General features: G+C 60.4%; 106 protein-coding genes, 1 tRNA gene, 4 pseudogenes and 1 riboswitch (2 of these 112 running past the window's edge). Of the genes and pseudogenes, 55 read left to right on the forward strand and 56 right to left on the reverse strand.

All coding sequences use genetic code 11. The features are described from left to right. A protein-coding gene (gene sstT, locus AYR47_RS17635; RefSeq protein ID WP_033902034.1) for a serine/threonine transporter SstT crosses the window boundary here: on the reverse strand, positions 1-262 show its 5' portion. Its footprint begins 959 nt before the window's first position; only the first 262 of its 1,221 coding nucleotides appear in the window; it begins with the start codon at positions 260-262; its stop codon lies off the left edge, out of view. Positions 263-490: 228 nt separating this feature from the next. Here sstT and AYR47_RS17640 point away from each other — a divergent pair, with 228 nt between their 5' ends. Continuing rightward, positions 491-1,648, forward strand: a complete 1,158-nt coding sequence (locus AYR47_RS17640) for an MFS transporter (protein ID WP_061436098.1) — start codon at positions 491-493, stop codon at positions 1,646-1,648. A gap of 4 nt (positions 1,649-1,652) precedes the next feature. Here AYR47_RS17640 and nhaR read toward each other — a convergent pair whose 3' ends face one another. After that, complete coding sequence (nhaR, locus tag AYR47_RS17645; protein WP_020372645.1) at positions 1,653-2,555, reverse strand: transcriptional activator NhaR; 903 nt, start codon at positions 2,553-2,555, stop codon at positions 1,653-1,655. 134 nt (positions 2,556-2,689) lie between these two features. Here nhaR and AYR47_RS17650 point away from each other — a divergent pair, with 134 nt between their 5' ends. From AYR47_RS17650 to mnmH, 4 genes are all read left to right on the forward strand, one after another. Further along, positions 2,690-2,941 carry a hypothetical protein gene (locus tag AYR47_RS17650; RefSeq protein WP_033902036.1) on the forward strand — a complete coding sequence of 84 codons (252 nt, stop codon included), beginning with the start codon at positions 2,690-2,692 and terminating at the stop codon, positions 2,939-2,941. 43 nt (positions 2,942-2,984) lie between these two features. Beyond that, the gene (locus AYR47_RS17655; RefSeq protein WP_010211333.1) at positions 2,985-3,737 is read left to right on the forward strand and encodes a TerC family protein; all 753 of its coding nucleotides are present in this window, start codon (positions 2,985-2,987) and stop codon (positions 3,735-3,737) included. 94 nt (positions 3,738-3,831) lie between these two features. After that, complete coding sequence (gene selD / locus AYR47_RS17660) at positions 3,832-4,866, forward strand: selenide, water dikinase SelD (protein WP_033902037.1); 1,035 nt, start codon at positions 3,832-3,834, stop codon at positions 4,864-4,866. Beyond that, a complete protein-coding gene (mnmH, locus tag AYR47_RS17665) occupies positions 4,866-5,969 on the forward strand; it encodes a tRNA 2-selenouridine(34) synthase MnmH (RefSeq protein WP_033902038.1) in 1,104 nt (367 codons plus the stop codon). Before selD ends, mnmH begins: the two co-directional genes overlap by 1 nt. Here mnmH and AYR47_RS17670 read toward each other — a convergent pair. Together AYR47_RS17670 and AYR47_RS17675 are read right to left on the reverse strand one after the other, a co-directional pair. After that, positions 5,959-7,014 (reverse strand): permease, encoded by a 1,056-nt coding sequence (locus tag AYR47_RS17670; protein ID WP_033902040.1) that lies wholly within the window; start codon positions 7,012-7,014, stop codon positions 5,959-5,961. The genes mnmH and AYR47_RS17670 overlap by 11 nt on opposite strands. Before the next feature lie 44 nt (positions 7,015-7,058). Further along, positions 7,059-7,760, reverse strand: coding sequence for a hypothetical protein (locus AYR47_RS17675; RefSeq protein ID WP_061436099.1), 702 nt, complete (start codon positions 7,758-7,760; stop codon positions 7,059-7,061). 250 nt (positions 7,761-8,010) lie between these two features. On the opposite strand from AYR47_RS17675, the gene AYR47_RS17680 reads away from it, so the two are divergent. The 3 genes from AYR47_RS17680 to hemB all read left to right on the forward strand — a co-directional run bounded on the left by AYR47_RS17680 (position 8,011) and on the right by hemB (position 10,646). Continuing rightward, the gene (locus AYR47_RS17680) at positions 8,011-8,709 is read left to right on the forward strand and encodes a glutathione S-transferase N-terminal domain-containing protein (protein ID WP_033902041.1); all 699 of its coding nucleotides are present in this window, start codon (positions 8,011-8,013) and stop codon (positions 8,707-8,709) included. A gap of 3 nt (positions 8,710-8,712) precedes the next feature. Further along, complete coding sequence (locus AYR47_RS17685) at positions 8,713-9,555, forward strand: PhzF family phenazine biosynthesis protein (protein ID WP_061436101.1); 843 nt, start codon at positions 8,713-8,715, stop codon at positions 9,553-9,555. A 116-nt stretch (positions 9,556-9,671) separates the two neighbouring features. Further along, positions 9,672-10,646: a porphobilinogen synthase gene (gene hemB / locus AYR47_RS17690; protein ID WP_061436103.1), complete on the forward strand. Its 975-nt coding sequence runs from the start codon at positions 9,672-9,674 to the stop codon at positions 10,644-10,646. A gap of 261 nt (positions 10,647-10,907) precedes the next feature. On the opposite strand, the gene AYR47_RS17695 is transcribed toward hemB, so the two are convergent. Further along, on the reverse strand, positions 10,908-11,522 hold the full coding sequence (locus tag AYR47_RS17695; RefSeq protein WP_033902045.1) for a LysE family translocator: 615 nt from the start codon (positions 11,520-11,522) through the stop codon (positions 10,908-10,910). A gap of 146 nt (positions 11,523-11,668) precedes the next feature. On the opposite strand from AYR47_RS17695, the gene AYR47_RS17700 reads away from it, so the two are divergent. Continuing rightward, entirely contained in the window at positions 11,669-12,754 is a 1,086-nt protein-coding gene (locus tag AYR47_RS17700; protein ID WP_033902046.1) for a DUF1615 domain-containing protein, read from the forward strand. Here AYR47_RS17700 and AYR47_RS17705 read toward each other — a convergent pair whose 3' ends face one another. Then, on the reverse strand, positions 12,755-13,549 hold the full coding sequence (locus AYR47_RS17705) for a DUF4349 domain-containing protein (protein WP_033902048.1): 795 nt from the start codon (positions 13,547-13,549) through the stop codon (positions 12,755-12,757). 149 nt (positions 13,550-13,698) lie between these two features. On the opposite strand from AYR47_RS17705, the gene AYR47_RS17710 reads away from it, so the two are divergent. Beyond that, on the forward strand, positions 13,699-14,115 hold the full coding sequence (locus AYR47_RS17710; RefSeq protein WP_033902050.1) for a PaaI family thioesterase: 417 nt from the start codon (positions 13,699-13,701) through the stop codon (positions 14,113-14,115). Between the two features lie 108 nt (positions 14,116-14,223). Here the strand turns inward: AYR47_RS17710 and AYR47_RS17715 are convergent, their stop codons facing one another. The 3 genes from AYR47_RS17715 to AYR47_RS17725 are packed head-to-tail and all read right to left on the reverse strand — an operon-like array spanning position 14,224 to position 16,810. After that, complete coding sequence (locus AYR47_RS17715; RefSeq protein ID WP_033902052.1) at positions 14,224-15,405, reverse strand: acetyl-CoA C-acetyltransferase; 1,182 nt, start codon at positions 15,403-15,405, stop codon at positions 14,224-14,226. 11 nt (positions 15,406-15,416) lie between these two features. Continuing rightward, positions 15,417-16,076: a CoA transferase subunit B gene (locus AYR47_RS17720; protein ID WP_033902053.1), complete on the reverse strand. Its 660-nt coding sequence runs from the start codon at positions 16,074-16,076 to the stop codon at positions 15,417-15,419. A gap of 35 nt (positions 16,077-16,111) precedes the next feature. Then, a complete protein-coding gene (locus tag AYR47_RS17725; RefSeq protein WP_010211319.1) occupies positions 16,112-16,810 on the reverse strand; it encodes a CoA transferase subunit A in 699 nt (232 codons plus the stop codon). Positions 16,811-16,943: 133 nt separating this feature from the next. On the opposite strand from AYR47_RS17725, the gene AYR47_RS17730 reads away from it, so the two are divergent. Then, a complete protein-coding gene (locus AYR47_RS17730) occupies positions 16,944-17,849 on the forward strand; it encodes a LysR family transcriptional regulator (RefSeq protein ID WP_061436104.1) in 906 nt (301 codons plus the stop codon). 61 nt (positions 17,850-17,910) lie between these two features. On the opposite strand, the gene AYR47_RS17735 is transcribed toward AYR47_RS17730, so the two are convergent. The 6 genes from AYR47_RS17735 to AYR47_RS17760 all read right to left on the reverse strand — a co-directional run bounded on the left by AYR47_RS17735 (position 17,911) and on the right by AYR47_RS17760 (position 25,606). Further along, positions 17,911-18,240 (reverse strand): hypothetical protein, encoded by a 330-nt coding sequence (locus AYR47_RS17735; RefSeq protein WP_033902055.1) that lies wholly within the window; start codon positions 18,238-18,240, stop codon positions 17,911-17,913. A gap of 471 nt (positions 18,241-18,711) precedes the next feature. After that, complete coding sequence (locus AYR47_RS17740) at positions 18,712-19,557, reverse strand: NAD-dependent protein deacetylase (protein ID WP_033902056.1); 846 nt, start codon at positions 19,555-19,557, stop codon at positions 18,712-18,714. An 8-nt stretch (positions 19,558-19,565) separates the two neighbouring features. Beyond that, positions 19,566-20,006, reverse strand: a complete 441-nt coding sequence (locus tag AYR47_RS17745) for a CBS domain-containing protein (protein ID WP_016977364.1) — start codon at positions 20,004-20,006, stop codon at positions 19,566-19,568. 129 nt (positions 20,007-20,135) lie between these two features. After that, positions 20,136-22,085 carry a DNA topoisomerase III gene (locus AYR47_RS17750; protein WP_033902057.1) on the reverse strand — a complete coding sequence of 650 codons (1,950 nt, stop codon included), beginning with the start codon at positions 22,083-22,085 and terminating at the stop codon, positions 20,136-20,138. A gap of 183 nt (positions 22,086-22,268) precedes the next feature. Beyond that, the gene (locus AYR47_RS17755) at positions 22,269-23,894 is read right to left on the reverse strand and encodes an MFS transporter (RefSeq protein WP_061436105.1); all 1,626 of its coding nucleotides are present in this window, start codon (positions 23,892-23,894) and stop codon (positions 22,269-22,271) included. Positions 23,895-23,959: 65 nt separating this feature from the next. Continuing rightward, the gene (locus AYR47_RS17760; protein WP_061436106.1) at positions 23,960-25,606 is read right to left on the reverse strand and encodes a GMC family oxidoreductase; all 1,647 of its coding nucleotides are present in this window, start codon (positions 25,604-25,606) and stop codon (positions 23,960-23,962) included. A 129-nt stretch (positions 25,607-25,735) separates the two neighbouring features. Between AYR47_RS17760 and AYR47_RS17765 the strand changes: the two genes are divergently transcribed. Then, positions 25,736-26,626, forward strand: a complete 891-nt coding sequence (locus AYR47_RS17765; protein WP_033902060.1) for a LysR family transcriptional regulator — start codon at positions 25,736-25,738, stop codon at positions 26,624-26,626. Positions 26,627-26,650: 24 nt separating this feature from the next. On the opposite strand, the gene AYR47_RS17770 is transcribed toward AYR47_RS17765, so the two are convergent. From AYR47_RS17770 to AYR47_RS17785, 4 genes are all read right to left on the reverse strand, one after another. After that, a complete protein-coding gene (locus AYR47_RS17770) occupies positions 26,651-28,510 on the reverse strand; it encodes a DUF3857 domain-containing transglutaminase family protein (RefSeq protein ID WP_033902061.1) in 1,860 nt (619 codons plus the stop codon). A gap of 147 nt (positions 28,511-28,657) precedes the next feature. Next, entirely contained in the window at positions 28,658-29,758 is a 1,101-nt protein-coding gene (locus tag AYR47_RS17775) for a DNA alkylation repair protein (protein ID WP_061436107.1), read from the reverse strand. Positions 29,759-29,776: 18 nt separating this feature from the next. Next, positions 29,777-31,123, reverse strand: coding sequence for a glutamine synthetase family protein (locus AYR47_RS17780; RefSeq protein WP_061436109.1), 1,347 nt, complete (start codon positions 31,121-31,123; stop codon positions 29,777-29,779). A gap of 11 nt (positions 31,124-31,134) precedes the next feature. Beyond that, the gene (locus AYR47_RS17785) at positions 31,135-31,692 is read right to left on the reverse strand and encodes a helix-turn-helix domain-containing protein (protein WP_061436111.1); all 558 of its coding nucleotides are present in this window, start codon (positions 31,690-31,692) and stop codon (positions 31,135-31,137) included. Between the two features lie 311 nt (positions 31,693-32,003). Here AYR47_RS17785 and AYR47_RS17790 point away from each other — a divergent pair, with 311 nt between their 5' ends. The 3 genes from AYR47_RS17790 to AYR47_RS17800 all read left to right on the forward strand — a co-directional run bounded on the left by AYR47_RS17790 (position 32,004) and on the right by AYR47_RS17800 (position 34,119). Then, positions 32,004-32,462, forward strand: a complete 459-nt coding sequence (locus tag AYR47_RS17790) for an REP-associated tyrosine transposase (protein ID WP_033902065.1) — start codon at positions 32,004-32,006, stop codon at positions 32,460-32,462. A gap of 77 nt (positions 32,463-32,539) precedes the next feature. Then, positions 32,540-32,848: an RcnB family protein gene (locus AYR47_RS17795; RefSeq protein WP_033902066.1), complete on the forward strand. Its 309-nt coding sequence runs from the start codon at positions 32,540-32,542 to the stop codon at positions 32,846-32,848. 77 nt (positions 32,849-32,925) lie between these two features. Then, positions 32,926-34,119: an MFS transporter gene (locus AYR47_RS17800; protein ID WP_033902068.1), complete on the forward strand. Its 1,194-nt coding sequence runs from the start codon at positions 32,926-32,928 to the stop codon at positions 34,117-34,119. Here AYR47_RS17800 and AYR47_RS17805 read toward each other — a convergent pair. Further along, positions 34,082-34,354 carry a DUF1652 domain-containing protein gene (locus AYR47_RS17805; protein WP_033902071.1) on the reverse strand — a complete coding sequence of 91 codons (273 nt, stop codon included), beginning with the start codon at positions 34,352-34,354 and terminating at the stop codon, positions 34,082-34,084. The genes AYR47_RS17800 and AYR47_RS17805 overlap by 38 nt on opposite strands. Positions 34,355-34,463: 109 nt before the next feature. Beyond that, positions 34,464-35,955: pseudogene (locus tag AYR47_RS17810) on the reverse strand (PAS domain S-box protein). 175 nt (positions 35,956-36,130) lie between these two features. Here AYR47_RS17810 and AYR47_RS17815 point away from each other — a divergent pair. The 8 genes and pseudogenes from AYR47_RS17815 to AYR47_RS17850 all read left to right on the forward strand — a co-directional run bounded on the left by AYR47_RS17815 (position 36,131) and on the right by AYR47_RS17850 (position 42,798). Continuing rightward, complete coding sequence (locus AYR47_RS17815; protein WP_033902074.1) at positions 36,131-37,099, forward strand: hypothetical protein; 969 nt, start codon at positions 36,131-36,133, stop codon at positions 37,097-37,099. Between the two features lie 85 nt (positions 37,100-37,184). After that, positions 37,185-37,988, forward strand: coding sequence for an AraC family transcriptional regulator (locus tag AYR47_RS17820; RefSeq protein WP_033902075.1), 804 nt, complete (start codon positions 37,185-37,187; stop codon positions 37,986-37,988). A gap of 134 nt (positions 37,989-38,122) precedes the next feature. Beyond that, positions 38,123-38,942, forward strand: a pseudogene (locus AYR47_RS17825) (ABC transporter ATP-binding protein). Beyond that, complete coding sequence (locus AYR47_RS17830) at positions 38,939-39,703, forward strand: ABC transporter permease (protein WP_016976714.1); 765 nt, start codon at positions 38,939-38,941, stop codon at positions 39,701-39,703. The pseudogene AYR47_RS17825 and the gene AYR47_RS17830 overlap by 4 nt, the downstream one beginning before the upstream one ends. Positions 39,704-39,727: 24 nt before the next feature. Next, positions 39,728-40,768 (forward strand): ABC transporter substrate-binding protein, encoded by a 1,041-nt coding sequence (locus AYR47_RS17835; RefSeq protein ID WP_061436113.1) that lies wholly within the window; start codon positions 39,728-39,730, stop codon positions 40,766-40,768. Then, positions 40,765-41,649, forward strand: coding sequence for a PhzF family phenazine biosynthesis protein (locus tag AYR47_RS17840; RefSeq protein WP_061436115.1), 885 nt, complete (start codon positions 40,765-40,767; stop codon positions 41,647-41,649). The genes AYR47_RS17835 and AYR47_RS17840 overlap by 4 nt, the downstream gene beginning before the upstream one ends. Next, positions 41,646-42,107, forward strand: coding sequence for a RidA family protein (locus tag AYR47_RS17845; protein ID WP_033902080.1), 462 nt, complete (start codon positions 41,646-41,648; stop codon positions 42,105-42,107). Before AYR47_RS17840 ends, AYR47_RS17845 begins: the two co-directional genes overlap by 4 nt. Positions 42,108-42,177: 70 nt before the next feature. Next, complete coding sequence (locus AYR47_RS17850; RefSeq protein ID WP_061436117.1) at positions 42,178-42,798, forward strand: transglycosylase SLT domain-containing protein; 621 nt, start codon at positions 42,178-42,180, stop codon at positions 42,796-42,798. A 51-nt stretch (positions 42,799-42,849) separates the two neighbouring features. Here AYR47_RS17850 and AYR47_RS17855 read toward each other — a convergent pair. The 4 genes and pseudogenes from AYR47_RS17855 to AYR47_RS17870 all read right to left on the reverse strand — a co-directional run bounded on the left by AYR47_RS17855 (position 42,850) and on the right by AYR47_RS17870 (position 47,405). Further along, positions 42,850-44,023: pseudogene (locus AYR47_RS17855) on the reverse strand (hypothetical protein). Between the two features lie 14 nt (positions 44,024-44,037). After that, positions 44,038-44,925, reverse strand: coding sequence for a nitrilase family protein (locus AYR47_RS17860; RefSeq protein ID WP_061436119.1), 888 nt, complete (start codon positions 44,923-44,925; stop codon positions 44,038-44,040). A 112-nt stretch (positions 44,926-45,037) separates the two neighbouring features. Beyond that, positions 45,038-46,987 carry a flavin monoamine oxidase family protein gene (locus AYR47_RS17865; protein ID WP_061436121.1) on the reverse strand — a complete coding sequence of 650 codons (1,950 nt, stop codon included), beginning with the start codon at positions 46,985-46,987 and terminating at the stop codon, positions 45,038-45,040. A gap of 172 nt (positions 46,988-47,159) precedes the next feature. Next, complete coding sequence (locus AYR47_RS17870) at positions 47,160-47,405, reverse strand: DUF6124 family protein (protein WP_061436123.1); 246 nt, start codon at positions 47,403-47,405, stop codon at positions 47,160-47,162. A 389-nt stretch (positions 47,406-47,794) separates the two neighbouring features. Between AYR47_RS17870 and AYR47_RS17875 the strand changes: the two genes are divergently transcribed. The 7 genes and pseudogenes from AYR47_RS17875 (at position 47,795) to AYR47_RS17905 (ending at position 57,712) form a co-directional block, all read left to right on the forward strand. Further along, positions 47,795-48,139, forward strand: a complete 345-nt coding sequence (locus AYR47_RS17875; protein WP_061436125.1) for an FKBP-type peptidyl-prolyl cis-trans isomerase — start codon at positions 47,795-47,797, stop codon at positions 48,137-48,139. 11 nt (positions 48,140-48,150) lie between these two features. Next, a complete protein-coding gene (locus AYR47_RS17880; protein WP_061436127.1) occupies positions 48,151-48,753 on the forward strand; it encodes a GNAT family N-acetyltransferase in 603 nt (200 codons plus the stop codon). 421 nt (positions 48,754-49,174) lie between these two features. After that, positions 49,175-51,880: a magnesium-translocating P-type ATPase gene (gene mgtA, locus AYR47_RS17885; protein ID WP_061436128.1), complete on the forward strand. Its 2,706-nt coding sequence runs from the start codon at positions 49,175-49,177 to the stop codon at positions 51,878-51,880. A gap of 16 nt (positions 51,881-51,896) precedes the next feature. Then, positions 51,897-52,613: an MgtC/SapB family protein gene (locus AYR47_RS17890; RefSeq protein ID WP_033902087.1), complete on the forward strand. Its 717-nt coding sequence runs from the start codon at positions 51,897-51,899 to the stop codon at positions 52,611-52,613. A gap of 298 nt (positions 52,614-52,911) precedes the next feature. Then, positions 52,912-53,538, forward strand: a complete 627-nt coding sequence (locus tag AYR47_RS17895) for a response regulator transcription factor (protein ID WP_033902088.1) — start codon at positions 52,912-52,914, stop codon at positions 53,536-53,538. Between the two features lies 1 nt (position 53,539). Next, positions 53,540-57,155, forward strand: a pseudogene (locus tag AYR47_RS17900) (transporter substrate-binding domain-containing protein). 134 nt (positions 57,156-57,289) lie between these two features. Further along, positions 57,290-57,712, forward strand: coding sequence for a hypothetical protein (locus tag AYR47_RS17905; RefSeq protein WP_061436130.1), 423 nt, complete (start codon positions 57,290-57,292; stop codon positions 57,710-57,712). Here the strand turns inward: AYR47_RS17905 and dkgB are convergent. The 4 genes from dkgB to AYR47_RS17925 all read right to left on the reverse strand — a co-directional run bounded on the left by dkgB (position 57,709) and on the right by AYR47_RS17925 (position 61,831). Next, positions 57,709-58,527, reverse strand: coding sequence for a 2,5-didehydrogluconate reductase DkgB (dkgB, locus tag AYR47_RS17910; protein WP_061436132.1), 819 nt, complete (start codon positions 58,525-58,527; stop codon positions 57,709-57,711). The two genes, AYR47_RS17905 and dkgB, sit on opposite strands and share 4 nt — an antisense overlap. A gap of 87 nt (positions 58,528-58,614) precedes the next feature. Further along, a complete protein-coding gene (locus tag AYR47_RS17915) occupies positions 58,615-59,547 on the reverse strand; it encodes an ABC transporter substrate-binding protein (RefSeq protein WP_061436134.1) in 933 nt (310 codons plus the stop codon). After that, positions 59,544-59,903, reverse strand: coding sequence for a (2Fe-2S) ferredoxin domain-containing protein (locus AYR47_RS17920; RefSeq protein ID WP_033902092.1), 360 nt, complete (start codon positions 59,901-59,903; stop codon positions 59,544-59,546). The genes AYR47_RS17915 and AYR47_RS17920 overlap by 4 nt, the downstream gene beginning before the upstream one ends. Then, positions 59,903-61,831, reverse strand: coding sequence for a TonB-dependent receptor plug domain-containing protein (locus AYR47_RS17925; protein ID WP_061436136.1), 1,929 nt, complete (start codon positions 61,829-61,831; stop codon positions 59,903-59,905). The genes AYR47_RS17920 and AYR47_RS17925 overlap by 1 nt, the downstream gene beginning before the upstream one ends. A 91-nt stretch (positions 61,832-61,922) precedes the next feature. Next, positions 61,923-62,127: riboswitch (cobalamin riboswitch) on the reverse strand. A gap of 113 nt (positions 62,128-62,240) precedes the next feature. Here AYR47_RS17925 and AYR47_RS17930 point away from each other — a divergent pair. Beyond that, positions 62,241-62,636: a carboxymuconolactone decarboxylase family protein gene (locus AYR47_RS17930; RefSeq protein ID WP_061436138.1), complete on the forward strand. Its 396-nt coding sequence runs from the start codon at positions 62,241-62,243 to the stop codon at positions 62,634-62,636. Positions 62,637-62,642: 6 nt separating this feature from the next. Here AYR47_RS17930 and AYR47_RS17935 read toward each other — a convergent pair whose 3' ends face one another. From AYR47_RS17935 to AYR47_RS17950, 4 genes are read right to left on the reverse strand one after another with little or no spacing between them, the layout of a single operon-like run. Further along, the gene (locus AYR47_RS17935) at positions 62,643-63,458 is read right to left on the reverse strand and encodes a PP2C family protein-serine/threonine phosphatase (RefSeq protein WP_061436140.1); all 816 of its coding nucleotides are present in this window, start codon (positions 63,456-63,458) and stop codon (positions 62,643-62,645) included. Beyond that, complete coding sequence (locus AYR47_RS17940; RefSeq protein ID WP_061436142.1) at positions 63,455-64,858, reverse strand: serine/threonine-protein kinase; 1,404 nt, start codon at positions 64,856-64,858, stop codon at positions 63,455-63,457. Before AYR47_RS17940 ends, AYR47_RS17935 begins: the two co-directional genes overlap by 4 nt. 10 nt (positions 64,859-64,868) lie before the next feature. Next, on the reverse strand, positions 64,869-65,747 hold the full coding sequence (locus tag AYR47_RS17945) for a c-type heme family protein (RefSeq protein WP_033902098.1): 879 nt from the start codon (positions 65,745-65,747) through the stop codon (positions 64,869-64,871). 30 nt (positions 65,748-65,777) lie between these two features. Then, entirely contained in the window at positions 65,778-66,626 is an 849-nt protein-coding gene (locus AYR47_RS17950) for a hypothetical protein (protein WP_061436144.1), read from the reverse strand. Positions 66,627-66,899: 273 nt separating this feature from the next. Here AYR47_RS17950 and AYR47_RS17955 point away from each other — a divergent pair, with 273 nt between their 5' ends. The 3 genes from AYR47_RS17955 to AYR47_RS17965 all read left to right on the forward strand — a co-directional run bounded on the left by AYR47_RS17955 (position 66,900) and on the right by AYR47_RS17965 (position 69,189). Next, positions 66,900-67,598 (forward strand): hypothetical protein, encoded by a 699-nt coding sequence (locus AYR47_RS17955; protein WP_033902100.1) that lies wholly within the window; start codon positions 66,900-66,902, stop codon positions 67,596-67,598. A 148-nt stretch (positions 67,599-67,746) separates the two neighbouring features. Next, complete coding sequence (locus AYR47_RS17960; RefSeq protein ID WP_061436145.1) at positions 67,747-68,298, forward strand: DUF3455 domain-containing protein; 552 nt, start codon at positions 67,747-67,749, stop codon at positions 68,296-68,298. Positions 68,299-68,421: 123 nt separating this feature from the next. Beyond that, positions 68,422-69,189, forward strand: a complete 768-nt coding sequence (locus AYR47_RS17965) for an outer membrane protein (RefSeq protein WP_033902102.1) — start codon at positions 68,422-68,424, stop codon at positions 69,187-69,189. 10 nt (positions 69,190-69,199) lie between these two features. Here the strand turns inward: AYR47_RS17965 and AYR47_RS17970 are convergent, their stop codons facing one another. The 4 genes from AYR47_RS17970 to AYR47_RS17985 form a co-directional block, all read right to left on the reverse strand. Continuing rightward, entirely contained in the window at positions 69,200-70,027 is an 828-nt protein-coding gene (locus AYR47_RS17970; RefSeq protein WP_033902103.1) for a hypothetical protein, read from the reverse strand. After that, on the reverse strand, positions 70,015-70,215 hold the full coding sequence (locus AYR47_RS17975) for a hypothetical protein (RefSeq protein ID WP_033902104.1): 201 nt from the start codon (positions 70,213-70,215) through the stop codon (positions 70,015-70,017). The genes AYR47_RS17970 and AYR47_RS17975 overlap by 13 nt, the downstream gene beginning before the upstream one ends. A 121-nt stretch (positions 70,216-70,336) precedes the next feature. Continuing rightward, positions 70,337-70,915 carry a helix-turn-helix domain-containing protein gene (locus AYR47_RS17980; protein ID WP_033902105.1) on the reverse strand — a complete coding sequence of 193 codons (579 nt, stop codon included), beginning with the start codon at positions 70,913-70,915 and terminating at the stop codon, positions 70,337-70,339. Beyond that, positions 70,903-72,858, reverse strand: a complete 1,956-nt coding sequence (locus tag AYR47_RS17985; RefSeq protein ID WP_061436147.1) for an oxidoreductase — start codon at positions 72,856-72,858, stop codon at positions 70,903-70,905. Before AYR47_RS17985 ends, AYR47_RS17980 begins: the two co-directional genes overlap by 13 nt. A gap of 131 nt (positions 72,859-72,989) precedes the next feature. Here AYR47_RS17985 and AYR47_RS17990 point away from each other — a divergent pair, with 131 nt between their 5' ends. The 11 genes from AYR47_RS17990 to AYR47_RS18040 all read left to right on the forward strand — a co-directional run bounded on the left by AYR47_RS17990 (position 72,990) and on the right by AYR47_RS18040 (position 86,015). Then, positions 72,990-73,748 carry a class II aldolase/adducin family protein gene (locus AYR47_RS17990; protein WP_061436148.1) on the forward strand — a complete coding sequence of 253 codons (759 nt, stop codon included), beginning with the start codon at positions 72,990-72,992 and terminating at the stop codon, positions 73,746-73,748. 41 nt (positions 73,749-73,789) lie between these two features. Further along, complete coding sequence (locus AYR47_RS17995; RefSeq protein WP_038851358.1) at positions 73,790-74,428, forward strand: TetR family transcriptional regulator C-terminal domain-containing protein; 639 nt, start codon at positions 73,790-73,792, stop codon at positions 74,426-74,428. Positions 74,429-74,579: 151 nt separating this feature from the next. Next, positions 74,580-75,371 (forward strand): enoyl-CoA hydratase/isomerase family protein, encoded by a 792-nt coding sequence (locus AYR47_RS18000; RefSeq protein WP_061436150.1) that lies wholly within the window; start codon positions 74,580-74,582, stop codon positions 75,369-75,371. Positions 75,372-75,394: 23 nt separating this feature from the next. Beyond that, a complete protein-coding gene (locus AYR47_RS18005) occupies positions 75,395-76,555 on the forward strand; it encodes an acyl-CoA dehydrogenase family protein (RefSeq protein ID WP_061436152.1) in 1,161 nt (386 codons plus the stop codon). 16 nt (positions 76,556-76,571) lie between these two features. Beyond that, positions 76,572-78,680, forward strand: a complete 2,109-nt coding sequence (locus tag AYR47_RS18010; RefSeq protein ID WP_061436153.1) for an acetate--CoA ligase family protein — start codon at positions 76,572-76,574, stop codon at positions 78,678-78,680. Continuing rightward, on the forward strand, positions 78,670-80,277 hold the full coding sequence (locus AYR47_RS18015; RefSeq protein WP_061436155.1) for a 5-guanidino-2-oxopentanoate decarboxylase: 1,608 nt from the start codon (positions 78,670-78,672) through the stop codon (positions 80,275-80,277). Before AYR47_RS18010 ends, AYR47_RS18015 begins: the two co-directional genes overlap by 11 nt. Before the next feature lie 19 nt (positions 80,278-80,296). Next, positions 80,297-81,883 (forward strand): ABC transporter substrate-binding protein, encoded by a 1,587-nt coding sequence (locus AYR47_RS18020; protein WP_061436156.1) that lies wholly within the window; start codon positions 80,297-80,299, stop codon positions 81,881-81,883. Between the two features lie 11 nt (positions 81,884-81,894). Then, positions 81,895-82,854 (forward strand): ABC transporter permease, encoded by a 960-nt coding sequence (locus AYR47_RS18025; protein WP_061436157.1) that lies wholly within the window; start codon positions 81,895-81,897, stop codon positions 82,852-82,854. A 3-nt stretch (positions 82,855-82,857) separates the two neighbouring features. Continuing rightward, positions 82,858-83,685, forward strand: coding sequence for an ABC transporter permease (locus tag AYR47_RS18030; RefSeq protein ID WP_028619646.1), 828 nt, complete (start codon positions 82,858-82,860; stop codon positions 83,683-83,685). 2 nt (positions 83,686-83,687) lie between these two features. Continuing rightward, complete coding sequence (locus tag AYR47_RS18035; protein ID WP_061436158.1) at positions 83,688-85,307, forward strand: ABC transporter ATP-binding protein; 1,620 nt, start codon at positions 83,688-83,690, stop codon at positions 85,305-85,307. Positions 85,308-85,316: 9 nt separating this feature from the next. Next, entirely contained in the window at positions 85,317-86,015 is a 699-nt protein-coding gene (locus tag AYR47_RS18040; RefSeq protein WP_033902118.1) for an NAD(P)H-dependent oxidoreductase, read from the forward strand. Positions 86,016-86,030: 15 nt separating this feature from the next. Here AYR47_RS18040 and AYR47_RS18045 read toward each other — a convergent pair whose 3' ends face one another. Together AYR47_RS18045 and AYR47_RS33155 are read right to left on the reverse strand one after the other, a co-directional pair. Next, positions 86,031-87,101 (reverse strand): 3-deoxy-7-phosphoheptulonate synthase, encoded by a 1,071-nt coding sequence (locus tag AYR47_RS18045; RefSeq protein ID WP_061436159.1) that lies wholly within the window; start codon positions 87,099-87,101, stop codon positions 86,031-86,033. 333 nt (positions 87,102-87,434) lie between these two features. Then, entirely contained in the window at positions 87,435-87,569 is a 135-nt protein-coding gene (locus AYR47_RS33155; RefSeq protein WP_257722329.1) for a hypothetical protein, read from the reverse strand. A gap of 145 nt (positions 87,570-87,714) precedes the next feature. Here AYR47_RS33155 and AYR47_RS18050 point away from each other — a divergent pair, with 145 nt between their 5' ends. Further along, positions 87,715-88,464, forward strand: coding sequence for a carbon-nitrogen hydrolase family protein (locus AYR47_RS18050; protein ID WP_061436161.1), 750 nt, complete (start codon positions 87,715-87,717; stop codon positions 88,462-88,464). Continuing rightward, positions 88,465-88,896 (forward strand): GNAT family N-acetyltransferase, encoded by a 432-nt coding sequence (locus tag AYR47_RS18055; protein WP_061436162.1) that lies wholly within the window; start codon positions 88,465-88,467, stop codon positions 88,894-88,896. 35 nt (positions 88,897-88,931) lie between these two features. On the opposite strand, the gene AYR47_RS18060 is transcribed toward AYR47_RS18055, so the two are convergent. Further along, a complete protein-coding gene (locus AYR47_RS18060; RefSeq protein WP_038851376.1) occupies positions 88,932-89,171 on the reverse strand; it encodes a DNA-binding protein in 240 nt (79 codons plus the stop codon). Between the two features lie 82 nt (positions 89,172-89,253). Here AYR47_RS18060 and AYR47_RS18065 point away from each other — a divergent pair, with 82 nt between their 5' ends. The 5 genes from AYR47_RS18065 (at position 89,254) to AYR47_RS18085 (ending at position 92,969) form a co-directional block, all read left to right on the forward strand. Further along, complete coding sequence (locus tag AYR47_RS18065; RefSeq protein WP_033902122.1) at positions 89,254-89,619, forward strand: helix-turn-helix domain-containing protein; 366 nt, start codon at positions 89,254-89,256, stop codon at positions 89,617-89,619. Between the two features lie 151 nt (positions 89,620-89,770). Continuing rightward, entirely contained in the window at positions 89,771-90,412 is a 642-nt protein-coding gene (gene gacA, locus AYR47_RS18070; protein ID WP_032886613.1) for a response regulator transcription factor GacA, read from the forward strand. Between the two features lies 1 nt (position 90,413). Further along, positions 90,414-92,237 carry an excinuclease ABC subunit UvrC gene (gene uvrC / locus AYR47_RS18075; RefSeq protein WP_061436164.1) on the forward strand — a complete coding sequence of 608 codons (1,824 nt, stop codon included), beginning with the start codon at positions 90,414-90,416 and terminating at the stop codon, positions 92,235-92,237. A 32-nt stretch (positions 92,238-92,269) separates the two neighbouring features. Beyond that, positions 92,270-92,830, forward strand: coding sequence for a CDP-diacylglycerol--glycerol-3-phosphate 3-phosphatidyltransferase (gene pgsA / locus AYR47_RS18080; RefSeq protein ID WP_003232771.1), 561 nt, complete (start codon positions 92,270-92,272; stop codon positions 92,828-92,830). Between the two features lie 63 nt (positions 92,831-92,893). Next, a tRNA-Gly gene (locus AYR47_RS18085) sits at positions 92,894-92,969 on the forward strand. A gap of 216 nt (positions 92,970-93,185) precedes the next feature. On the opposite strand, the gene yecR is transcribed toward AYR47_RS18085, so the two are convergent. The 16 genes from yecR to tssB form a co-directional block, all read right to left on the reverse strand. Continuing rightward, positions 93,186-93,482 (reverse strand): YecR family lipoprotein, encoded by a 297-nt coding sequence (gene yecR, locus AYR47_RS32170; RefSeq protein ID WP_237142480.1) that lies wholly within the window; start codon positions 93,480-93,482, stop codon positions 93,186-93,188. Positions 93,483-93,743: 261 nt separating this feature from the next. After that, positions 93,744-94,906, reverse strand: a protein-coding gene (locus AYR47_RS18090; RefSeq protein WP_156487803.1) for an IS3 family transposase whose coding sequence is annotated in 2 segments (ribosomal slippage) — positions 93,744-94,651 and positions 94,651-94,906 — 1,164 coding nt in all. Because the reading frame shifts where the segments join, the coding sequence is not laid out codon by codon here. Between the two features lie 51 nt (positions 94,907-94,957). Continuing rightward, positions 94,958-95,935, reverse strand: a complete 978-nt coding sequence (locus AYR47_RS32790) for a hypothetical protein (protein WP_061436165.1) — start codon at positions 95,933-95,935, stop codon at positions 94,958-94,960. A 3-nt stretch (positions 95,936-95,938) separates the two neighbouring features. Then, on the reverse strand, positions 95,939-96,295 hold the full coding sequence (locus AYR47_RS18105) for a DUF4150 domain-containing protein (protein ID WP_061436167.1): 357 nt from the start codon (positions 96,293-96,295) through the stop codon (positions 95,939-95,941). A gap of 1 nt (position 96,296) precedes the next feature. Next, positions 96,297-97,643, reverse strand: coding sequence for a DUF2169 family type VI secretion system accessory protein (locus AYR47_RS18110; protein WP_061436168.1), 1,347 nt, complete (start codon positions 97,641-97,643; stop codon positions 96,297-96,299). 9 nt (positions 97,644-97,652) lie between these two features. Continuing rightward, a complete protein-coding gene (locus AYR47_RS18115) occupies positions 97,653-99,665 on the reverse strand; it encodes a type VI secretion system Vgr family protein (protein WP_061436170.1) in 2,013 nt (670 codons plus the stop codon). A 25-nt stretch (positions 99,666-99,690) separates the two neighbouring features. Further along, complete coding sequence (locus tag AYR47_RS18120; protein WP_033901888.1) at positions 99,691-99,948, reverse strand: PAAR domain-containing protein; 258 nt, start codon at positions 99,946-99,948, stop codon at positions 99,691-99,693. Positions 99,949-100,018: 70 nt separating this feature from the next. Next, on the reverse strand, positions 100,019-100,531 hold the full coding sequence (locus AYR47_RS18125) for an Hcp family type VI secretion system effector (protein WP_016968948.1): 513 nt from the start codon (positions 100,529-100,531) through the stop codon (positions 100,019-100,021). A gap of 104 nt (positions 100,532-100,635) precedes the next feature. Continuing rightward, positions 100,636-101,478, reverse strand: a complete 843-nt coding sequence (gene icmH / locus AYR47_RS18130; protein ID WP_061436172.1) for a type IVB secretion system protein IcmH/DotU — start codon at positions 101,476-101,478, stop codon at positions 100,636-100,638. Beyond that, on the reverse strand, positions 101,471-102,817 hold the full coding sequence (gene tssK, locus AYR47_RS18135) for a type VI secretion system baseplate subunit TssK (RefSeq protein WP_033901890.1): 1,347 nt from the start codon (positions 102,815-102,817) through the stop codon (positions 101,471-101,473). The genes icmH and tssK overlap by 8 nt, the downstream gene beginning before the upstream one ends. A 37-nt stretch (positions 102,818-102,854) precedes the next feature. Then, positions 102,855-104,210 carry a type VI secretion system lipoprotein TssJ gene (gene tssJ / locus AYR47_RS18140; RefSeq protein WP_061436174.1) on the reverse strand — a complete coding sequence of 452 codons (1,356 nt, stop codon included), beginning with the start codon at positions 104,208-104,210 and terminating at the stop codon, positions 102,855-102,857. Continuing rightward, on the reverse strand, positions 104,207-105,229 hold the full coding sequence (gene tssG / locus AYR47_RS18145; protein ID WP_061436176.1) for a type VI secretion system baseplate subunit TssG: 1,023 nt from the start codon (positions 105,227-105,229) through the stop codon (positions 104,207-104,209). Before tssG ends, tssJ begins: the two co-directional genes overlap by 4 nt. Then, complete coding sequence (gene tssF / locus AYR47_RS18150; RefSeq protein ID WP_033901893.1) at positions 105,193-106,959, reverse strand: type VI secretion system baseplate subunit TssF; 1,767 nt, start codon at positions 106,957-106,959, stop codon at positions 105,193-105,195. The genes tssG and tssF overlap by 37 nt, the downstream gene beginning before the upstream one ends. A 7-nt stretch (positions 106,960-106,966) precedes the next feature. Then, the gene (tssE, locus tag AYR47_RS18155; protein WP_061436177.1) at positions 106,967-107,380 is read right to left on the reverse strand and encodes a type VI secretion system baseplate subunit TssE; all 414 of its coding nucleotides are present in this window, start codon (positions 107,378-107,380) and stop codon (positions 106,967-106,969) included. Next, the gene (gene tssC / locus AYR47_RS18160) at positions 107,381-108,853 is read right to left on the reverse strand and encodes a type VI secretion system contractile sheath large subunit (RefSeq protein WP_033901898.1); all 1,473 of its coding nucleotides are present in this window, start codon (positions 108,851-108,853) and stop codon (positions 107,381-107,383) included. 36 nt (positions 108,854-108,889) lie between these two features. Then, a complete protein-coding gene (gene tssB / locus AYR47_RS18165) occupies positions 108,890-109,393 on the reverse strand; it encodes a type VI secretion system contractile sheath small subunit (RefSeq protein WP_033901895.1) in 504 nt (167 codons plus the stop codon). A gap of 332 nt (positions 109,394-109,725) precedes the next feature. Here tssB and vasI point away from each other — a divergent pair, with 332 nt between their 5' ends. The 3 genes in view from vasI to AYR47_RS18180 are tightly spaced (at most 5 nt apart) and all read left to right on the forward strand, a layout consistent with a single transcriptional unit that may run on beyond the window. Beyond that, entirely contained in the window at positions 109,726-110,397 is a 672-nt protein-coding gene (gene vasI, locus AYR47_RS18170; RefSeq protein ID WP_237142481.1) for a type VI secretion system-associated protein VasI, read from the forward strand. Then, positions 110,385-111,803, forward strand: coding sequence for a type VI secretion system protein TssA (gene tssA, locus AYR47_RS18175; RefSeq protein WP_033901896.1), 1,419 nt, complete (start codon positions 110,385-110,387; stop codon positions 111,801-111,803). Before vasI ends, tssA begins: the two co-directional genes overlap by 13 nt. Before the next feature lie 5 nt (positions 111,804-111,808). After that, positions 111,809-112,540 carry the start of a type VI secretion system Vgr family protein gene (locus AYR47_RS18180; RefSeq protein ID WP_061436179.1) on the forward strand. Its footprint extends 1,791 nt past the window's final position, so 732 of the gene's 2,523 nt are visible here — the first part of the coding sequence; the start codon lies at positions 111,809-111,811; its stop codon lies off the right edge, out of view.

Here is a 112,540-nt window from a genome sequence, read left to right on the forward strand (position 1 = left end):
GCAGGTAGAGGAACAGGATCGGCTTGATATGGGTTTCCTGGCCGTGCTTATGGTTGGCGATCGACGCCATCACCAGCACAAACACCAAAATCGGCGCCACGGCCTTGAGCGCGGCGACGAACACCTTGCCGATAAACCCGGTGGCCTTGGCCGCCTCGGGCAACAGCAAGGCGAGCAGGATGCCGGCGATCAGGCCGATGACGATTTGCGTGACCAGGCTGACGCGGGCCAGTCGTTGCAGGAGGGAAGGGGCAGCAGTCATAAACACTTGTCTCTGGTTTTTGGAGGCACGGCGGCACAGGCAGAAAGGGCTGTAGGACGCGGATCGCGAAGTCTAGCACGCTGTAGGAGATGTCCTCGGCGGTGCGGCATTGCGTCACCCGCCCGCCCAAGTCTTTGCAAAATCCTGTTAACATTCCGTCCTCTCATCTTTCCTATCCTTCAGCGCGCCCTTTGGGTTGTCGTTGATGTCGTCGTTCGTGGAGTTTTCATGTTGTTTCCCATCCTGCTGCTGTCGGCCGCCGGCTTTACCGTGCTGACCACGGAATTCGTCATCGTCGGCCTGCTGCCCTCCATCGCCCGGGACCTGAATGTGAGTGTGTCCCAGGCCGGGCTGCTGGTGACCTTGTTTGCGTTTACCGTGGCGGCCTTTGGGCCGTTTCTGACGGCCTACTGCGCGCGCTTCCCACGCAAGCGGCTGTTTATCAGCATCCTGATCATGTTCGGCGTGGCCAATACCGTGGCGGCGCTGGCGCCGAATATCTGGGTGATGGCAGTGGCGCGGTTGATCCCGGCCCTGGGCCTGCCGGTGTTCTGGGCCTTGGCCAGCGAAACGGCGGTGGAAATTGTCGGCCCCGAATTCGCCGGGCGTGCCATCGAGAAGATCGGCTTCGGGATCGTCTGCGCCACGGTCTTCGGCATTCCGGTGGGCACGCTGATTTCCGATATGTTCGGCTGGCGCAGCGCGTTTGCCATCCTCGCGGTGGTGGCCTTGGCCAAGGCCTTGCTGCTGTTTATCTACCTGCCGGTGACCCAACCGAAGAACGCTGAAGTGACGCTGCGCTCGCAGTTCAAGATCCTGCGCAACCCATTGATGCAGGGCCATATCCTGCTGTCGATCCTGGTGTTCAGCGGCATGTTCACGGCGTACACCTATCTGGCGGATATTCTCGAGCGCCTGGCCGGTTTCGACGGTACGTTGGTGGGCTGGTGCCTGATGGGCTTCGGGGCGGTCGGGCTGATTGGCAATTCGTTGGGCGGGCGTGCGGTGGATCGCCACCCGTTGATCGCGTCGATGGTGTTTTGCGGCTTCATGATTGCGGGCATGGTGGCACTGGTGCCGGCGATCCATTCCACCCTTGGCCTGGCGGCGGCGATGGCCGTGTGGGGCGTGACCCAGGCGGCGATGTTTCTGGTCAGCCATGTGCGCTTGATGAAGGCTGCGCCCCACGCGCCGGCATTTGCCGCGTCGCTGAACATCGCCGGGGCCAACCTGGGGATTGGCCTGGGCGCCCTGGTGGGCGGCCATGTGATCGACACCCTTGGCCTGGGCAGCCTGGGTTTTGCCGCTTCCGGGTTTATCCTGGTGTCGATCCTGCTGGCCTTGTGGCTGATGACCGCCAAGCAACCGGTCGCCTCCCAGGCCTGAGCCGTCAGGGCAGGGTGGTGAACAACTCGCGCCTGGCACCTTCGGTAATCGCCACGATGCCGGGGTGCTTGACCTTGCGCTCCACCGAGATCGCGTAGAACGACTCGGTCACCGCCACGGTCTGGCCAATCAGCGCCACGCCGTACTGGCGCACCACCTCATCGGCAATCACGCTGGGGGCGATAAAAATCCCGCTGCCAGATTGGCCGAAGGCCTGCATCAAGGCGCTGTCGTCGAACTCACCGATGATCTTCGGCTGGATCTGCTGTTCGGCAAACCAGCGCTGCAAACGGCTGCGCACCACGGTTTCCGCGCCTGGAATCAACAGCGGCGCGCCGTGCAGGCACTGTGGGAAATCTCCGCCGTAGGCGTCAGCCAACGCCTGGGTGGCGAAAAAACTGATGCCACATTCCCCCAACTTCTGGCTGTAGCCCTTAATGTCCAGGTGCGTAGGCATGGGGCTGTCGGAAATCACCAGGTCCAGGCGCTGGATGGCCAAGTCGGCCAGCAGGCGTTCGAGTTTGTCTTCGCGGCAGGTGATGCGGATCGGCTCGCTCAACTCCATGGTCGGCGCGATCAGCCGGTAAACGATGGACTTGGGCACCACATCCGCCACGCCGACGCGGAACAGAATCTGCTGTTCATCGGGCTGCGCGCGCAGCATGGCCTCCAATTCATTGCCGGTCTGGAACATCTGCTCGGCATAGGGCAGGGCCTGGCGCCCGGCTTCAGTCAACTCCAATTGGCGGCCGACGCGCTGAAACAGCGCGATACCAAAGGTTTGCTCCAACAGGCTGATCTGCCCGCTGATGGTCTGGGGCGTGAGGTTAAGCTGCTCACACGCACGCACGATGCTGCCGGTCTTGGCCACCACCCAGAAGTAGTGCAGTTGTCGATAATTGAGCATGACGACCATCACTTCGTGAAAACCGAAGTATACGCGAGAAAAATACGAATTTTCCTGAACTGTTCAGCTGCATAGAATGCCTCGCTATCGCGGGGCCACTATTTGGACCCAATGGTTCTAACGAGGAAGACATCATGAAACTCAATTCCCTGGGCGCGGCATCGTTGCTTGCGCTTTCATTGGTAGTGATCAGCGGCTGCGATCAGGTCGAGAAAAGCGCGCAGCAGGTGCTGGGCAAAGCCACTGAATCGGCCAAGCAAGCCATCGATGACACCCACAAGGCCGCCGAGCAGGCATTGAGTGAAGCGACCAACGGCCTGATCAACCCGCAGAAAAAGGATGATCAGGAAGACAAAGAAAGCGAATCTTCTAGCAAAGAAGCCTAATTTCCCCGCACTTTTTATTCACGAAGAACGTCAGGACTGACCTATGGATTACCTTTTACAACTGGCCGCCAGCCCCACCGCCTGGGTTGCCCTGGCGACCTTGATCGTCATGGAGATCGTGCTCGGTATCGATAACCTGATCTTCATCTCGATCCTCACCAACAAGCTGCCGGAGCAGCATCGGGCCAAGGCTCGACGCATCGGTATCAGCATGGCGTTGGTGTTGCGTCTGGGTCTGTTGAGCACCATCGCGTTCATCGTGCAGTTGACCGCGCCGGTATTCGAAGTGTTTGGCCAGGCGTTCTCGTGGAAGGACATGATCCTGATCGCCGGTGGCCTGTTCCTGGTGTGGAAGGCAACCACCGAGATCCATCACAGCATGGACCCGGAGCCGGAAGAGAAGGAAACCAGCGCTGGCAACGTCGTGGCCATCGGTTTTGCCGCGGCCATTGGCCAGATCCTGTTGCTCGACCTGGTGTTCTCCATCGACAGCATCATCACCGCCGTGGGCATGACCGAGCACTTGCCGATCATGATCATCGCCGTCGTGACCTCGGTGATCGTGATGCTGGTGGCGGCCGAGCCGTTGGCCAAGTTCATCAACGACAACCCGACTGTGGTGATGTTGGCCCTGGGCTTCCTGATCATGATCGGTATGACGTTGATCGCCGAAGGCTTCGGCGCCCATGTGCCTAAAGGTTACGTGTATGCGGCCATGGCGTTCTCGGCGGCGATCGAATGTTTGAACATTGCCCGCCGTAACCGCCACAAGCGTTTGCTTGCTGCCCGGCAATAACGGCTGAAACCAAAAGGCCGGCTGTACTCACAAGAGTCCAGCCGGCCTTTTGCTGTCTGTTAGAATTCGCGCACTTGATAGCGTGAGGTCCTACATGAACGAGCCGATTCGTCTTACCCAGTACAGTCACGGCGCGGGGTGTGGCTGCAAGATATCGCCCCAGGTATTGGAGGTGATCCTTGCCGGCAGCGGCGCACAGCACCTCGACCCCAAGCTGTGGGTGGGCAACGCTTCACGCGACGATGCGGCGGTGTACGCCATTGACGATGAGCGCGGCGTGGTGTCCACCACCGACTTTTTCATGCCGATTGTCGATGACCCCTTCGATTTCGGCCGGATTGCCGCCACCAACGCCATCAGCGACATCTACGCCATGGGTGGCGATCCGTTGATGGCCATCGCCATTCTGGGGTGGCCGGTGAATGTGCTGGCGCCGGAGATTGCCCGCGAGGTGATCCGTGGCGGCCGTTCCGTGTGCGACGAAGCCGGTATTCCCCTGGCGGGCGGCCACTCGATCGACGCCCCGGAGCCGATCTTCGGGCTGGCAGTGACCGGCCTCGTGCAAAAGCGCCATATGAAGCGCAACGACACCGCCACCGCCGGCTGCCGGCTATACCTGACCAAGCCGCTGGGCATCGGCATCCTCACCACCGCCGAGAAGAAGGGCAAATTGCGCGAAGCGGATATCGGCCTGGCCCGGGACTGGATGTGCACCCTGAACAAGCCCGGCAGCCGTTTTGGCAAGTTGACGGGGGTGAAGGCGATGACCGATGTCACCGGTTTCGGGCTGTTGGGCCACTTGGTGGAAATGGCCGATGGCAGCGGCCTGACGGCGCGCATCGAATACAGCAATGTCCCACGCTTGGCCGGGATCGAAGACTACCTGGATCAGGGCTGCATGCCCGGTGGCACCTTGCGCAACTTCGACAGCTATTCAAGCAAGCTCGGACGTCTTCAGGAATTGCACAAGCGTGTGCTGTGCGACCCGCAGACCAGCGGCGGCCTGTTGATCGCCGTCACGCCAGACGGCGACGCTGAATTCCACAGGGTGGCGGCTGAGCTGGGCCTGGTCCTGAAACCTATCGGCGAACTGGTCGAGCGACAGACCCACGCGGTTGAGGTGATTTGATGGCGACTGATATCACCGACTACCGCGACATCTTTCTCAACGACCGGCCGATGATGGATACCCGTGCGCCGGTCGAGTTCGTCAAGGGCGCCTTTCCAGGCGTGGTCAATCTGCCGCTGATGACCGATGACGAACGCCAGCGCGTTGGCACTTGCTACAAACAGCAAGGCCAGCAGGCGGCCATTGTGCTCGGGCATGAACTGGTGTCCGGCGCAATCAAGGCCGAGCGCATCGAACACTGGGCACGTTTCGCCCAGGCCAACCCCGATGGCTACCTCTACTGTTTCCGTGGCGGGCTGCGTTCGCAGATCGTGCAGCAATGGCTGAAGACCGAGGCGGGTGTTGAGTACCCGCGTGTGGGCGGCGGCTACAAGGCCATGCGCACCTTTTTGCTGGAGACCGTTGAGCAGGCTGCGGCCCAGTGTGATTTTGTGTTGCTCGGCGGCATGACCGGCACCGGCAAGACCGAGGTGCTCGGTCAATTGCGCAATGCCCTGGACCTGGAAGGCCACGCCAACCATCGTGGTTCCAGCTTCGGCAAGCGCGCCACGGCGCAACCGTCCACTATCGATTTTGAAAACCGCCTGGCGGTGGATGTGCTGAAGAAACGCGCGGCCGGCATCGGGCAGTTCGTGGTCGAGGATGAAAGCCGCATGATCGGCAGTTGCGCGTTGCCACTGCCGTTGCACAAGGGTATGCAGACGTTCCCGATGGTGTGGTTGGAAGACCGCGTGGAAGGCCGGGTCGAGCGGATCCTGCGCGATTACGTCGTGGACTTGTGTGCGGAATTCGTCGAGGTGTTTGGCGAGCGCGGCCAGACGTTGTTCGCCGAGCGCCTGACTCAGAGCCTGGCCAATATCCACAAGCGCCTGGGCGGTGAGCGTTACCAGCGGTTGCAGGCGATTCTGCAGGACGCCCTGGCGGAACAGGCCCGCAGCGGTGCCGTAGACCTGCACCGGGCCTGGATCGAAGGGCTTTTGCGGGAGTATTACGACCCGATGTACGCCTTCCAACGTGAAAGCAAAGGCGCACGTATCGAATTTGCGGGCGAGCAGGGCGCCGTGGTGGCGTACCTGCGCGAGCGCGCCCAGGCTAAAGGATAGCGGCGCCGATCAAGCCGCAGGCGACCCCGACCAGCATCGTCAGCCCGGCCACCGTCACCAGTACCCGCGTATCGAAATCCTTGCGCAGCATCAGCAGCGACGGCAGGCTCACGCTGGGCAGGGTCATCAGCAAGGCCACGGCCGGGCCGGTGCCCATGCCCAGGGCCATCATGGTTTGTACGATAGGGATCTCTGCGGCGGTGGGAATCACGAACAACGTGCCGACAATCGCCAGCGGCACCAGCCACACCAGGCTGTTGGTCATGGCGCCATCCACATGGGGAAACAGCCAGACCCGCGCCGCGCCCAGTATCAATACTGCCAGGATGTAGATCGGAATCGTGCTCCAGAACAGCTGCCACAAGGTGCGCAGCCAGCGACTCAAGAACGGTTGCGACTCCACGACGCTGGCTTCGGCCACCGCATCCAGCGCTGCTTCCGGCACCTGCTCCGGACCGGCAATACGTTGCGCCACCAGCGACACTCCGACGACCAGCACAATGCCCGCCACCAGCCGGAGCGCGGTGAAGCCCCAGCCCAGCACAAAGCCCATGAACACCAGGGTCGCCGGGTTGAGCACCGGGTTGGCGATCCAGAACGCCAACGCCGCGCCCACCGATACCCGCTGGCGGCGCATGCCCGCCGCGACAGGTGCCGCGCAGCAGCTGCACATCATGCCCGGCAGGGCGAATAGCCCGCCGCGTAACGTCGAGCCGAGCCCGGCACGTCCGAACAAACGCAGCAGCCAATCCCGTGGAACCAGCACTTGCAGGAGCGAGCCGAGGATCACCGCCAGCACGGCGGCTTTCCAGATCGCCAGGAAATACACCTGGGCGTAGGCCAGAGCGGCGGCCAGGGGCGCGCTTTGCTGGTCGTTGAGGATCGACCCGCCGATGCTGTGGCTATCCGCGGCGACAAAAGCCTTGAGGTAGTAGGGCGACCACTTTACGTAGTAGAGCCCGACGCAGGCGACCAGCAGGAACAGCGCAGGCTTCCACCAGAACGCCCAGCCACGGCCGGGCTGGGAAGGGGTGAGGTTGGGCATGGTGATGATCCGCAGATGAGTCGAGAGCGGCGCATCATACGCTGTCAGCTATCGGCACTCACCTGTGTCGGTTCGGGGCAGCTTTGGTCGCCGTCGTTCAAGCCTTGCTTGTAGTTGCGGCTCAGCAGCGAAGCCTTGCCGTTGTGCCAGGTCAGCGTCAGCACATACAACGTGTCGTAGTCGCTGCCGGACCAGTCGTCGGTGATGGTGTGCTTTTCGCCCGACGCTTCGCTTGCCACCTTGTTGATCAGCTCCGGCAAGTAACCGTGGGACCAGGCGGTGTAGATGGTTGCGTTGTGGTACTTGTCTTCCACCAACTCGTCAGCCAGGTCGCTCGTGTCATTGGCGGAAAACTTGATGTTCACCGGCAGGCCCAGCTTGATCGCGCTGGGGCTGATGGTCATCAGTGGGCGAATGTAGCTATAGGAATTGTCCAGCTCGCCTTCTTCCACATTTCGTGTCGGGTTGGCGGCGAAGACGAAGTCGGCCTTGCCGAATTTTTCCGGCAGCAGGGTGGCCAGGTTCATTGCACGGTTGAGGCCCTGGCAATTGAGCTGGCCCAGGCCGCCGGCGGGTTTTTCGCCGTGGCGCAGGAAGATCAGGGTTTGCACGCCATCTACCGGCTCGGCGCTGCTGATGCGCGACTCGAGGGTCAGGCCGATAGCACCGCCTACCAACAACAGCGGCAACATGATGTATGAATATCGTTTCAGGCGCAGCGCAAGGCACAGAGGCTTGATGGTCATTAGTGTCGAGTCTTCAGTGCAGCGGATTAAGGCGGACAAGCCCGGCCCCAGTGACGCATCCGGCGTCCTGCGGTGTTCCCTGTCGATATAGCGCGTTGCCTCCATTCACCGTTTGAGCGCACTTAAGAGTGCCCGCGGGCCTATTGGTTCGCCCATGCGGGATAATAGCCAGCGGTTGTTGCGTATTGATGACCCATGCAGGACGCTTGGCAGATGACTATCATGGTTGCTTTCTGCCCAGGTACTTGCGATGAACCCACTCGCCGCGTTTCCGATCAACAGCAAATGGCCCGCCCAGCATCCCGAGCGCCTGCAACTCTACTCGCTGCCGACGCCCAACGGGGTAAAAGTCTCAATCATGCTCGAAGAGCTGGGCCTGCCCTATGAAGCCCACAAAGTCAGCTTTGAGACCCAGGACCAGCTATCGCCTGAGTTCCTGTCCCTGAACCCCAACAACAAGATCCCCGCGATCATCGACCCCAATGGCCCCAGCGGCCAACCGTTGGCCCTGTTCGAGTCCGGCGCGATCCTGATCTACCTGGCGGAAAAAACCAGCCAGTTGCTCTCCGAAGACCCGGCCACCCGCTATGAAACCATCCAGTGGCTGATGTTCCAGATGGGCGGTATCGGCCCGATGTTTGGCCAGTTGGGGTTCTTCAACAAATTTGCCGGCAAGGCCTACGAAGACAAACGTCCCCGTGACCGTTACGCCGCCGAATCCCGGCGCTTGCTCGACGTGCTGGAGAAACGCCTGCTGGGTCGCACCTGGATCATGGGCGACGAGTACAGCATTGCCGACATCGCGACCTTTCCGTGGATCCGCAACCTGATCGGTTTCTACGAATCCGGCGACTTGGTGGGCATAGCCGACTTCCCCAATGTGCTGCGCGCGCTGGACGGTTTCGTCGCTCGGCCGGCAGTGATCCGTGGCCTCAGTATTCCGAGTTGAAGCATGCCGACTTTTGATTTCAAACAGCTGGACGTTTTCAGCCGCGTGGCGCTCAAGGGCAACCCGCTGGCGGTGGTGTTCGGTGCCGACAGCCTGACGGACCAGCAGATGGCGGACTTCGCCAACTGGACCAACCTCAGCGAAACCACGTTCTTGCTGACGCCGCGTGATCCGAAAGCGGACTACCGCGTGCGAATCTTCACCACCTTGAAGGAGCTGCCGTTCGCCGGACACCCGACGCTGGGCAGTTGCCACGCGTGGCTGCAGGCCGGCGGGATCCCGAAAGGCGAAGAGATCATCCAGGAGTGCGAAATCGGCCTGGTACGGATCCGTCGCCAGGGCGATGAGCTGGCATTTATCGCGCCGCCGTTATTGCGTTCAGGGCCGGTGGAGGCCTCGTTGATCGAGCGCGTGCGCCTGGCGCTGGGCTTGGCGCCGGAAGCCATTGTGCGCAGCCAGTGGGTCGACAACGGCGCGGGCTGGCTGGCGGTGATGCTGTCGGACCGAGATCAAGTGCTGGAGCTTCAACCGGCCTATTCGCAACTGCTGGGTTTGGCGGTGGGTGTCATCGCTCCCTGCGATCCCACGCGGGACGATGTGGACGCACAGTTTGAAGTCCGTGCCTTCATCGCGGGTGACGGCGCCCAAGAAGACCCGGCCACCGGCAGCCTGAACGCGGGTGTCGCCCAATGGCTGCTGGCCGAAGGCCTGGCGCCTGAGCGCTATGTGGTCAGCCAGGGCACGGCCATCGGACGAGCGGGGCGGATACGCGTCGAGCGCCAGGGCGATGAAATCTGGGTGGGCGGCGCTGTGGCGGTGTGCATCGAAGGGCGATTGCAGCTCTAGATCAATGAATTGTTACGGGCGGCGCAATACACTGTTGGCCCCTCGGCGTTTGTGCTGCCGGGGCCAAGGGGCATAAGCTTTCGCCCCAAAGATTTTTGCCTTCTGATAGGAAAGCCATGACCAGCCAGTTCCCCCAAGCCCGCCCACGCCGCCTGCGCCGCTCCCCGGAGCTGCGTGGTTTGTTCCAGGAACGCGAATTCACCCTGAACGACCTGGTGCTGCCGATCTTCGTCGAAGAAGAAATCGACGACTTCGTGCCCATCAGCAGCATGCCTGGCGTGCTGCGCATCCCTGAGAAGAAACTGGCCGGCGAGATCGAGCGCTATGCCCGCGCCGGCATCAAGTCGGTGATGACCTTTGGCGTGTCCCATCACCTGGACGCCAGCGGCAGCGACACCTGGAAGGAACGTGGCCTGGTCTCGCGCATGTCCTCGATCATCAAGGACGCCGTGCCGGAGATGATCGTGATGTCTGACACCTGCTTCTGCGAGTACACCGATCATGGTCATTGCGGCGTGATGCACGGTGCCCATGTCGACAACGACGCGACCCTGGTCAACCTCGGCAAGCAAGCCGTGGCCGCCGCCCGTGCCGGTGCTGACGTGATTGCGCCTTCGGCGGCGATGGACGGCCAGGTCCAGGCGATCCGCCGCGCCCTGGATGATGCCGGCTTCACCCATATCCCGATCATGGCGTACTCCACCAAATTCGCCTCGGCCCTCTACGGCCCATTCCGCGAAGCGGGCGGCAGCGCGCTCAAGGGCGACCGCAAAAGCTACCAGATGAACCCGATGAACCGCCGCGAAGCCGTGCGCGAATCGTTGCTGGACGAGCAGGAAGGCGCGGACGCGCTGATGGTCAAGCCCGCCGGTGCCTACCTCGACATCATCCGCGATATCCGCGAAGCCTCACGCCTGCCGGTGGCGGCGTATCAGGTGAGCGGCGAGTACGCGATGATCAAGTTCGGCGCCCAGGCGGGTGCGATTGATGAGGATCGGGTAGTGCGCGAGACGTTGGGATCGATCAAGCGCGCGGGTGCGGACTTGATCTTCACCTACTTTGCGATGGACCTGGCGTTGGCTGGCATTTAGAGCCCAGTCTTGAAATATGAGTCTTGCATAAGCCATTTCAGGTGGTCGTCATTCTGTGGCGAGCGGGCTTGTCCCGCGTTGGGCTGCGCAGCAGCCCCAAAACCAGGCGCAGAGGAGTGCCTGAGGCACCGCATCCGACTTCATTAGGGGTGCTTTGCACCCCGACGCGGGACGAGCCCGCTCGCCACTGAGGCCCAGTTTTCTGCGCGACAGCGCTACATCAGAGGTAGTGGGGGACTTCCACATTTTTTGCAGTGTTTATCAGCGTTGCGCAAACGCCAGGTTCAACCCCAACCCCGCAAAAGCCGCCGCAAAACTGCGGCGCAGCCAGTTCTGCACCCGTGGCGACTCAATCACCGCGCGGCGGAACATATTGGCCAGCAGGCCATAAGCCACGAACACCGCAAACGTTATTGCCATGAATACAGCGCTCATCACCAGCATTTGCAGGGCTGGCGCCGTGCTGCCAGGCGTGACGAATTGAGGCAGGAAGGCCAGGAAGAAGATGGTCAGCTTCGGGTTGAGAATGTTCATCAGCAGGCCGCGCAACATCAGGGTCCGCGCACTTGTGTGGACCGGTGTGTCGCTGACCGCAAAGACCGATTGATCGCGCCAAGTGGCATACGCTACGTACAGCAGGTAGGCGACGCCTGCGTACTTGAGCATGTCGAATGCCAGCGCACTGGCGTGTAGCAAGGCGGACAGGCCGAGAACGGACGCCAGCAAATGGGGGACGATCCCGGCGGTACAGCCCAACGCCGCGAATACACTGGCACGCTTGCCCGCGGTGAGGCCGGTGGATACGGTAAAGATCACGCCGGTGCCGGGAATCAGCACGACGATCAGGCAGGTGACGAGGAAGTTGAGACTGAGCATGGCATTCAAACTCCGTGTACGAATGGTCGATGACAGATCCTGTCACGTTTGCGGGTGAGTGGCGAGCGCACCTGCTGGGCGAACCCTGCTTACACTTACCGGTCGATATCAGCACTATCCGGCCCGCCGTCATCCAAGGAAGCCCCATGTATTCAAGCCGCCTGATCCTCTGCCTTGCCACTTTGCTGGTGCTGGCCGGTTGCTCCACCACACGCAACCCGCAACAGCCGGAGCGCAGCGAAGCCGAGGTGAAAGCGCAGATCGTGCGGCTGCTCCCCGCCCAAGTGCCCGACCGCAAGGGGTGGGCCCAGGACATCTACACCGCCTTCGACACCCAGAAAATCTACCCCAGCACCGAAAACATCTGCGCCGTGTTGGCGGTGACCGAGCAGGAGTCCACTTACCAGGTCGACCCACCCGTGCCGAACATGGGCAAGATCGCCCAGGATGAAATCCTGCGGCGCGCCGGGAAAGTCCACGTACCGGCGTTTGTGGTCCGCAGCGCATTGCAACTGCGTTCGCCTACCGGCAAGACTTACGCCGATCGCCTGAGCGCTGCACGAACGGAGAAAGACCTGAGCGGCATCTTCGATGACTTCATCAGCATGGTGCCCCTGGGCAACACGCTGTTTGGTGGTTTCAACCCGGTACATACCGCAGGGCCGATGCAGGTCAGTATCGACTTTGCGCAGAAGCAGGCGCGCGGTTATCCCTACACAGTGGACGGCACCATTCGTCGCGAAGTCTTCACCCGCCGGGGCGGCATGTATTTCGGCATCGCGCATTTGCTCGGTTACCCGGTGAATTATGACCAGCCGTTGTACCGCTTTGCCGACTTCAATGCCGGCTGGTACGCCAGCCGCAATGCCGCGTTCCAGGCTGCCGTCAGCCGTGCCTCGGGCACCGAACTGGCGCTGGATGGGGATTTGATTCGTTACGGTTCACTGCTGCCGGGCACTACCGAGCTGGCGGTGCGTTCATTGGGCGCGAAGCTGGACATGCGCAACCCCAGCATCCGCAGCCAACTGGAGCAGGGCGAGCAACTGGATTTCGAGGACACCACGCTCTACAAACGCGTGTTTGCCCTGGCCGACAAGGCGGCGGGCAAGCCGATGCCACGGGCGATCCTGCCGGGCATCGTGCTCAAGAGCCCTAAGATCACCCGCAACCTTACCACCGCCTGGTTCGCCAAGCGGGTGGATGAACGTTATCAGCGGTGCATGAAGCGCTGATCAAGTGCGGCGCTTGACGAAGCGGCGCCACAACCACACCCACAACCACACCACCGGAAACGCCAGGATCACGAACGGCAGCACATAGGCCGAGCGCTCCAGGGCGTCGGCAGTGCCGTCTACCAGGTTATCGCTCAAGTTGCTGAACATGCGGCTGAACCTCGACTGTTGGTTCGCACCATCAGAGGAGCGGAAATTCAGGGTCACACGGTTGGTGTCGAGGCGGCGTTGCTGGCCGGCGGCAACCTGTGCCAGTTCCTGCAGCTCGTTTTCAATGCCCGCCTGTTCCTTGCTCAGGGCAATCAGATCGCTGACGGTGATGTCCTTGCGCTTGGCCAGCTCGTCGAGGCGTTGTTGCTGGGCTTGCAGGCGGTCCTGGCGACGGCGCACATCGGCAACGGCATCGGCCAGGTCTTCTGCGGTGGTGATGCGCTGGCCGAGTTTGCCACCTTCGGCGGCCATCGCCACCATCGGCTCTACGCCGGTCGGCGCGATGCGCAGGATGATCTGGCCGCCGCTGTCGTTTTCGGTGATGCCGAGGATATTGCAGGCGCCAAAGCGCGCGGTTTCGCAGGCTTCGCGAGTGGCCTGTATGCGCGGCGCAAGCAGGGCGCCGGGCAGGGCCAGGCTCAGTTCATGCTCATAAGCCAGTTGTGCGCCGGCGCGGCTTTGTTCACCGTTGATCACCCGCGCACGGGAGTGGTCACTGGGCGAGCAGCCGACCAACGCCAGGCCGGCCAGCAGCATCAAAAAGGGGGCACGAAGTGGCTGGGATTTGCCGTCCAGGTGGCGCATTGCAGTTCCTTGAAGGGGTCAATGCGGCGATTAAAGCGGGTCTGGTGGATTAACGCAAAGCATCGCGGGGGATTTGCGCGGTGGATGGTCATGGCTGCCGCTTGCGGCGAGGCGTACATCTCAATCTTCACTCCAGGGAAGAATCCGCCATGATCGCTCACGCCGTGCCTGAAGGTTTTGTTTCGCTGCCCCGCAGCAGCCCGTTGCTGGACCTGCTCGGCCCGGCGTATTGCCGAGGGGAGGGCCTGCAACTGGAGATCGGCCTGCGCGCCGACAATCGCCACGCCAATGGACGCGGCACCGTGCATGGCGGGGTGTTGGCGACCCTGGCGGATATCGGCATGGGGTACGCGATGGCGTTTTCCAGTGAGCCGCCGCTGCCGTTGATTACGGCGAGCATGACCTTGGATTATCTGGGGGCGGTGCAGGTGGGGGAGTGGATTGTGGTGCGCTTGGAGCATCACAAGCGGGGGCGGCAGATGGCGTTTGCCACGGTGAGCTTGCAGGTGGGAGAGAAGGTGGTGGCACGGGCGAATGCGGTGTTTGCGGTGCCGCAACCTCAGTGAAAACCATAAAGAAAAGGCCTGGTTTTCGTGGAACCAGGCCTTTTCGGTGTTGCTCTTTAATTTAGGGCTACTGTGCAGTCCGGCGCGGGACAAGTCCGCTCACTACAATCAGCTGCGTTCGAGTGCCAGCGCGACGCCCTGGCCGCCACCGATGCACAGCGTTGCCAGGCCTTTCTTGGCATCACGCTTGATCATTTCATGCAGCAGGGTCACCAGCACGCGGCAGCCTGAGGCGCCGATCGGGTGGCCGATGGCGATGGCGCCACCGTTGACGTTGACCTTCTCTGCATCCCACTCCAGTTCTTTGCCCACCGCCAGAGATTGCGCGGCGAAGGCTTCGTTGGCTTCGATCAGGTCCAGGTCGCCCAGGCTCCAGCCGGCTTTGTCCAGGCAGCGACGGGTTGCGGAGACCGGGCCAATGCCCATGATGGCTGGGTCGACGCCCGCGTTGGCGTAACTGGCGATACGCGCCAGCACCGGCAGGCCGAGGGCCTTGGCTTTGTCGGCGCTCATCAGCAGTACCGCAGCGGCGCCGTCGTTGAGGCTGGAGGCGTTGCCGGCGGTGACACTGCCGTCTTTCTTGAACGCCGGTTTCAGTTTGGCCAGGGACTCGGCAGTGGTGCCGGCGCGAGGCTGTTCATCCACGGCGAAGGCCACCGGGTCGCCTTTGCGTTGGGGAATCAGGATCGGGGTGATCTCGTCGACAAAGCGGCCTGCTTCGATAGCGGCGGCAGCTTTTTGCTGGGACGCCGCAGCGAACGCGTCCTGGGCTTCACGGCTAATGCCGTACTTGTCCACCAGGTTCTCGGCGGTGATGCCCATGTGGTAGTCGTTGAATGCATCCCACAGGCCGTCGGTGATCATGCTGTCGATCATCTTGGCGTGGCCCATGCGCAAACCGGTGCGCGCAGCGGGCAGTACGTACGGAGCCAGGCTCATGTTCTCCATGCCGCCGGCGATGATCACGTCGGCGTCGCCGCAACGGATGGCCTGGGCGCCGAGGTGCAGCGCCTTGAGGCCGGAGCCGCAGACTTTGTTGAGGGTCAGGCTCGGCACGGCGTGGGGCAGGCCGGCGAGGATCGAAGCCTGACGCGCCGGGTTCTGGCCTGAGCCGGCGGTGAGCACCTGGCCGAGGATCACTTCATCCACTTGGGCCGGGTCGAGGCCGGTCTGTTCCAACAGGCGGCGGATCACGGCAGCGCCCAGTTCCGGAGCCGGAATGTTCGCCAGCGAACCCTGGAAGCTGCCCACGGCGGTGCGGGTGGCAGCAACAATCACGACGTCTTGCATGAGATCTGTCCTCACTGGAAGTGCATTTCTGGAACGTGGTCCGGGACGATCAGTTTACCGGCGGTCTTGCTCACAATCTCTTCAACGCTGACGCCAGGTGCGCGTTCCTTGAGGACAAAAGCGCCATTTTCGATTTCCAGGTAGGCCAGGTCGGTCAATACACGCTTGATGCAGTTGGCACCGGTCAGCGGCAGGCTGCACTGGCTGAGCAACTTGGATTCACCATCCTTGGAAGCGTGGGTCATGATCACGATGATGTTTTCCGCACCGGCCACCAGGTCCATGGCGCCGCCCATGCCTTTGACTAGCTTGCCGGGGATCATCCACGAAGCGATGTTGCCATTTACGTCCACTTCGAACGCACCGAGTACAGTGAGGTCGACGTGGCCGCCTCGGATCATCGCGAAGGATTCGGCCGAGGAAAAGATCGAGGCGCCGATACGTGCGGTAACGGTCTGTTTGCCGGCGTTGATCATGTCGGCATCAATGGTGTCTTCGGTCGGAAACGGTCCCATGCCCAGCAGGCCGTTTTCCGATTGCAGCATCACTTCCATGCCTTCGGGGATGTAGTTGGCCACCAGGGTCGGAATGCCGATGCCGAGGTTGACGTAGAAGCCGTCCTGCATTTCGCGGGCGACGCGTTGAGCCATTTGTTCGCGGGTAAGAGCCATTTTTATGTGTCCTTATTGTTCGGGCTGGAGGCGGATTATTTGCGTACGGTGCGCTGTTCGATGCGCTTCTCGAACGTGCCGCAGATGATCCGGTCGACGTAGATGCCAGGGGTGTGGATCTGCGCCGGGTCCAGCTCGCCCGGTTCGACGATTTCTTCGACTTCGACCACGGTGATCTTGCCGGCGGTGGCGGCCAACGGGTTGAAGTTCTGGGCGGTGTGGCGATAAATGACGTTGCCGAAGTGGTCGGCTTTCCAGCCTTTGACGATGGCGAAGTCGCCGGTGATGGATTCTTCCATCAGGTACGGACGACCGTTGAACTCGCGGGTTTCCTTGCCTTCGGCCACCGGGGTGCCGACGCCGGTCGCGGTGAAGAAGGCCGGGATGCCGGCGCCGCCAGCGCGCATTTTCTCGGCCAGGGTGCCTTGGGGCGTCAGCACCACCTCGATTTCGCCGCTGAGCAATTGCTTCTCGAACAGGGCGTTTTCACCGACGTAGGAAGCGATCACCTTGCTGATCTGTTTTTCTTCCAGCAACACGCCCAGGCCGAAACCGTCGACGCCACAGTTGTTGGAAACCACAGTCAGGTCGCGGGTGCCTTTGCGCTTGATCTCGGCGATGAGGTTTTCCGGAATGCCGCACAGGCCAAAACCGCCGGAGAGTACGGTCATACCGTCTTCCAGGCCTGCCAGTGCTTCCTCGTAGGACGCCACGCGTTTATCGAAACCTGCCATATGCACCTCTTTTATTGTTTGTGGGCCAGCCAATGAACCGAGTGTTGCTCCGGCTGATTGATTTGTTAAGTTGTTTTTTAGGGTTGATTGATTTAAAAAACAGCATAGTCGCCCGACCGTTTGGAGTAGCGTCATGACCGTTAAACAGATGCGCGCGTTTCTCGCCGTGGCCCAGAGCCTGAGTTTTGCCGCCGCCTGCGAGCGCCTGCACCTCTCTCAATCGGCGCTGAGCCTGACCATCAAGGGGCTGGAAGAAGGCCTGGGCGGGCGCCTGTTCAGCCGTAATACCCGCAACGTTGCCCTGACGCCCGAAGGCGAGTCCTTGCTGCCCCTGGCGCGCCGGCTGATTGCCGACTGGGACAATGCCGAAGACGAACTGCGCCAGCGTTTCACCTTGCAGCGCGGGCGAGTCACTGTGGCGGCGATGCCGTCTTTTGCGGGCAACCTACTGCCACCGATCCTGAAGATATTCCGCGCGCGTTACCCGCAGGTGAATGTGACAGTGCATGACTTGATCAATGAGCAGGTGCTGGAGATGGTGCGCGACCGGCAGGTGGAGTTGGGCGTAGCGTTTGAGCCTGCCGAGGGTTCATCACTGGCGTTTACGCCGTTATACCTCGACCGCTTCATCGCCGTGGTACCAGGCGATTCGCCGTTGGCAAACAGTGCCGAGATCGATTGGAAAACCTTGCTGGAACAACCGTTCATCACCTTGCAGCGGCCGTCTACGGTACGGGTGATGTTGGAAGAGCACTTGGGCGCGCTACAGATGAAGCTGCCGGTAGCCCTGGAAAGCCATCAGTTGGCGACAGTGGGCAAGATGGTGGCGAGTGGCTTGGGCGTCAGCGCGGTACCGGCGTTGTGCGCACGGCAGATGGAAGAGGCGGGCGCGCACTGCATCACCTTGACCGATCCGGTGATAGAACGGCCGATTGGTGTGCTGACCAAGCCAGGGCATGAACTCTCGGCAGCGGCGCAGGTGTTGTTTGATATTTTCCGCGATGAAGCGACAAAGGGGCGGTTTCCGGCATTGTTGTAACTCAGGCATTAAAAAGCCCGCTTGAATGAACAAGCGGGCTTAAATGTTTAATGCGGTGTTATCAGCAGTATCTATCAATCACTTTAACGTGCGATTGGCCTTTGAGGTTCTGCCATTCGGTATTAAGTGTGTGGAATACCTGCTCGATAAAGTTGCGATCGGCGGCGGCTTTCTTGCCGACATAACCCTGGCCCCGACGGTAAACCCTCAGGCGTGCCGCCAGCTCACGGTGATTGCGGTCGAACTCAGCCTCTTCGGTATTGGGCTCCAGGCAGTCAAGTTGCACTTCGCCCGATTTGCCAATCCACAGGATATGGTCGTCGAGTGTGTCTTTCTGCGCTGCGAACATCTCAGCCAATTCATCGATAGTTGGTTGGTTGTTCAGATTCATGTGTAAGCCCCTTGACCAGTTGGCGATCTATCAGTTGGTTCGTTAAAACATCTTTAGTTGTCTCCGGTTGCGAAAACCGGGCGTCAGCGACTGTCTGCCGAATACGGGCAGGGTCTTGAACCTGATGCATGTAGTCTTGCTGATGAACTGCTACGCAATGCTTTCATAACGAAGACAAGCCGCATTTGAGCGCCTTGTACCGAGCCCTTCGGGCCGGTCAGCTTCATCAATCCGCCTTGTGGGCAGTGCACATCCGGAAAAAACAGCTCGGCGGTCAGACGAGCTTGTTCAAAACGCTTGTTGCCAACGCTCCCGATCCGGGAGACGTCTCGATAATGCAAGGACAAAAAGGTTACGTCAACGGTTATGTAGTGATTATTTTTGATCACTACATAAATCGCCGTGGGGACGGGAGAATGCGGGAAAACGTGACTTGGGCGTCATTTTCTGGAGGTGCAGGTCAGGCAGATATCAGGCCAATCGCTCTGTCAGCAAGGGCAACAATCGCTCACACTCGGCTTCGATCTTCACCTGTAACAGCTCATCCCCTCGGGTCTTGCCCAAGTTGATTGCAATGACGGGTTTGCCCTGTTCGACCATGGCCTTGCACAGGCGAAACGCCGAATAGGCCATCAGCGACGACCCCACCACCAGCAACCCCTCGGCATGCTCTACCGCAGCCATCGCCCTGGCCGCTGTTGCCGGCGCTACGTTCTCGCCAAAAAACACGACATCCGGTTTCAAGCGCTCGCCATTGCAGTGGGGGCAGCGCGGGACCTGGAAGTGTTGTTCAAAGACGGGATCAAGCAGGGTGTCGCCATCGGGCGCCTGCACCGCGTGGACTTGCGACAGATAGGGGTTGTCGATTTCCATCTGCCGCTGGATCGCGTCACGTTGACTGCGCAACTGGCAATCCAGGCACAGCACTCGATGTAGGCTGCCGTGCAGTTCAATGACGTCGTGGCTGCCGGCTTGATCGTGCAGGGTATCGACGTTCTGGGTGATCAACCCGCTGATGCGCTCGCGTTGTTGCAGTGTCGCCAGCGCCTGGTGCGCCTTGTTCGGTTGCGCAATGCGGACCCTCGGCCACCCCAGCATCGCTCGCGCCCAGTAACGGCGCCGCGCCTGCGGGGTGGCGAGGAATTCCTGGTACATCATTGGCGCTTTGCCCCGCCGCACGCCTTCGCTGTCGCGGTAATCGGGAATGCCCGACGACGTGCTGATCCCGGCGCCGGTCAACACCAGAAAGCGCCGCTCGGCCATGGCCCGGTACAGGGTGTCTAGGTGGTCCTCTTGATGTTCCAGCGTGTCGAGCATGGGTTCCCCTATTCGCCGCGGATGTACTGCTCCAGCTGTTTGATCAGGTCAGCCTGGTCGGCAATGGCTTCTTTCACCAAGTCACCGATTGAGAGCAGGCCCAGCAGTTTGCCGTCTTCGACCACCGGCAGGTGGCGCAGGTGACTGTCGGTCATGATGTTCATGCACTCATCGACCTTTTTATGGGTGTCGACGGTGATCACCGGAGAACTCATCACCTCATGCACCTTTGTGGTGACCGACGAAAGCCCCTTGAGCATGATTTTGCGGGCGTAGTCACGTTCGCTGATGATACCTACCACCACGCCATCCTGGACGACCGGCAAGGCCCCGACGTTTTTCTCCGACATCCGGACCAGTGCTTCAAACACGGTGTGGTCGTGTTTGATGACATGGACTTCCTGGTTTTTCTGGTCCTTGGCTTTGAGCACTTGTGCAACGGTTTTCATGGCGGCCACTCCGGTTTTTGTTAGTTAGTCAGGCTCCCCTTACAGAATCCTAGACGGCCCGCGCGGGAGCAAGGTCCAAAGCGGCGCTAAACCCGTCGAAAAACGTCATTCGCCGGATTTTTTTGGGATTTACCCGGCATTTGTCGGCTTTTTCGCCCGCTTGGGGGCGGCTGTGGTTTTGCGTGGCGCGCTCTTGCGCTTCTTTTTCCATGGCGCGGCGCCGCGTCCTGCCGGGCTGGCGGGGCCGCTGATGGTCATGCGCAGGCCATTGCAACGCGCCACCTGCTTGCTCATCCAGGCCGCTTGTTTGGCGACGAATTCTTCCAGGCTCATTTCGCCGCTTTGCACCATGTCCAGCGCCTGCTCCCAGATCGCCGTGGTGCCAGGGTCCGCGATGGCGCGGGGCACGGCGTCGATCAGGCTGAACGCTGCCGGGGTGGCCGACAGCGCCTTGCCGTTCTTCACCAGGTAGCCACGGTCCAGCAGGCCCTGGATGATGCCGGCACGGGTGGCTTCGGTGCCGATGCCAGTGGTGTCCTTGAGCTTTTGCTTGAGCAGCGGGTCTTCCACAAGCTTGGCGACGTTTTTCATTGCTTTGATCAGGTCGCCTTCGGTAAAGGGCTTGGGCGGTTGGGTCCACAGGTCCTTGAGGTTGACCTTGGCCACGGCATAATCCTGGCCCTGCACCAATGCCGGCAACGCTTGCGGAGCCGGCGCTTCGCGGCCTTTTGCTGGCGCGAGGGCTTCGGGCAGGGCACGTTTCCAGCCCGGTTCGATGACCACTTTGCCCACTGCGCGCAACGCTTGGCCTGCGCACTCGAAGTCCGCCTGGGTGCGATCGTATTCGTGGTTGGGCAGGAACTGCGCCAGGTAGCGCGCACGAATCAACGTGTACACCGCACGGTGCTTGCCGGTGAGTTGCCCTACATCTTTGCCGGCGCCGGTCGGGATGATGCCGTGGTGGGCGCTGACCTTGGCGTCATTCCACGCCCGCGAGCGACGCTGCGGGTCGATATACGGCATCAGTTCATTCACCGCCGTATCAGCACGCCCCAACGCAGCAAGAATCTTCGGTGCGTCGCTGTGTTGGCTCATCGGCAGGTAGCCGCAATCGCTGCGCGGGTAGGTGATGACTTTGTGGGTTTCATACAGCGACTGGGCGATATCCAGGGTTTCCTGGGCGCCGAGGCCGAGCTTCTTGGAGCAGATTTCCTGCAGGGTGCCGAGGTCAAAGGGCAGGGGCGCCACTTCGCGCATGCGTTCGGTACGCAGCTTGACCAGCCGCGCGGTGGCGGCGTTGCGCATGGCGTCGGCGGCGTCTCGCGCCAGTTGCGGGTTGAGGCAGCGGCCCTGGTCATCACAGGCATCCTCGGCCGCGCGCCACTGGGCGGTGAAGGTCATGGCGTTGTGGCGCAGGTCGACATCGATGGCCCAGTACGCCACCGGTACAAAATCGGCAATGCTGCGGTCGCGGTCCACCACCAGGCGCAAGGTCGGCGTTTGCACCCGACCCACAGGCAATACGCCCTGATAACCGGATTGGCGCCCCAGCAAGGTAAACAGGCGACTCATGTTCATGCCGATCAGCCAGTCGGCGCGGGAACGGCCCAAGGCCGAGTGATACAGGCTGAAGGTCTCGGCGCCTGGCTTGAGGGCGGCCAGGGCCTTGCGGATGGAGGCGTCGTCCAGCGCCGACAGCCACAGCCGTTGGATCGGCCCACGATAGCGGCAATGCTCCACCAGCTCACGCGCGATCATCTCGCCTTCGCGGTCGGCGTCGGTGGCGATCACCAGTTCCTGGGCTTCCCCCAGCAAACGCTTGACCGCCTTGAATTGGCTGGCGGTCTTGGGCTTGACGCGCATCTTCCATTTTTCCGGGACGATGGGCAGGTCGGCCAGCACCCAGCGCTTGTACTTCTCGTCGTAGGCGTCAGGCGGGGCGGTTTCCAGCAGGTGGCCGATGCACCAGGTGACCGTGACGCCATTGCCCAGCCAGCAGCCATCGCCCCGGCGACTGGCACCGAGTACAGCCGCAATATCCTTGGCCTGGGAAGGTTTTTCACAGAGGTACAGCCGCATGCTCAGCCCGTTCGTTACACCGTTGAATGGGCTGAAGCATGGGCAAAAGAAGAGGTTTGATCAACCTTTATCTGGATGGATGTACAGCTATAAGTTTCAAGCTGCAAGCTGCAAGCTGCAAGCTGCAAGTTGCAAGTAAAAGCCGGTTAGCGTTTACTTGCAGCTATCCCCCTTAAAGCTGATTCAATTGTTATCAATATCCACATACCGCGTTTCTTTGAGGCAGAACAGCCCCACGATCAGGCTCACCCCTGTCACTACCACCGGATACCACAGGCCGTAGAAAATATCGCCGGTGTACACCACCAGGGCGAACGACACGGTCGGCAAGAACCCGCCAAACCAGCCGTTGCCGATGTGGTAGGGCAGGGACATCGAGGTGTAGCGGATGCGGGTCGGGAACAATTCGACCATCAACGCGGCGAGCGGGCCGTAGCACATCGCGGCGATCAGGATCAGCGCCACGATCAGCACCACCACCATGGTTTTGTTGACTTGGGCCACATCCGCCGAAGACGGATAACCGGCCAGGGTCACGGCGCCGCGCAGGGCTTTTTCGTCAAACCCGTCGATCCGCACGTCGCCCACGCTCACCTGCACCGGGCTGCCGGCCGGTGCGGCGGCGCTGCTGTAAGGCAGGCCCTGCTTGACCAGGAAGGTCTTGACCTTGTCGCACGGGCTGTCGAATTTGGCCTTGCCCACCGGGTCGAACTGGAAGGTACAGGTGGCCGGGTCGGCCAGCACGGTGATTGGGGCCTGGTTGCTGGCCTGGTCCATCGCCGGGTTGGTGTAGTGCGCCAGGCTCTTGAAGATCGGGAAGTACAGCGCGGTCGCCAGCAGCAGGCCGAGCATCAGCACTGGCTTGCGCCCGACCTTGTCCGACAGCCAGCCGAAGAAAATAAAGAACGGCGCGCCGATCACCACGCTGATGATCAACAGCATGTTGGCCAGGGCCGGGTCCATCTTCAGGAACTGGGTGAGGAAGAACAGCACATAGAACTGCGCCGCGTAGAAGGTCACCGCCTGGCCGCCGTTGATGCTGAACAGGGCGATCAGCACGATCTTGAGGTTTTCCCATTTGCCGAATGAATCGCGGATCGGCGACTTGCTGGCCTTGCCTTCCTCTTTCATTTTGAGGAACGCCGGCGACTCATGCAGGCTCATGCGTATCCAGGTGGAAATACCCAGCAGCACAATGGAGAACAGGAACGGAATACGCCAGCCCCACACTTCGAACTGGTCACCGGTGAAGTAACGGCAGGCCAACACCACCAGCAGTGACAGCAGCAGGCCGAGGGTCGCAGTGGATTGAATCCAACTGGTGTGGAAGCCACGTTTGCCGGCAGGCGCATGTTCCGCCACGTAGGTCGCCGCGCCGCCGTATTCACCGCCCAGCGCGAGACCTTGCAGCATGCGCAGCACGATCAGGATGATCGGCGCCGCAATGCCGATGCTCGCGTAGGTCGGCAACAGCCCGACACAGAAGGTCGCCACGCCCATCAAGATGATGGTGACGAGGAAGGTGTACTTGCGCCCGATCATGTCGCCCAGGCGGCCAAACACCAGCGCGCCGAACGGCCGCACCACAAAGCCGGCGGCAAAGGCCATCAAGGCAAAGATAAACGCCGTGGTGTCGTTGACCCCGGCAAAGAACTGCTTGCTGATCACCGCCGCCAGGGCGCCGTAGAGGAAGAAGTCATACCATTCGAACACCGTCCCTAGGGACGAGGCGAAGATGACCTTCTTTGAGTCGTTGCGGGTAACGGCGCTGTTGACCGCCGAGCCCAGGGGTTGAGCATGTTCTGACATCGGGTAGCCCTCACAGTGATTATTTATTGTTGTTCCACTGTCGGCGCCAGGTCTGGCGCCGCTATTCAGATTGCATGAACCAGTTCTTTCTCCGGGGCGAGACTCCTTGTATTCGGCGAAAGGATCAGCTGCGCGGCCTTTTCCGCGATCATCAGCGTCGGTGAACAGGTATTGCCGGACGTGATACGCGGCATGACCGACGCATCGGCAATGCGCAAGCCCGGCACGCCATGCACCCGCAGTTGCGCATCGACCACCGCGTCTTTATCGCTGCCCATGCGGCAGGTGCCGACCGGATGGAAGATGGTCGTACCGATGCGCGCGGCGGCTTCGTGCAATTCGTCCTCGGTTTGCAGCGAATCCCCCGGCAGATATTCCACCGGTTTGAACTGGCTGAGGGCGGGTGCGGCAACAATGCGGCGTGTCAGGCGGATCGCGTCGGCGGCCACCCGCAAGTCTTCCGGGTGGCTCAGGTAATTGGGGCGGATCAACGGTGCATCCGCCGGGTTGGCCGAGCGAATGTCGATTCGCCCCCGGCTTTGCGGGCGCAAGTCGCAGACCGATGCGGTAAACGCCGGGAAGGCGTGCAGCGGTTCGCCAAAGCGCTCAAGTGACAGTGGCTGCACATGGTATTCGAGGTTGGCCGAGGTCTGTTCCGGACCCGAGCGGGCAAATGCGCCGAGCTGGCTGGGCGCCATCGACAATGGGCCGCTGCGGTCATACAGGTAGCGCAGGCCCATGCCCATCTTGCCCCATAGCGTGCCGGCGATCTGGTTGAGGGTGCGCGCGTTTTCCAGTTTGTAGATCAGCCGCAGTTGCAGGTGGTCCTGCAAGTTGCCACCAACGCCCGGCAGTTCATGCAGTACGTCGATGCCCAAGGGTTTGAGCACACTGGACGGACCGATTCCCGAACGCTGCAAAATACCCGGTGAACCTACGGAGCCTGCGCACAGTACGATTTCCTTGCGTGCCTTCCAACTCATCTGCTGGCCCTGCTGGCGCCCGATTACCTGGGAGGCGCGGCCGTTCTCCAGCAGTACGCGGTCAACTTCCACTTCGGTCATCACCGTGAGGTTGGGGCGCTGGCGGACCGGCTTGAGAAACGCCTTGGCTGCATTCCAGCGCACGCCGGCCTTCTGGTTGACCTGGAAGTAGCCGCAGCCTTCGTTGTCGCCCTGGTTGAAGTCGTTGAGGGTGGCGATGCCGCTTTGCGCTGCCGCATCACGGAAGGCATCGAGGATCGGCCAGTGCAGGCGCTGCTGCTCGACGCGCCATTCGCCACCGTCGCTGTGGAACTCCGAGCCGCCGGCAAAATGGTTTTCGCTTTGCTTGAACAGGGGCAGCACGTCTTTCCAGGCCCAGCCTGCGTTGCCTTCTGCCGCCCAGCCGTCGTAATCCTGGGCCTGGCCGCGCATGTAGATCATGCCGTTGATGGACGAGCAGCCGCCCAGCACCTTGCCCCGAGGGTAACTCAACGCACGGCCTTGCAGGCCTTCCTGGGCTTCGGTCTTGAAACACCAGTCGGTGCGTGGGTTGCCGATGCAGAACAGGTAGCCGACGGGAATGTGGATCCAGGGGTAGTTGTCGCGGCCGCCGGCTTCAAGCAGCAGCACGCGGTGAGCGGGGTTGGCGGACAGTCGATTGGCCAGCAGGCAGCCCGCGGGGCCGGCGCCTACGACGATGTAATCGTATTCAGCAGTTGCAATGGGCATCTGAGGCCTCGCTTGTTTTTCTTATTGGCTCCATCCTAGTTGTTAGTTTTCGTCTTAAAAATGTTAGTTTTTACCCAGCTGCTGTGCGTTTTTAAACAGCGTGGTCGAGTTTCATGCAATGGAGGCGTCATGTTCGACTGGAATGACCTGCGGTACTTTCTGGAGCTGCAGCGCAGCGGCCGCCTGCTCACCGCCGCGCAACGCCTGAAAACCACCCACGCCACCGTCGCGCGGCACATCGAGGCGATCGAGAAAAGCCTCGGCACTGCTCTGTTCGTGCAGCACGCGCAGGGCTACGAGTTGACGCCCGCCGGCGAGGCCTTGCTCAAGCACGCCGAAGCCATGGAAAACGTCGCGCTGCTGGCTGAAGACGAACTGACCCACTCCGCCGCGCCCCTGGGCAAGATCCGCCTCGGCGTGGCCGAGGGATTGGGCGTGATGTTCCTGGCCAGTCGCATGGGCGGGCTATTTGATCGCTACCCCGGACTGGAAGTGGAACTGGTGGCGGTGCCGCGCTTTGTCAGCATCCTCAACCGCGAAGCGGAGATCAGCATCCACCTCGAACGCCCCAGCGTCGATCAACTGGTCACGCGCAAACTCACCGACTACCGCCTGGCCCTCTACGCCAGCCGTGCCTACCTGGAGCGCAACCCGCCGATTGAAAAACGCGAAGACCTCGCCACGCATGCATGGATCGATTACGTGGACGACTTGCTGTTCAGCCAGGAACTCAAATTCCTCAGCAGCTTCTGCCGCAACCCCAAGGTGGTGTTCCACAGCACCAGCGTGATCGCCCAGCACCAGGCGGCGCGCTCCGGGTTGGGGATTGCGGTGTTGCCGTGCTTTATGGCGTCGGGCGATCCGGACTTGGTGCCGTTGCTGCCAGGTGAGGGGATCCAGCGCAGCTACTGGATCAGTTCGCGCCGGGAGTTGCACAAATCGGTGCGGCTGCGGGTGTTGTGGGATTACGTGGTGGAGTTGTGTGCGCGGGAGCAGGGGTTGTTGTTGGGCGAGGCCTGATGCCAGGCCTGCCCAACAGAGGGGTTAGAGTTTCACCACCTGATGCACCTGCTCCGCGCAAGCCCGTGCATCCTCGATCATTTTCCCGAACGCCTTGCTGACAATCTCATCACGGCTCAACCAACGCACCTTCTGGCTCAGGCGATAGTGATAACGCAGCCCGCCATTCTTCTGCGAACCCTGCAGATCCAAGTCATACCACGGCGAACGCACCTGGCAACCCGGGATGGTTTTTTCCATCCGCCCTCCGCTCAGGGTGATGCTGTAGTCATGGGTTTGCGGGTTGCCCAGATCTAGCTCGGCCTGCTGCCCTTGGCGGCGGTAGTTGATAAAACCATCCCAACGACCCTTGAGCGATTCATCGCTATATACGTAGTCATTCGCCAGCTTTTCCAGCGCACGTTGATCATTCATTTTGGCCGTGACTGTATAGCCGTCATGCACCACAAAGCCGGTGGCCGGGCGGGTGATCTGGCAGTCGCTGATCTCGTTGCCGAAGTTGGCGCAGATGTCCTGGTCGGTGGCGGTGCTGCCTTGCTGGCGGTCGGCGACGCTCAGTTGCATCAGCGGCAGACGACTGAAGGTGATCGTGGCCTGGGTCGCTCCATCGCCTTGTTTGTCGTAGTGCACCTGTTTGTCCAGGCGCAGGGTGGTTTCGGGGCTTTCAAGCGGGATATGTTCCTCGCGCACCTGTCCCTGGGCGTCGTTGACCAGCACCCAGCGGTCCTGGATATCGGGCATGACCTGGCCGGGGGCGAACACCGGGTTGGTCGGGTCCAGCCACCACACCTGGCCGTCCACTTCGGCGCGCACGATGGCGTGGTTCGGCGCCTGGGTGCCTGGGATCAACAGTGACTCCACCACATCGCCACGGCTGACCCACGCAGTTTCAGCCTTGATGCCACTGGCCTTGAGCAAGGCGGTCAGCAGGATTGCCAGGTCCTTGCAGTCGCCGTAACCGTGCTGTTCGATTTCAGCGAGGTTGAAGGGCACATAGCCGCGCTCTGTCGCCCGCCAATCACCCAGGTAGCGGTAGTGATCGTTGATGTGCTGCATCAACGCGGCGACCTGTTCAGCCGGCGCCAAACCGCGTACGGCGACCACGGCAGCAGCACTTTGCGACGGCAGGTTGGCCCCGAGGATCTGGTTGTAGCGCTGCGCGAACGCCCCGAAGTACGCCTGGCGCTCCAGAGCACTGCCTACCTCGATACGCGGGATGCGCAGCAACGCGGCGTTAGAGGCTTCGTTGATGTAATTGAGGTAGGTCGGAGCCTTTTGCACCACGTCCAGGGTCTTGCCATTTTGCGACGGCGTTACGCTGAAACCCTCGAACAGTTCGCTGCGCCACTGTATCGGTCGCTCTGCGGTAAACCGCGCCTTGAATCGGTCGCGCCGCGCCGGGCTGGCGCCGAACTTGAGCACGTAGTGAAACTGGGTCATCAAGGGCTTGGCGGCGTGGTGCTCGCGTACGGTGTAGCGAATCTGCGTGCCGACGCGCAGGTTGGGGAAGGCCAGCGAGGTCTGTTTGTTGCGGCTGAAGCCCTGGTCCGGGTTGGGCGCGGTGCGGGTGTCGATCTGCGTCGCGTCCAGCGCCACCGGCTTGGCGCCGGGCTGGGTGGACTGTGCACTGATCACTTCAAAGGTGTCGCCTTCGGAATAATCGAAGTCGATGCGCGAAAGCATTTCGCGGCCGCTCGGCTTGAGAATCGTATAGCGATAGGTGGTGGTGCAGTCGGTACTGGCGTCGCGGTTGAAGTGGCAGTGCAGCTCGGTGTCGCTGGCCAGCGGTGCTTCGGCCAGGGGTTGCAGCGCGGCAAACACGCCAGGAGCAGCAAGCCCCAGGCTGATGGCGATCAGGGGGCGGTGAAACGAAAAACGGTACATGGGCGCCTCGGGTGACACATTGAAACAGCTACCCGACGGGTAGCGAGAAGGCGCTGGATGATAATGGCTCGCAACTGAGAAAGCCAGGATTGTTCGACAATTAATAGAGCTGAAAGGCCCGGTTTAGAGCCTTTTCTTTGATTTGTGTCAGTCGTTTCGCAGTTCGAAGGCGGCGCTGGCGAGCTTCTCGCCGTTGATCAGCACATGCACGACATGCTTGCCGGGGTAATGCTTACGCGTGGTCAACTCGCGGATATGCTGCTCACGCCGAATGCTGTGATGTTCACCCGCGCCGAGGATAAACGCCTTGAGCTTGAACACTTTCGCGGCACTGTGGCCGTCGCTTTTCACGTAGTCGATGGCGTAGTCCACCACCAGTTTCTGTGGCGCGGCAGAGGAGGATTCCAGGCTGAAGGACAGGTTGATGCGTTCGCCCAGGTTGATCACCGCCGGCGTCACCTTGAGGTCATGTATCTTCACTTCGGCCTTGGCGCCGGCGCCCATGATCGTCAGCGCACGGGTGTTGCCTTGCTTGATCAGGCTGCGCAAGGCATGGCGGGCGATCCACGCAGTGTGCGGGTTATCCAGGTTCCAGCCCTCGATCAGGTTGAGCACCCAGTCCGGGTGGTCCTTGGTGATGTCATTGAGGTGGTTGGCCACGGACTTGCGCACATAGAGGCTGCTGTCGGCCTTGAGGTTGTCGAGGATCGACGCGCACAGTTCGGGGTTGGCCTGCACCTGTGCCAGGCGGAATGACCAAGGCAGGCGCGGACGCGAACCTTCGCTGGCCAGGCGGCGCACGTGTTCGTTGTCATCCAGTGACCAGGTTTGCATCACCGCCAATGTGCGCTGGAAGTCGTGCTGCAAAAAGTGGCGGATGGCGAATTCGGCGGAGCCAAAGGTGGTGAAGTACTTGAGCGCGGCCATGGAGCGCTTGAAGTCATCCAGCCCGTAACTCGCCACGAAGTGCGGCAGGAACAGGCTGACAAACGCACTGTTCAGGCTCGGCGCCAAAGCATGGAGCAACTTGAGGGTCTGCGGATAATCCAGCGGGATCACGGCGTGCAGGCTCTCACTGACCCGTGCCATGCGCTGCATCACCGACAACTCGGCCAACCCGGCCTTGGCATGCTTGAGGAAGCCCTTGGCGTCGAACGCCGGGTACACCGCCGTCATCTCATTGGCGATGTGTTGCAGGCGTTCGACGTTGAAGATTTCCTTGAGGGCCGGGGCGCTTTGGTCGGTCATCGGTGATTCCAGTGGCGTTTAGAGAAACCAGCGGTATTCCCGCGCGTTGATCTCTTGTTGGAAGGCCAGGTGATCCTGGCGTTTGTTTTCGCAGTACACGTCGACAAATTCGGCGCCCAGCTTATCGCGCAATACCGCTTGATGCTGCATGGCGCGCACGGCGTCGAGCATGTCCAACGGGAAGTCGGTGCCGCTGCTGCGGTCCTCGTTCAGCGGGGCGATGGGTTCGCGCTTGGCTTCCAGGCCGTGCTCCAGGCCGACGAGGATCGCCGCCAGCACCAGGTACGGGTTGGCATCGGCACTGGCCAGGCGGTGCTCGATGCGCAGGTTGCGTGGGTCGGACTCGGGAATGCGCACGCACGCGTCACGGTCTTCAAAGCCCCAGCTGGCGCGGGTGGCGGCGTTGACCGTACCGCCCAGGCGGCGGAAGGCGTTGTGGTTCGGCGAGAAGATCGGCATGCAGTGGGGCAGCAACTCCAGGCAGCCGGCCACGGCATGCCGCAACGGTTGCTGCTGGTGCGCCGCCAGCAGGTTATTGCCCGCGCCGTCATACAGGCTGACATGCACATGCATGCCGCTACCAGGGTATTGCAGGTACGGCTTGGCCATGAAGCTGGCGCGGTAACCGTGCTTGAGCGCCACGCCACGGGTGCTGCGGCAGAACAGGGCGGCCCAGTCGGCGGCGCGCAGGCCGTCATCGAGGTGACCGAAGTTGATCTCGAACTGGCCGGGGCCGATCTCGGCAGTGATCACCGTGATATCGATGCCTTGGTCCTTGGCGGTGTGCGCCATGTCATCCAGCACTTCGCTGAAGCGTGACAGCCGTTCGATATGCAGGTTGGGCTGGTCGTCGGCGTCATCGCTCAGCGGGTCGCGGGCGAATTGCGGCAGGCCGTTGTCGAGTTTTTTGTCGAACAGGTAGAACTCCAATTCAAAAGCCACCACCGGGTGGATGCCCTTGTGGTGCAGGCGCTCCAGCACCTTGGCCAGCACTTCGCGGGGTTCGAATTCGATGGGCGCTTCGGTGCCGTCCGAGGTGATCAGCATCTGGCCCAGGGGTTGCGACTCCCAGCTCACTGGCTTGAGCGTGCCTGGCACCAGACGGCGGTTGGCATCCGGATCGCCGTCGTTGAAACAGTAGTCACCGATCTTGAACAGGCCACCCTGGGCCCCCAGCAACACTGCGTTTTGCGGCAGTTTCAACGGGCTGCCGGCGGCGACTTTTTCCAGCATCTCGATGGGGTATCGCTTGCCGTAGAAATGCCCGGGAATGTCCAGGGCGATCAGGTCGACGTAACGCACGTCGGGGTGGTTCTGGCGAAAGGTCCGGACTTCAGCCAGTAGGGAGGCAGGATGGCTTTTCACGGGTGTAGCTCCTAGTTGTAAACCCACAGCACGCGGGCGGGCAGGTCAGTCAGGTTGGCGTAGCGGCAATGGGCAAAGCTGGCCAAGTGGAAACTGTCGCCTGGGAGGAGGGTGACTGAATCGGCTTCACCTTCCACCCATAGCGTCAGCTCGCCTTCCAGCACAAAACCGGCCTGTTCGGCACGGTCGCTCATGGTTTGTTCACCGCTGTTGGCTCCGGGGGCCAACAGGCTGTCGAGCATTGAAAAGGCTCCGTTCATGCTCGGCGAGACGAGGATGTCGGTGATGCCATTGGCGTAATACACCGTGCGCCGCTCATTGGGGCGGGTAATCCAGTCCACGGCCTTGGGTTTGGGCTGGCTGTAGAAATAGGTGGTGGGTACATCGAGGGCGTGGCTGATAGCAGTAAGATCCGCCACGGTTGGGCGCGACAGGCCGCGCTCGACCTGGGACAGAAAACCCACGGATCGCTCGATTTCTTTAGCGAGCTGGGCCAGGGTGAGCTTCTTGTGCTTGCGCAGGTCGTGGATCAGCGCGGCGAGGGTGGCGAGTTCTTCTTGAGGTGTCATGAAATTTATTTCGATAAATTTCATGAAAAATTACAGGATTTATTTCACAGAGGCAATGGGGTATCAGCCGCGGCTGAATCCCCTGTGGCGAGGGAGCTTGCTCCCGCTGGGGCGCGAAGCGGCCCCAACTCAAACACCGCGTTCGTTCAGATAGGTCGCGCTGACGTTTTTTGGGGCTGCTGCGCAGCCCAGCGGGAGCAAGCTCCCTCGCCACAATGGGGGGGGAAATATGAGGAAATTGAACTGAGCAGAAAGATGGGCGGTGACTGCTAGCTTGAATTGATCTCTTATCCATTCACAGGAGCTGTGTGTTGCTTCAGAAGCCCAACTCTCATCTGTTGCGTCGTGGTCGCTATTCAGAAACAGGTCGTGCCTATTTGGTGACCGCTGTGGTTTACCAACGCCGGCCAGTATTTACCGACTTTTATCTGGGTCGGTTACTGGTGGCAGAACTCAAACAGGCCCATGACCTCGGCAGGGTTGAATCTCTCGCATGGGTCATCATGCCGGACCATTTCCATTGGCTGTTTGAGTTACGGGATGCATCGTTGCCCCAGGTTATGCAGAGGGTGAAATCCAGGAGTACGCTGGCGATCAATCGAGCCTGTGGCACACAGGGCGCTTTTTGGCAGAGCGGATACCATGACCGTGCAGCACGTGCCGAGGAAGACCTTATTCCCATCGCACGCTACATCATCGGTAACCCCTTGCGAGCGGGTTTGGTGGCGCGCATAGGCGACTACCCACTCTGGGACGCCGCCTGGTTATGAAGGCCACAGGTGGATTGAATGATCATGCGCGGCGGCGGTCCGAACTTGGGTAAGCATCATTCATTGAAGGAGCACCCATGAAGTCCAAATCCCTGATCGCCTCGCTGCTGGTCGCTACCAGCCTGTCCACCGCCAGCTTCATCGTGCAAGCCGGTGATACCCCTCAGGAAACCGTGCAACCTTCGAACATCAATACCCGTGACTTGAAAGAAGGCGACCGCGCGCCCGATATCTTGATGCGCAAGGAGTCGGCCGTCAGTGACTGGAAGAAACGCGGCCTCAAGCAGCCTGAAGAAGACAGCCAGTGGGCGCGGGTGGGCGATAGGTTTGTGCTGCTCAAGACAACCAACGGCACCATTCTTGAGATCACTCCCGTCAAGAAATGACCTTGTATTTCTGCCCTGTTCCTGAGTTAAGGTAGCCGGCTGAAAAGGTCGCGTTACCTTCAAGGAAAGAGAGCAGGATGCTTGCCACAATAAGAAACTACCCTCGCACCGTTAACCTGTTGCTGTCCGCCACGTTGCTGCTCACGCTGGCCAAAGCCATCACCTTTCCGTACCTGGTGATTTACCTCACCCGCCACTTTTCCCTCGATATCACCCAGGTCGGCCTGGTGATCGGCAGTTCGCTGATCGTTGGCTCGCTGCTCAGCGTGTATGGCGGTTTCCTGGTAGACCGCATCGACAGCTACCGGCTATTACTCGCCTTAAGCGTGCTGTTTGTGCTGGGTTTTATCGGCACGGTGCTGGCGCAGAACATCTGGGCGTTCTACAGCTGCCTGATCCTGATCAACCTGGCTTATGCGGTGATTGATATCGCCGTCAAAGCTGGCTTTGCCAGCCTGTTGCCCGAAGATGCACGTAGCGAAGTGTTTTCCATCAAGTACACCCTGACCAATATCGGGTATGCCGTAGGGCCTTTTTTCGGGGCGATGATTGCCAAATGGGATATCAGCCTGCCGTTTATTCTGTCGGCGCTTTTGGGGGTGGGGTTTTTCCTCCTGTACTGGCGCTGGGGCGATCGTGCCCTGACCACCGTGGATACCGCCCAAAAACCGGTGCCATTCCTGGCCGTCGGCCGAGTGCTTCTAAGCGATCATCGCCTGGTGTGCTTTACCCTCGGTGGTGTGCTCAGTGCCGTGGTGTTCGGCCAGTTCACCGCGTGGCTGTCGCAATACCTAGTGACCACCACCAGCGCTGAATACACCTACACCGTGGTCAGCGCCGTGCTGACCACCAACGCGGTGCTGGTGATTGCCTTGCAGTACGTGATCGGCCGGCGCATTTCGCACCGCTACCTGGGCCAGTGGCTTATCGCGGGGCTGGGCATGTTCATGCTGGGCATCGTCGGGTTCGCGCTGTCCACCAGTGTGTTGTGGTGGGTGCTGGCGATGGCGGTGTTCACGGTGGGGGAGATCATCGTGTTTCCGGCCGAGTACATGTTTATCGACCGGATCGCCCCGGACCACCTGCGCGGCATGTACTACGGGGCACAGAACCTGTCCAACCTGGGCGCCGCGTTGGGGCCGGTGTTGTGTGGGCTGGTATTGGCCAGCCTGCCGGCCCACTACATGTTCTACATGCTGGGGGCGTTCATCGTGGGGGGCGGGGTGTTCTACTTCATTGGGGCGTCGTTGAAGGCAAGTCATCCAGCGTGAGCTTGCCCATGGTGTTGCTCTGCAGTTCGTAGCGCAATTCTTCCACCATCTTTTCGACTTCTTGCGGGGTCTGCAGGCGGTTAGTGCTGATCCCGGTCACCACCAGATCCACACGGCCGGTTTGCGCGTCGTAGACCTTGAGGGTCAGGGACGCGTCCCGGCACAGGGTAAATTCACATGTCAGCGGCGACAGGCCTTCTTCGATGCAATTTCGCAGTTGAGAGAGGGTAAACATGCGGGTTCCTTCAGGACAAAATGTTCGACCCCTGAAGGGTATGGCTTGCTCCTCGCTGCAATAAGGCGAATTCGCACTAGGCGCACTAGTGCATTTGCACTTTTACGACCTACTTTTTAAGGCGCAATTCCCCGGCAAACAGCCCGCGTTCACGGGCCCAGACAATGGCCGCACTGCGGCTGTGCACCGCCAATTTCGAGTACACCGTGGCCACATGGTTACGCACGGTATTGGGCGCCAGTTTCAGGCGTGACGCGATCTCTTTGTCGGCCAGGCCTTCACAGATCAAGCCCAGCACATCGCGTTCACGGGCCGTGAGGTCGGTAAAGGCGATGTTCGGCTGGTTGGGGCTGTTGACGCTCTTGGCGTTGGCAAGTTTTTCGATCAGTGTCTGGCTGAACCAGGACGCGTCCTGCATCACTTCCTCGATGGCCGCCACCAACTCCAGCTCGGAGCGTTTGCGTTCGGTGATGTTCATCATCACCAGCAGGTAACACGGCACGTCCTCAATGATCACGGTGTCGGCGGACACCACGCAGTCGATCACCTCGTTGCCTTTCTTGCGCACCTTGAGGTCCTGGCCGTCGAGGTTGCCGGCTTTTTCTAGGGAGGCAAACAACTGCGCACCCGCCTGGGGGCTGTCGATAAAGTCGATGTCCTCGATGGACTTGCCGATCAACTCCTCACTGGTGTACCCCGTGATGCTCATGAAGGCTTCGTTGATATCCACCACCTGGCGGTTGCTGGCGCTGCACACCAGGGTCGGCACGGGCGTGAGACGGAAGGATTTGGCGAAGCGCTCCTCACTCTGGCGCAGGGCGATTTCTGCCTTGCGTCGCGGCTCCAGGTCCATGAACGAAAACAGCATGCAATCCTCTTCGTTCATGTCCAAGGGTTGGCCGGCAACGATCACCAGTTTGCTGCCTCCCTCAGGCAGGCGCAGTTCGGCCTGCATCTGCGGGATGGTCGCGCCTTCACCCAGGCGCTGGATGGCCAGGTCCTTGCGCTCGGCCTGTTCCAGCACGTCCAGCTCATACACGGATTTACCGATGACCTGGTCGCGGTTGTAACCGGTCATCTCCAGGAAACCCTGATTGACCTTGATGTAGCGCAAGTCACTCAGGCGACAGATCACCGCCGGCGCCGGGTTGGCGTTGAAGGTTTTTTCGAAGCGCTGTTCGGCGCTGGGCCCATTCGGTGGCGTCGCTGAGGATCAGTACCAGCAACTCAGGTTCACCCTTGGCGTCAGTAATCACTAGGCTGCGCAGGCGATGGACCCAGGTTTTCTCTTCATCGGCGGTGGGCGTGACTTCCACCACCACGTCGCTGAATTCATCGCCCGCGGCGGCTCGGGCCAGGGGGTAGTTTTCCAGCTGCACGGGGTGGTTGTTGCGGTAGCGCAAGGCGAAACGCTTGGCATATTCCTGGCCATCGGCGCCTAGCCCCATCACGTCGCCCACGCCATGCATGGTGAGGGCCGCTTCGTTGGCCCAGAGAATGGTTTGATCGATCTCGGCCAGAATCACACCGTCGGACAGCCCGGAGATGATCTGCTGCAGTTGGCGACGGTTGGTTTCTTTGGCTAGAACGTCCTGGGTCATAGGTTCTCCGGGGTTTTGGGCGCATGTGAAGTACGACACCCGCACATCAGGATAGTGCAGAGGCAATCCGCGATACGGGGTGCGAATGCACCAGATGGCCTGGTGCATTTGAGCGGGGACGGCAAGCAGCCGTCTCGCCAGACTGAAACGGTCAATCACTGTCAAAGGATCGAACATGACCACTGTCTATGAAACCAACCGTTCGCTGTTTCGCGTGTCCTGGAGTTCCGTGCTGGCCGGTAGTGCAATTGCCCTGGTGACCTACCTGGTGCTGAGTGTGCTGGGAACGGCCATCGGTGCCAGCGCTGTCGACCCGATGCAGGCCGGCAACCCGCTCAGCGGTTTCGGCACAGGCGCCGGGATCTGGCTGTTTGTCTCGACGTTGGTGGCAATCGGCGTGGGGGCCTTTGTGGCGGGGCGGACCGCGCCGGATCGTGGGGGCCTGCACGGCGTACTCACCTGGACCCTGACTACCTTGCTCACCACCTGGCTGTTGGCAGGGTTGGCTGCCAGTGTTGTCGGCACAGCCGGGAATGTGGTGGGCAAGGGCCTGTCGGCTGCTGGTAGCGGCATCGCGGCGGCAGCGCCGGGTATTGGCGACAGCGTCAAGCAGCAACTGAACGAGCAGGGCATCCAGCTGGATTGGAACAGCCTGCAAGGCGAGCTCGACACCTTGCTCAAGCAAAGCGGCAAGCCTGAGCTGGACCCGGCCAACGTCGAACAGAAAACCGATCAGGCCGCCGCCGATGGCAAACAGACCGCCACCGACGCGGCGACAAATCCGGCCCAGGCGGGCGATCAGTTGAAGCAGTGGTTCGAACGCGTCAAGGCGTCCGGTGAGCCTGCGTTGAATGCTGCGGATAAAGACGCGCTGGTCAACATCGTTGCTGCGCGTACGGGCAAGAGCAAAGAAGAAGCCACGCAGATCGTCGACAACTATGCCCAGGCTTACCAACAAGCCATGCAAAAGGTCGATGAACTGAAGCAGCAGGCCGAGCAGAAAGCCCGTGAAGCCGGCGAAGTGGCCGCCAAACAGCTCTCCCGCGCGGCGTGGGGCACCTTGGCGATGTTGCTGCTGGGCGCAGCGTTGAGCTTCCTGGTGGGGCGCATGGCCCTGACCACGCGTCGAGTGCCGTTGGCTTAACGGGGTTTGCAGCAAGGACGCTGCTTTTCGCTGGCACCAAACATGCTAGTGTCAGCACTCCAACACCCACCGGCAGTGCCTGGCGATGCGTGATATCTACAGCGTCTTCAACTCCAATGGCGCCTATGAAACCGGGGCCCATGCCCATGACGAGTTCATGCTGATGGTGCCCGAGCACGGCTTGCTGCGCTTCAAGGACGAAGACAGCGGGCGCACCACGTCGGTAATCGAACGCCAGTTCGTGCTGGTGCCGCCGCAGTGCAGCCATTCCTCATCGTCACTCACGGCCAGCCAGGGCCACCTGGCGTTCTATGTCGACCCCGACTACATGCGCTACGCCCTGCGTGACCTGTCCGGCGATGCCAACCGCTTGCTGCGCGTGCCCACCCTGGGCATCTGGCAAACCTCGGCGCCGCTGCACCATTTGCTGCTGGCGAAAAAGGCCTTCAGCCAACCCGACCCCTATGTCGATCGCCGTCGCCAACTGGCCCAGGCCGATCACTTGCTGCTGCTCGAATGCCTGGCGGTTTCCCTCAGCCAGCCGAGCCTGCAGCGCTCTTCCACCGAGCGCCACGGCGCCATGCTGGTGCGCGACGTGAAGGCTTATGTGGAAGGCAACCTTGAGCACGCGCCGGGGCTGGATGAGATTGCGGCGGTGTTCCATATGTCGCGTCGGCACCTGACCCGGCTGTTTGCGCTGCACACCGGCGAGACGGTGCTGGCTTACGTGCAACGGCTGCGCCTTGAACGGGCACAGACCCTGTTGCGGCACACGCGCATGTCGGTGCTGGAGATTGCCAATAACGTCGGTTATGAGTCGCCGTCGCACCTGGCCCATGTATTTCGGCGGGTGCTGGGCGTGTCGCCGGATGAGTGGCGGCGCGGTTAACCTCAGACCTCCTATTCCCCTTGTCCCAATCCCGCGCATGATCCGGCCCGATCCCGTGCGCCACAAATCTGTCATCCGTTCATCCTCTGCTCACCAACAACAAACAAGTCCGGCGTACCGGACGAGGAGGGGCGGTGAGCGCAAAACCCTTTATCCGTTTTTCAGGCGTGCAAAAAAGCTTCAAAGTCGAGGGCCGCCAGTTTGTGGCCGTACGCAATGTGTCGCTGGAGGTCCAGCGCGGCGAAATCATCACCCTGGTCGGCCCTTCGGGCTGTGGCAAGTCCACCTTGCTCAACATGACAGCCGGGCTGTTCGGCCCTACCGAGGGCGTGGTGCATTACGACGGTGCCGAGGTCAACGGCGTCAACACCCGGGTCGGCTACATGACCCAGGCCGATCACCTGCTGCCTTGGCGCACGGTGGCGGGCAACATCGCGGTGCCGCTGCAGATACGCCGCGTGCCCAAGGCCGAGATCGAGGCGCGGGTTGAGGAACTGATGGCGCTGGTCGGCCTCACCGGTTTCGGCGAGAGCTACCCCAACCAACTTTCCGGCGGCATGCGCAAACGCGCGGCCATGGCGCGCTTGATGGCCAGTGACCCGGAAACCCTGCTGATGGACGAACCCTTCGGCGCCCTCGACGCGCAGATGCGCCTGACCTTGCAGACCGAACTGCTGCGCCTGTGCCGCAAACTCAACAAGACCGTGCTGTTCGTCACCCATGACGTCGACGAGGCCATCGCCCTGGCCCGACCGCTGCGTGGTGTTCGCTGGCCGCCCCGGCACCATCGACCATGTGCTCGACATCCCGCTGACCGGTGAACGCAACCTGGTGCAACTGCGCTCCGATCCACGCTACCTGGAACTCTGCGCCGAACTGTGGAAACGCCTGGCGCCCGACGTTGCCGGCGCCGCAGACCCTTCTTCATTGGCTCACTCGCTGGAGGTCGTATGATCCAGGTTTATCGCTTGCTGTTCCTGGTGTTCCTGATGCTGTTGTGGGAAGGCGTGTCGCGCTGGTTTGGCGTGGAATTCTTCATCAGCCGCCCTTCGGCCGTGGCCCAGAGCCTGTGGAAAATCCTGCTCAATGGCGTGTTTTTCTACCATGCCGGCATCACCACCCTGGAGGCGGTGCTGGGCTTTTTCTTCGGCTCCCTCGCGGGTTTGATCGCAGGCCTTGTATTGGGCCGTGCCAAGTTGTTGGCTGACATCCTCGATCCGTTTTTGACCGCGTTCTACAGCCTGCCGAAAGTGGCGCTGGCGCCGCTGTTCATCCTCTGGTTCGGTATCGGTCTGCCGATGAAAGTCATCCTCACCGCCGCGGTGGTGTTCTTCCTGGTGTTCCTCAACACCTACAGCGGCGTGCGCAATGTGTCCCGCGAGCAACTGACCATCCTGCGCCTGATGGGCGCCAAGGAGCGTGACCTGTTGACCATGGTGGTGATCCCCTCGGCCTTCACCTGGGTGTTCACCGGCCTGCGCTTGTCGGTGCCCTATGCGCTGATCGGCGCGCTGGTGGGCGAAATCATCGCGGCCAACCGTGGCCTGGGCTATCTGCTGTCGGATGCGGCCTCGCAGTTCGACACCGCCGGCGTGTTTGCCGCACTGGTGGGGATCATTGCCCTGGCGCTGATCCTGAACACGGCGGTGAAGCTGGCAGAAAGCAAGCTGATGCCGTGGAAAGCCAATGAAGCAGAACGTGAAGTCGCGGTTTAACCCCCTCTGGTTTGGAGCTTGATCATGCTTAAGCGTCTTGTGATTACCGGTCTGTTGTGCGCTGCCTTCCTGCCCGCCGCCCAGGCCCAAGACCTCACCAAAGTCACCCTGGCGTTCCCCAGCGAAGGCTTCCTGTATGTGCCGATCTACGTCGCGCAGAAGCAGGGCTACTTCGCCGAAGAAGGCCTGAATGTTGAAATGATCGTGTTTCAAAAGGGCGGCTCGGCGGCGTTGACGGCCGTGCTCGGCCGCGATGCCGATGCCTACGTCGGCCTGCCTGCAGTGGCAGTGCGCGCGCGGTCCAAGGGCCAGAACGTGCAGGCGTTTGCCGCCGTGCAGACCCAATTCGGCAGCACCGTGGTGATCGATGGCGAGTCGGCGCGCAAGGCTGGGGTGTCGGCTTCGTCGCCCATTTCGGCACGTGCCCAAGCCCTCAAAGGCTTGAAGATCGGCGTGACCGGCCCCGGCAGCACCACCGATATGTTGGTGCGCTACCTGGCCAAGGACGCCGGCCTGAACCCGGACAAGGACTTCACCATCATGCCCATCGGCGGCGCGCCGAACATGCTGGCGGCGTTTTCCCAGGGCAGCATCAACGGCTTCTCGCTGTCGCCGCCCACCGTCACCACGGCGGCGCAGCAGGGCGGGTTTGTGCTGATGGACCTGGCCAAGGGCGAATACAAACCCTTGGACGGCTTCCTGTTCACCGCGATGATCGCCCGCGAGGACTGGTTGAGCAGCAACAAGGCAACCGCCGAGAAACTGGTGCGCGCAATCTGGAAAGCCGAACACCTGATCGCCAGCGAACCGGACAAGGCCCGCGAGTCGGTGCGCCCGTACTTCGCCCACACCGATGCAGCGATTTTTGATGCCGCCTGGACGGCTTCGTTGCCGTCCTACCCGGCCACGCCACGGATCGAAAAAGACGGTGTCGAGAAGAACATCAGCTTCATGAACGCCGTCGAGAATGATCCGGTGACGCTCGACCCGCAGCAGGTCTACACCAACACCATCGTCGACGCCGTGGCGCCGACTGTTTCCACCCTCAAGGGAGAGGCGAAATGACGCCCGAGGTTCATCTGGTCAATGTATTTCCCGCCACCGCGCGTGGCGGCAACCCGGCGCCCACCGTGGCGCTGGCCGACGGCATGAGTGATGCCGATATGCAGCAAGTCGCCCGGGACTACGGGCATGAGTGCGGCTTTGTGTTTGCCGCACCGGCCGGCAGCGATTTCGATTTTGCCCTGCGTTTCTGGGTGCCCAACCATGAGATGGAAATGTGCGGCCATGCCACCGTCGGCGCCATTTGGCTGCTGGATCAATTGGGCATGCTGCACAAGGAGCGCCTGGCACTGTGGACGTTGAGCGGGCGGGTTGATGCCCAGATCGCCAATGCGGGCACTGCGCAGATCCAAGTGGAAATCAGCCAACCCAAGGGGCACGTTGAAACCTTGAGCGATCCGCAGGTTGAGGCCGAGATTCTATCGGTGCTGGGCATTACCTCCAACGAACTGGCGCCGTTGCCGATCCAGAACGCCCGCACCAGCCGCGTCAAAACGCTGGTTGCGCTCAAAAGCGTGGCCGTGCTGGATAGCCTCAAGCCGGACTTCCGCCGCATGGAGCAACTGTGTGAGCGCATCGGCTCTACCGGGTTGTATCCCTACGCGCCGTCGGACCTTGAAGGTCGTCAGTTTGATGCGCGGCAATTCCCCAAATCCTCGGGTTACCCGGAAGACGCCGCCACCGGTATCGCGGCGGCAGCATTGTCTTTTGGCCTGCTGGAAAACGGCTTGGTGACTGCTGACGATCGTCCGGTATACATCCGCCAAGGCCGCGCGATGGGGCGGCCTTCGCAGATTTCGCTGCGCTTTCGTCATGATGCGGCAGGGCAGGTGCAGGGGTGCTGGTTGGGTGGGCATGTGGAATTTGTCGAGGAGCCCGCATGAGTATTCGCGAACGTATCGTCGCCTTGGGCTTGCAACTGCCCGAGGCGCCAGGCCCCAAGGGTGACTATGTGCCGGTGACGATTCATGCGGGTGTGGCCTATGTGAGTGGGCAAGTGTGCCGACTGGGCGATGGCGTGATCAGCGGGCCGGTGACGGACCAGACCTCGCCCGCGCGGGTGACACAAGCTGGTCAAACCTGTGCGCTGCGTGCCTTGAGCGTGTTGGATCAGGCGGTGGGGTTGGAGAACGTCGAGCGCATTTTGTTTGTGCGTGGCTTTGTGTATGGCGGCGAGGGTTTCCAGAGCTATTCCAAAGTGGTCGACGGCGCTTCCCAGGTGCTGATTGATGTGTTCGGTGAGCAGGGCCGGCATGCGCGGTCGGCGGTGGGCGTGGCGGGGTTGCCCAGCGGCGGCATGCTGGAATTGGAAGTCACCGCCGTTATCAAAACGACGGGATGACAGATCGGCACTCACCTCAATGAGCGCGTAAAATGCCGGTCTTTTTACGCGTATCTCGCAAAGGTGCCCCTTGAGCGCAGGCAAAGCCGTCGGACTGTTACTACTCACTTCCCTGTTGGCGGCGTGCGGCACCTCGCCGCCACGCACGCCCAATGACCTCTGCGGCATCTTCCGCGAAAAGGACGACTGGTACGACGCCGCCAAAGTCACGCAAAAACGCTGGGGGGTGCCGATCCAGGTGCCGTTCGCCATCATGTATCAGGAGTCCGGCTTCCACCAGGACGCCCTGGCCCCGCGCAAATACCTGCTGTGGATCATCCCCTGGGGCCGCGTCTCCACTGCCGCCGGCTACGCCCAGGCCAAGGACGAAGTGTGGAACGACTACCGCAAGAGCACCGGCCGCAGCGGCGCCAGCCGCCAGGACTTCGACGACGCCATCGACTTTGTCGGTTGGTACATGGACAAGACCTACACCGTCAACGGCGTCTACAAATACGACGCCTACGGCCAGTACCTGAACTACCACGAAGGCTGGGGCGGCTACCGCCAACGCACCTACGCCGCCAAGGCCTGGCTGCCGCCGGTGGCGAGCAAGGTGCAGGCGCGTTCACAGCTGTATGCGGCGCAGTATGCGCGGTGCAAGGATGATTTGGGGCGTGGGTTTTGGAGTCGGTTTTGGCATTGGCTGTAAGGGGGAAAAGCTGTTCCCACGCTGCATGAAGAATACAGCGTGGGGCAAGGGCTACATCTCGATCAACCAACCCACCAAAGGCACTATCATCAACGTACTCAACGCCATTGAGGTGACATTGCCAATGTACGGGTGAAAATGTGCGGGCAAGCGGCCCGCAATGTCACAGGCCAGTGGCGGCGCGATGAGAGCTCCGAGCAGTGCACTTGAACCGATGACTGCCCAACTACCACCATGGGTCAATACAGCTGCCGGCACTACAGAGACCAGTGGAACGTAGGTCGGAAACCATCCTCGTTTTATCCACTGTTTTCGCCAGATCACGACGCCCAGAGCCGATGTTAGCGCCTGGGCGGCGAGCAGCTGCAAGACCAGGCCTGATCCATACGCCGGGCTGATGGGATTCAGTGCATAGGCCACCAACACACCTGCCAGCAACCCGAGACTTGCGAGTTCGTTTCCGAAAAATGGCGCTTCGGAGAAATCCGCCAACACCCGACGCAGGCTCCAGACAATGCCGTAAGTGGGCGGTTTCGCGGGTGCCAGCTTGGCGGGGGCTATGTAATCAGAACTCACCAACGATGGCACTCGACGACACAGTGTAAATGCAATGACACTGCCGATCGCCATGCCCACCACATTGCCGACCACCACTGGAAGACCCAGTGGAACGCACACGAAGTTCACGATCAGCAGGCAAATGGGGGTCACCAGCAATGCGCCCATCACTGCACCGTTTACGGCAACTTTCCAGCCGCCGCCGAACATCAGCACCATGGCTGCTGGTAACGAGACGAATGCCGCAAACGTTGGTTGCCAAGTCTGTGCGGTGACGCTCCAGCCCCACAGTAGATTACTAAGCATTAGCCCCAGCAGTGAACTGGTCACCAACCAAGGCCATAGTCCTGTTCCGTAGGAAATAGAAAATCCTTGCCAGGCTTTACCGTGTTTGCTCGCCCACCATGCCAGGTAGGCGCCGCCCAACAAACCGAGCGATGCCAGTTCGTGCTTGTAGAAGGCTACTTCACTGATATCCCCGACTATCCACCGTAGCCAGGCAACAGGATGGGGCAGGGCCTGCGACCATCTCGGCGTAGCCCGGCCAGGACCATTGGTTGCTGAGCGCCACCCACAGCACCAGTAGCACACTGGCTAACCCCAGTATCAGGACGGTGAGATCTGCCCTGGACCGGTTGGACCTCGTTTCGGTAATGAGTGTTTTCATAGCGCACCCTCCGATCAGCGTGGAAGGGCAGGGTGTTGGGAGTAACCGAGCATTTGATCGTAGAGATCATTGCGTCGATCACGCTGCAGGTCATTGAGGCTGTTCCAGATCGGAGCACTGCGGGCGCTGGTGATATCAATGTCGGCGAACAGGATTTCCTGGCGATTGGCTGAGGCTACCGCGCCAATCGGCCAGCCGTTGGTTCCGGCAATCAGCGAGCATCCGAGGTAACGCGCTTCCCGCTCTTCGCCAATGCGGCTGGCGGCAGCGATAAACACGTTATTGACGTGGGCGGCGGTCATCGTCAGGTACGACGCCATGCATTTGCCTGCCTCATCGAACAGCGGCGGTGGAGTCCACACCCAATTGTTCAAGCTGCAAATAATATCGGCGCCCTCCTGGCTGAGGATACGTGGCACCTCCGGGAACCAGATATCCCAACAAATCAGCAGGCCAATACGGCCTATCGGTGTTTCAAATACTGGAAAACCGGTATCACCAGGCGTGAACCAGAGCTTTTCCAGGTTCCATAGGTGCGCCTTGCGGTATTTGCCGATAAACCCATCGGGGCCTAGCAGCACAGCCGTATTGAACAACTGCATACCGTCTATCTCACACAGGCCTGCCACCAGGTACACCTGGTGCCTGCAGGCAAAATCTATCCACGCCTGCACACTTTCGCCGCCTGGAACCCGTTCGGCATGATCAAAGGCGTCCTGGCGACTGCTGAAGAAATACCCGCAATTGGTAAGCTCGGGCAGTACGATCAGGTTCGCTCCACCGTTTGCCGCTTCTGTCGCTAGTGCAAGACTTTGACCTAGATTGTTGGCTCGGTTGTTCACGCCAACCTGAGGGTCCAGTTGGATGACTGCTACGCGTGCGGGGCTTGCTGGTTCGCTCATTGTGGTGACCTCTTATTGTTATACAACCGTGATTCGGCTGGGCGTTTATAAGAGGCGAGCAAGTGTTTAATTAAAAGTCAGGTGATTCCCGTTACATTGTAGTCTCTTTCTTTTATGGTTCGGCTCTAAAGGTTGGGTAGTCGCTCATAGTAAAATCTCCGTTGAAATCGGCTTGCGTTTTATTACAAATGTTTATCACGGTATCGATTGCTCCCCTGAAGCAGGGCTCCGTCCAGCCCGCATCTACAGAGAAGGACTCACCGCAGAGGTACAAGCCTGACTTGTGAGAAAAGTCTCGATTGTATTTCAGTAGCTTCATGGCGTCGTAATAAGTGCCTGCACGATAAAGCTTTGCGCAGCCAAGCGAGTTTTTATCATTCATCCACCGTTGAACCACTGCGTGGTTGCGACCAATATACGGTGATATTTTTTCTTTTATGTTGGTGGATTTCAAAAGAATTCTGTCGAGGTCTTCGATGCATCTGTCAACGAGTTCTTCGTCGGTGAATACTGATAGCTTGGTGGCATCATCTTCCCATGTGTAGCTGAGAAGGATGCAGTCGTAGGTGTTGGACTGGTTGTAACGGTAGGTATATACGTCATGAACCAAACTATCTGTCACGATGACTTGAGGGATTTTTTTATTGTGAGAGAGAAATGATTTTTTGAGGGGGGCGTACACTTTGCAGCTGGTTTCCCAGTGGGCCGTTTTATAGGCTTCTGTGATCTCAAATGGAAGCATTTCCTGGCTGAAGTTTTCAATTGATATTTGCGTTTCGATCAGCCATGAGGGCAGTGTCATTACCACGGAGTCGTAGTCGAGGAATTGTTTTTTTACGTTTTCGTTTTGTGTGACGTTCCAGTCGAAATAGACCCGTATTTTTCCGTTTTTTAGTTTTTTGATCTTTGTAACTGCACTGCTGGTCATGAAGCCTGAATGACTTTTTATGAGGCGCTCGTATAAAGATTCATGTGTTTCTACGGGTTTAATGAAGAGTAGGGATTCAGCCAGAGATCCAAGGCCGATGTAGTTTGGTTTGTTGAATGCAAGGCCTCTCGAGTCCAAGGTCTCGGGATGGTCCATGTAAGGTGACGCCATCAGTGTGCCGTCCATGTTTACACGCCCGTGAATTAACTGAAGATGACTGCTGAACCCAAATATCGCCGTGCGTAAGGGGTAAAGCGAACATACGTCATAGAATGCTCCCCAACTGCCGTCACCGATACCGATGGAGTAGAAAACAGCGGATTCCTGTGCAGTCATGCCCATGCCACCGAAATTTCCAGGGTCACTTGATTGCCAGCTATCGATGCTTGGCATTTTTACCAAGTCGCGGAAGGAAATACCTTCATATTTTTTGACTATTGAATTCCACATATCTTCCCAGCCTTCAGAACCGTAATGTTCAGAAACGGTCAACGTCATGCGTTCGGCGAAGGCTTTCCATTTTGTGAAAACATTGCCCAGTGTTTGACCTGGAGGCGGTGTTTTTCCATCAGTGTTTTTCCAGATAAGCATGGTGGGGTCGATGCTGTCATCTATGCTCCCCTCTCGTAGAAATATACCCGTGGATCGGACCGCAGCGCTGCCTGGATTAGGGAAGTCTGTATGGCGCAACTCGAACTCGTTGGCGTAATAGGCCATGAGTGAGCGTCCATCTTTAGGCGATTCATCTGATTTGTTGAAGAACGGCATTCTCATCGCGCCCATCTCGAAAGGTGGTCTGCCAACCGTGTTGGTGTTGTTATTCCCAAGAGCGGTAAGGTGCCTGCCGCCAATGCGCGTTGATTTTTCAATTAACGTTATGTTTGTGAATCCGCATCGGTAAAGTTCACGTGCAGTTGTTAATCCTGTAATGCCAGCACCTATAATGCATATTTTGTGAAGCGGCTCAGTGGCTTGGGCAATACCGTCGACTTGTTCCACCAAGGTGCGGTAGTCAAAACATAAGTCGGGTGGGTTGGGGAATACAGCTGTCCATTTACTCTTGCTAGAGCGCTTTTTTCGATGATGATGTTGCGCCGCGTCCGCGGGGTAATTGAAGTTGGAGCCGATGGTCATTCTGATATTCCTTATTCAGAGTTAGGGGCTCTGAACAGGATGGATGTGACTGCTGCTAGCCAGAAATAGGCTGGAGTTGGGTTTTGATAAGGGAAAGTCGTATTTGTTCGTAGGGGCAGTGCAAGCATCCAAAAGCGAGGGAGCATGCTCCCTCACCCTAGGTAACACTGTATTAGCTCGGCTGCATACACTCCAGCGACCGATCCACCATCACACTGGCCATGTCCACCAGGTGCATGACCGACAGCACCAACGTGCGTGAAGTCCCTTCCAGTCGATCCCCGGCCATTTGCGCCGCAACGGCGGCACAACGCAACACGCTGCTGGCGTGGGCCAGGGCGTCTTCGAAGCTGAGGTCTGGGGTGGTGGTGAAGAATTGCAGTTCTGAAGCAGGTGGCGCGGGGACAGGTTTGTCCATGGGTTCAACTCCTAATCAACGTTAGAGAGCCGTTACCTTCGCTACTAAACGGGGTGGCGGCCGTACGCAGGTTAGTAGACCGGTGATTAGGACCCGGCGCACCCGAAGGTGCCCTGCGCACGGCCACCATAACGCAGGGCCGAAAAAAAGCGCCTTGCAGAAGGGGGCGCTTGGCGCCTAATCACATCGTGGGCTACTAAACCCGGTCACTGAATGGGCAGTGACCGACGAAGACTAGCCACGTGATTTGAGCGGCGCAAGCGGTTGGGATTCTCTCGGAAACGTCCTGCGAGTTAAAGGGAAATGTCATCGCAGCGACTCTTCCTACACTTGCCAAACCTGCCCAATTCTGGGAAAACCCCACCCTTTGTACCGTCAACGAGCGCCCTATGAGCCCCGAAGAACTCCAAATCACCGACATCCGCCCCGGCACCGGCAAAGCCGTGGTCAAAGGCGCACTGATCACCACCCAATACACCGGCACCCTGGAAGATGGCACGGTGTTCGATTCCTCCTGGGAGCGCGGCAAGCCGTTCCAGTGTGTGATCGGCACCGGGCGTGTGATCAAGGGCTGGGACCTGGGCTTGATGGGCATGCAGGTGGGCGGTGTGCGCACCCTGTTCGTGCCGGCGCATCTGGCCTATGGCGAGCGGTCGATGGGGGCGCATATCAAGCCCAACAGCAATCTGCGTTTTGAGATTGAGTTGCTGGAAGTGCTGACGCGGGACGATTGAGGGCGGTGAACATGGAAGTTGATTCACACGAGTTGCCGGCGTGTTCCGTCGCGGGCATTCAGGTCGTTGAGCTGGGTGATCGCGATGAAGCCGAGTTGCAGCGGTTTTTTGAGCGGGCGCCGGATTACTTCATCGCGGTCAACGGTGAACCGGCCACAGCGACCGAAGCGCATGAGGAATTGCAGGGGCTGTTACCCGCAGGGTGGGCGTGCAGCCGGATGTATTGGCTGGGTTACCGCGATCTGGAAAACCAACTGGTGTCGGTGGTGAACATTGCGGCGGACTTGCTGGCTGTTGGTGTTTGGCACATCGGGCTGTTGCTGGTGGATGCACGCTTGCATGGCACTGGGTTGGCGCAGCGGCTGCACGCGGATCTTGAGGCTTGGGCTGCGGGCAACGGCGCTCAATGGTTGCGTTTGACGGTAGTCATCGGCAATGCCAAGGCCGAACGTTTCTGGCCAAAACTTGGCTATGTGCAGGTACGCACCCGCGAAGGGATCACGATGGGGCGTCAGGTGAACAGCGTTTCGATTCAGGTCAAGGCCCTGACAGGTGGGCAGGTGGGTGATTACCTGGCGTTGGTGCCGCGAGATCAAGTGGATGCACCTTCCTGAACCCACCCTGAAGAATCCTCTTATTCCCCATACGGAAACTTTCCTACGGTTTACTCTCTGATCATCGGGGCGTAAGCTTCGCGCGTTTTCATCAATAGCGGAGACCCTCAGTGGGTACTTGTTCGAGTGACAGTAGTCGGCCGGTTTCGGTAACCGGCACAGGCTTGGCAAGGTAACGCGCATTTTTACGATGCCGTTGTCTCGCCACTAAAAGCGAGAAGCGGCATCCCGGCAGTGGCCAGTCCTGGCGCCTGCCCGAATCCCTCTCATCGACGCTGACCAGCTCCCGGCTCACCTCGGGATGCTACGGACGCGCCTGCCTTTTACGGCAGGCGGGCCAAGCTGGCTGTGCCTGTAAAACAGGCGCGGTGCACACGGCGGTACCTGCACGACGGTTTTTTCCTCGCGCAGGAGTAACACCATGAACCTGACTCTGTTGAAAGAGTTCTTTGCCGGCTTCCTGCGGACCCGGCACATCGCTCGGCATTTCCGTCGCCTGGCGATGCTCGAAACCGTGACCGACGCCAGCGTCAGCCGCGAAGTGCCGCCGACCCTGGCGCAAACCCTGGTGGTCTCGGCCAACAGCAGTGCCGTGCAATTGCTCGGCACCCTGGGCAGCCATTCCGAGGGTTTGACCACTCAGGAAGCCGACGCTCTGCGCGTGCAATACGGGCTCAACGAAGTCGAGCATGAGCAGCCGCTGCCGTGGTGGGTGCACCTGTGGCACTGCTACAAAAACCCGTTCAACCTGTTGCTGACGTTGCTGGCGGTGATCTCTTGGCTGACCGAGGACATGAAGGCCGCCACGGTGATTTTTTCCATGGTGGTGCTGTCGACGCTGTTGCGTTTCTGGCAGGAGGCCAAGTCCAACAAGGCCGCCGATGCGCTGAAAGCCATGGTGAGCAACACCGCCACGGTACTGCGCCGCGATGAAGCCAAGCGCATCGAACTGCCGATCAAACAGTTGGTGCCGGGCGACCTGATCGTGCTGTCCGCTGGGGATATGATCCCCGCCGATTGCCGCGTACTCAGCGCCAAGGACCTGTTCGTCAGCCAGGCGGCGATGACCGGTGAATCGATGCCGGTGGAGAAGTTCGCCCAGCAGCAGGACGCCAAGACCCGCAACCCGCTGGACCTGGAGAACATCCTGTTCATGGGTACCAACGTGGTGTCCGGCGCGGCGACGGCGGTGATCCTGACCACCGGCAACAGCACCTATTTCGGCGCCCTGGCTCAGCGCGTCACCGCGACTGACCGCGCCACTACCTCGTTCCAGCATGGCGTCAACAAGGTCAGTTGGTTGCTGATCCGCTTCATGTTCGTGATGGCGCCGCTGGTGCTGTTCATCAACGGTTTCACCAAGGGCGACTGGACCGAAGCACTGTTGTTCGCGCTGTCGATTGCCGTGGGCCTGACCCCGGAAATGCTGCCGATGATCGTCACCTCCACCCTGGCCAAGGGCGCGGTGTTTCTGTCGCGCAAGAAAGTCATCGTCAAGCGCCTGGACGCGATCCAGAACTTCGGCGCCATGGACGTGCTGTGCACCGACAAGACCGGCACCCTGACCCAGGACAAAATCTTCCTGGCACGTCATGTGGACGTGTGGGGCGCAGAGTCCGATGACGTACTGGAAATGGCCTACCTCAACAGCTACTACCAGACCGGCCTGAAAAACCTGCTGGATGTGGCGGTGCTGGAACATGTGGAAGTGCACCGCGAGCTGAAAGTCGGCACGGCGTTCCAGAAGGTCGATGAAATTCCGTTCGACTTCAACCGCCGCCGCATGTCCGTGGTGGTCGCTGAGCAAGGCCAGCCGCACCTGTTGATCTGCAAGGGCGCTGTGGAAGAGATTCTGTCGGTGTGCAACAACGTGCGCCATGGCGACGTCAACGAAGCGCTGACCGACGACCTGCTGGCGCGTATCCGCCAGGTCACCGCCGCGTTCAACGAAGAAGGCCTGCGCGTGGTCGCCGTGGCCGCGCAGCCGATGGCGCCGGGGCGCGATACCTACAGTCTGGCGGATGAGAACAACCTCACGCTGATCGGTTATGTCGCGTTCCTCGACCCACCCAAGGAAAGTACTGCACCTGCGCTCAAGGCCCTCAAAGCCCATGGCGTGGCAGTGAAAGTGCTGACCGGCGACAACGAACTGGTCACGGCCAAGATCTGCCGCGAAGTGGGCCTGGAGCAACAGGGCCTGCTGATGGGCAACGACATCGAGGCCATGACCGATGCCGAATTGGCGAAGGCCGTGGAAACCACCAATGTGTTCGCCAAGCTCACCCCGAGCCACAAGGAACGCATCGTGCGCTTGCTCAAGGCCAACGGGCATGTGGTCGGCTTCATGGGCGATGGCATCAACGACGCGCCAGCATTGCGTACAGCTGATATCGGCATTTCGGTGGACAGCGCTGTGGATATCGCCAAGGAAGCCGCCGACATCATCCTGCTGGAAAAGAGCCTGATGATCCTGGAGGAGGGCGTGCTGGAAGGCCGGCGCACCTTCGCCAACATGCTCAAGTACATCAAGATGACCGCCAGTTCCAACTTCGGCAACGTGTTCTCGGTGCTGGTGGCCAGTGCGTTCATCCCGTTCCTGCCGATGCTGCCGATGCATTTGCTGGTGCAGAACCTGCTGTATGACATTTCGCAGATTGCGATTCCGTTCGATAACGTCGACGACGAGATGCTGAGCAAACCGCAACGCTGGCAACCGGGAGATGTCGGCCGTTTCATGCTGTTTTTCGGGCCGATCAGTTCGATCTTTGACATCACCACGTTCGCACTCATGTGGTATGTCTTCGATGCCAATACGCCTGACCACCAGACCTTGTTCCAGTCCGGCTGGTTCGTGGTCGGGCTGCTGACCCAGACGCTGATCGTGCACATGATCCGCACCCCGAAAATCCCGTTCCTGCAAAGCCGTGCGGCGATGCCGTTGATGGTGATGACCGGCGTGATCATGGCCGTGGGGATTTTCCTGCCGATGGGGCCACTGGCGCACTACTTCAAGTTGCAGGCGCTGCCGTCGCTGTACTTCGTGTTCCTGCCGGTGATCCTGCTGGCGTACATGGCACTGACCCAGGCGGTGAAGGGCTACTACATCCGTAAGTTTGGCTGGCAATGAACAGGGAAGATTTCCTATGCAAGCAATCAACAACATCAACCTCGAATCCCTGGTCGACACCCTGGTCAGCCTCACTGCGGCCTTTATTCTCGGTGGTTTGATCGGTTTCGAGCGTCAGTACCGTCAGCGCACGGCGGGCTTGCGTACCAACGTGTTGGTGGCGGTGGGCGCGGCGATTTTCGTCGACATGGCCAGCCGGCTCGGCGGCGCGGAAGGCGCGGTGCGGGTGGTGGCCTATGTGGTTTCGGGCATCGGTTTTCTCGGTGCCGGTGTGATCATGCGTGAAGAAGGCAACGTGCGGGGGCTCAACACGGCGGCCACCCTATGGGCGTCGGCGGCGGTGGGCGCCTGCGCGGGTGCCGACCTGGTGCTTGAGGCGCTGTTGGGAACCCTGTTTGTGCTGGCGGCCAACACCTTGCTGCGACCGATCGTCAACAACATCAACCGCCAGCCGTTGGACGTGGTGTCGGCAGAAGTCACCAACATCCTCTATGTGATCGCCCGGCGTACCCAGCAGAAAGCCGTACTGGCCTTGCTGGAAGCGGAGCTGGCACGTTGCAACTATCCGGCCAGCGATGTGGACGTGCGCCCCTTCGGCACGGAAGAAGTGGAGATCGAAGCCACCCTGGCCGTGACGTCCGTGGACGGCGACGAGTTGGACGCACTGGTGGCGCGAATCTCGATGTCGACCCTGGTGGTGCAAGCGTTCTGGAGTCCAAGTACCACCGAGTAGTCCCCGGCTGTAAGGCGCTGTCCCGCGCGAAGCAGACTATGCTGTTACCAGGAAAAGTCCTACAAGCAATCGAGATTATCCCTTCATTTGATAAGCCACACCGTTGTTAAGGTTGCGCCCTTGCGCCTCAGGAGCCAGGGCGCAGCTCAACGTTTTGACCGTGCTTTATCAAAAGGAGGGTTCTGTACTGCCTGAAGTGTCATGCGGAGTAATCAGCACCGTTTGTCGGAACTGTTACTTTTCACAGGTAGTTAGGTCCCGTGTGATATGTAAGCGTACTGATCCCTCGGGGAGTCTTATGAGCAAAGCTTTAATTGTGGATGATCACCCTTTTATCCGTGCCACCGTGAAGTACCTGTTGAAGCAAGAAGGCTTTGATGAAATCTATGAAGCGGGCAACGGCGCCGACGCCATGCAGTGTGCGCGTGAGCAGCGCCCGGACCTCATCATCCTCGACTTGGCCATGCCCAAACTCGGCGGGCTGGAGGTGATCAGCCGGATCAAGGCGCTGGAGCTGCCTTGCAAGATCCTGGTGCTGACCTCCTACCTGGCTGTGTTCTTCTCCACCCGCTGCATGCGCGCCGGGGCCATGGGCTTTGTGGCCAAGACGGGTGAGCTGGACGAGTTGCAAAAGGCGATCCGGGCGATCCGCTCCGGCTACAGCTGCTTCCCCAGCGTGGCCACCAGTTCAGTGCGCCGTGACGATATACAGACTACCGAGCAAGAACTGGTCGACGCGCTGTCAGACCGCGAATTGACGGTGCTGCAAAAGCTGGCATTGGGCCTGGGCAACAAGGAAATCGCCGAGGATATGCTGTTGAGCCACAAAACCATCAGTACCTACAAGACGCGACTCAAGGAAAAGCTGCGTATGTCTTCGGTGGTGCACCTGTCCAAGTTCGCCCAGCGCAATCATCTGATCTGAAATGACCACCTCCCGGCTGTTGAGATTCACGGCCATCCTGCTGATCGGGTTGTTGCCCTCAGCAGCGATGGCCCTGGACGAGCCACACTCCCTAAGACTCCTCGGCCACGCCACCCTTGAAAACCCAGGCCTGGAGCTTGATGAAAGCGACTGGCGCTGGCTACGCCAGCGACGCACGTTGGTGATGGGGGTGTCGGCGCCGGACTACGCGCCTTTCGACCTGAGCAACAACAATGATTTTGAAGGGATCACTGCTGACTACGCGTGGCTGATCAGCCTCATCTTGAGCATCCCTATCGAGGTTCGACGTTACGACACCCGCGATGAAGTGATCGAGGCCCTCAAGCTGGGCAAGGTCGATTTAGTGGGCTCGGCCAATGGTTACGAAGCCGCCGACAAAGACCTGATACTGTCGCGTTCCTACGCCAATGATCAACCTGTGCTGGTAACCCGCACGGGGGATAGTCATTTACTGGGCGCCGACCTGGCTGGCAAACGCGTGGCGATGCTCTACCACTACATGCAGCCCGACGCGGTGCAAGCCTATTACCCCAAGGCGCAGTTGCTGTTGTATGGCTCTACCCCCCAAGCCATCGGCTCCGTGTCGTTTGGCCAGGCGGATGTGTTCCTGGGGGACGTCATCAGTACCCGTTATCTGATCAACAAAAATCATCTCAATAATGTGCGTATGGCCGATTTTTCCGGGCTGGAGGTCAACCCGTTCGGGTTCGCGTTCACCGGGGATAACATCCGTCTGCTGAATATCATCAATGCGGCGCTGGCCGTGATCCCCGCCAGCCAGCAAATGAGCATCCTGCGCCGCTGGAGTGCCGGAGACAGCGGTTTCCTGGAGGCAGACCGACTGCGCTTGAGCGACAGTGAGCAGCGTTGGCTGGAGAAGCATCCACGGGTAACGGTCGCGGTGCTCGATAAGTTTATGCCGTTGTCATTTCTAGATGAGAAAGGGCAGTTCGTGGGGTTGAGCGATGAAGTGCTGTCGCGGATCAGCTTGCGCACAGGCTTGAAGTTCGAGGTAGTGCATGGCAGTTCTTTGCCTCGGCAAATTGACGAGGTCAGCAGCGGGCAAGTGGACATGCTTGCAGTTATCACGCCCAGCGTCGAGCGTGCCGAAAAGGTCCGCTTTACCCGGCCTTACCTGTCCAATCCTTATGTGCTGGTGACGCGGGCCAACGACGAGCGGTTGCTCACCCTGGAAGATATGCCCGGAAAGCGCCTGGCATTCATTGGCGGCAACAGCCTGGCCGCGCAAATTGCCCGAGACTACCCAGGTATCGAGTTCGTTGACGTCGAAAACCCTGAAGAGGCCATGGAGTTGGTCGCCAAAGGCAGTGTGGATGCGACCGTCATTTCATTGATCAGCGCACGCTACATGATTGCGCGCAATTTCCGAGACCGCCTGCGTATTACCAGCACGATCGGCACGGAACCGGCGCGCATTGCCTTCGGTGTCAACCGCAGCCAACTGGAGCTGTATTCGATCCTCGAGAAGGCGTTGTTGAGTATCACACCGGAAGAAATGGACGAACTGACCAACCGTTGGCGCAGCGAGATCATCATCGAAGACAGCTACTGGAGCAGCCATCGCAACGTGATCATCCAAGGGTTTGGTCTGGCAGCGTTGTTGCTGCTGGTGACCCTGGGTTGGGGGCTCTACCTGCGCAACCTGATACACAAGCGTGCTCAGGCAGAACGTGCCTTGAGCGACCAGATGCGATTCATGAGCGTGCTGATCGACGGCACCCCTCATCCGATCTATGTGCGCGATCGCCAAGGTCGGTTAATGGCTTGCAACAACGCATACCTTGATGTGTTTGGCTTCAGGTTGGAGGACGTGATCGGCAAGACTGTGGTGCAAACCGACACGGGCAACCCGCCGCAGGCCCAGTCGTTCCATGCCGATTACTTGAGCCTGATGGCGCGGGGTGAGCCGCAGATCCAGGATCGCGTGCTCAAGGTGCCGGGAGGTGGTGTGCTGACCATTTACCAGTGGATGCTGCCATACCGTGACAGCAACGGCAGCGTTGTGGGCATGATTGCCGGTTGGGTGGATGTCAGCGAACGCCAGCGCCTGCTGGGCCAGCTGCAGGAAGCCAAGGAGGAAGCCGACGCCGCCAACCGGGCCAAGACTACGTTCCTGGCGACCATGAGCCATGAGATCCGCACACCCATGAATGCGGTGATCGGCATGATCGAGTTGGCCCAGAAAAACGCCGAGCAGGGCCGTGTCGATCAGGATGCGCTGGAGGTGGCGTCGATGGCATCCCGGAGCATGCTGGAGTTGATCGGCGATATCCTGGACATTGCACGGATTGAAACCGGTCACCTGTCCTTGAGCCTGGAGCAGGCCAACCTCCATGAGTTGTTGGCCTCTGTGGCACGGGTTTTCGAGGGGCTCGCGCGGGACAAGGGGTTGCAGCTGCTCGTCGAGTTTGATCCGCTGATCGACCGGACGGTGATGATCGACCCTCTGCGTTTCAAGCAAGTAGTGTCCAACCTGCTGGGCAATGCCATCAAATTCACCACCACCGGGCAGGTACGTCTGGGCGCTCAGAGCGCACCGGCATTGGCCGGTGACCACTTGAACCTCCGGTTGTTTGTGGAAGATACGGGGATTGGCATCAGCGCCGAAGATCAGCAGCGCTTGTTCAACCCGTTTATCCAAGGCAGCAACAACGACCAGTCGGCGCGCAGTGGCTCCGGCCTTGGGTTGGTGATCAGCCGCAACCTGTGCGAGATGATGGGCGGCCAATTGCATCTGAGCAGTGTGCAGGGCAAGGGGACGCGAGTGGACGTGACGTTGGCGCTGGCGCTGACCACCGCAACGGCGGTTTCCTTACCTGTTCAACCTGCGCCTGCGACACCTGCATTGAACCTCCTGGTGGTCGATGATTACCCGGCCAATCGCTTGCTGTTGACGCGACAACTGAGCTTCCTGGGGCATCACATCGTCACGGCCGAGGACGGCGCTGAGGGCTTTGCACTGTGGCGGGCCCGGGCAGTTTGATGGCGTCATCACCGACAGCAACATGCCCGTCATGGATGGCTACACATTGGCCCGTGATATCCGTGCCCAGGAGCGTCAGCGTGGCCTGGTGCCGTGTCTGCTTCTGGGGTTTACCGCCAACGCGCAACCGGAGGAGACCGAGCGCTGCCGGCAGGCGGGCATGGACGGTTGTCTCTTCAAACCGACCGGCCTTGATGATCTGCGCGCAGCGTTGGCATCGCGCACCGCGGCACCGGTGGTGGTGGAGGCCGTGCCGGTATGTGACTTGAGTACCCTGGTCGCACTGACAGGCGATGATACTGCCGGGCTCAATGAGTTGCTGGCGCCATTGATCGGTAGCCTCGCAGAGGACCGCTTGCTGCTATCGACGCTGCAAGAACACGCGGACTTTGGCAAGTTGCATGACTTGGCTCATCGCGTTAAAGGTGGGGCGCGCATGGTCAAGGCGCCGGCGCTGATCGCGTGTTGTGAAACGCTGGAGGGTGTGTGTGAAAGCCGGGACCGTCATGCATTGGCGGCGTCGGTTGAAGCCATTGGCCACGCCATTGATAGCTTGCATCACAGCCTGAGCGCCCGCATCAAGCAGGCTTGACTGAAGTGGATGGCCATTCGGTGGATTTGGGAGAGTTCCTACATGGAACAGGAACAAACCTGATTTTGTCTTCGGGTTATGTCTGGAAAATGGGCCCCGCTCACTGACGAGCGCTGCCTGCCCAGGGGTTCGCCATGCCAAACAAAGCACTGACCATCCTGATTGCCGATGAACAACACCTGCAACGCCTGTACATCGAGAAGATGCTCAACCGATTGGGATATTTCCGGATTGTACCGGTGGAAACCTTTGAAGAGGTCCAGTTGCTCACCGCCATCCCCGCCCGGCCTTTTGATGTGCTGATCATCAATGCGGGGCTGACGGCCCACGCTTGCGGGCCTCAACCCCAGGCGCACCACGTGCTGGTCTACGATCACCTGGACCTGAGCGCCCGCGCCGACGCAACGCCGGCAGTGCTGGTGCGGCTACCCGGCGTGCCTGACAACGTCAACCTCGAACACATCATGGACATCATCGACCCACCCGCAGCCACTGCTGGCCTGCGGGTGTTGCCGTGGTTGCGGGAGTTAGCCCAAGCACCAGCAGCCGGGATTTAATCCCATTTTGGTGCGATACCCTTGGGGCTGGTCAGGCGATGGCCGCGTTCCAGTTCGGCAATCTGTGCCATGTCGGCAGCGCTCAAGGTCAGTTGCAGGGCCTGGAGGTTACTTTCCAGGTTGGCGCGCTTGGTCGAGGACGGAATGACCGCGTAACCCGATTGCATGGCCCAGGCCAGTGTCACTTGCGCCGGGGTCGCCTGATGGCGTTCGGCGATTTGCTGGATCACCGGGTCCTTGAGCACTTCGCCGTAGGCCAGGGTCATGTAGGACGTGATCTGGATACCGTTGGCGGTGGCGAAGTCCACGACCTGGCGGTTTTGCAGGTAGGGGTGCAGTTCGACCTGGTTGGTGGCGATGTTTTCGGCCCCAACGGCGGCAATCGCCTGCTTCATCAGGTCGATGGTGAAGTTGGAAATGCCGATCTGGCGGGTCAGGCCCAGGCGCTTGGCTTCCAGCAACTGGCCCATGAATTCGGCGACAGGCACCTTGTCTTCCGGCGAGGGCCAGTGAATCAGGGTCAAGTCCAGGTAGTCGGTCTTCAGTTTGCGCAGGCTTTCTTTCAGGCTTGGAATCAGCTGGCCTTCGGCGAAGTTGGCGATCCAGATCTTGCTGGTGATGAACAGCTCATCACGCGGGATGCCACTGTCGGCAATCGCCTGGCCGACATCGGCTTCGTTCTCGTAGATCTGAGCGGTGTCGATGACGCGGTAGCCCAGCTCCAGACCGGTACTGACCGAATCGATCACCACCTGGCCTTGCAGGCGGAAGGTGCCGAGGCCGAAGGCCGGGACATTTTGCGTTGGGGTAGACATCAGTAACTCCTGAAGGGGGATGAACAATGGAGTCGAGTATCCGCCCGTCGTTCCTTCGGAAAAACCGCCGAATCCGAAAAGGACTCTTTACCGCAGGTCACGAATCGCCAGCGCCTTGAACCGCTGTGCCAATGACAGAACCACCTGGCCGCTGCCCATGTTGGGCACCACATGGGTAAAGGGAATGTCGATCATGCGGTTCTCGCGCACGGCGCGCAGCTTGGAGAGTACCGGGTCGGTGGTCAGCAACTGCCGCTTGCGGCTGGCCGGTGACCACAGCGCATCGGCCAGCAGGATCACGTCCGGGTCCTTGGCCAGCAGGGTTTCATTGCTGACGGTCACCCGTGACAACGGGATATCGGCCAGTATATTGCGTGCACCGGAGGCCATCAGCAGGGTGGTGACAAAACCCCGTTGGCCTTCGCTATCGAGTCCACCCACTTCACTGTCCAGGTAAAACACCGACAGCGGACGGGCATCACCCATCAGGCCATGGGCGCGCGCCAGGTCAGCATCCAACGCGTCGCTGAGCATTTGAGCGCGTTGGGTTTTGTGCAACAGGGCGCCGAGGGTAAACAAGTCCTGACGGATATGCCCAAAGTAATCCAGCGAGTGACCCGCGCAGGCGGACTCCAGCAGGTACGACGCCACCCCGTTGTTCGCTAGTCCCGTACGTGAGGTCACGCCATCGCCAAAGGCACTGGCGAAACCGCCGACTACCAGGTCTGGGCGCTGCGCATACAGCACTTCACTGGACGGGTATTTCGCCGCGATGACCGGCACGTCAAAGTACTCGCCGTGCCGGTGCGTAATGCCGTTGTCGTCCAGGTACGCGACACCTGCCAGCGAAGGCCCGGCATCCAACGCCAGCAGCAAATCGGCGGCGTGCTGGTTGAGTGCCACGATGCGCGACGGTGGTGAAGGAGGCACGCTCCAGTCCTGGGCGCAGTTGCGATAACTGTCTGCCAGCGCCGGTGTGCAGTAGAGCAGGGCGCTCAACCATAGCCATGGCTGTTTCATGGGGCGTCCTTGATCAGCAGGTCTTGCACCACATCGCCGCCCACCAGGTGCACATCCACCAGGCGCAGCACTTCGGCCTTGTTGTGCACGCCATACCAGCAACGCTCGGGATACACCGTGAGCACCGGTCCGAGGTTGCACGGGAACTGGCAATGGGTGCGCGTCAGCAGCACGCCACCGGGCACTTCGATGTGCTCATGTTCCAGCAGTCGGCGGCGCAGGGTTTTCCACAGTTGCAAGGCGCCGCGCTGCGTACAGCGTGGGCCGGTGCACAGGAATACATGGCGGGCGTGGTCCGGTATGCGGGACCAGTCGGGATGGAAGTCCACCCCGTCGATTTTGGTGATCTCAGTCATCAGAAGCGATACGTGTAACGCACCTCGGATGTGAACGGGCGGCCGAGGTTGTCGACGTTGCTGGCGCGGCTGGTGACGTAGTCGCGGTCGAACAAGTTTTCCACCAGCAGGCTCAGGCGGTGTTGGTGGGCGGCGTCGAGGTAGCGATAGGCATCGGCGTCTACCACGGAGTAGTGGCCGTATTCGACGTTTTTCGAGCTGGTGATGTCGCGAATGTAGCGGATCGCAGTACCTGCGCCCCATAAGCGGTTTTCCGATTCGAAACCGATCCGTGAACGGGCAAAGAAACTCGGAATGTCGTTGATGGTGACGCCGGTGCGGGACTCGGTGAGGTTGCGCGTCATGTCGGCCTGCAGGCTCCACTGGTCGTTGAGCGCGAGCTTGGCGTCGGCCTCGAAGCCACGCATCTGGAGCTGGCCCTGGCCGTTGACCCATTGCACATCGTCGAGCGTGATCAAGTCAGTGATTTTGCGTTTGAACAGCGTGACGCTGGCGCTGAAGTCGCGCTCGCCCAGCAGTCCCTTGTAGTCGATCCCCAGTTCGGCGTTGCGGCTTTTCTCCGGCTTGAGATTGCGGTTACCGATCTCGTCGCCCGGCTCGTTGACGAACAGCTGTTCGGCGTTGGGCAGTTTGTAGGCCGTACCGTATTGGCCACGCAGGGCCCAGTGGTCGTTGAGATCATAGAGCGAGGTGAGCATGCCGACGGTGGCACTGTCGCCGCCGCTCATGGCTTCATGCCGCACGCCCACGCTGGGGTGCCAGTTGGGCAGCGCGTCGATCTGCGGTCGCAGTTGCGTATACAGCGCGTGGGCCTGGGCCTTGTTGTCGTCGATCACCAGTACATCGTCCTGGCCCTTGAACCACTGGTTGTCGCTGCCCACCACCAGCACATGGCCGCCTGGCAACTCGGCCTTGCCCTCGGCTTGTACACCCCAGTCAGTGAAGCCCCAGTAGTCGTTGTTGTTACGTACCTTACGACCCCCGTCGGCGGTGTTGTCGATCCGCGTGTAGCGTGTGTCCCAGTCGTTGATATGACCCTTGATGAAATAACTCAGGCGCTCGTTGATCGCCTGTTCGAAAGTCGCCGTGGCGATCTGTTGCACACGGTCGTTGGTGGTCTTGTAGTTGTTCACCGGCCGTGCGAAATCAAGGTTGGCATCGGCATATTGGTAGAACAGTTCCAGGCGCGAGTCATCGCCAAACGCCTGGGTGGCCTTGGCGCCGAAGGTGGTCACTTCGTACGAGCGCTTTTTGTCGCTGACGCGGCCGCTGTAGTCGCTGTTGCGAAACGGCTGGTAGCCCTCGGAGGCGTTGCGGCTGACATACGCCAGCAGGCCAAGGTCGCCCCAGCCGTTGGTGAAGATCTTCTCCACCCGCGCATCGCCGGTGGTGCCGCCGAAGGTATCGACTCCCAGGTTCACTTCACCGGACGCCTCGCGGGTCTGCGGGCTGCGCGTGACGATGTTGATGACCCCCGACACCGCCTGGGTGCCGAACAACAGGCTCTGGCCGCCCTTGAGCACTTCGATACGCTCGATGGCGTTGGCTGGCAGCGTGTCGAGGTAGAGGCCGCCATACAGACGGTTGTTCAGGCGCACGCCGTCGAGCAGGATCAATGTGTCATCGTTGCGCCCGCCCAGCAGGGAATAGGTGCCGTAGTCGAACGGGCCGTTTTTCGGCGCCACATACAGGCCGGGGATGAACATCTGCATCACCCGCGTCACGTCGGCGGCGGGGCCGGCGCGTTCGATCTGTTCGCGGGTGACGATCTCCACTTTGCTGCCGTACTGGGCCATGGCGGCGACGGTGGTGGATTCCACGGAAGGGGCGGAGACGATCTGCTGGTTGAGCACCAGGGTGTTGTCGTCGGCCAGCAACAGGGGGCTGAACAGCGAGCCGAACAAAGGGATCAGGGAACGTCGAATCATAGTCTTCTCGAAAGTATCTTCGCAGAAGCACGCAGGAGAAGGCATCGCGCACACGCCGATACCGGCCCATGCCCGCCCACCGCAGGAGTTTGCCTAACAGAAATTCCAGGCCGGTCTCCGGGCTCTCGCGTATGGAACCCTTCACCTTCCCATGGCACGCAGGCCACAGTGGTGTGTCGAAGGGGTCACGCGAATACCGTTGCGGGGGCAGCACCGGACTGGCTCAAAAGAGCGTACCGGTTTCCCGTTTCACCCCAAGCACGGCGGCAGGGGGCACCTGAAACAGGCCGGCATCTGAACATTCGCATGACCGTTCGTCAACTCCGTCATTCAGGATTCACCGGCTTCACTTGCCAGCAATGGGGCGGCGCGGTATTCCAGAACACTCACCCTCCGCCTTGGACATCCCATGACTCAACACCTCACCGAATACGCCGATGCCAGCCCAGAAGTGCGCGCGGTCTATGACGACATCATGCACACGCGCCAGGTCGATCGGGTCAACAACTTCTGGAAGTGCCTGGCCGCCCACCCACCGACCCTGCGCCGGACCTGGGAAAGCCTCAAGGAAATCATGGCGCCGGGGGCATTGGATCCACTGACCAAGGAACTGCTCTATGTGGCTGTCAGCGTGACCAATAATTGCCCGTATTGCATCGCCTCCCACACGGCAGCAGCGCGCAAGGCGGGGATGACCGACGAGATGTTCGGCGAGTTGCAAGCGGTGGTCGGCATGGCCAACGAAACCAACCGCCTGGCCACCGGCTATCGCGTGCCGGTGGATGAGGCGTTCAAGTTGCCATAAGGCGATTCAGCCGTCGAACCAGGCGAGCAGCACCGTGACATTGTCGCGCCCGGCGTATTCGCGGGTGAGGTGGATCAGCCGTTGGCAGGCAGTCTCCAGCGTGTCGCGGCTGGCAGCGGCGAGTACCTGAGCCATTTCCTGGTGCGGAACGCAACCGTGCAGGCCGTCACTGCAGAGCATCAGCAGGTCGTTGCGCTTCACGGGTTGCACGCGTACTTGCGGTTCTACCCGCGGCCCCGGGCCGATAGCTTGCAACAGCAGATTGCGTGCCGGTAAACGGTCGACTTTGCCGGCCTCAAGGGCTTGCTGATACCAGGTCTGGTCGCGGGTCAGCAGGCTCAGTTCGCCGTCGCGGTAGCGGTACAAACGACTGTCACCCACATGAAACAGCAACAGTGGCCCATCGGCATGCGGGCGCCATGCTCCTGTGAGTGTGGTGCCCATGCCGCTGCCTTCGCTCATCTGGCGTGCCACGTTTTTCTGGTAGACGCACTGGTTCACCTGATCGATGGCGTTGTGCAGGCGACTGGCGGCTTGCATGTCCGGGTCCGACCAGGTGGCGTCCGGGTCGCTGCCGTCGTTCAGTGGGTCGACACGGTGGGCGTTGAGCGCCTGGCGCAAACTGATCAGGGCTTCGGCACTGGCCAGGGCGCCGGCTTCATGGCCGCCCATGCCGTCAGCCACGGCAAACAGCCCGAGGCTGGGCTCCACCAGAAAGTTATCTTCGTTGCTCTGGCGCACCGTGCCGACATCGCTGGCCCCATAGGCGACCGCGCAGGCCAGGCGATGGGGCCCGCAGGCGCTGAGGGGAGAGTCGATCATGGCAGGGGCTCAAAGCTGTTGAGGAACGCCAGGCGCTGGGCCTCGCTCTCGATAGACTCGGCCAACCGTTGCACAAAGGGTTGGCGCAGTGAGGTTGCACGCAAGGCGCGACTGACCACGATGCGGGCGATGGGACCAATCAGCACCGCCAGCCGGCGTTCGGCCATGTGTGCGAAGTCGGGGTCGACTGGCGTATGGATCACCTCGGTGGTCGGAACAATCGCGGTGGGTTCAGTCACGACCTCGGGCGCGGCAGTCGGCGGGTTGAGGCGTTGGAACAGCGACTGGCTGGCGCTGGTGAACTGCTCACGGCCGCGCTCCGACGGAATATGCGGCAACAATGCGGCGCAGATACCCTCGAAGTCATCGGCGCCATTGAGGCTCTTGCGCACCAGGAAGCGTGCAAGCGGGCCGATCTGGTGGGACAGCAGCGACTCCAGCTCAGGCATCACGGCCAACTTCCACGGCATGAGGGTTTCCACGGCTTCGGTCGCTAACGGTGTCACGCCGCTGCTCAAGGGTTGGTTGGGAAGCATCAGCACGGTGCGATCATCGTCGATATCGGCGCTGGTCCAACTGCCGGTGGTGGTTCCGAGCAGCGCTTCAAGGTCATCCAGAAAGGCGTGCGCCGAGGGATAGCGGTCGGCCGGGCGCTTGGCCAGGGCGCGGACGATCACACTGTCCAACGCCGGGTCGAGGGCCAGGTTCAAGCTCGACGGTGCTACCGGCGTCTGGTTGAGAATCTGCTGCATAACCATGGTGGCCGAGCCGGAAAACGGTCGCTCGCCAGTGAGCAGTTGGTACAGCACGATCCCAGCGGAAAACACGTCGGAGCGACCGTCGATCAATTCGCCGCAAAACTGTTCCGGCGACATGTAGCTGGGGGTGCCGATCATCGAGCCGGTCTGGGTGAGCGTGGAGGAGTCCAGGCGTGCGACGCCGAAGTCGGTGACCTTGACGTGGTTGTCGGCGGTGATCAGCAGGTTGGCCGGCTTGATATCGCGGTGCACCACACCCTTGGAGTGCGCGTACTCCAGGGCCAACAGCAACTGGCGCATCCAGCCGAGGCTGTGGCTGAGGTCACGGGGTGTCTGGGCGGCGAGCAGGGTGTTGAGCGGTGTGCCTTCGACGAACTCCATGGCGATGTACGCCGAGCCCTCGTCCTCGCCGTAGTCGTAGACCGCGACGATATTGGGATGCATCAGCCGGCCAGCGGCCTGGGCTTCATTCTTGAAGCGGCTGACCAGCTCGGCGTGCTGGCTATCGCCGAACAGCTCCTTGCGGATAGTCTTGAGCGCCACGGTGCGGGCGATGTTCGGGTCGAACGCCTTGTACACCGTGCCCATGGCGCCTTTTCCGAGCACGCTGTCGATGCGGTATTTGCCGAGTTGTTCAAGCATGATCGCGGCCCTATTCCTCAAGCATCTTCATGGCGCTGACCAAGCTGGTACGCATACGGCCGAAGGACTGACCCAGGCGTGCCAACTCGTCGCTGCCGCTGACGTCCATCGGCGGCACATCGGTTTCGCCCAGGCTGACGCGGTCAGCCAACGCCGACATCTGCCGCAGGCGCCGTGTGACAAACAGGTGCACCGCCACGTTCAAGGCCACGAACAATACGGCGAAGATCCCCAGCATCGACAGCATGTAGCTGTGCAGCAGGCTCGTGGCGCGTTGCATCGGTAAGTCCAGTGGCACTGAGACCAGTTGCGCACCGATGGTGTCATTGAGTTTCCAGCCGAAGCCATTTACCGCTCCGTAGATGTCGACCATGGTTTTTGGCGCCGCATCTGGCGTGCTGTGGCAGGCCAGGCAGGCGGCGTCCTTGATCTGGATCGGTCGCGCGATGTAGAGCGACGTGCCTTTGTCATCGGCGCGCTCACCCACCATCTCGTCGGTCTGCGGCTGGCTGCGCAGGGTGCTGATCAGGGTTTTTTCCCAGTCGTTGGCCAGGTCACGCGGGTTGGTGGGGTTGAGCGTGGCTTCTTTGTAGGCATAGTCCGGGTAAGACTTGAGCAGTTCCTGCAGGTGCGAAATGGCGGCGAAGTCCGGTACCGATTGCGGCAGGAACTGGAACTTCAGGCGGTTCTCCAGCAGCGGCACAATCTGCTCGGCCGTGTAGGTGCTGGCGGCAGAGGCCGAGCGCATCAGCATGCGTGCGGTTTCCAGGGTTTCCCGGCGCGCACTCTGTTGCAGCATGTAGTGGGTTGAGAGGCTGGTGGCGATAAAACCGACGATAAACACCGCCAGGAACACCACGTTGAATTTGACCGCAAGCGACAGTTTCATAAAGACCTTCGGGGACCGACGTGGTGGGGATCAGTGCGCATTCTTGCGACGTTCCAGGCGCAACAGCTCCAGCTCCCACTCCAGCACTCCGCCACGGTTGACCTTCACCGCCTGGCGGAACGTCGGGTCGTTAAGGCGCGGCGCAAAGCGGCTGGCGAGCATCTGCTGGCTGAGGTTGAGCGGGCTGACAACCCAGGGGGCAATGTCGTCGTAGGTGACGTCACGTTCTTTTTTCGGCTCGGATGCGGCAGGGATTTTCTTGCCCAGGGGCACCAGCGGGTCGAGGAATTGGCGGGGCAGGGCGTCGATAAATGCCTGCTCGGGACGCGGCACGATCTTGAGAGCGCTGCCGGTGCTGCGCTGTGCAAAGTCTTCATGGCCCAGGGTGACGCTGTGCTCGCCTTTGCCGTGGGTGTCGAGTTCATTGACCACTTGGCTGCCGTCCTCGATGAATATCTCGGTCTGGCGTGGGCTCACGTGAATCACGCTCGAACTTTGGGTGGCGGTGAACGCCAGTGCGCCGGTGGTCACCGCCAGGTTGGCGTGGGTGTTGCCCGCCACTGGTTGCAGCTTCAGCCAGCCATTGAGCAGATTGATTTGGGCGGCGGTGCGGTTGGTCGCGATCAGGATGCGGGTGTCGGGACCCAATGCCAGGGTCGTCGACGCAATACCTTCGATCTGCACGCCAGCCGCACCGGTCTGCAGGATATCGCCCCCTTGCAGTCGGGTGCCGACGCCCACGGTATAGAGGCTGGTGGCGCGTATCAGCTTCAGCGGTTTTTCCGCATAGGCGATCACGCCAATAGTGGCTGGCGCCGCCAGGGCATGCGGCAACTGGAGCAAGCCTGCGAGCAAGAGGACTATCGAAAGTTTTTTCACGTGGGCGCCATCTATCGAGCACTGGGGGCAGGCACCGATGCTGTCGCAACAGCCGGTGTTCGTGCGTGCGCAAGGCATCGCAGGGCCGAAGGCTACCGGCTGATAGGGCGTAGGAAGAAGACAATTATCTGCATGGAAAAGACGAATTCCGATTAAACGAAATCATGGAATAAAGCGTCCGGGGAGGGTGTTCTTCTGATGATTTCCCGTGATTCGAACGGCGTTTGCAGGGACTGGCGAGACGTCTGCACCTTCCTTCTATCCGGAGCACCTATGACCAACACGTGCATGACCGCGTTGTCGTCCACCAAGACCTTCCTGCAACAGAACTTCATGACCGCCAAACGCATTCCTCCAAGCCTGGTGAAGGGGATCAACGTGTTTGACGTCAATAGTCATAAATCCGGTGGGTACCGACTGGCCACCCTGGATAAACCGGGTGATTTCGGCAAGATCGAACGGCCGCTGATGGGGCATTGGGTTCCTCAGGGTGATTACTGCGATATTCCGGTCAATCCAGGCGCGACTGGCTATGTGTTCACGCCGGACTTCAGTGGCTGTTCGATCTTGATCGACCAGCTTGATGAACTCACGTATCGGGTGTTTCACGTACAGGGTGGCAGCGACTACTTGAGCAAGGAATACCTCAGTCGTGCCGATGGTCATGGCCTGGGTTTGGCCACCGCGATGACCTTTGACGACTATGGCGAAGCTGCGTATCCACGCGGGTTCGCGTTCATGAAATTTGAGGAGGAACGCTGGTGGATCTACTTCCAGCGCCAGAATGGCGTGGGGCTGAACTTCGCCAATGGCCAGTTCGCGATGGTCGGTGCTCAAACGGTACGTGGAGGCGGGCGGATACCGGTGCCAAACCTCAAGCGCGAGCCGCCACGCCAGGGTGTGATGCACAGCGGCAAGGCCGTGCCGACACCGGCCAGTCAGCGCGCGGAACTGGAGATCGAAGTCTGGTAGGCGAGGTTTTTGCCCGGCTTGGAAAATAGTCGGGAATAAACCGTTCGGGTCGGTTGTTCATCCTGCAGACGCTGATAACCAGCCGCTACCGACGGACTTCAACATGATTAACCAGACGTTTCTTGACCCTTCTTCTGGCAGGCGAAAAATGAGTGACACCGATCCTGATGCCATCACCCGCCGTAATCGCCTGGCGCTGCTGGTCGTGCAAGTGATCGGCCTGATTGTGCTGGTGATCTGTGCGGTCGACGCGCAGCGGGCACAGGCACAGGACTTGCCGGAACCGGCCAATGGCGCGGCCAAGCAAGTGCTGATGACCGTGCGGGCTGCCGGCGTGCAGATCTACACCTGTGCCCGCGATAACAAGGATCATCTTGCCTGGCAGTTTCGTGAGCCGCTTGCCACGCTGATGATCAATGGCAAGACCGTTGGCCGACACTTTGCCGGGCCCACCTGGCAACTGGATGATCGCAGCGCAGTGGTCGGCAAGGTCATTGCCCAGGCACCTGGGTCGAGTGCCCAGGACATTCCGCTGCTGCGCCTTGAAGTGGTGAGCCATCAGGGCGACGGCGGGCTGGCACAGGTGATTGCGGTGGAACGTCTGCATACCTTGGGCGGCGTATTCAGCGGCAGTTGTGCCCAGGTTGGTGAATTGCACCTGGAACCCTACAGCGCCGATTACCGCTTTCTCGGCCAATAGCTTCATTCCGGGCCCTTAGGCTCAGTAATACCCCTCTAAATGAATTCATTCCTCGCGCCGGTTGCCCTCGGCGTGCGGCAACGCTGTGCCTGTTACACCACTAAAAACCTAGGAGCTTTGCATATGATCACGCGTTTACTTGCCGCTACGGCACTGACTGTTGTTGCTTCAACCGGCGCACAGGCGGCGGATGCCTATTCGTCCGAAGGCCCTACCGACTGGACCGGTTTCTACGGCGGCTTGAGTGCCGGCTACGGCTTTGGTGGCGATGGTGATGTCGATACCAAGGGCCAGGCTGCACCGAACATTGCCAACATCAACGGCGGTGCACGCCCTGGCCGCGTGAACCTGGACCGCAACGGCCTGCTGGGTGGCATACAGTTCGGCTACAACTACCAGTTCGGCCAGTGGGTGGCCGGTATCGAAGCGGATATCTCCCATACCGATCTGCAGGACAGCCGAAACATTGGCACGGCTCAGCTCAACACCCGCTTGGCGCTGAACAACAGATTCGAATCGAAGATCAAATACCTCGGCACCCTGCGCGGTCGCTTCGGTTATGCGTTCGACCACACCTTGGTCTACGGTACGGCCGGCCTGGCCTATGGCGAAACCAGCCAGAGCGTCGACATGTTCGGCCCCACAGGCAATACCCAGTTCAGCGGCGACCAGAGCCATTTCAAAATGGGGTACACGGTGGGAGCTGGTATCGAACAGGCCATCACCAAGAACCTGTCGTTCAAGACCGAATACCTGTACTACGACCTGGGTGAAGACAAGCTGAATGTCGCTGTGATTCCGGGCAGCGGTGGCGCAGGGACTGGGTATGATTCCAAGTTCAAGAACGATGGGCAGATGCTGCGTGTTGGGTTGAACTGGAAGTTTGACTGACGTTGGAGCCTCAGGCGCAGAGGCTTTCAGCGTGCATCGGGCGCGCGGGGCGGTGTTGATGCAACTGGCCCTGTCGCGTCTTGCGGGTTTTGCGGGTATGGACCGCGTTCCAGAGAGTGAAGTCGAACTGTGTGGCGGAGACGACATTTTCCTGGATCAGTGTGATGGGGGGCGGGTTGGCTGCAGTTGAGTAGTGAGTATTCAGCGTGACCTCCAGTGTGTCCTTGTCTCGGTAACCGCTGAGTATGGGGATCAGCGTGAAGGCATGATCGACACCTTCGGACTCGGTCGGTGTGCCTGCGAACAGTACGATTCCGACATAGACCTTGCGATCGTTCAAGCTGAACATGCACGGCCTGCACTGCACGATGGACTCTCTCAGCAAGATTCTGAAAGGCGTGCCCTCAAGGACACCCAGCGCCAGCAGCGAGTGGAGCTGGACGTCTGTTTCCAGTTGCAATATTTTCTTCTTCGCGCCCACATAGAGCGCTGACCAGAAGAAGGGAATTACCAGTGCCGTCAGGCCAACCTGCATCAGGAAAACCCACAGCGTGCCGTTTTTTTCGCTGGCAATATCAAGCTGCACCAATAGCGTGCCCAAGTAGCTGCTGTAGTCTGTTGCAATGACGTGCCCCATGATCGGGACCGCCTGCTTTGACACTGCCAGAACGGCTGCAGTCAGGAGGGTCGAAACGATCAGGCAAGCCATTCCCATCCTGGCCACCTGCAAATAGAGCAGTTGTCCTTGGAAACGGTGCAGGCGTACGTAGAAAAAGGGGTGCCTGATGCAGACCATGTATCCGCTGACCAGCAAGGGGACGATGATCAGCAAACCCATGAATGATCAGCCTCCATTTTACGTATCTGGTCTATGGCGTCCTTGTAACCCGGCGACTCCAGCACTTCGCAGGCATCCAGGCCGATGCCTCCGTACACGACTTTCCAGGTTTTGCGGGACTTGACCTCTTTCGCACGCTCCCGCTCATCCTGGGTCGGCTTCCCGAACAACAAATGCAATAACGACATGGCGACACCCTCGCAGAGAAGTAGCCATTTTTATAGCAAGTGAAAGGGCCCCTCACCATTGATGGCCGCCTTGCCACTGTCGCCAGTTCCCGTAGGAAACGTCTCCATTTGTATGGGTGGCCTAAAACGTCGGCGGTGTAATCACCCAAATCACGAGGGTTTCCACCTTGCCAGGGTTGCCGTAGCGATGGGGCTCATGGCTGGCGAAGCTGAAACTGTCACCGGCTTCCAGCAGAAAGTGTCGCTCTCCTACCCACAACTCGAACCGGCCGCTCAGTACGTATCCCGCTTCTTCGCCTTCATGGCTGTAGCTCTGCTGGCTATAGGTGCCGGGCGGGAAGCTTGATTGCAGCATTTCCAGTTGGTGGTTGGGCAACGGCGTCAGCAATTGGTCGACGATGCCGTCTTCGTAGTGAATGCTTTGGCGGTTGCCTTTGCGCACCACATAGCCTTCGTCCTCGACAGCGGCTACGGTTTCGCTGGCGAAAAACCACTGGATGGTCACGCCCAGGCTACGAGCGATATTGAACAGGGCCGGAATCGATGGATACGCCAGGTTACGCTCCAACTGGCTGAGGTAACCGGCCGTCAATTCGCTGGCCTGCGCCAGGGCCGTGAGGGTCAGGCCACGGGCCTTGCGCAGCCCACGAATGCGCGTGCCGAGAAACAGTTGCTGGGGATTGTCTGTCACAGGTTCCACGCTACCTTGAGTCCTTCGTAGATCGCCTCTTCGGCGGTGCGCGGGGCCAGGCAGTCGCCGATGCGATCAAAGGGCACCAAGCCTTGCAGCTCCGCGGCCAGAGTGTCTACTGGCTGGTGGCCTTGGCACAACACCAGGGTATCGACATTTTCCAACAGCATTGGCTCACCGCTGGCGGTGTGTTGCAGGTAGACCGTGGTGTCATCGCAGCCATATAGGCGGGCGTAAGGGATGATCGGGATGCCCAGCCGGTGCAGTTCTCCGGCCATTAGATCACGGACATACAGCGGCAGGTTTTCCCCACAGTGCGTGCCATTGACCGCCAATTGCACCTGATGGCCGGCGCGCACCAGGCGCTCGGCAATGCCGGGTCCGATCCAGTCGCAACGCCAATCGACCACCACCACCGAGCGGCCCAACGTGACCTGCTCGCGCAGCACCTGCCATGCGTCCACCACTTGCAGTTCGCCGCCGCGTTCGAAGGCCGGCCAATAAGGCTCGGCACCGGTGGCGATAATCACATGATCGGGCTGTTCCTGTTCCACCAGCGCACGGTCGACACGGGTATGGCGCACCACGCGTACGTCGACCAGTTCCATTTCACGTTGCAGGTTGGTACTGGCCCCGCCGAATTCGCTGCGCCGTGGCAGCAGTTGGGCCAGCAACACTTGCCCGCCCAATTGCCCGCTGGCTTCGTATAGCGTCACATCATGCCCGCGTTGCGCGGCGACTGCCGCTGCTTTCATGCCCGCCGGGCCACCGCCCACCACCATGATGCGTTTGGGCTTCACTGCCTGTTGCAACTCACCAAACACCAACTCGCGGCCGGTCTCGGGATGCTGGATACAGGAGATCGGCAGCCCCTTGTGAAAGTGACCGATGCAGGCTTGATTACAGGCGATGCACGCCCGTACATCTTCGGCACGGCCCGCAAGGGTCTTGGTCGGCATCAGTGGATCGCAGATCAACGCACGCGTCATGCCGCAGACATCGGCCTGGCCCCGCGCCAATATCAGCTCGGCTTCCTGGGGCTGGTTGATACGCCCGGTGACGAACAGCGGAATCGACAGACTGGCCTTGAACGTCGCCGCCTCGCTGGCGAGGTACGCAGCGGCAATCGCCATGGGTGGCACGATATGGATCGCGCCGCCGAGTGACGCTGATGTACCTGCGACGATATGCACGTAATCCAGCTGGGTTTGCAGGTGTTGAACGGCTTCCAGGGACTCGTTTTCAGTGAGCCCTTCGGCATCGCGCTCATCTGCAGAAATGCGCAGCCCGATGATGAACTGTTCGTCGGTGGCGGCCCTGACGGCTTCGATGATTTCCCTCAAGAACTTCAGTCGATGTTCAAGAGAACCGTTGTAATCATCGGTACGCCGGTTTACCCGAGGATTGAGAAACTGCGCTGGCAGATACCCATGGCTGGCGACCACCTCAACCCCATCGATCCCCGCCTCATGCAAGCGCCTCGCTGCCGATGCATAACCCGCGACGATCTCGTCGATCATCGCCTGGTCCAGCGCCCGTGGCATCACGCGAAAGCGTTCATTGGGCACACCCGATGGCGAATACGCCACGGCGAGCAGACCATCGGCAGACTCCATGATTTCGCGTCCCGGATGGAAGATCTGCGACAGCACCATAGTGCCGTGGGCATGGCAGGTCTCGGCCAGTTCGCGGTAGCCGTCAATGCAGCTGTCGTCGGTCGCCATCAGCACATGGGAGGTATACCGCGCACTGTCATGCACCCCGGCCACCTGTAGCACGATCAGCCCCACGCCGCCCTCGGCACGTGCGCGGTGATAGGCGATCAACTGCGCATTGACCCGGTTATCGGTGGGCATAGAGGTGTCATGCCCGCTGGACATGATGCGGTTTTTCAGGTGTTTGCCACGCAGTTCCAGCGGTTCGAACAGATGGGGAAAGGTCGGGTGCGACATGGTGCAGATACTCCAGGCGCTGTTATTGTTATTTTTCTATAGGAGGCGAGCGCCAGTAAAAAATCAACTTGTTTTTTTACTGGCGACTGGATTAGCGTCGCCTTCATCAACCCCGTGCCTGGAGAATAAAAATGACTCACTCCACCGAACAGCAGCTGCGTGAACAGCTCGCCGCCTGCTACCGATTGATTGCGCACTACCGCATGAGCGATCTGATTTTCACGCATATTTCGGTGCGTATCCCGGGGCCCGAGCATCACTTCCTGATCAATCCCTACGGGCTGATGTTCGACGAAATCACTGCATCAAGCCTGGTGAAGATCGGCCTGGACGGTCACCCCGTGGAGCCCTCGGCTTACGCGGTCAACCCGGCGGGCTTCGTGATTCACAGCGCGATTCATGGCGCCCGCGAAGACGCCCAGTGCGTGCTGCACACCCACACCCGTGCCGGCTGTGCGGTGGCGGCCTTGGAGTGCGGGTTATTGCCGGTAAACCAGATATCCATGGAGTTCTACGGCAAGGTCGCCTACCACGACTACGAAGGCGTGGCCCTGGACATGGATGAGCAACAGCGGCTGGTGCGGGACCTGGGCGACAAGCCGGTGCTGATGTTGCGCAACCATGGTTTGCTGACGGTGGGCGAGACCGTCAGCCAGGCGTTCCTGCGCATGTATTACCTGGAAAAGGCCTGCGATATCCAGATCGCCGCCCAGGCGTGCGGCAAGCTGGTGCTACCGTCCGCCGAGGTTTGCGCCTACACCGAGCAGCAATTCAACAACCCTGGGCGACCGCTGGAAGAGGGTGAGTTGGTCGACCTGGACGCCATGCAACTGGCCTGGGCGGCGTTACTGCGGATGCTGGATCGGGTGTCGCCGGGCTATCGCGACTGAGGTAGAGTCGTGATGCCGACTCAATCGTAGGAATTTGCCGCATGACCCAGGAATCCCGTTTTTCCCGGATGGACCCGGAAGTGCGCAAGGCCAATCTGGTCCAGGCCACGCTCACGTGTCTCAAGCGTGATGGTTTCCAGGGGGCGTCGATCCGCAAGATCAGCGCCGAGGCCGGGGTGTCGGTGGGGCTGATCAGTCATCACTATTCGGGCAAGGATGAGCTGGTGGCGGAGGCCTACCGCACCATCACCGACCAGGTCATGAGCCTGCTGCGCGAAACCATGGCCAAGGCGCCGCCGAACCCGCGTGAGCGCCTGTCGGCGTTGTTCCGTGGCTCGTTTTCCGCCGAATTGCTTGACCCGCACCTGCTGGATGCCTGGCTGGTGTTCTGGGGCGCGGTCAAGACCGCGCCGGCGATCAACCTGGCTCACGAACACTCCTATGGCGAGTACCGCACCATCATGCGTTCGGCCCTGACCGACATGGCCAGGGAGGAGGGCTGGAAGCACTTCGACGCCGATCTGGCCGCCATCGGCCTGAGCGCGCTGCTCGACGGGTTGTGGCTGGAGTCGGGGCTCAATCCCGGCACGTTCACACCAGAGCAGGGTATCCAGATCTGCGAAGCCTGGGTCGATGGCCTGCAGGCCGGTGGTCGCCAGCGTTATCAGCTCAAGCCCTGAGCCTTCTGCGGCCGCCTGAACGCAAGGTTCAGGTCGGCCATTTCCCCTTCTGAAAATATTTGCAGTTTGCCGATTGCCTTCTTACTGAACACTTGTTTAGTATCGCCTCATGTCGCACCCCTCAAGCCAACTAAAATAATTCGAGGAAGCCATGACTACCGATTCGCCCGTGCTCACTCAAGTGCAAGCTGGCGTTGCCTGGATCACCCTCAACCGTGGCCCCCAGCGCAACGCCTTGGACATCCCCACCCTTAAGCACCTGCACGCCTTGCTTGATGCCTTCAACACCGACTCTGCGGTGCGTGTGGTGGTATTGACCGGCAACGGGCGCAGCTTCTGCGCCGGTGCCGACCTGGCCGAGTGGGCCGACGCCGAAGCCAGTGGCGCCCTCGAAACCTACGGCTGGACCGAAACCGCTCACGCCTTGATGACCCGCCTGCACACCCTCGACAAACCGACGATTGCCGCCATCAACGGTACCGCCGTCGGTGCGGGCATGGACCTGACGCTGTGCTGCGACCTGCGCGTCGCCGCCCAATCGGCGCGCTTCAAGGCCGGTTACACCAGCATGGCCTATTCGCCCGACGCCGGCGCCAGTTGGCACTTGCCGCGCCTGATCGGCGGCGAGCAGGCCAAGCGCCTGCTGTTCCTTGACGAGCTGTGGAGCGCCGACCGCGCCCTGGCTGCCGGCCTGGTCGGTGAAGTGGTCGCGGATGATCAACTGCACGCCCACACCGCCGAACTCGCCACGCGCCTGGCCAACGGCCCGACCTTCGCCTTCGCTCAGACCAAGACCCTCATCCGTGACGGCGCCGAGCGCAGCCTGCCCGAGCAACTGCAGGCCGAACTGGCCGCTGGCCTGTTGTGCGGACGCAGTGCCGATGGCGCCGAAGCCTTGCGTGCCTCCCTGGAAAAACGCCTCCCGAATTTCTCCGGCCAATAACAACACCCCGAACAGGTAGCGCCATGAATTTCCAACTCAGCCAAGAACAAGACATGTTGGTGGACGCGGTACGCAGTTTTGTTGCCAAGGAATTGTTGCCCCATGAAGAGGCGGTAGACCGTGCCGATGAGGTCTCGCCGGAGCTGGCTGCGCACGTTCGTGACAAGGCGATTGCTGCCGGTTTCTACGCCTTCAACATGCCGGAAGAGGTGGGTGGCGGTGGCCTGGACTACCTGTCCCAGGCGCTGATCGAGCGTGAGTTGTCCAAAGTCTCGTGGGCGCTGCATGTGTTTGTCGCGCGGCCCTCCAAGATCCTGATGGCGTGCACGGGCTCACAGATTGGCGACTACCTGTTGCCCTGTGTGCAAGGCAAGAAAATCGACTGTTTTGCCTTGACCGAACCCGGCGCCGGTTCCGACGCCAATGCCATCAAGACCCGCGCCGTGCGCAGTGGTGATGACTTCGTGATCAACGGCAGCAAGCACTTCATCAGCCACGCCGGGCACGCCGATTTCGCCATCGTGTTTGCGGTCACGGATACCTACGAACACAACGGCCGACAGCGCAACGCGGTGACTTCGTTCCTGGTGGATCGGGGTACGCCTGGCATGACCATCCGCCGTGGCCCCAAGTGCGTGAGCAACCGGGGTTACCACACCTATGAAATGTTCTTCGACGACTGCCGCGTCCCGGCGTCCAAGGTACTGGGCGAAGTGGGCAAAGGCTGGGAAGTGGCCAACGCCTGGCTCACCGCTGGCCGTGTGATGGTGGCCGCCAACTGCGTCGGCCAGGCCCAGCGCGCGCTGGATGTGTCGTTGCAATGGGCGGCGGACCGCAAACAGTTCGGCCAGCCGATCGGCACCTACCAAGGCGTGAGTTTCAAGCTGGCCGACATGGCCACGCAGATTCGCGCCGCTGAATTGCTGACCCTGCACACCGCCTGGAAAATGGACCAAGGCAGCATGACCGACGGCGAGGCCGGCATGGCCAAGCTGTTTGCCAGCGAAACCCTGGGCAAGGTTGCCGATGAGGCGGTGCAGATTTTCGGCGGCATGGGCTTGATGGATGAAGGGCCGGTTGAGCGAATCTGGCGCAATGCGCGGATCGAACGGATCTGGGAAGGCACGTCGGAAATCCAGCGCCATATCATCGCCCGTGAACTGTTGCGGCCACTGTTGCGCTAAGCGGCGAGGAGAGCGTATGTCCCAGGCTATTCGCGGCAACCTCAAGCGCCTGCTGGCGCCCCGGCACCTGGCATTCGTGGGTGGACGCAGCATGGCGCGCGCGCTCAAGCGCTGCGCCGACGGCGGTTTTACCGGGCCGATGTGGCTGGTCAACCCGCAACATGACAGCCTCGATGGCATCCCCTGTGTGCGCCGCGTGGCGGATTTACCCTGTGGGCCGGATGCGGTGTTTATCGCCACCAACCGTGAGTTGACGCTGACCTGCGTGGCTGAACTGGCCGCTATCGGCACCGGTGGCGCCATTTGCTACGCCTCGGGTTTTGCCGAAACCGGCGCCAGCGGCGCCGCCATGCAGCAGCAGCTCTTAAAGGCTGCGGGCGACATGGCCTTGCTCGGCCCCAATTGCTATGGCCTGCTGGATTATCTGCACAGCGCGGCTCTATGGCCGGTGGCCCACGGCGGCAAGTCGGTGGAGAAGGGCGTGGCTGTGCTCACCCAGAGCGGCAACTTCGCCTACAACCTGTCGATGAGCGACCGATCGCTGCCGGTGGCCTACATGGCCTCGGTCGGTAATCAGGCGCAACTGGGCGTTGCCGAACTGATGGATGTGTTGCTTGATGAGCCACGCGTCACCGCCATCGGCCTGCACCTGGAAGGGTTGAAGAATGTGCCCGGTTTTGCCCGAGCAGCGAACAAGGCGCTGGAGAAAGGTATTCCGATCATTGCGCTGAAAACCGGCGTGTCGCAGATCGGCGCCGAACTTGCCTTGAGTCACACCAGTTCATTGTCCGGCTCCGACGCGCTGTACGACAGCCTGTTTGCGCGCCTGGGCGTGATCCGTGTGAGCGGGCCGGTAAGTTTTGTCGAAACCCTCAAGGCGGCCGCCTGCGGCAATCTTCCAGCGGGCAACCGCCTGATTGCACTGGCCTGTTCGGGTGGCGATGCGGGGCTGATTGCCGACTATGCCGAACGCAATCATCTGGCCTTGCCGAAACTGGACGAAGACCAACGCGCTGAACTGGCCCAGGTGCTGCCCAGCTACGCCAACCTGGTCAACCCGCTGGATTTCACCACCGCCATCTGGGGCGACCGTGATGCCCTGAACACGATGCTTGACACCGCGCTACGAACCGACGCCGATGCCGCCATGCTGGTGCTGGATTACCCGGCTGAGTTCACTGGCGAGCGCAAGGAGTGCGACCTGCTGCTGGAGCTGTTCTGCGCCGCTCTCGGCCGGCATGGCAAAACCGGATTTGTCACCTCGGCGTTTCCCGAGCTGCTGCCGGCCCATGCCCGCGAGCGTCTGCATGCTCAGGGGATCGCCGCGCTGCAAGGCGTAGAGGATGCACTGGCGGCTTGGGGGCGGATTGCCGACTACCAGAGCAACCGGCGCGTGTTGCTGGAGCGAGGCGAGTCGATCCTCGAACCCTTGTGCCCAAAAGCCCTGGATGACAGTGGCGGGGCCTTGGACGAGTGGGCTTCCAAGCAAGCCTTGCGTGCGTTCGGCCTGACCACACCCGCCGGCGTGCTGAGTACGCCGGGAAGGGCGGTCAGTGATGCAGAACTGCTGGGCTATCCGTTGGTGCTCAAGGCGGTCAGCGCGCAGTTGCCGCACAAGACTGAGGCCGGTGCCGTGGTGCTGAACCTGCAGAACGGCATGGCCCTGACCGCCGCACTTGAGCAGATGCGCGAGCATCTTTCGGCTTATGCGCCGCATGTCGTTTTCGATCAATTGCTGTTGGAGTCGATGGCGACGCCGCCATTAGCCGAGTTGATCGTGGGCATCAAGCGCGAAAACGACTTTGGCCTGGCCCTGGTCATCGGTGCCGGCGGCATCCTGGTGGAGCTGCTCAAGGACAGCCGCAGCCTGTTGTTGCCGACCACCGACAGTGCCATCCGCAACGCCTTGCTCAGCCTGCGCAGTGCCGCGTTATTGCAGGGTTTTCGCGGGCGTGAAGTGGCGGATCTGGAGGCGCTGGTGGCGGCCATCCGGGCCGTGGCCGACTACGCCTGCGCCAATGCCGGGCAATTGCTGGAGCTGGATGTGAACCCATTGTTGGTCAATGCCCAGGGCGCCACGGCGGTCGATGCGTTGATCCGTCTAGGAGATGAACATGCGCGATAACACCCTGACCGGCGGCCAGGCCCTGGTGCGGTTGCTGGCCAATTATGGCGTCGACACGGTCTTCGGCATTCCCGGTGTGCACACCCTGGAGCTGTATCGCGGCCTGCCCGGCAGTGGCATTCGCCATGTGCTCACACGGCATGAGCAAGGTGCCGGCTTTATGGCTGACGGCTACGCGCGGGTCAGTGGCAAGCCGGGGGTATGCTTTGTGATCACCGGTCCCGGCGTGACCAATGCCGCCACCGCGATTGGCCAGGCGTACGCTGATTCGATTCCGATGCTGGTGATCTCCAGCGTCAACAGCACCGCCAGCCTCGGCAAGGGTTGGGGCATCCTGCATGAGACCCAGGACCAACGCGCGATCACGGCGCCGATCACCGCGTTTTCGGCGGTGGCACTGAGTGCTGAGGATTTGCCTGAACTGGTCGCCCGCGCCTACGCGGTGTTCGACAGCGAACGACCCCGTCCGGTGCATATCTCGGTGCCGCTGGATGTGTTGGCGGCGCCGATCCTGCGCGACTGGAGCAATGAGGTCGTACGCCGCCCTGGTCGTGGCTTGCCGTCGGCCGATGCCTTGGATCAAGCTGCGGCCAAGCTCGCGACGGCCAAGCGACCCATGATCATTGCCGGTGGCGGTGCCTTGGCGGCGGGCGAGGCTTTGCAACGGTTGAGCACCCAGTTGGCGGCGCCGTTCTTCACCAGCGTGGCCGGCAAGGGTCTATTGCCCATCAATGACCCGCTGAATGCCGGCTCCACCCTGTGCGTCGAACCCGGCTGGCAACTGATCAGCGAGGCGGATGTGGTGCTGGCAATCGGCACGGAAATGGCCGACACCGACTATTGGCGTGAGCGTTTGCCGCTCAACGGCGAGTTGTTGAGGGTGGATATCGATGCGCGCAAATTCAATGATTTCTACCCCTGTGCCGTGGCACTGAAAGGCGATGCACAGCAGACCGTGCAGGCCTTGCTGGAGCGCCTGCCGGCCACAGCGCGCGACGCTGAAGCCGCCATTTCGACAGTGAGGGCGTTGTTGCAGGCAGTCGAGTTGGGGCACGGCCCCTTGCAGTCCATCCACCAAGCCATTCTCGACCGTATCGAAGCCGAATTGCCGGCCAATGCGTTCATCAGCAGCGACATGACCCAACTGGCCTACACCGGCAATTACGCCTACCGCAGCCGTGCGCCGCGCAGCTGGTTGCATCCTACCGGCTACGGTACCTTGGGCTACGGCCTGCCCGCAGGTATCGGCGCCAAGTTTGGCGCGCCACAGCGGCCGGGTTTGGTGCTGGTGGGCGACGGTGGTTTCCTCTACACCGCCCAGGAACTGGCCACCGCCGTCGAAGAACTGGACAGCCCGTTGGTGGTGCTGTTGTGGAACAACGACGCGCTTGGCCAGATTCGCGATGACATGTTGAGCCTCGATATCGAGCCCATCGGCGTGCTGCCGCGCAACCCGGATTTCGCGCTGTTCGCCCAGGCGTTCGGCTGCACCGTGAACCAGCCCCGCACCCTGGATGAATTGCAGACGGACCTGCGCAACGCGTTCAAACGCAATGGCGTGACCTTGATCGAGTTGAAACATGCCTGTGCCTGTTGACCTTTAGAGAGACAAGACCATGAGCGAAAACAACAACAAAATGACTCAAGCGATGCACCGCCGCGACTTTCTCAAACACAGCGCCGTGGCTGGCGCGGTGGCTGCGGCGTTCTCCATGGGCTTGCCGTTGCAGGCCTTTGCCGCCGACGCCACGCCCAAAGCGGGCGGTGTATTGCGCCTGGGCCTGGCCGGTGGCAGCACCACCGATTCCCGCGATCCGGGTTCCTGGGTCGATACCTTCACCTTTGTCGGTTTCTCGGCGGTGTACAACACCCTTACGGAAATCGCGGTGGACGGCAGCGCGATTCCCGAACTGGCCGAGCGCTTTGAATCCACACCTGATGCGCGGGTGTGGACCTTTCACTTGCGGCCTGGTGTGACCTTCCACAACGGCAAAAACTTGACCGCCGACGACGTGGTGGTCTCGATCAATCATCACTTGGACGCCAAGTCCACCTCCGCCGCCAAGACCGTGTTGGGTGATGTCGCCAGCGTGAGCGCCCAGGGCAGCGATGCGGTGGTGTTCGAGTTGCATTCGGGTAACGCCGACTTTGCGTATGTCGTCGCTGATTACCACTTGGTGATCATGCCCGCCAAGGACGGCGTGGCGGACTGGCAAGCCGGCGTGGGTACCAGTGGCTATCGCCTGAAAAGCTTCGAACCCGGCGTGCGCATGGACCTGGAACGCAACCCAGACTATTGGAAACCCGGTCGCGCGCACTTCGCCAGCGCCGAGTTGCTTGCCATCGCCGACGGCGCCGCGCGGGTCAATGCGCTGGTCACCGGGCAGGTGGATGTGATCAACAAGGTCGACCTGAAAACCGTGGCGCTGCTCAAGCGCAACCCCGGTCTGGTGATCGAAGAAACCAAGGGCGCGCAGCACTACACCTTCCCGATGCTGTGCGACAGCAATGAATTCAAGAACAACGACATCCGTATGGCCATGAAGCATGCGATCAACCGCGAGACGTTGTTGGCCTCCGTGCTGCATGGCTACGGCCTGGTGGGCAACGACCACCCGATCCAGCCCGGCAGTCGCTTTATCAATGCGGCCCTGGAGCAGCGCGCCTACGACCCGGACAAGTCGCGATTCTACCTGCGCAAGGCCGGTGTGGAGTCGCTCAAGGTGCGCCTGCAGGCTTCCGATGCGGCTTACACCGGTGCGGTGGACGCCTCGGTCTTGTTCAAGGAGCAGGCACGCCAAGCGGGTATCGACATCGATGTGGTGCGTGAACCCGCCGACGGGTTCTTCTCCAATGTGTGGATGAAGCAGCCGTTCACCACCTCGTTCTGGTACAGCAGCCTGACCGCCGACCGCATGTTCAGCATCGGCTACGCCAAAGGCGCGGCGTGGAATGAAACCCATTGGGACAACCCACGTTTCAACCAACTGCTCAACGCCGCCCGTGGCGAGATGAACGCGCCGTTGCGCCAGGAGATGTACAACGAAATGCAGGCCCTGTGCCGGGATGACGGCGGGGCGATTGTGCCGCTGTTTGCCAGCTCGGTGGCGGCGCGCTCGAACAAGGTCAACCACGGGCCGCTGACCGCGCCCTATGGTGAGTTGGATGGGCTGCGGTTGATCGAGCGGTGGTGGCAGGCCTGAGGAGTGGCACCATGAATAGCCTGTTGAAGCTGGTCCTGCAACGCCTGGCACTGGGTGTGCTGTCGTTGTTCGCCGTGTCGGTGGTCATCTTTCTCGCCGTGGGCATGCTGCCGGGGGATATTGCCCAGGCCATGCTCGGGCAGTCCGCCACGCCGGAAACCGTGGCGGCATTTCGGGCGCAGCTGGGCCTGGATCTGCCGCCGTTCACGCGCTTTGCCCAATGGCTGCTGCGCCTGCTGCACGGTGACCTGGGTGCGTCGCTGGCCAATCAGCGACCGATTGCCGATTTGATCGGTGCGCGATTGGGTAACACCCTGAGCCTGGCTGCATTGGCGGCGTTGGTCTCGGTGCCCACGGCGCTGGTGCTGGGCATGCTGGCGGCGCTGTACCGCAACAGCTGGTTCGATCGGCTGCTCAATACCTCGGCGTTGAGCGCCGTGTCGTTTCCGGAGTTCTTCGTCGCCTACCTGCTGATCCTGGTGTTCTCGGTGAAACTCGGCTGGTTCCCCAGCCTGTCGAACCTGGCGCCGGATGCCACGTTTGGCACGATTCTGGAACGCTCGGTGTTGCCGGTGGCAACCCTGAGCCTGGTGGTGATCGCGCAGATGATGCGCATGACCCGCGCGTCCCTGATCAACCTGCTCGCCAGCCCCTATATCGAAATGGCTCGCCTGAAGGGCATCCGCCAGTCGCGGATTATCTGGCGGCATGCGCTGCCCAACGCGCTGGCGCCGATCGTCAACGTGATCGCGCTGAACCTGGCGTATCTGGTGGTGGGGGTGGTGGTGGTCGAAGTGGTGTTTGTCTATCCGGGCCTCGGCCAGTTGCTGGTGGACTCGGTGTCCAAGCGCGACATCCCGGTGGTGCAGGCGTGCAGCCTGATCTTTGCCGCCACTTATATCCTGCTCAATACCGGGGCGGACGTGTTGTCCATCGCCAGCAACCCACGCCTGATGCATCCCAAGGGGTAGCCCATGAACCTGTTGAGCCAAGTGGCCCGCGCGCCGTTGAGCGCCAAGTTCGGCTTGCTGATTATTCTGTTGTACATCGCTGTGGCCGTGTTTGCGCCGTTGCTGGCGCCCTATGGCGAGACCCAGGTGGTGGGCGAGGGCTTTGCGCCCTGGAGCGGCCAGTTTCTGTTGGGCACCGATAACCTGGGGCGCGATATGTTCAGCCGTTTGGTCTACGGCGCGCGCAACACGCTGGGTATCGCCTTCCTGACCACCACGTTGGCGTTTTTGCTGGGGGGCTTGAGCGGCTTGGTGGCGGCGATCAAGGGCGGTTGGATTGACCAGGGCTTGTCGCGGGTGGTGGATGTGCTGATGGCGATCCCGCAGCTGATCTTCGCCTTGTTGATTCTGAGCGTTGTGGGCACCAACGCCACGTCGCTGGTGTTGGTGATTGCCTTGCTGGATTCGACGCGGGTGTTTCGCTTGTCCCGTGCCGTGGCAATGACCGTGGTGGTGCAGGATTTTGTCGAAGCCGCCCGCCTGCGCGGCGAAGGCCTGTGGTGGCTGGTTACCCGCGAAGTGTTGCCCAACGCCGCCGCGCCGCTGATTGCCGAATTCGGCCTGCGCTTCTGCTTTGTGTTCCTGTTCATCAGCGCGTTGTCGTTCCTCGGCCTGGGCATTCAGCCGCCCACTGCGGACTGGGGCAGCATGGTGCGTGACAACGCGGTGTTGATCACCTTTGGCGACATCAGCCCGTTGCTGCCGGCCCTGGCGGTGGCGTTGATCACCGTCAGCGTGAATTTTGTCGTCGACTGGATGCTGCACAAATCAAGCGGCCTGAAGGAGTGTTGAGGATGGACAAGCCATTGCTGGAAATCCGCAACCTGCAGATCGAAGGGCATTACGAAGACGCCTGGCACCCCCTGATCAAGGGCATTGATCTGACCCTGAAACGCGGCGAGGTGCTGGGTTTGATTGGCGAGTCGGGGGCGGGTAAATCCACCCTGGGGCTGGCGGCGATGGGGTATGCGCGGGACGGTTGCCGCATCACCGGTGGTTCGGTGTGTTTTGATGGTATCCAGTTATTGCAGGCCAGGCCCGAGGCGCTGCGCAAATTACGCGGCCTGCGCATTGCCTATGTGGCGCAGAGCGCGGCGGCGTCGTTCAACCCGGCGCATCGCCTGATCGACCAGCATGTCGAAACAGCGGTGATCAACGGTGGCATTGATCGCGCCCAGGCCGAGCGTGAAGCGGTGGAACTGTACCGTGTGTTGCGCCTGCCCAACCCGGAAACCATCGGTCAACGGTATCCCCATCAAGTCTCCGGCGGGCAGTTGCAGCGGGTCATGACTGCAATGGCCATGGCCTGCCACCCGGACCTGATCATCTTCGACGAGCCCACCACCGCCCTCGACGTCACCACTCAGATCGAAGTGCTGGCGGCGATCCGCGATGCCGTGAAAACCTACGGCAGCGCCGCGCTCTACATCAGCCACGACCTGGCGGTGGTGGCGCAGATGGCTGACCGTATCATGGTGTTGCGTCACGGCAAGCTGGTGGAGGAGGCGGACACCCGCAGCATGCTCAGCCAGCCGCAGCAGGACTACACCAAATCCTTGTGGGCGGTGCGCAGTTTTCGCACCGAGCCCAAGGCCTGCCCGGACCAGCAAGTGCCGTTATTGGAGGTGCAGCAGGTGAGCGCCAGTTACGGTCATCAAGCGGTGCTGCATGAGGTGTCGATGAAGCTCTATCGCGGCCAGACCCTGGCGGTGATCGGCGAGTCGGGCAGCGGCAAGAGCTCCACGGCGCGTCTGATCACCGGACTGCTGCCGGCCACGGCGGGGCTGGTGCTGTATGACGGCGAGGCATTGCCGGCCGACTTTCGTCAGCGAAGCAAGGAGCAATTGCGGCGGATCCAGATGATCTACCAGATCCCCGACACGGCGCTGAACCCGCGCCAGCGCATCGTCGACATCATCGGCCGGCCGCTGACGTTTTACCTGGGCCTGAAGGGCAAGGCGATGCGCGCTCGCGTTGCCGAGTTGCTGGAGATGATCGAACTGGACCCGGCGGTGTTCATGGAGCGCCAGCCAAGGGAATTGTCCGGCGGCCAGAAACAGCGCATCTGCATCGCCCGTGCCTTGGCGGCCAACCCGCAACTGATCATCTGCGACGAAGTCACTTCGGCCCTGGATCAGCTGGTGGCCGAGGGCGTGCTGAAGTTGCTCAACCGCCTTCAGCAACAACTGGGCGTGGCCTACCTGTTTATCACTCATGACGTCGCCACCGTGCGTGCCATTGCCGATGAGGTGGTGGTGATGCAGCGGGGCAGGGTGGTGGATCAGGGCAGCCGCAGCGAGATTTTCACCCCGCCGTACCAGGACTACACCGGGCTGTTGTTTTCATCGGAGCCCGAGATGGACCCGGATTGGCTCGATCACTTGCTGGCCCAACGGGCGGCGCACACCGTTTGAGGAGTTTGTATGAAAGTTCTGATTGTTCACGCGCACCCTGAGCCACAGTCATTCACTGCGGCTTTGCGCGATCAGGCGGTGACCACACTGGAAGGCCAGGGGCATGAGGTAAAGGTCAGCGACTTGTACGCCATGCAGTGGAACCCGGTGGCGTCGGCAGCGGACTTTTCGTCGCGGGAAAACCCCGAGTACCTGGTGTACGCTCTGGAGCAGCGCATGGGGGTGAAGAAGCAGTCGATCGCTGCGGACATCCAGGGCGAGTTGGACAAGCTGCTGTGGGCAGATCTGCTGATCCTCAACTTTCCGATTTTCTGGTTCTCGGCGCCGGCCATGCTCAAGGGGTGGATCGACCGGGTGCTGGTGTCGGGTGTGTGTTACGGCGGCAAGCGCTTTTACGATCAAGGCGGCCTGGCAGGCAAGCGCGCGATGGTCACGGTGACCCTGGGCGGGCGCGAGCATATGTTCGGTGAGGGCGCGATTCATGGGCCGCTGGAGGACATGTTGCGGCCAATTCTGCGCGGGACGTTGGCGTATGTGGGGTATGACGTGATGCCACCGTTTGTGGCCTGGCATGTGCCGTATATCAGCGACGAGGCACGGCGGGGTTTCCTGGTGGGGTATGAGCAACGGCTGCAAGGGCTGGCGGATGAGCAGCCCTTGGTGTTCCCGAAGCTTGAGCAGTTTGATGAGGCGCTGTACCCGCTTTAGCAGCGCCTTGGTCATTTAGCCTTGTGCGCGCAACTGCTGTGCCGCACTGCGCAACAGCTGCTCGGTGCCACTCCAGCCCAGGCAGCCATCGGTGATCGACACACCGTACTTCATCGATGCGCTCAGCGGCTGGCAGCCTTCGAACAGGTGGCTTTCGAGCATCATGCCGATCAACGAAGTGTCACCTTGCAGGCGTTGTTCCAGTACCTCGTTGAACACTGCCGGTTGACGCAGCGGGTCCTTGCCGCTGTTGGCATGGCTGCAATCGACCATGATGCGCGCCGCTACCTTGGACTTGGCAAGATCGTGTTTCACCTGCGCCACGCTTTGCGCATCGTAGTTCGGTCCACGGTGACCGCCGCGCAGCACCAAGTGCGTGTCGGGGTTGCCTGGGGTCTGGATGATCGCCGGGTGACCCTGGCTGTCGACGCCGAAGTGACGGTGCGGGTGGGACGCCGAGCGCATCGCGTCACAGGCAATCGCGACACCGCCGTCGGTGCCGTTCTTGAAGCCTACGGGCATGCCCAGGCCGCTGGCCATTTCGCGGTGGATCTGCGATTCGGTGGTGCGCGCGCCAATCGCGACCCAACTGAGCAGGTCATCGAAGTAGCCGGCTGCCATAGGTTGCAGCAGCTCAGTGGCGACTGGCAGGCCCAGGCGCAGCATTTCGCGCATCAGTTCGCGGGACAGGGTGAGGCCGGCGGCCATGTCATCACTGCCATCCAAGTGAGGATCGTAGGCCAGGCCTTTCCAGCCGATGGTGGTGCGCGGTTTTTCGACGTAGGCGCGGATCACCAGCAGCATCTGGTCGCTGACTTCCAGCGCGAGTTTCTTCAGGTTGCGCGCGTATTCCATGGCCGATTCCGGATCGTGGATCGAGCACGGGCCGACAATCACCAGCAAACGCGAATCTTCGCCATTGAGGATGGCGCGCACGGCTTGGCGATGGGCGTGGACTTGTTCGTTGAGGAACGGGCTCAGGGGCAGTTGGTGCTTGAGCTCGAGGGAGCTGGGCAGGCGCTGGGTCAGGGCTTCGTTGGCGCTGGTCAGTGCAGAGATCGGCAGAGCGGCGGTGGCAGAGTTCATATTCAAGGCTTCCTGGGCAAGCGGCGGGCTGTTCCCGCGCGCTCTGCCCTACTGGGGTGTTCGACAATTGGCCGTATTGGCTACGTGTGTTGGCTTGCCACCAAGAGGTGACCGATCGGAGGCGGCAGGCTGTCCCGAGCGGAGCTGGCTAAATCGCCATGCGGTGGAGGTGTCGTAGCGGTAATAGGTGGCGTAGTTCATGTCGTGTGTCCTTTAAGTGTTCTTCAAAAAGTGTTAGAGGCTGAAAAAACAAAACCCCCGGTCGGGGAGCCGACCGGGGGTTAGATTTCTCTGGTAGGCGACCCCTTGAGTAGTGGGCGCCGATTTCAGGTATCAGGCGCGCCAGTGGCTAAACCAATACCCAAAATAAAAGCTGACCAGTGCGCTCGAACCGTTCACACGGGTAGCCGACACCGAACGCGTGGCGCTGGTAGCAGGGCAAACCTGGGTGCGGGTGAGTTGCAACATGGTGTGTCTCCAAATGATGGGCAGAGCTTACTCGACGCGCACGGGTGGTTTCAATCAGAAATTTCTATTGCCTTGGAGTACTTACGGCTATGGGAGAGTGCCGATATGCTGATCACACTCTGACAATGATTGCTGGAACGCGACCATGACCGCCCTGACCGTTGCTGCTGCACAATCCGTTTCTATCCCGGGCAATCTGCCGGCCAATATTGAGCGGCACTTGGTGTTCATGCGTGCAGCCGCCAAGCAGGGCGTGCAGTTGCTGGTGTTTCCGGAGCTTTCGTTGACAGGTTATGAACCGTCCCTGGCGGCCGAGTTAGCGATTGAGCCCGGCGACACGGTCTTGACGCCGCTGCGCGAAATGGCGCGGGAGTTGCGACTGACAGCGGTAGTGGGCATGCCTATCCACCTAGCGCCTGGCGTGGGCGTGTTGATCGGTGCACTGGTGCTGGGGGCGGATGGCTCGCTGGCGATCTACACCAAACAGCATCTGCACCCAGGTGAAGAGGTTGCGTTTGTCCCAGGGCAGGGCGGTTCGGCCCTGGAGTGGTGGGATGATCGGATTGCTTTAGCGGTATGCGCGGACTTCTCTCATGCCAGCCATCCACGTCGGGCGGCTGAGGCAGGTGCTACGATTTATGCCGCCGGCGTGTTGATCAGCGAGGGCGGCTACGCGACTGATAGCGTATTGCTCCAAGGCTATGCGGCCGAACATGGGCTGTTGGTCTTGATGGCCAACCATGGTGGTCCATCCGGTGGTTATGTCTGCGCGGGTCGCAGCGCTATCTGGGCGGCTGATGGCGGCTTAGTCGCCGCCGCCTCCGGTGTCGGCGACTCGCTGGTGATTGCGCGTCGCGAGGGTGGGCAGTGGGCTGGCCAAGTGGTGCCTGTCTAAATGGCGTTCCAACTGCGCGCCGCAACTGATCGGGACCTGCCGTTCGCCCGAACACTGACCATCGAGGCCATGAGCCGCTACTACCAGCAATACGACCTGATCTGGTCCAACGATGGCTTCGATGTCGCTTGGGCCGGCCGTGAAAACTGGCTGATCTGCAACGATGATGCGGTAATGGGCTTTATCAGCCTGAGCCGCGATAGCCGCGCGCTCTACATCCGAGAGCTGCATATGCTCGAAACGTGTCGTGGATTGGGCGCGGGCAGTTGGGTGTTGGAACAGATGGCACTCAAGGCACAGGCGCTGGGCCTGTTGCGCTTGACCGTGTTCAAGACCAACCCGGCCAGGCGGCTCTATCAGCGCATGGGGTTGAGCATTGTCGGTGAGGAAGACTGCTTCTGGCGCATGGAGCGTGCCTGCCAATCAAGCTAAACCATGCACTCAATCCTAATAAGCGCATACTGACTTCAGGAGACGACTTCCTGATCGTTGTTTTGGCCATCTGCCTCAGCAAGGATGATCCCTTCTTTCATGCCCAGAAGGACCGCCACCTTATGGGCCTCTCCACGCCGTCCCTTTTTGCGCCCAGCGAGCACTTGATAAGTGGTTGCCGGATCAACGCCATGTTCGCGGGCGAACGCTTGAACTGACTTTCCTTGATGTTCCAGCCAGGCTTTGGCTTGTGCAGCAGTACGGATTCCGGGCATAGTTCAAAACCGTTCAAGTTCGTTTAACAAAGAGATGAGTGTGTCACCTCTTGGGGTGTGCCAACTAGGATCATACATCCAAATGAGTGGAATCGGTTCGCGTTTGAGGCAAGAAAGAGAGCGACTTGGCCTGTCGCAAAAAGTGTTTGGTGAAATCGGCGGCGTTGAAGCCAACGCCCAAGGTAAATATGAAAGTGGAGGGCGTGCGCCTAAAGCGGACTATTTATCCCGTGTCGCTGAAAGAGGTGTGGATGTGTTGTACGTGTTGACCGGTACGGCAACACCGATCCAATTGGAGAACCTGAGCCACATCGAAGAGAAAGTGTTGGGCGATTACCGCGCCATGTTCAAGGAAGACCAGGATGCGATCCGCCGCCTGACGTCGACCTTGGCCGAACATTCCGGTTCGCTGAATGGAAAAATCAAGCCGCAGCCCCAGGATTCCTGACCCGCTGCCCAGCAAATAGAGCCGTCCACCCCTCGGTGGGCGGCTGCTGTGCGTTCAAACACTATATATATGACGCTTGCAGCTAGGTCTGCGCCTTGGTTTTTTGCTAAGGTGTTCAGCAACCTATAAGACCATATCGCGAGGTGTCTGCTTGATTAGGGTGCTAGTAGTCGATGACCATGATCTCGTTCGTACAGGTATTACACGAATGCTGGCTGACATCGATGGCCTGCAAGTAGTCGGCCAGGCCGAGTCCGGGGAAGAGTCCCTGATCAAGGCTCGAGAGTTGAAACCCGATGTGGTGTTGATGGACGTCAAGATGCCCGGTATCGGCGGTCTTGGCGCCACGACCAAATTATTGCGCAGCCATCCGGACATCAAGGTCGTGGTGGTGACAGTGTGCGAAGAAGACCCGTTTCCGACTCGCCTCTTGCAGGCGGGCGCAGCCGGTTACCTGACTAAAGGTGCAGGCCTGGCGGAAATGGTGCAAGCCATTCGCCTGGTCTTTGCTGGCCAGCGTTACATCAGCCCGCAGATTGCCCAGCAATTGGCGATCAAATCTTTCCAACCCGTTAGCGACTCACCGTTCGATGCGCTGTCGGAGCGGGAAATCCAGATCGCCTTGATGATCGTCGGCTGCCAAAAGGTGCAGACGATCTCCGACAAGCTTTGCCTGTCGCCCAAGACCGTCAACACCTACCGCTATCGCATTTTCGAGAAGCTCGCCATCAGCAGTGATGTTGAATTGACCCTGCTCGCGGTGCGCCACGGCATGGTGGACGCCAGCGCCTGACATGAGCACACCGTTTGATCCCAGTGCCTTTCTCTCAACCTGCAGTGGCCGCCCTGGCGTGTACCGCATGTTCGACAGCGAGGCGCGCCTGCTTTACGTCGGCAAAGCCAAGAACCTGAAGAACCGCCTGGCGAGCTACTTTCGCAAGACCGGTCTCGCGCCGAAAACCGCTGCGCTGGTGGCGCGTATCGCCCAGGTTGAAACCACCATCACCGCCAATGAAACCGAAGCGCTGCTGCTTGAGCAGACGCTGATCAAGGAGTGGCGGCCGCCCTATAACATCCTGCTGCGCGACGATAAATCCTACCCTTACGTGCATTTATCCGACGGCAACTTCCCGCGCCTGAGCATTCACCGTGGTGCGAAGAAGCAGAAGGGCAAGTATTTCGGCCCTTATCCCAGCGCTGGAGCGATCCGTGAAAGCCTGAGCCTGCTGCAAAAGACCTTTTTTGTGCGCCAGTGCGAGGACAGTTTTTACAAAAACCGCACCCGTCCGTGCCTGCAATACCAGATCAAGCGTTGCAAGGCGCCCTGTGTGGGTCTGGTCGAACCAGCGGAGTACGCCGAGGATGTACGCCATTCGGTGATGTTCCTCGAAGGACGCAGCAATGCCTTGACCGATGAACTCTCCGGCGCCATGGAGCAAGCCGCCAGTACCCTGGACTTCGAGCGCGCCGCCGAGCTACGCGACCAGATCTCGCTGCTGCGCCGCGTGCAGGATCAGCAGAGCATGGAGGGCGGCACTGGCGACGTCGATGTGATCGCGGCGTTCGTCAATCCGGGTGGTGCCTGTGTGCACCTGATCAGCGTGCGTGGCGGCCGGGTGCTAGGCAGCAAGAACTTTTTCCCGCAGACCGGTATTGACGAGGACGTGGCCGAAGTCATGGCGGCGTTTCTGGGTCAGTACTACGTGAGCAGTCCCGAGCGCGATCTGCCGTCGGAGTTGATCGTCAACTTGGTGCACGAAGACTTCCCCACGCTGATCGAGGCGATCCACGAACTGCGCGGCCGCGAGCTGGATATCAGCCATCGCGTACGCGGCACCCGAGCGCGCTGGCAGCAACTGGCCGTGACCAACGCCGAGCAGGCCTTGGGTGCCCGCCTGGCCAATCGACAGCACGTCGCCGCACGCTTTGACGCCCTGGCCGAAGTCCTCAACCTGGACGAACCGCCGCAGCGCCTGGAGTGCTATGACATCAGCCACTCCAGCGGCGAAGCCACCGTGGCATCTTGCGTAGTGTTCGGACCGGAAGGGCCGATAAAAGCCGATTACCGTCGCTATAACATCGAAGGCGTCACCGCCGGCGATGACTATGCCGCCATGCACCAGGCTCTGACGCGACGTTTCAGCAAGCTGAAGGACGGCGAGGGCAAGTTGCCAGACATCCTGTTGGTGGACGGCGGCAAGGGCCAGCTGTCCATGGCCCGCGATGTGCTCAACGAGCTGGCGGTACCCGACCTCATCCTGCTCGGCGTGGCCAAGGGCGCTACACGCAAGGCCGGTTTCGAAACGTTGTACTTGAATGACGCCGCCCATGAGTTCACCTTGAAGGGCGACTCACCTGCGCTGCACCTGATCCAACAGATCCGTGACGAAGCCCACCGTTTCGCCATTACCGGTCACCGCGCCCGGCGTGGCAAAACCCGGCGAACCTCAACCCTGGAAGGGGTGGCGGGGGTCGGGCCGACACGGCGACGCGACTTGCTTAAACATTTTGGTGGCTTGCAAGAGCTATCCCGTGCCAGCATTGACGAAATAGCCAAAGCACCCGGTATCAGTAAAAAGCTCGCTGAGCTGATTTATGCGAATCTGCACAGCGAATAGAATGCCTTTCCACCTCGTAGCCAGTTGTGCCGATGAATATCCCTAATCTGATCACCGTTCTACGCGTCCTGCTTATTCCGATTTTCATTCTGTTGTTCTATTTGCCGTACGAATGGAGCTATGCAGCTTCCAGTTCAGTGTTCGCCTTTGCGGCCGCCACCGACTGGCTCGACGGCTACCTGGCCCGCCGCCTGGAACAGAGCACGCCCTTCGGCGCGTTCCTCGACCCGGTGGCCGACAAGCTCATGGTGGCTGTCGCGTTGGTCCTGTTGGTGCAAGAACACGGCAACCTGTGGCTGACCCTGCCGGCCGCCGTGATCATCGGCCGCGAGATCGTCGTCTCGGCCCTGCGCGAATGGATGGCCGAAATCGGCGCCCGCGCTCACGTGGCCGTGTCCAACATGGGCAAATGGAAAACCGCCGCGCAAATGCTTGCGCTGGTGATCCTGCTGGCCAACCCGTCGGACTTCTCCTTCTGGGTCCTGACTGGCTACGCCCTGCTGCTGATCGCGGCTGGCCTGACCTTGTGGTCCATGCTCCAGTATCTACGCGCCGCCTGGCCACATCTGCGTACCACGGTTGAAAAGAAATAAAACTTTTTTGAATCAAAGGGTTGACGGGTTCTGATAATTCTATAGAATGCGCATCACCAAGACGCGGGAATAGCTCAGTTGGTAGAGCACGACCTTGCCAAGGTCGGGGTCGCGAGTTCGAGTCTCGTTTCCCGCTCCAAACATTGATCCACGAATGTCCATTGGGCGTTGGGATCACCCAAAAAAAGACGCTTCGGCGTCTTTTTTCGTTCCAGCGCGACGCGTAAAACCCCCCTCCAGCCGTTTAATAAGCATTTTATGGTTGTTCCTTGACTGGTTGAAAGAGACGCCTAAGCCTGTCGCCGGGCTGGGTGATGACTGTCTTCCCAGCCCGCTACGACGCCTTGATCCGATATCACTTTTGGCAGAGGTAATCCTGCGTAACGGTGTTCTCTAAGCACTGGAATTGCCCCATGGTGCGGCACACGGATTTTTCCTGCCCTGAGCGTTCGGCGCTTTTGTAGCCCCAGAACTGACAGCGCCCCGTGGCAATCTTCAAGCCTTGGGCTGCGTCGCTTTGGCCGTTTTCAAATTGCCCTTGTTCATAGGACAGTTGAACGACGCCGTCGGCTTTGCTCCCTCCTGTGGCTTCCCAAAAATTTCGGCGTTGCGCAGCCCGCGAGCAGCAGCAAGGTAAGGGGTAGAACTGCAAGGATTGGCGTGTCGCCGGTGCCGAAAATCATCCACCAATCTGTGGCTAATGCCGGTACGGCGTTTAGTGAGAGAAGTGCGAAAGAAGCGCAAGCGAGCAGGCGCTTCTGCATGCGAAGAGTGGTGTTAAGCATGGTCGATCTGAGTTCTAGGTTGCTGGGATATGAGGGCAGGTTGCTCACCTGGAGGTTGGCGTGCCGCAACATCCTAGGCAGTGCCGTCCGACCACTTCAATTGCGTGGGCGTAATCAGGATGTAGTGGTCAACTAATCCCGGACACGACGTTAAGTTTTTCTTCGGCCCGAGCTGGCGCCAGCCCACCGTTGAATTGATGGGGTCGAATCCAGTTGTACCGATCCATCAAGAATTGGCTGATATCGCGCTGGGCTTCTTGAGCCGTTCTGTAACCCGTGGTCGGTACCCATTCCGTTTTCAAACTGCGGAACACGCGCTCCATTGGCGCATTGTCCCAGCAATTTCCCCGGCGACTCATGCTCTGGCGCATTCGATAGCGCCACAGCCGCTGGCGAAATAAACGACTCGCATATTGCGACCCTTGATCCGAGTGAAACAGCAGGCCCTGAGGCCTTCCTCGTTGTTCGTAAGCCATATCCAGCGCCTTGATAACCAGATCGGCGTCCGGCTTTTCCGACAACGCCCAGCCCACTACCCGGCGCGCGCAAAGATCCAGCACGACCGCCAGATAGTGCCATTTCCCCTGGGCCCAAATGTAGGTGATGTCGCCGCACCACACCTGGTTGGGTGCCGGAACATTGAACTCGCGGTTCAAGGTATTCGGGATATCGAGTCGTTCTACCGTCGCTCTTTTGTAGGCATGTGATCCGGGTTGTTTGCTGATTAGATCAAGCTCGCGCATCAAGCTGCGCACTTTGAATCGACCGAGCTGCTCACCGTCGTCACGCATCAGCGACAGGATGCTGCGGCTGCCCGCAGCACTACGACTTTGCGTGAATAACTCGCTCACCCGACTGCGCAACCGAAGCCGTTCGACATCAGGCGTGCGGCGCCTAAGGCGCTGGGCGTAGTAGCACGAACGGGTGACTTCAAACACCTTGCACAGCCAGTCAACCGGCTCATGGACGCTCAACTGATTGATCAGCGCGTACGCTCGTGATCTTCCGACATCAAGAGCGCGGTAGCCTTTTTTAATATCGATTTTTCCCGTTCCAGGCGGGCGATCCGGGCTTCTAACTCCTGGATTTTCTGCTGTTCCGGGGTCAGCGCTTTGCTCTGCGGGGTAACGCCTTTGCTCTCTTGTTGAACCTGGTCGACCCAACGGCGTAGTGCCGACTCGCCGACGCCGAGTGAACGGCTGGCTTCGATGTAGCTGTAGTTTTGCTTGAGCACGAGGTCGGCAGCCTCGCGTTTGAATTCAGCAGAAAAGGAACGGCGTTGTTTGGTCATTTGACACCTCGATCTGGCGAGCATTCTCGCCTAAATGGGTGTCCGGTTTCATTAGACCACTACAAGCATCCACTTTCGCACTTCGGGAGACTTTTCACCTAAGAGTCTTCCTTCTTCATTCCACCATTTAACTGCATCCTTGTTGTGGGCCATGTCGGCATCTTTTAGTGGATACCACTCGCCGTCAGAAGCTTCGAACTCAGTTCCGTTTTTCCCATCTCTAAGCTTGTCTTCTGAGCGCATCCGTTCTTGAACTTCCTTCCCTGTTCTTGAATCTTTCCCCGGTGTTCGACCAAGATACCTCTCTCGTAAGGACTTTTCACGCTTGAGGATCTTGGCTCCCGAAGCTTCGCTGGTACTTTTAGCCCCTTTTTCTGCGGCCTCTTGAGCTGTTTTTTCCGCAGCTTCTTCGGCTAGTTCTTTCGTTGCTTTACCTGAGGCTTCGGCCGTCTTCCTGCTGTACCTTGTGGCCTTGCCAGCGGTTCCCAGGTAGCCAACAAACGGTATCGCCGAGAGCAGCGAGAGACCTGCGCCCACGTAGTCCCCGCGAAAAAGGCTAATGACGCCGCTTGCAATATCGGCCACTTCCCCGACCACGGGGATCAGGCCCACCACATCCAGGCCGAGCTGGATGCCATCCAGGATCTGCTTGCCGGTAATGCCTTCTTCTTCGGTTTCAGCCTCTATCGGCGGATTGGCCTGCGATGCCGGTACCGCCGCAGGGGCTGTTTCACCCACAACCCGCCCAAGGGTATTGCCACTTTTGAAAGAACTGAACGACGGCAGACTCGCCTGTTCGGAATGCAGGTAGCCCGCCCGCAGGGCCTCGTATTCCTCTTCCTGCATTTCCTTGCTTTCGTGTATTTCATTGCCCATGGCGTCGCGCCAGAAGACGTCGATTTGCACGCCACCATTCTCGCCTTGCTGCAGGAACATTTCGGCCGGGCCGACGATGCTGTTGGGGGGCGGTTGGACGGTGACGCTAATCGCATGCACCCGCACCGGAGCCAGATTGATCGGTTCCGCCATGCGCTAAACCCCATTCATCCAGAACTTGTCGTCATGGCGCACCACCAACTTGCCTTCAGCACGTACGGTGCTGCTCTTCTCCAGTGGGTAGCATTTGCCGCCGACGGTGTTGCTCTTGATGCCTTTGGCGGCACCAGCCCCATCACCTTTGGTGCTCGGCACCAGACTCTTGTCGAACACCACCACCGGCTTGCCGTTGGCACGTACCGACTTGGCAACACCCGTGGCGGTTTTCAGTTCGGCGGTGACGGGGTAGGGCACTGGTGGTATGGCGCTGCCCATCGGGGTTTTGCACACGTCGGGGACGATGCTGACGACCTGCCATTTGCCTTGCTTGCGGGCGATGACGTTATCGGCCATGTCAGAGCACCTCCCTGGCTGGGCGCTTGATCAGCGGTGCAATTGGATCGGTCTCGAAACGCGCTTCAAGGACGCGGATGTCCAGGTGATTGGGCAGGCTGATGCGATGAGTCAGCGCCAGAGTCATGGCCTCGGTATCGATGCGCAGAGTGTCGGTGAGCATCGGCAGTGGCAGCATTGCGCCGTTGTGCAGGCGCATCAGCACAAAGGCGCGATGGCCGGGCAGTTCGACGCACAACGCGCCGTCGGGTGTCAGTCTGGGCTCGGTGAGGTTGAACAGTTCGATCCGAAACGCTGGCGGTGGAAACTCAATCTGCTGATCAACCGGTGCGCCGTTCCAGTAGGCGAAGTCGAAATCTCGTGGCAACCCAGGCCAGCGTTCACGCTGCCAGGTTTCGTCATAGCTCCCCGCCAATGGCAGGCGCGGTACCCAGGCACGACCCACCACGCCTAATCCCACCGGTTGATTTTTGTAGCTGGCCGCAACTTGCGCCATGCCGTTGGCGTCGAGTTCGCCCTCAGGATGTTTGACCCGGTCCAGACGCCACACCGGTTGGTCGATGGGTTCGATCTGTGGCGCGGACAGTTCGCGCAGCGGTTTGTCCAACTGATAGCCGAGATCTTCCTGGCGCTTTTCTATCCAGCCCCGGCCCAACGGGTTGCTGTAGCAGACCTCGTTGAGCAAATAGGGCGGCGTGTTTGCATCAACCGCATTTTCGGGATTGGGCACCACGCTGCTGCCACCGAAGGCATATTCCCAGCGCAAAGGCACCGAGGTGTCCGGTAGCGGTTCGGACAATTGCCAACCGAACAAGCTCTGGCTGAACTGCCGGGGGCCGGTGAATCTCAGCTGCTTGTCCAACAAATCATGGCGTGTAGGCGCATTGGCACGCCGCTTAAACGCCTCTTGTCGGGCAGCTTGCCATGCTGCCAGTTGATACTCGGTTAGCCGTTCGCCGGGACTCAGTGGCGTTGGTAGCGGCACATCGATGCGGGGAAGCGCCGCCACTGGCGCACTGATACGCAGGCCAGCCGTCCAGTGTGCGGTCGGTTGGCCCTGTGGCGCATAAGCATTGCCGACCACGATCACATCGCAGCGCGGTTTGAATGGCGCGAGGTCGCTTTCTTCGCAGGCGCTGCTTGACCCTTCTTCGCCGTAGTAGCTATCAGCAGTGCACAGGGGGAGCGGGTCCTCGTCCAGCACTTCAGCGCGAAACTGCCCCGGATGTCCGTCAATCGGCAGCAATCGGTAACCCACTTTCATGACCAGCACCGGATACTCTTGATCGTCCATGCCCAGCGCGCTGAAACACAACGCATCGAAGGGCGTCAGATTGCGAAATTCCATGTCCGCCCCTCAGTTGATATCCACGTCTTTGCCGTTGATCTGCACCGCGCCGCTGGCGGTGAAGTCGAAGGTACGGCCATTGATCAGTACCGAGCCGTCGGACTTCATCACCAAGGTCGATTTGCCGACGTTGATGTTCAATTCATCTCCGACGGTGATGCTGAAACGCTTACCGACTACCACTGATTTGTGAATACCAACCTGCTCGCTCTGGCTCAGCCCCACCGTGGTGTTCATCGCCGCACCAACACTGGTCTGGTACGCCGCACCAATCGTCAACGCTTTGGCCAAGCCGATGGTTTCGGCTTTGGCCAGTTTGATCGTTTCGGCCTTGTTACCGCCGATGGTCACGCTGCGGTTGGCACCGATGCTGATGGTTTCGTTCTGGCCGACGTCTTCGGTGCGGTGATCACCGATGGAGACCTTCTCGTTGTGCTCGACGCGTTCACTGCGGTCATTGCCGACGAAGATGCCGTTGTTGTTTTTGATATGGATGTTCTTGTCTTTTTCGGCATGGATGAACACTTCCTGGCGCCCCAGTTCATCCTCAAAGCGCAGCTCGTTAAAGCCAGGTCCCTTGTGAGTGCGGCTTTTGATGGTCATCCGCGTCTTGTGTTTGGGCAGCTCATAGGGCGGCAAATTGGTTTGCCGGTACGCTCGCCCAATGGCGATTGGCTGGTCTGGATCGCCGTCCAGGTAGCTGATCACTAGCTCTTGACCCACACGCGGGATGGCCATGGAGCCCCAAGTCGCGCCGGCCCAGCCTTGGGCGACACGGATCCAGCACGAACTCTGGTCGTTATTCTTGTCCGAACGATCCCACGGGAACTGCACTTTGACCCGGCCCCATTCATCGCAATAAATCTCTTCCCCAGGAGGCCCGACCACGGTGGCGATTTGCGGCCCGTCGATGCACGGTTTGTCCCGCAGCGGCGCCTTCCAATCCGAGGTCCAGCGGATGGCGCTGGCCTTCAACGAGTAAGAGGTACCAAGGCCACTGCCAAACGATTCTTCCTGCAAACTGGTGTGCTGCTTGCCTTCGTGCTTGATGGCGATGGTGCGCCAGCGATCATTGAAGTCCTCACGCGGATGATCGTTGAGGTCGAACGCCAACCCCGGTTGCAGGCGCTCATCGTCGCCTTCCAGGTGTGCCAACTTGGCGTCGTTGCGCAGGGCCGCCAGGCGCGTTTTGGTGAAGGGCTTGCCGGCGATATCGCGTTTGTAGCGACCGGGGTAGTCGTAGCGTTCGTAATCCTTGTGCTGGTTGTTCAGGTCCTGGTCGCCAGTGGCGGTGTGCTGCTGGTTGTAGCGTGGGTGGGTGAAGGTGTAGTCGCGCTGTACCTGCACGGCGGTGCGCACTTGTTCGGTGTAGTGGAAGCGGTTCAGCGCCGGTTCAATGGAGTCGCCGCCGCCCATCGGCTGGTAGATCACCGGGCAATCCGTATGGGTGCCAATGGTACCTAGACCGCCGACGCGGTCGGTAAGAACGAGGGTGTGGCCATCGGCGCGGTGTTCGAAGGTGTAGAGCAGGCCTTCCTCGGCGGCGAGTCGCGCGATGAAATCGAGGTCGGTTTCGCCGGCCTGCACGCAGTATTCGCGGGGTTGGTGCTCGAAGCAGATTTCGCTGCGGATGTCGGTCAGTTTTTGTTCGGCCAGCACGTTGGTGATGATGTCGGGCACGGTCTGGGCCTGGAAGATGCGCCAGTTGGAGCGCAGGTCGAAACGCTTCAAGGTTGGCTCGACCACTGCGGTGTAGCGGGTACGGCGAAAGCCGGTGTCGCCCTGCTGGAACAGACTGACCAGGCCGTGGACGTAACGTACTGGGGTGTCATCACGCCAGATGGTGAACACCGCGCCCAAATCGAGCATGCGGTAAAAATCGATGGCTTGATGATGGCTGACCAGCTCCAGTTCAAGTTTGAACGGCTGGGATAAGCCCTCTTCAAGGGTGAAGGAGACCACTTCGAAGGGATCGCCCCGCAGCGGTTCGAAGGTGTAACGCAGGTCGCTTTGACGGGGCATGAAACCTCCTTGTCGTGAGTTCGGATCAGTTGATCAGCCAGCTGGCATCGCCGTTTTCCAGGATGCCTTCGTGGTCGGTGCTGTCACCGACGCGGGCTACGGCTTTGCCGTTGATGACCATTGAGGGCGAGCCGCTGATGATCACGGCACCGCAGCCGAGGGTGTCGCCGACACGGGCGATGGCGCGGCCGTTGACGGTGACGTTGCGCGTGCCGCTTTTGACGGTGGTGGGGCCGCACAAAGGGCAATCATGGTCGTGACCGACCAGAACGACGGCGGGCATAAAACCTCCTAAGCAGTAGTTAGTCAGTAAAGGTTCCGCTGCCTGCGCAGCGGAACGGGCCGGTTGGTGGTTAAGCCGGCTTGCGCCAGTCATCCGAGGCTTCGGTACCAGCCACCACATGACTCCAGCTGACCTTGCGATAAGCCAGACTGGTCTTGATCAGCTGGGTGTAGTTGGCGTTGTCACTGTCTTGAGCGTGGGGCAGTACGGTGTGGATCTCGACGACGGTGGCATCTTCCAATTTGGTGGTGAAGAAGTGCTCCTGCTTGCCGTCCCCAGAGGTGCGGAACCACTTGACCTCGACGGTCGGCAGCATTTCGCCGGTGGCCAGCGCCTGGTAGAGCATGGGCGAGGCTTTGCTCAGCGCGCTGGTGAAGATCAGCGGCTTATGCACGCGCTGGCCGGCCGGCTGACCGCTTTGCGGGTCAGTGGGGGCGGCGATCTGGTGGTCGATCTCCTGGGCGAGGATTTCGTCTTCATGACCTTCCACATAAACGTTGCCCACCGAATCAGCGGTGAACGCGCCCTTGGTGATATGGCCCTGGTTTTTGCCGTGGATGCTGATGTACGCGGGTGTTGGCATGACAAGCTCCTTGTCGCGATCAATTGAGCGACCCGTGGGTCGCGGGTTATGGCCGAAAAGGCCATGGCTTTGCAGGCGCTCGGGATGAGCGCGCTGAAAATGGGTTACAGGTTGAGAATCCGTTCCAGGGAGGCGAGCACTTCCTGGGTGATGCTGTTCAGGCGCATGGAATAGATTGTGTAGGCGCAGGTCAGCACAACAGCGGCCAAAGCCCATGGCGTCCACAATGGCCAGGCGCGTTTGATCCGGTAGTTGCGCGGCGCGACGTTTTTCAGCGGATCGGTCAGCCGTTTGGGCGTCTCGCCGCGTAGCGGGCGCAACAGACCGTGCAGTTGGTTGATGATCTTCTGTATTTCGTCATCACCCTTGGCATGGGCGCCGTATTTGCCTTTGAGGCCGGAGATCAGGCACTGGTACATGAACTCCAGCACATGCTGGTATCGGGCCGCTTCGGGGATCATGTTGTTCATGACGGTGAAGAATCGCTCACCGCCTCGGGTTTCCCCATGGAACTGGCTGAGCAATGAGCGTTCACTCCAAGTGGAGAGCCTGCCCCAGGTGGTGCTCATGACCACCTCGTCCAGCAGCAGGCACAGGCTGTAGGAGTAGGCCTTGAGCATGCCGGCGTCGTAGTCGCGCTGGCTGACTTCTTCCATGATGGTGGTGATCTGGTTGCTGACGCTTTTGTACAGAGCGGTCACATCATCGTGGTGGTCCAGGCGGCGCAGGCGGATAACCAGGCCGATCAGGGGCGTGGCGGCATCGCACAGTGGGTTCCAGGCAAGGCCGCGCATGTCGAATTCAGGGTCTGCGAGTAGCGGTTCGGGCTTGGCGTGGTCCTCTGCGGCGCCGGACTCCTTGGTGTGGGTGGCCTGCTGCAAATAGCTGAGGAGCGGGTTGCTGTTGTCCTTTGGCGGCGTGGTTTCGGTGGGCATGGGCTCACTCATCTTTCTCACTCCTGATCGCCCAGAACTGCAACTCCAGCTCGGGGAATTCGCCGGCGATATGGAAGCCAAACCCACTGCCGCTGCTCAGGCTTGCCCAGGCAGGGTGATGGCGGTCGAGTTCGAAGTAGCTGAAGCCGGCATGGAACGGCAGGTGCCGTGGCGCCACCGGCAGCGGCAGCAGCGGGATGCCCGGTAGTTGCAGGCTGACCAGCTGCTCCAGGCCCTCGGCGGAGCTGATCTTGATCTGCTTGGGCAGTTGCTGGCGCAGGGTCTCGGCGGGCAGTTCGGCCCGCACCGCGAGGATGAACTCGGCGTTGTCCAGCAGGCGCTTGTCGTTCAAGGCCGCAGTGCGTACGCCGTATTGCTGCACAACAATCGGCAGCGACACCGCACGCGGTTGCAGCACGGTGCCCAAGGCTCGGCGCAGGGTGTGTTCCAACAGCTGGAAGGATTCGCGCAGGTTGTCGTGCTGGTAGGCCGGGTACTCCTGGGGCAGGTGGCCTTCATCGGTGAAGGTCACCAGTTCGCCGCAAGCCTGGGCCAGTGCGATGTACAGCCGTTCCGGGTGAACCTGGCGTTGGCGGGCCAAGTGTTGAAATAACGGGAACAAGCGGTTGAGGGTTTGCAGCAGGTTGAAGTCGGTGACGTCGGCCACGCCTGACTGCCCCGGCGAGCCAATACGCTGGGCCAGGTTCTGGGCGCGTGCGCGCATCAGCCCGGCCACTTCGCCCAGATAGCGGTGCAGCGCCGGCACCGCTTGCAAGGACAGGCTAGTGGGGTAGAAGTGCTCGTCCATCACCAGGCTGCCGTCCGGGCGTTTGTCTTTGATTCTGCCGATGGCGATGCCGGTGAAGGCACTGCGGTCGCTGCGTTCGAGCATCAGTTGCAGGTTGGGCACGGCCAGGTCCATGCCCACCTGATCGCCGTCATCGCTGTGGGTATCGCGGATTTCTTCGCGGTGGGCGATGTAGCGGCTGTTGCCGTAGCGGTCGGGCCAGCGCACTTCGAGGGCGCCGTTGGAGCGCAGCGGCAGAGCCAGGTAGACGATCTGGTTCACTGCGCTGCTGTCGGCAATCTCCAGCGGCGCGGGTGGCGCCAGGTCGCGTGGGATATCGAACACACTGCCATCGGGCATGATCCCGCGCGCCTGGGTGATGGCGACCTTGCCGAAGCTCAGATATTCGCTGTTCAACTCAAGCTCGCTGAAGCCGTAAAGGGCGTCGTTAAGGCCCTGCATACGTTGATGCACCGCAGCTTCGGCAGCACGGGCCTGTTGCTGGAAGTGTTGGGGTTTGACGAACAAACCTTCATGCCAGATGACGGGGTTACGTGAACTCATCGGTAATTACTCTGCACAAAAACGGCTGAAAATGACGTCATCGGGTTTCCCCTTTAAGGCTGACTTGCTCGGCGTCCAACTGCACCAGCACGGCGTATTGCCGGCCCTTGGGCTCGACGCGCAGTCGCTGTTTCCACTGGCCGACTTCGTCGTTGTGGTAGTTGGCGATCACGGCGATAAAGCGAGCGTCCTCATCCAGGGGGCGCAGGTCGATGAACTTGAATTGGCCTGGGTTGAGCAGGTAGTCGTCGGCGCGGATGTAGGTGCTGCCCAAGGTTTTTTTCAGGTCCTCAGCCAGGGCTTGAGGGCTGGCGTTGACCAGCAGCGAGTCGTCGGTCAGTTGCAGGACCTTGAAGGCAATCGGCGTGGCGATCTGCTGGAGTGCCGGGTTGCCCAGTGGGGTGGTCAGGCTGATCCCCTGATCGTCGTAATCGCCCAGCAGTACGCCTTCGAGGGGCGACATGGGCACTGTGGGCGCTGGCTCAAAACCCAACAAAGACTGAGCTGGAACGGTTTCGTACAGGTGATTGAGCAGGGTCTGCACTTTGTCCGTCAGTGCCTGTGGGCTGGCGGCCTGAACGTTCAAGTTGTAGGGCAAGGGGCTCGGCTTTTCGTCGGACGTGGGGGCGGTGCCGGTGCTGATCAGCCGCTGATTGACGTCGTCGCTGGCGTGCAGGCTCAGGGAGTAACGGCTGGGCTGATCGTCGGGGCCGCCTACCGGGATTGAGGGCGTCCAGATCACCTGGCCGATTTTGCCGAGCATGGTGCAGCCGCCGAGAGCCAGGCAGGCGAGCAACAAGGTGCCCAGGCGCAGGTTACTGAGCAGGTTGGCGGGCTTCTTGGAGGCAGGTGCGCTACTGTCAGGCAGTGGCTTTGGCGGCTCTTGCGTCTTCATCGCTTGCAGCGGATCACCTTGTTCTGCCAAGTCCACGGGCTGGCAAAGTCGCTCGAATTCCGCGCACGTGGAAGGTCGAGGGTCGGGCAGAGGCAGTCCCGGCGAGTCGTCCAAGTACCAGGCCTGCATGCCATCCGGCTCACCGGTAAATAGCTCATCCAGGGAGCGTTGCCCTGGGGCGTGCTCACCGAGCTGCACTGCAACCTGATACGCACCAATCTGCAATCGATCACCGTCGTTGAGGCTTATCGCAACGTGACGCCCAAGCGGCAAATCATGGCCATTGGCGTAGGTGCTGCCACTTCGGTCGATCACGCAGAAACGTCCTTCCATGACCCTGATTTCGCAGTGGTTGGGTTGCACGCTGTTGTGACGATCCTCCAGCCGCCAGTCCGCCGCCGCACTGCCGATGCTGCCGCCCTGTGGACCAAACCGGTGAAGAGGTAGATACCCATGCAGCAACTGCGCAGGATTATTGATAACCAAGGTCAGTTTCATGCGCGCCCCCGAATCCGCACCACGGCGGGATGGCGTTGTTCCTGATCTTCGATAAAACTGGTCCAGCCCAGATGGGTGCCGCTGTCGCGTTGCAGGTTGAACGGCGGTACATCTTCTTCGCGTAGCCCCAGCTCCAGGTCGTAGGCGGTGACGTCGCGCAGCAAAAAATCCATCAACTGGCGCAGAAGCCCGAACTGCTCACCGCTGGGTAAAAACTGCCGAAACCGTGCCTGCGTCAGGTTGGGAATCACCAGGGTGAACTTGCTGGCGCGGGTCTTGCTGCGGTCACCCACCACAAAGTCGCTGCCCAGAGTGCCATTGGCCTTGCCCAACACCATGCGCTGACGTGGCGGCAAACTCACCGAACGCGCCTCGAATTCACGGATGTGCACGCCGTGCAGATCAAAGCAATGCTCGACAATACCGGACACTACCGAAGGCGAACGGCTGCGGCTGGCGATCAAACCGGCAAAGCTCAGCAGGCGGCCCCACGGCAGCGGTGTCGCGCCACGCAGATCGTTGTCGTTCAGGCCGATCAGGGAAAACACATAGCGCGAAAACCGGTCGCTGGCCTCGGACTGAAAGCGGATGTAGTAGCGGTACTTGCGCCAGCTGTGATGCAGCAAGGTCAGCAAGCGATGGTTGAAAAAGTCCATGAACGCCGGGCGAATACCACGCTCCTGGGCCTGTTCGTAGGCTAGGCGGTCCAGGTAATAACCGGGCAGCGGCGAGTCGGTGCCGTGCAGGCCAAAGAAGCTGGTCTGCAGGCGATAGCGCACCTCTTCGCGATCATCTTCCAGGCGTGCCGCCTCGACCACGTCGGAGGCCGGGAAACCCAATCCCGCATGGCTTTGCAGGCGTACGCGGCGACGTGCCGCAGCACTCAAGGGCTGCGCTTCAAGGTCATCACCATGCAGGGCGTGCAGATGCTCCAGCAGACGGTGAAACGAGTAGTTTCGCGCGTCGGCCAGCAGCACGTCGGCTAGATCACGGGTTGTCTGCCGGTCAACAGTGGCCATTCGTAGCACTCGTTGTTAGTGGTATTGATCACTTCCAGGCGATGGAAGGAATTGATGCTCGCGTACAGCGCAAAGAAGTGCGAAAGCACACTGGCGAACAGGTACAACTCGCCCTCGCAAAGGAAGGCGTTCTGGTCCAGTTGCAGGCGGGTGTGCAGGCCGCGTACCGGCTGGCCCTTCATCAGCCAGTCGATGGGCGTGGTCACCGCGTTGTGGATGCCATTCAGGCGCTTGCGAGTGGCGCGGGCCTGTTGCAGGTCGTGCAAGGCGGCGAAGTCGTAGGCGCGGATCACCGCCTTGAGCGGCTCGGCCGAGAGCAGCGACAGGTAGTTCAGTGACAGGTTGGAAATCAGCGTCCAGTGCAGGCTGCTGTCCAGTACGGGCCGATAGCTACGGGTCGGTGCAATCAGGTTGGTGTAGGTGGCAAACGACGGCGTGATTTCGGTAGACAGCGACACATCGCCTACGCCCAGCAACCGCGGCAGATCGCGATTGCTGCAGGTCAGTTCGATAGACGCCGCCTCATGCTCGCCGATGTACAAGCTCTCATCGCCACGCACGAAGGCGATGCGATGGCGCAAACCCTCGCGGCCGTGGGATTCCTCGATATGCGTGCGGAAGTACAGTGCGGTGCGGCCCCGTGCGTGCTCGATCTCATGCTGGAACGATTCGAACGGTGTAAACCTGCGCAGTGGATCACCGTGGCGCTCCTTGTCTGCGGCGTCCCAGCCGGCCACCTGGTCGACGCTGAAAATCTCATACGCTTCGGGACGCTTGCCGCTGGGGCTGATGCGTCGCTCCAGGCTGCGACCATCCAACGCAATCGGGTTGGCATCGTGGCGGAACAGATTGACCGCCGGCGCGCAGTACAAATGCAGATCACTGGTACGCAGGCGAATATCGGTCGGCATGGGCCGACTGAACTGAAACTCGAAACGCAGGCTGCTGGCGCTGACATCCGGCCACACCTGAGCCAACCGCGTCAGGCTGAAAAAGTGGAAACGCTGCGGGAACACAAAGTACTCCTGCAGGATCCGGTAGCCGTCGAACACATTGCGCGGGTAGGGCAGCAGTGCCTCGTCGGCGGTGAACCCGGGGAAGCCGATATCCTTGGGCGACAAGCGATAGTTTTGGCCATTGATGTGCAGTGTGACGCTATCGAGGTAGTGGGCGATCCACAGGTACAAGGTCAGCGCGGTGGCGTTATCGCCGCCCAAGTGAAAGTCCAACTGGTCACAGGCCATGCTGGTCAGCGGCTGCTCCGTCAACACCTTGAGGTCGATGCACATCACCGAGGCCTCGCGGCTGTGGGCGTCGCTGACTGCCTGTAAGGCCAACGGGTATAGGTTGACGTCGGTGCAGGTGCGGAACTGGCAGGAGATACCATCCACCGGTTTGGCGAACAATGGCGTGCCTTTGGGAATCACCTGGCGTTGGCTGATCGCATCGGGCAACGGAGTAAAGCGGATGATGGTCGCACTGGGCAGGGGCCGCAGGTAGTTGGGCCAAAGCATCTGCAATAGCGGGTGGGTCAGCTCCGGCAAGTCGTCGTCGATCTTCATCCCCAGCTTGGCGGTGAGGAAGGCAAAACCTTCCAGCAGCCGTTCCACGTCCGGATCGCCGGCCTGATCGCCGAGAAATTGCGCCAGTTGCGGGTTGTCCTCGGCAAACTCGCGACCGAGTTCGCGCAGGTAGCGCAACTCCTCGGCAAAGCGTTGTTTCAAGTCCATCGCATCCTCATTTCACGCGGGTGTAACCGTCGCGGCCATGCATGGCCACCTCGATCTGCACCTGTTCTTCCTTGTGATTGACCCGCACCTGGCAATCCAGGCGAAAGTTCAGCTCCAGCGGCAGGTCCGGGTCGGGCTGATAGCGCACGCCGGTGACCGTGATCCGGGGTTCAAACGCCTCCACTGAGCGCCGGATATCGGCGCTGATGGCCACGACCAAATCACTGCTGGCCTGGGTGACGCCGTTGAAGTCGCGCAGGCCCAGCTCAGGACTGCTTTGCGAGCAGCCCTGGCTTGAGTTGAGCACCTGTTCCAGGTGACGCTTGATCGCCTCGACACGCTGTCGCGCCTGTTCATCCGCTGTGCCCTGCCGGTAGCGCGGTGCGTCAGGCTCCAGGCGTTCGAACAGGCTGCCGCCCACTTATTGGGTGTCCAGCCGACCGACCAGCGAGATCTCGAAATTGGCGCCCATGTACTTGAAGTGCGGACGCACCGCCAACGACACCTGGTACCAGCCCGGATCGCCGGCCACGTCCTGCACGACGATTTGCGCGGCACGCAAGGGGCGACGGCTGCGCACATCGGAGGAAGGGTTTTCCTGGTCGGCGATGTACTGCTTGAGCCAGGTGTTGAGTTCGCGTTCCAGGTCCTGGCGTTCTTTCCAACTGCCGATCTGTTCGCGTTGCAGCACCTTGATGTAGTGGGCCAGGCGATTGACGATAAACAGGTACGGCAACTGGGTGCCGAGCTTGTAGTTGGTCTGGGCTTCCTGGCCTTCGCGGGTCTTGGGGAAGTTTTTCGGTTTTTGCACCGAGTTGGCCGAGAAGAACGCTGCGTTGTCGCTGTCCTTGCGCATGGTCAGTGGGATGAAGCCGGCTTCTGACAGTTCGAATTCCTTACGGTCGGAGATCAGCACTTCGGTGGGGATCTTGGCCTGCAATTGGCCGAGGGATTCGTACAGGTGCACCGGCAAGTCATCCACGGCACCACCGGATTGCGGGCCGATGATGTTCGGGCACCAGCGATAGCGGGCGAAGCTGTCGGTGATGCGCGAAGCCATCAGGAACGCGGTATTGCCCCACAGGTAGTTGTCGTGGTTGCCGTCGACGGTTTCGTTGTAGCCGAAGCTGCGAATCGGGTTCTCCAGCCCATCGTAAGGCGAGCGCAAAAGAAAGCGCGGTAGTGTCGCGGCGATGTATTTGGAGTCTTCCATTTCGCGCAGGCTACGCCATTTGGTGTGGCCGGGGCCTTCGAAGATATCGCTGACTTCCTTGACTGACGGCAGGTCCTGATAGCTCTTGAGGTTGAAGAACTCAGGACCGGCAGCCATCACGAAAGGGGCATGGGCCATGGCGCCCACGGAGGCGATATAGCTCAGCAGTTTCATGTCTGGAGAGGAGGGACCGAAGGTGTAGTTGCCAATCATCGCCGCGATGGGCTCGCCACCGAACTGGCCGTAACCGGAGGTATAGGCGTGCTTGTACAAGCCGCTGCGGGTGATGTCGCCAGCGTTGTCGAAGTCGTCCAGCAGTTCTTCTTTGGTGACATGCAGCACTTCCAGCTTGATGTTCTCGCGAAAATCCGTGCGATCCACCAACAGTTTCAGACCACGCCACGCCGATTCCAGTTGCTGGAACTGAGGTTGATGCAGAATCACGTCCATCTGCTTGCTCAAGGCGTGGTCGATTTCGGCAATCATCTGGTCGACCCGATGCTTATTAACCGGCTGCTGATGGTCGCCGCTTTGCAGAATTTCGCTGATGAACGCAGCTACACCTTGGCGAGCAATGGCATAGCCTTCCTGAGAGGGGCGGATGGTGGTGTTGGCCAGCAGTTGATCCAGCAGCGACGGTTGTTCGTCGGTCACCAGCACTTGGGCGGCGGCGCTTTCCATAGGCATGGGGAGTACTCCGTTGAGAAGGGCGTTCAATCAGTTGTCTGGTGCGTCGAGCACCAGGTTGAGTTCGCTGGCCAAGCGTTGGCGGGCGCTCTCATCAGTCAACAGGTTTTGCAGGTGCTTACGAAAGGCTGGGACGTTACCCATCGGACCTTTCAGCGCGACCAAGGCTTCGCGTAACTCCAGCAGTTTGTTCAACTCGGGCACTTGACGGGCAACGGCGTCGGGGCCGAAGTCATTGATGCTTTTGAAGTGAAGTTGCACATTCAAGTCCGTGTCCTGGTCATTGCTCAACACCGACGGGACCGCCATGCCCAGGGAAACTTCGGCTTTGGTCAGTACTTCATTGAAGGTGTCTTTATCTATTCGGGTAGATTGCCGGTCTTCAAGGGCGGTAAGTTCGCCGTGCCCTTTAAAGTCCCCAGTGATGAGTAACTTGAGTGGTAGCTCCACTTCCGCCTGTTGGTCGCCCGTGGCAGGAACGTACTTGATGTTGATACGTTCTTTTGGAGCGACGGAACTTTGGGTTTTTGACATGGGAAAAGTCCTTTTTTGTAAAGTGGCGCTATTAAGAACCTATGTTTCAGGACTTGTCATGTCGGACGGAGTCGATCCGTTTTGTGGTCTTCGGATGTAAGAAATATCCATGTTTAGTGTGTTTAAAGTAGAGTGGGAAATTTCATACGTTATTGACTCTTAAATCTGAGGGGCGGTTCTGATAATTGAGGATTTGGCGGGAAAAGTGTTTCGAGGGCTTGTCTGTTAGTTGCTTGCGAGTTCACGCTAAATTGCTTTTGTTGGAGTGGGTTGGGTTATCACCTTAGATGAAAATCCAGAGTCTTCTTTTTAATAAAAACAGTGAGGCGTTGATGCGCAAGGGATTGCAACGTTGGGGTTGGATCGGGGGCGTGTGTGTGGCGTTGGGCGTCCCGCACGTGCAAGCAGTACCCGCGACGCAAGATTGCCCGGCAATCGTGTCGCCATTGAAGCGCCTGGAGTGCTTCGACCTGGCCGCCGGCACCCCCATCCATCAGCCGCCTGCGCCGCCACCTGTGCTGGGTCGGGTGTTGCCGATTATCGATCTGGTGCAGCGCAATGAAGCCAAGCGACCGGCTGAAGACCAGCGTTTTCTGTTGTCGTCTTTTCCTGATCCGGACAACGACCAGCAACCGAGGCTGGTGATCTCGGCCCCGGCCTTGGGCGCGCTGCCTCCCCGGCCCTACCTGGCGATCAGTTGCGAATCAAGAATTTCGCGCCTGCAGCTGGTGCTGGACGAGCCAGCCAAGCCCAACAAAATCCGCATCCAGCTGTTCAAGGATGAGCGTCCAGTCTCCGCGCCTTACCAGTGGCAGGTACTGGACGACGCCGGCTTAGTGGTCGATGCCGGGCGGGGTCTGCAGGCCATTTCTTTGTTACGCAACATGGGCGGCGGTCAGCGCCTGCGGCTTGAGAGCGACTATCCCCGCTTGCACGGCTTGGTATTTGACGCCGAAGGTTTGGGGGCATTGATCGAGCAGGAGCGCCAAGTATGTCGCTGGTGATTGATGTGCCCGAGCACACGCTTCAACGGCTGCTGACGCCTATCGACCCCGACCAACCTGCTGGCCATTTTGATGTGGAGGACGAGACCTACCAAGCCATCGACCAGGAAATGGTCAAGCTCGGTGGCCTGCGTGAGAGTGACATTGACTGGCCCTATATTGACGAAGCGTCCCGCGACTACCTGGCCACCCAATGCAAACACTGGCGCATCCTTGGCCATCTGCAGGTGGTATGGCTGCGTACCCGACAATGGGCACGCTGGGCCGATGCTCTTGGTTTGATGGCCGGCATGGTTGAGCACTTTTGGGACAGCGCCTACCCCAAGCCGGGACCGACCGGCTACTTGAACAAGCGCAAGCAGCTACAGCGCCTGCTGGGTGACCTGGGGCAAGTGCTGCCGAGCCTGGACCGCAGCAGTTTCGCCCCGGCGTATCAAGCGGCGGCGGAACAGGCATTGGCCAGCCTGCAACGTTGTGCCGAAAGCGCCAAGCTTGATCCTGCCCCCCTGGACGCGCTGCAACGGCAGTTGAGCAAGTACAGCGAGCCGGTCGTCGCGACTGAGACCTTGCGCGCCAATCCTTCCGGCGGCGTCCTGGATTCGACATTTTTTGCCAGCCCCAAGCCTCAGGCCCCGGGCAATGAGCGCGAACAACGCCGAGCCGTGTTGAGCATGGCCGACCAGATCAATCAGCAGGACCCCTATGATCCGACCGGCTACCAGTTGAGGCGTTTCGGCCTGTGGTCCCACCTGCGTACCGCGCCTTCAATCACGCGCGATCGTCGAACCGAATTGACCGCCGTACCCAAGGACATCGTTGACGTCTATCAAGACGCCCTGAACCACAACACCCTGGATCCGAACCTGCTGCTGCGCATCGAAAAGAGCGTTGCGGCATCGCCGTATTGGCTGCGTGGCAGTTACCTGGCCGCCCACATTGCCTCGCGCCTGGCGATGGAGGAGGTGGCTGCCGCTATCCGCCAGACCTGTGAACGCTTCGTTTGCCGCCTTCCGGCCCTGTTGGAATTGTGTTTCAGCGACGGCACTCCGTTTGTGGATGCACAAACCCAGGCATGGATCACCGGCGCTGATCAGGCGGAGACGGCAGGTAGCCCGGTGCAGGAATACGCCGGTCTGCGCGATGAACTGGCCACCCAACTCGCTACTGAAGGCGTCGAGGTGGTGCTGCTGCGCCTGCAGGAACTGCACGCCAGCCGTGACGCCCCGCGCCAACGCAGCTATGCCACGGTGATTGCCGCGGATTTACTGGCGTCCCGTGGCCTGTCGTGGCTGGCGGAGGATCTGTACGCCAACGTTGCGCGGATGATGCGTGATACCTCCGCGCAGGGGTGGGAGCCGGAGCTATATCAGAAGGTAGCGAGCGCTTTCAGTGAGCCGAAGGAGTAGTCGCGATGTCTCGCCAAAGTGACTTGCGCTTCACATTCGAGCCATTGAAAGGCGACCCTTTCGAGGTGGTCTCGTTCACGCTCCGCGAGGGGGTGTCTGAACCCTTCAAGCTCGAACTCGAACTGGCCAGCCACAATGCGGCTATCGACTTCAATCGAGTTCTTGATCTAGCGGGGCTGTTCACGATTTGGCGTGGAGAAACTCCGGTGCGTTACGTTCATGGCCTGGTCAGCCTATTCCAGCAGGGCGACACCGGCTTTCGCCGCACCCGCTACACCGCAGTGGTCGAGCCAACCCTGAAGCGTTTCGACCTGCGCTCCAACTGGCGCATCTTCCAGGCCCAGACCGTGCCCGACATCATCACCAACGTGCTGGCCGAACAAAAACTGACCGACATCCGCAGCGAAATCTGCTTCGAGCACCAACCCCGCGAATACTGCGTGCAGGCCGGCGAAACCGACCTCGATTTCATCGCCCGCCTGGCCGCAGAAGAAGGCCTGCTCTACACCTTCGAACACCGCGCCGACGGCCACACCCTCGTTCTTACCGACCGCGTCGGCGGTCTAGGTACCATCGGCACCCATACGGATTGCCCGGTGATCTACCAGCCGATGGGCGGCGGCGACTCCATTAAACCGGCGCTGAACCGCTTCCACTACACCGAACAAGTGCGCACCGCCGTGCAGGTACAGCGCGACTACACCTTCACCCACCCACGCTACAACCAGCAGCACACC

The organism is Pseudomonas azotoformans (assembly GCF_001579805.1).
GTDB lineage: Bacteria > Pseudomonadota > Gammaproteobacteria > Pseudomonadales > Pseudomonadaceae > Aquipseudomonas > Aquipseudomonas azotoformans_A.

Excerpts from the sequence above, each read along its gene's own strand:
- AYR47_RS17845 (WP_033902080.1), top strand. The coding sequence starts at position 41,646 with ATGAGTATTCGCGAACGTATCGTCGCCTTGGGCTTGCAACTGCCCGAG.
- AYR47_RS17860 (WP_061436119.1), bottom strand. The coding sequence starts at position 44,925 with ATGAGCGAACCAGCAAGCCCCGCACGCGTAGCAGTCATCCAACTGGAC.
- AYR47_RS17720 (WP_033902053.1), bottom strand. The coding sequence starts at position 16,076 with ATGGCTCTTACCCGCGAACAAATGGCTCAACGCGTCGCCCGCGAAATG.
- AYR47_RS17710 (WP_033902050.1), top strand. The coding sequence starts at position 13,699 with ATGATCGCTCACGCCGTGCCTGAAGGTTTTGTTTCGCTGCCCCGCAGC.
- AYR47_RS17695 (WP_033902045.1), bottom strand. The coding sequence starts at position 11,522 with ATGCTCAGTCTCAACTTCCTCGTCACCTGCCTGATCGTCGTGCTGATT.
- AYR47_RS18050 (WP_061436161.1), top strand. The coding sequence starts at position 87,715 with ATGACCGCCCTGACCGTTGCTGCTGCACAATCCGTTTCTATCCCGGGC.
- AYR47_RS17905 (WP_061436130.1), top strand. The coding sequence starts at position 57,290 with ATGCCAAACAAAGCACTGACCATCCTGATTGCCGATGAACAACACCTG.
- AYR47_RS17760 (WP_061436106.1), bottom strand. The coding sequence starts at position 25,606 with ATGCCCATTGCAACTGCTGAATACGATTACATCGTCGTAGGCGCCGGC.
- AYR47_RS17680 (WP_033902041.1), top strand. The coding sequence starts at position 8,011 with ATGAACCCACTCGCCGCGTTTCCGATCAACAGCAAATGGCCCGCCCAG.
- AYR47_RS33155 (WP_257722329.1), bottom strand. The coding sequence starts at position 87,569 with ATGTTGCAACTCACCCGCACCCAGGTTTGCCCTGCTACCAGCGCCACG.
- AYR47_RS18040 (WP_033902118.1), top strand. The coding sequence starts at position 85,317 with ATGAAAGTTCTGATTGTTCACGCGCACCCTGAGCCACAGTCATTCACT.
- AYR47_RS17740 (WP_033902056.1), bottom strand. The coding sequence starts at position 19,557 with ATGCTCGACACGCTGGAACATCAAGAGGACCACCTAGACACCCTGTAC.
- AYR47_RS32790 (WP_061436165.1), bottom strand. The coding sequence starts at position 95,935 with ATGGCGGAACCGATCAATCTGGCTCCGGTGCGGGTGCATGCGATTAGC.
- AYR47_RS18110 (WP_061436168.1), bottom strand. The coding sequence starts at position 97,643 with ATGGAATTTCGCAATCTGACGCCCTTCGATGCGTTGTGTTTCAGCGCG.
- AYR47_RS17730 (WP_061436104.1), top strand. The coding sequence starts at position 16,944 with ATGACCGTTAAACAGATGCGCGCGTTTCTCGCCGTGGCCCAGAGCCTG.
- AYR47_RS17865 (WP_061436121.1), bottom strand. The coding sequence starts at position 46,987 with ATGACCATCGGCTCCAACTTCAATTACCCCGCGGACGCGGCGCAACAT.
- tssG (WP_061436176.1), bottom strand. The coding sequence starts at position 105,229 with ATGGCCACTGTTGACCGGCAGACAACCCGTGATCTAGCCGACGTGCTG.
- tssJ (WP_061436174.1), bottom strand. The coding sequence starts at position 104,210 with ATGAAACTGACCTTGGTTATCAATAATCCTGCGCAGTTGCTGCATGGG.
- tssA (WP_033901896.1), top strand. The coding sequence starts at position 110,385 with ATGTCGCTGGTGATTGATGTGCCCGAGCACACGCTTCAACGGCTGCTG.
- AYR47_RS18000 (WP_061436150.1), top strand. The coding sequence starts at position 74,580 with ATGACTACCGATTCGCCCGTGCTCACTCAAGTGCAAGCTGGCGTTGCC.
- AYR47_RS18120 (WP_033901888.1), bottom strand. The coding sequence starts at position 99,948 with ATGCCCGCCGTCGTTCTGGTCGGTCACGACCATGATTGCCCTTTGTGC.
- uvrC (WP_061436164.1), top strand. The coding sequence starts at position 90,414 with ATGAGCACACCGTTTGATCCCAGTGCCTTTCTCTCAACCTGCAGTGGC.
- AYR47_RS17840 (WP_061436115.1), top strand. The coding sequence starts at position 40,765 with ATGACGCCCGAGGTTCATCTGGTCAATGTATTTCCCGCCACCGCGCGT.
- AYR47_RS17650 (WP_033902036.1), top strand. The coding sequence starts at position 2,690 with ATGAAACTCAATTCCCTGGGCGCGGCATCGTTGCTTGCGCTTTCATTG.
- nhaR (WP_020372645.1), bottom strand. The coding sequence starts at position 2,555 with ATGCTCAATTATCGACAACTGCACTACTTCTGGGTGGTGGCCAAGACC.
- AYR47_RS17965 (WP_033902102.1), top strand. The coding sequence starts at position 68,422 with ATGATCACGCGTTTACTTGCCGCTACGGCACTGACTGTTGTTGCTTCA.
- AYR47_RS17800 (WP_033902068.1), top strand. The coding sequence starts at position 32,926 with ATGCTTGCCACAATAAGAAACTACCCTCGCACCGTTAACCTGTTGCTG.
- AYR47_RS17755 (WP_061436105.1), bottom strand. The coding sequence starts at position 23,894 with ATGTCAGAACATGCTCAACCCCTGGGCTCGGCGGTCAACAGCGCCGTT.
- AYR47_RS17875 (WP_061436125.1), top strand. The coding sequence starts at position 47,795 with ATGAGCCCCGAAGAACTCCAAATCACCGACATCCGCCCCGGCACCGGC.
- AYR47_RS17770 (WP_033902061.1), bottom strand. The coding sequence starts at position 28,510 with ATGTACCGTTTTTCGTTTCACCGCCCCCTGATCGCCATCAGCCTGGGG.
- tssF (WP_033901893.1), bottom strand. The coding sequence starts at position 106,959 with ATGGACTTGAAACAACGCTTTGCCGAGGAGTTGCGCTACCTGCGCGAA.
- AYR47_RS18105 (WP_061436167.1), bottom strand. The coding sequence starts at position 96,295 with ATGGCCGATAACGTCATCGCCCGCAAGCAAGGCAAATGGCAGGTCGTC.
- AYR47_RS18010 (WP_061436153.1), top strand. The coding sequence starts at position 76,572 with ATGTCCCAGGCTATTCGCGGCAACCTCAAGCGCCTGCTGGCGCCCCGG.
- AYR47_RS17700 (WP_033902046.1), top strand. The coding sequence starts at position 11,669 with ATGTATTCAAGCCGCCTGATCCTCTGCCTTGCCACTTTGCTGGTGCTG.
- AYR47_RS17870 (WP_061436123.1), bottom strand. The coding sequence starts at position 47,405 with ATGGACAAACCTGTCCCCGCGCCACCTGCTTCAGAACTGCAATTCTTC.
- AYR47_RS17765 (WP_033902060.1), top strand. The coding sequence starts at position 25,736 with ATGTTCGACTGGAATGACCTGCGGTACTTTCTGGAGCTGCAGCGCAGC.
- AYR47_RS17970 (WP_033902103.1), bottom strand. The coding sequence starts at position 70,027 with ATGGGTTTGCTGATCATCGTCCCCTTGCTGGTCAGCGGATACATGGTC.
- AYR47_RS17670 (WP_033902040.1), bottom strand. The coding sequence starts at position 7,014 with ATGCCCAACCTCACCCCTTCCCAGCCCGGCCGTGGCTGGGCGTTCTGG.
- AYR47_RS17725 (WP_010211319.1), bottom strand. The coding sequence starts at position 16,810 with ATGGCAGGTTTCGATAAACGCGTGGCGTCCTACGAGGAAGCACTGGCA.
- AYR47_RS17890 (WP_033902087.1), top strand. The coding sequence starts at position 51,897 with ATGCAAGCAATCAACAACATCAACCTCGAATCCCTGGTCGACACCCTG.
- tssB (WP_033901895.1), bottom strand. The coding sequence starts at position 109,393 with ATGTCAAAAACCCAAAGTTCCGTCGCTCCAAAAGAACGTATCAACATC.
- mgtA (WP_061436128.1), top strand. The coding sequence starts at position 49,175 with ATGAACCTGACTCTGTTGAAAGAGTTCTTTGCCGGCTTCCTGCGGACC.
- AYR47_RS17640 (WP_061436098.1), top strand. The coding sequence starts at position 491 with ATGTTGTTTCCCATCCTGCTGCTGTCGGCCGCCGGCTTTACCGTGCTG.
- AYR47_RS18125 (WP_016968948.1), bottom strand. The coding sequence starts at position 100,531 with ATGCCAACACCCGCGTACATCAGCATCCACGGCAAAAACCAGGGCCAT.
- AYR47_RS17995 (WP_038851358.1), top strand. The coding sequence starts at position 73,790 with ATGACCCAGGAATCCCGTTTTTCCCGGATGGACCCGGAAGTGCGCAAG.
- AYR47_RS17960 (WP_061436145.1), top strand. The coding sequence starts at position 67,747 with ATGAGTGACACCGATCCTGATGCCATCACCCGCCGTAATCGCCTGGCG.
- AYR47_RS17775 (WP_061436107.1), bottom strand. The coding sequence starts at position 29,758 with ATGACCGACCAAAGCGCCCCGGCCCTCAAGGAAATCTTCAACGTCGAA.
- vasI (WP_237142481.1), top strand. The coding sequence starts at position 109,726 with ATGCGCAAGGGATTGCAACGTTGGGGTTGGATCGGGGGCGTGTGTGTG.
- AYR47_RS18045 (WP_061436159.1), bottom strand. The coding sequence starts at position 87,101 with ATGAACTCTGCCACCGCCGCTCTGCCGATCTCTGCACTGACCAGCGCC.
- AYR47_RS17880 (WP_061436127.1), top strand. The coding sequence starts at position 48,151 with ATGGAAGTTGATTCACACGAGTTGCCGGCGTGTTCCGTCGCGGGCATT.
- pgsA (WP_003232771.1), top strand. The coding sequence starts at position 92,270 with ATGAATATCCCTAATCTGATCACCGTTCTACGCGTCCTGCTTATTCCG.
- selD (WP_033902037.1), top strand. The coding sequence starts at position 3,832 with ATGAACGAGCCGATTCGTCTTACCCAGTACAGTCACGGCGCGGGGTGT.
- AYR47_RS17895 (WP_033902088.1), top strand. The coding sequence starts at position 52,912 with ATGAGCAAAGCTTTAATTGTGGATGATCACCCTTTTATCCGTGCCACC.
- AYR47_RS17705 (WP_033902048.1), bottom strand. The coding sequence starts at position 13,549 with ATGCGCCACCTGGACGGCAAATCCCAGCCACTTCGTGCCCCCTTTTTG.
- AYR47_RS18055 (WP_061436162.1), top strand. The coding sequence starts at position 88,465 with ATGGCGTTCCAACTGCGCGCCGCAACTGATCGGGACCTGCCGTTCGCC.
- mnmH (WP_033902038.1), top strand. The coding sequence starts at position 4,866 with ATGGCGACTGATATCACCGACTACCGCGACATCTTTCTCAACGACCGG.
- tssC (WP_033901898.1), bottom strand. The coding sequence starts at position 108,853 with ATGGAAAGCGCCGCCGCCCAAGTGCTGGTGACCGACGAACAACCGTCG.
- AYR47_RS17945 (WP_033902098.1), bottom strand. The coding sequence starts at position 65,747 with ATGAAACTGTCGCTTGCGGTCAAATTCAACGTGGTGTTCCTGGCGGTG.
- AYR47_RS17785 (WP_061436111.1), bottom strand. The coding sequence starts at position 31,692 with ATGACACCTCAAGAAGAACTCGCCACCCTCGCCGCGCTGATCCACGAC.
- AYR47_RS18020 (WP_061436156.1), top strand. The coding sequence starts at position 80,297 with ATGAGCGAAAACAACAACAAAATGACTCAAGCGATGCACCGCCGCGAC.
- icmH (WP_061436172.1), bottom strand. The coding sequence starts at position 101,478 with ATGAGTGAGCCCATGCCCACCGAAACCACGCCGCCAAAGGACAACAGC.
- AYR47_RS17715 (WP_033902052.1), bottom strand. The coding sequence starts at position 15,405 with ATGCAAGACGTCGTGATTGTTGCTGCCACCCGCACCGCCGTGGGCAGC.
- AYR47_RS17835 (WP_061436113.1), top strand. The coding sequence starts at position 39,728 with ATGCTTAAGCGTCTTGTGATTACCGGTCTGTTGTGCGCTGCCTTCCTG.
- AYR47_RS17930 (WP_061436138.1), top strand. The coding sequence starts at position 62,241 with ATGACTCAACACCTCACCGAATACGCCGATGCCAGCCCAGAAGTGCGC.
- AYR47_RS18115 (WP_061436170.1), bottom strand. The coding sequence starts at position 99,665 with ATGCCCCGTCAAAGCGACCTGCGTTACACCTTCGAACCGCTGCGGGGC.
- AYR47_RS18015 (WP_061436155.1), top strand. The coding sequence starts at position 78,670 with ATGCGCGATAACACCCTGACCGGCGGCCAGGCCCTGGTGCGGTTGCTG.
- AYR47_RS17940 (WP_061436142.1), bottom strand. The coding sequence starts at position 64,858 with ATGCTTGAACAACTCGGCAAATACCGCATCGACAGCGTGCTCGGAAAA.
- AYR47_RS17795 (WP_033902066.1), top strand. The coding sequence starts at position 32,540 with ATGAAGTCCAAATCCCTGATCGCCTCGCTGCTGGTCGCTACCAGCCTG.
- AYR47_RS17955 (WP_033902100.1), top strand. The coding sequence starts at position 66,900 with ATGACCAACACGTGCATGACCGCGTTGTCGTCCACCAAGACCTTCCTG.
- AYR47_RS17935 (WP_061436140.1), bottom strand. The coding sequence starts at position 63,458 with ATGATCGACTCTCCCCTCAGCGCCTGCGGGCCCCATCGCCTGGCCTGC.
- AYR47_RS17990 (WP_061436148.1), top strand. The coding sequence starts at position 72,990 with ATGACTCACTCCACCGAACAGCAGCTGCGTGAACAGCTCGCCGCCTGC.
- AYR47_RS18065 (WP_033902122.1), top strand. The coding sequence starts at position 89,254 with ATGAGTGGAATCGGTTCGCGTTTGAGGCAAGAAAGAGAGCGACTTGGC.
- AYR47_RS17750 (WP_033902057.1), bottom strand. The coding sequence starts at position 22,085 with ATGCGGCTGTACCTCTGTGAAAAACCTTCCCAGGCCAAGGATATTGCG.
- AYR47_RS17685 (WP_061436101.1), top strand. The coding sequence starts at position 8,713 with ATGCCGACTTTTGATTTCAAACAGCTGGACGTTTTCAGCCGCGTGGCG.
- AYR47_RS18005 (WP_061436152.1), top strand. The coding sequence starts at position 75,395 with ATGAATTTCCAACTCAGCCAAGAACAAGACATGTTGGTGGACGCGGTA.
- AYR47_RS17805 (WP_033902071.1), bottom strand. The coding sequence starts at position 34,354 with ATGTTTACCCTCTCTCAACTGCGAAATTGCATCGAAGAAGGCCTGTCG.
- AYR47_RS17655 (WP_010211333.1), top strand. The coding sequence starts at position 2,985 with ATGGATTACCTTTTACAACTGGCCGCCAGCCCCACCGCCTGGGTTGCC.
- AYR47_RS17675 (WP_061436099.1), bottom strand. The coding sequence starts at position 7,760 with ATGACCATCAAGCCTCTGTGCCTTGCGCTGCGCCTGAAACGATATTCA.
- AYR47_RS17830 (WP_016976714.1), top strand. The coding sequence starts at position 38,939 with ATGATCCAGGTTTATCGCTTGCTGTTCCTGGTGTTCCTGATGCTGTTG.
- AYR47_RS17975 (WP_033902104.1), bottom strand. The coding sequence starts at position 70,215 with ATGTCGTTATTGCATTTGTTGTTCGGGAAGCCGACCCAGGATGAGCGG.
- tssK (WP_033901890.1), bottom strand. The coding sequence starts at position 102,817 with ATGAGTTCACGTAACCCCGTCATCTGGCATGAAGGTTTGTTCGTCAAA.
- AYR47_RS18030 (WP_028619646.1), top strand. The coding sequence starts at position 82,858 with ATGAACCTGTTGAGCCAAGTGGCCCGCGCGCCGTTGAGCGCCAAGTTC.
- AYR47_RS17815 (WP_033902074.1), top strand. The coding sequence starts at position 36,131 with ATGACCACTGTCTATGAAACCAACCGTTCGCTGTTTCGCGTGTCCTGG.
- AYR47_RS18025 (WP_061436157.1), top strand. The coding sequence starts at position 81,895 with ATGAATAGCCTGTTGAAGCTGGTCCTGCAACGCCTGGCACTGGGTGTG.
- AYR47_RS18035 (WP_061436158.1), top strand. The coding sequence starts at position 83,688 with ATGGACAAGCCATTGCTGGAAATCCGCAACCTGCAGATCGAAGGGCAT.
- AYR47_RS17920 (WP_033902092.1), bottom strand. The coding sequence starts at position 59,903 with ATGACTGAGATCACCAAAATCGACGGGGTGGACTTCCATCCCGACTGG.
- dkgB (WP_061436132.1), bottom strand. The coding sequence starts at position 58,527 with ATGTCTACCCCAACGCAAAATGTCCCGGCCTTCGGCCTCGGCACCTTC.
- hemB (WP_061436103.1), top strand. The coding sequence starts at position 9,672 with ATGACCAGCCAGTTCCCCCAAGCCCGCCCACGCCGCCTGCGCCGCTCC.
- AYR47_RS17985 (WP_061436147.1), bottom strand. The coding sequence starts at position 72,858 with ATGTCGCACCCGACCTTTCCCCATCTGTTCGAACCGCTGGAACTGCGT.
- AYR47_RS17925 (WP_061436136.1), bottom strand. The coding sequence starts at position 61,831 with ATGATTCGACGTTCCCTGATCCCTTTGTTCGGCTCGCTGTTCAGCCCC.
- AYR47_RS17735 (WP_033902055.1), bottom strand. The coding sequence starts at position 18,240 with ATGAATCTGAACAACCAACCAACTATCGATGAATTGGCTGAGATGTTC.
- AYR47_RS17820 (WP_033902075.1), top strand. The coding sequence starts at position 37,185 with ATGCGTGATATCTACAGCGTCTTCAACTCCAATGGCGCCTATGAAACC.
- AYR47_RS18060 (WP_038851376.1), bottom strand. The coding sequence starts at position 89,171 with ATGCCCGGAATCCGTACTGCTGCACAAGCCAAAGCCTGGCTGGAACAT.
- AYR47_RS17915 (WP_061436134.1), bottom strand. The coding sequence starts at position 59,547 with ATGAAACAGCCATGGCTATGGTTGAGCGCCCTGCTCTACTGCACACCG.
- AYR47_RS17745 (WP_016977364.1), bottom strand. The coding sequence starts at position 20,006 with ATGAAAACCGTTGCACAAGTGCTCAAAGCCAAGGACCAGAAAAACCAG.